The sequence below is a fragment of the Phenylobacterium composti DSM 19425 genome (assembly GCF_059568645.1).
The window spans coordinates 221,997-333,835 of sequence record NZ_JCANTT010000014.1 but is presented as its reverse complement, the minus strand read 5'-3'; the positions used below and the strand labels follow the sequence as shown (position 1 = coordinate 333,835).

Sequence of the window (111,839 nt, the reverse complement as noted above, 5' to 3'; positions counted from 1 at the left end):
ATCAGCGTCCATGCCTTCGGCGACGCCGACGAGCGTGCGGTTGGGAAGTCGCGCTTCGCAGCGCTCGCCGAGGCCGATGGCGCGGGCGGTCCAGGCTTCGGCGATGGGGGGGAAGCCCTGGGTGGTCCAGGTGCGTCGCCAGTGGTCGAAGGTGCTGCGGAGCACATCCAGAGCGGCCAGGGGCGCCGGCGGGGGGGCCTGCATGTAGTCGGCGAAGGCGGCGGCGGGGCGTTCCGCGTCCTGGGGGGCGTGGGCCAGGTTGACGCCGACGCCGACGGCCAGCCAGAGGCGCCCGTCCGGCCGGGCGCCGGACTCCACGAGGACACCCACGGCCTTGCGGCCATGGATCAGCACGTCATTGGGCCACTTCAGCCGGGCGAGGCCGGGGCCGAGGCAGGCGTCGGCGAGGTCGCAGGCGGCGAGCGCGGCCACGAAGGAGATCTGGGCCGCCTCGGCGGCAGGGGCGTCGGAGACCGTCAGCAGGGTGGCGGCGAGGTTGCCGGCCCGGGAGGACCAGGGCCGGCCGCGGCGCCCGCGGCCGGCGGTCTGCACCGCGGCGGTGATCCAGACCGGACCCGCCTCGCCCGCCTCGGCGCGCCGCCGCGCCTCGGCGTTGGTGGAGTCGAGGCTCTCGTAGGCCTCGATCGGCGGAAGCTCAGCCAAGCCCGAAGGCCCGCGCCGCCTGGCCAGCGGCCGGATAGATCCAGACCAGCCCGGCGAGGACCAGCGGGAACGAGAACAGGCCGAGGGCGATGGCCGTGCCGCGGGCCTCGACCGGCGGCTTGTCGGTGGCGCCCGGGCTGGCGTCGAACCACACGGCCTTCAGCAGGCGGAGGTAGTAGAACGCGGCCACGACCGAGCCCACCAGGCCCAGCACCGCCGGAACCCAGAGGCCGGCGTCGATGGCGGCCTTGAACACGAACACCTTGGCCCAGAAGCCCGAGAACGGCGGCAGGCCGAGGGCCGACAGGGCGAAGGCCGTCATGGCCAGGGCGATGCCCGGCTGTTCCTTGATGAGGCCGGCCATGTCGTCGACCGTCTCCAGGGCCCGGCCCTGACGCGACAGGGCCGTGAGGCAGGCGAAGAAGCCCGTCACGTCGATCATGTAGAGCACCATGAAGACGAGCATGGACTGCACGCCTTCCTGGGTGCCGGCGGCGAGGCCGAGGATCGCGTAGCCGACGTTGGCGATGGAGGAATAGGCCCACAGGCGCTTGAGGTTCTTCTGCACCAGGCCCGCGAAGGCGCCCACGGCCACCGACATCAGGGCGATGACCACCAGCACCTGCTGCCACTGGGGCGCAGCGCCGGCGAAGCCGTCGGCCAGGGCGCGGGCGAACAGCACCATGGCGGCCAGCTTGGGCGCGGCGGCGAAGAAGGCCACGACCGGCGTCGGCGCGCCCTCATAGACGTCCGGCGTCCACATGTGGAACGGCGCCGCCGAGACCTTGAACGCCAGGCCGCAGATCAGGAACACGAGGCCGAACAGGGCGCCCACATTGGCGCCGCCCTTCACCGTCTCGGCGATCTCGCTGAACACGGTGGAGCCGGCGAAGCCGTAGATCAGGCTGGCGCCATAGAGCAGCAAGCCCGACGAGAGCGCGCCCAGGACGAAATACTTCAGACCCGCTTCCGAAGCCTTGGCGTCGTCGCGGTGCATGGCCGCCAGGACGTAGAGCGCCAGCGAGTGCAGCTCGACGCCCACGTAGAGGGAGATCAGGTCCCCGGACGAGGCCATCATGCCCATGCCGAGGGCGGCCAGCAGGATCAGCACCGGGAATTCGAAGTTGCGAACGCCCCGGCGCTCGAACCACGGCTGGGCGATCGGAATGGCCACGGCCGAAGCCAGGTAGATGGCCACCTTGGAGAAGGCCGAGGCGGCGTCCGCAATCAGCGCGCCCCCGAAGGCCACGCCCGACGGCTGGGTGGCCGCGGCCACGGCCGCGCCCAGCAGGGCGACGACGGCGGCGCCGGCGACGGCGGCCGTGGCGCGCGGGGCGAAGGCCCCCACCACCAGCAGCGCCAGGGCGCCGCCGGCGAGGATCAGCTCCGGAAACGCAAGCGAGAGGTCAGCAGCGAAGTTCATCTAAAGGCCCCTCACCCGCCGATGGCCGCCTGGTAGGCAGCGACGAGCTGCTCCACCGAAGCCGCGGTCAGGTTGAAGACGGAGTTGGGCTGGATGCCCAGATACAGGGTGGAAACGATCAGCGGCGCAAAGATCGCCACTTCCCGCCAGTCGAGGTCGGTGATGGCGGCCAGCTTCGGATTGGTCAGCTCGCCGAAGATCACGCGCCGGTACAGCGTCAGGGCATAGACCGCCGACAGGATGATGCCGGTGGCGGCCAGGACCGCCGTCCAGGTGGAGGCCTGATAGGTCCCGGTCATGGTGAGGATTTCACCGATGAAGCCCGAGGTGCCCGGCAGGCCCACATTGCCCATGGTGAACAGCATGAACACCGCGGCGTACCAGGGCATGCGGTTCACCAGGCCGCCGTAGAAGGCGATCTCGCGGGTGTGCATGCGGTCGTAGACGACGCCGACGCAGAGGAAGAGCGCGCCCGAGATGACCCCGTGGGAGATCATCTGGAACAGGGCCCCCTGCTCGCCCGCGGTGTTGCCCGAGAAGATGCCCATGGTCACGAAGCCCATGTGGGCAACCGACGAATAGGCGATCAGCTTCTTGATGTCCGTCTGCCGGAAGGCGACCAGCGAGGTGTAGATCACCGCGATCACCGACAGGGCGAACACCAGCGGGGCGAACATCTCCGAGGCGTTCGGGAACATGGGCAGGCTGAAGCGCATGAAGCCGTAGCCGCCCATCTTCAGCAGGATGCCCGCCAGGATCACCGAGCCGGCCGTCGGCGCCTCCACGTGGGCGTCGGGCAGCCAGGTGTGCACCGGCCACATGGGCATCTTCACCGCGAACGAGGCGAAGAATGCCAGCCAGAGCCAGGTCTGGACGCCGCCCGGGAAGTCGTGGGCCATCAGCTCGGGGATCGAGGCCGTGCCGGTCGTGCCGATCATGTAGAGGATCGCCGCCAGCATGAGCACCGAGCCCAGCAGGGTGTAGAGGAAGAACTTGTAGGCCGCGTACACGCGCCGGGCGCCGCCCCAGATGCCGATGATCAGGAACATCGGCACCAGGCTGAACTCGAAGAAGATGTAGAACAGCACCAGGTCCAGGGCGCAGAACACCCCGACCACCAGGGCCTCGAGGATCAGGAAGGCGATCAGGTATTCCTGAACGCGCTTCTCGATGGAGGTCCAGGACGCCGCGATGCAGAGCGGCATCAGGAAGGCCGTCAGGACGACCAGCAGGACCGAGATCCCGTCCACGCCCATGCGGTAGCTGAGGCCCGCGAACCAGGCGGTCTCCTCCAGGAACTGGAAGCCCGGGTTGGACGGGTCGTACTGGACCAGCAGCAGCACCGAGAGCGCGAAGGTCGCCAGGGTGGTGACCAGCGCGATCCACTTGGACGTGCTGACGCTCTTGGCGTCATCGCCGTTGCCGAACAGGCGCAGCGCCAGGATGCCGGCGACGCCGATCAGCGGGGTGAAGGTGATGAGGGAGAGAAGCGGCATTGATTGTTATCCCCCTCAGGCGTTCCAGGCCCACAGGGCGAAGGTCAGCAGGCCCGCGACGCCGAGCAGCATCACGAAGGCGTAGTGGTACACGTAGCCGGATTGCAGGCGGCCGGCGCCCTTCCCCAGCTTGACCGACAGCGCCGAGACGCCGTCCGGCCCGAAGCGGTCGATGATCTTCTGGTCCCCGCCCTTCCAGAACAGGTCGCCCAGGAACTTGGCCGCCCGGACGAAGGTCGCCTGGTACAGCTCGTCGAAGAACCACTTGTTGTAGAAGAACGTGTAGAGCGGACCGCCACGGGCGGCGAGGCGCGCGCCCAGGCCTTCCTTCAGGATGTAGACGTAGGCGGCGACCAGCAGGCCGAGGATCGAGGCCACGAGCGGGGCCAGGATCACCCAGGCCGGCGCGTGGTGGCCTTCGGCGGCGGCCTCGGCCGGCGCCGGGCCCTCGGCGTGCGCAGCCGCTTCGGCCGGCGCGTGGTCGGCGGCCGCCTCGGCATGGGTCGCCGGAGACGCGGCGTGGTGCTCGACGGGCGCATTGTAGATGGCGCCGCGCCAGAACTCGGCCTTCTCCTCGCCGATGAACTGGTGATGGAAGGCGAAGCCCGCCGCGATCGCGCCGATCGACAGGACGATCAGCGGGATGCGCATGCTCCACGGGCTTTCGTGCGGCAGGTGCTCGCCGTGGCCGTGGCCGGCGTGGCCATGGGCATGATCGTCGGCCAGCGGCTCGTCATGGGTCTCGGCCTGGGCGTCGGTGGCGTGGTCGCCGTGCGCGCCGTGGGCTTCGTCATGATGGTCGCGGTTGTGCCAGTGGTGCTCAAGGTCCTCGGGCGTCCAGCGGGCATGGCCGTTGAAGGTGAAGAACGCCAGGCGCCAGGAGTAGAAGGCCGTCAGACCCGCCACCAGCACGCCGATGACGAAGGCGAACCAGCCGATGGCGTGGCCGGCCTGCGCCGCCTCATAGGCCGCGTGGATGATCGCGTCCTTCGAGTAGAAGCCGGCGAAGCCCCAGTCGACGAACGGAATGCCCAGGCCGGTGATGGCGATGGTGCCGATGGTCATCACCGCGAAGGTGATCGGCAGGAACTTGGCCAGGGCGCCATAGCGCCGCATGTCCTGCTCGTGCGCCATGCCATGGATCACCGAGCCGGCGCCCAGGAACAGCAGCGCCTTGAAGAAGGCGTGGGTGAACAGGTGGAACATGGCCGCCTGATAGGCGCCCACGCCCGCGGCGAAGAACATGTAGCCGAGCTGCGAGCAGGTCGAATAGGCGATGACCCGCTTGATGTCGTTCTGGGTCAGGCCGACCGTGGCGGCGAACAGCGCGGTGACGGCGCCGATCACGGTGACGATGTTCTTGGCCACCGGGGCGTATTCGAACATCGGCGAGAGCAGGCAGACCATGTAGACGCCGGCCGTCACCATGGTGGCGGCGTGGATCAGGGCCGACACCGGGGTCGGGCCTTCCATGGCGTCGGGCAGCCAGGTGTGCAGGAAGAACTGCGCGGACTTGCCCATGGCGCCGATGAACAGCAGGCCGCAGGCGAGATCCATCAGTCGCCAGTCACGGCCGATGAACGACCAAGTGCGGTCGGCGCCGTCGGCGATCTGCGGGAAGATCTCGGCGAACTGGATGGTCCCGAAGGCCCAGAACACGGTCATGATGCCGAGGGCGAAACCAAAGTCGCCCACCCGGTTGACCACGAAGGCCTTGATCGAGGCGGCGTTGGCCGTGGGCTTCTGGAACCAGAAGCCGATCAGCAGGTAGCTCGCCAGGCCCACGCCTTCCCAGCCGAAGAACAGCTGCATCAGGTCGGCGGCGCTGATCAGCGACAGCATGGCGAAGGTGAAGAGCGACAGGTAGGCGAAGAACCGCGGCTTGTGCGGATCCTCGGCCATGTAGCCCCACGAATAGAGGTGCACGAGCGAGGAGACGGTGGTCACCACCACCAGCATCACCGCCGACAGGCCGTCCAGGCGGAACGACCAGTTGGAGACGAAGTCGCCCACGTGGATGAACGGGGCGTAGGTGACGGTGAAGGGCTCCAGCCCGCCCCAGGTCCAGCGGCTGAACACCACCCACGACAGGGCGGCCGACAGGAACAGCAGGCCCGTGGTGACGGCCTGCGAAACCTTGGTTGGGATCACCCGGCCGAACAGGCCAGCCGTGATCGCGCCCAGCAGCGGGCCAAACAGAATGACGGTGACGAGGACTTTCGGATCCATAGCGCTCGCGCTCAGCCCTTCATCATCGAGGCGTCGTCGACGGAGATGTCGCCGCGGTTACGGAAGAAGGTGACCAGGATGGCCAGGCCCACGGCGGCTTCGGCGGCCGCGACGGTGAGCACGAACATGGCGAAGATCTGCCCCACCACGTCCCCCAGATAGACCGAGAACGCCACCAGATTGATGTTCACCGCGAGCAGGATGAGCTCGATCGACATCAGGATGACGATGATGTTCTTGCGGTTCACGAAGATGCCGAAGACGCCGATCGTGAAGAGGATGGCGGCGACGGCCAGATAGTGCGCGAGGCCGATGGTCATTCCCCGATCCCTTCGCCCGGCTTGATGTCGACGATACGCATGCCGGTCTTCGGCGAGCGCAGAACTTGGTCGGCGACGACCTGACGCTTGACGCCCGGCTTATGGCGCAGGGTGAGCACGATCGCCCCGATCATGGCCACCAGCAGCACAAGGCCCGCCGCCTGGAAGAAATAGACGTAATCCGTGTAGAGCACCCGGCCGATGGCCTCGGCGTTCGTCACGTTGGCCCCGGCGCCGCCCGACGCCATGGGGCCGGCGCTCTCGGCGGCGGCTCCGCGGCTGGCGACCGTCGAGGAGACGACGATCATCTCCACGGCCAGCACGCCCGCGATCAGCAGCCCCAGGGGCATGTACCGGGCGAAGCCCTGCCGCAAGGCGGCGAAGTCGACGTCCAGCATCATCACCACGAACAGGAACAGCACCGCGACCGCGCCCACGTAGACGACGACCAGCAGCATGGCGAGGAACTCCGCGCCCATCAGGACGAAGAGCCCAGCGGCCGAGAAAAAGGCCAGGATCAGCCACAGCACCGAGTGCACCGGGTTGCGCGCGGAAACCACGCAGAAACCGGCTCCGACGGTGACTGCCGCCATCAGGTAAAATGCGATCGCCTGCAGGGCCATTCGGCTCTCTTTTCGTCCCTCGGATTTGCCCGCCAAGGCGGGCGGCGGAATCGCGCCGCGGGTTTAGCGGTACGGCGCGTCCAGTTCCAGATTCTTCGCGATCTCCCGCTCCCAGCGGTCGCCGTTATCCAGCAGGCGCTCCTTGTCGTAGTAGAGCTCCTCGCGGGTCTCGACGGCGAACTCCAGGTTCGGGCCCTCGACGATGGCGTCCACCGGGCAGGCCTCCTGGCACAGGCCGCAGTAGATGCACTTGACCATGTCGATGTCGTAGCGGGTCGTACGGCGGCTGCCATCGGCGCGCGGCTCGGCCTCGATGGTGATGGCCTGGGCCGGGCAGATGGCCTCGCAGAGCTTGCAGGCGATGCAGCGCTCTTCCCCGTTGGGATAGCGGCGCAGGGCGTGCTCGCCGCGGAAACGCGGGCTCTGCGGGTTGCGCTCGTGCGGGTACTGCACGGTCTTCTTGGGCCGCACCATGTGCTTCATGGCGAGGCCGAAGGCGCCGGCGAAATCCAGCAGCGCCGCCCCCTTCACCGCCTGACCGATCCGGTTCAGCATCGTCAGTCTCAGTCCTTCTGACAGGACCAGTGGTCCAGACGCCTGGCGTCCCCCTGGTCCCGAAGCTTCAAGGTCAGCCCCTTCGCCGCGCAAGCCTGCTGCGCGTCGCGAAGAGCGTCATAGGTGGCCAGGCCCTCGTCCCGGAACGCAGGCGCGCTCGCGCAGGCGCCGAGCGCCAGGAGGCCGATCATGGCGGCCACGGTCCTCACGCGCCCGCCGCCGGCCGGAGCACGAACAGCGCCCAGCCCGAGATGAAGAAGATCGCCACCAGCGAGAACGGCAGGAACACCTTCCACCCCAGCCGCATCAGCTGGTCGTACCGGTAGCGCGGCACGATCGCCTTCGCCATGGCGACGAGGAAGAAGAAGAAGATGACCTTCAGGAAGAACCACATGAAGTAGAAGAAGCTCGCCGCCGTGGCCGGCCACGCATCGGTGAACGGCGTCGGGAACGGCGCATTCCACCCGCCGAAGAACAGGATCGTGGTCATCGCGCAGATGAGCACGATGTTCGCGTACTCGCCGATCATGAACAGCAGGTACGGGGTCGACGAGTATTCCACCTGATAGCCGGCCACGAGTTCGGACTCGGCTTCCGGCAGGTCGAAGGGCGGACGGTTGGTCTCGGCCAGGCCCGAGATGAAGAAGATCACCGCCAGCGGGATCATGGCGAGCAGCAGCGGCAGCTTCTCGACGCCGCCCGGACCGCCGAAGACGTACCAGTTCCAGAAGCCGCCGGCCTGGCTGGTGACGATGCCCTGCAGGTTCATGGTGCCGGCCAGCACGATCACGGCCACGATGATGAAGCCGAGGGAGACCTCGTACGACACCATCTGGGCGGCGCTGCGCAGCGACCCCAGGAACGGGTACTTCGAGTTGGACGCCCAGCCACCCATGATGATGCCGTAGACGCCGAGCGAGCTGATGGCGAACAGGTAGAGGATGCCGACGTTGATGTCGGACACCACCCAGCCCGGCGCCAGGGGCATCACCGCCCAGGCCGCGAAGGCCAGGGTGAAGCTGATCAGCGGCGCCAGGAGGAAGACCACCTTGTCGGCGCCCGAGGGGATCACGATCTCCTTCAGCACGAACTTGAAGAAGTCGGCGAAGGACTGCAGCAGGCCGAAGGGGCCCACCACATTGGGGCCTTTGCGCATCTGCACGCCGGCCCAGATCTTGCGGTCGGCCAGCAGCAGGAAGGCCAGCGACAGCAGAATCCAGATCATCACGGCCAGGATCTGGCCGATGGTGAGCAGGGTCCAGCCGCCGGGAGTTTCCCAGAAGGAAGTCTGCATCGCCTACTCCGCCGCGATCTTCGTGGCGCCGGCCGCGAGCGCGGCGCATTCGGCCATCGTCACGCTGGCGCGGGCGATGGGGTTGGTGAGGTAGAAGTTCTTCACGCCGCTCCAGAACGGCTCGTCCGATAGCTCGCCCTTGGCGCCCAGGACGCTGAAGTCCAGGGCCGCGGGGGTCTCGGGCACATAGTCGATGCGGCCGAAGGTGGGATGGTCGGCGAACAGCCTGGCGCGCAGTTCGTCCAGGCTGTCGTAGGGCAGCTTGGCGCCCACGCGCTCGGACAGCGCCCGCAGGATCGCCCAGTCCTCCTTGGCCTCGCCCTTCGGGAAGACGGCGCGGAAGCCGAGCTGCACGCGGCCCTCGGTGTTCACATAGATGCCGTTCTTCTCGGTGTAGGCCGCCGCCGGCAGGATGACGTCGGCGCGGTGCGCGCCGGCGTCGCCGTGGGTGCCCATGTAGACGACGAAGGCGTCGGACTGGCCAAGGTCGATCTCGTCGGCGCCCATCAGGAACAGGACGTCGGCGCCGCCCTTCCGGACCAGCTCGCCGGCGGTCTTGCCGCCCTCGGCGGGGACGAAGCCCAGGTCGAGGCCGCCCACCCGGCTGGCCGCCGTGTGCAGCACGTTCCAGGCCATGCCGAAGCTCTTGGCCACGGCGGCGGCCGCCTGCAGCACCGCGGCGCTGTCGGGCCGGGTCAGGGCGCCGGCGCCGAGGATGATGGCCGGGGCCTTGGCCTCCTTGAGCGCCTTCACGAAGTCGCTCTTGGAGCGGGACAGGCCGGCCAGGGCGGCCGGACCCGCGCCGAGGTGGTCGTAGCTGTAAGTCAGGTCGGCGGCCTCGCCGATGACGCCCACGCGCAGGGCGCCCGCCAGCCAGCGCTTGCGCAGGCGGGCGTTGAGCACCGGGGCCTCGATCCGCGGGTTGGAGCCGACGATCAGCACCACGTCGGCGTCCTCGATGCCCATCAGGCTCGAGTTGAACAGCCAGCTCTCCCGGGGCCCCTGCCCCAGCACCATGCCGTCCTGGCGGCAGTCCAGGCTGGCGACGCCGAGGGCGCCGAACAGGTCCTTGGCCGCCTTCATGGACTCGGCGTCCTGCAGGTCGCCGGCGATGACGCCGATGCGGTCGGCGGGCGCGGCCTTCAGCTTGGCGGCCACCAGGTCCAGGGCCTCGCCCCAGGCCGCCGGCCGCAGCTTGCCGTTCTCACGCACATAGGGACGGTCGAGGCGCTGACGCGACAGGCCGTCGATGGCGTAGCGGGTCTTGTCGGAGATCCACTCCTCGTTCACCGCGTCGTTGACGCGCGGCAGGACGCGCAGGACCGCCGGGCCGCGGCTGTCGACGCGGATGGCCGAGCCGAGGGCGTCCATGACGTCGACGCTCTCGGTCTTCTTCAGCTCCCAGGGGCGGTAGTTGAAGGCCCAAGGCTTGTGGGTCAGGGCGCCGACCGGGCACAGGTCGATGACGTTGGCGCTCAGTTCCGAGCTCACCGCCTTGTCGAGATAGGTCGTGATTTCAACGTCTTCGCCGCGGGAGATGAGACCGATGTCAGGAACCCCGGCCACCTCGGTGATGAAGCGGACGCAGCGGGTGCACTGGATGCACCGGGTCATGACCGTCTTGATCAGCGGACCCATGTACTTTTCTTCGACGGCCCGCTTGTTCTCCTGGTAGCGGGAATCGTCGCGGCCATAGCCCATGGCCTGGTCCTGCAGGTCGCACTCGCCGCCCTGGTCGCAGATCGGGCAGTCCAGGGGGTGGTTGATGAGCAGGAACTCCATCACCCCGTGACGGGCCTTCTTCACCATCGGCGTGTCGGTGAAGATCTCCTGGCCCTCGGCGGCCGGCAGGGCGCACGAGGCCTGCGGCTTCGGCGGGCCCGGACGCACCTCGACGAGGCACATGCGGCAGTTGCCGGCGATCGACAGCCGCTCGTGATAGCAGAAGCGCGGGATCTCCTTGCCGGCCAGTTCGCAGACCTGCAGGACGTTCATCCCCGGCTCGAACTCGACCTCGACCCCGTCGACCTTGGCGATAGGCATACCCGACTACTCCGCCGCGATGGACGCGCCGGCGTAGGAGCCCTTGCGCGCGCGGTAGTTGTTGATCCGCTCCTCCACCTCGTGGCGGAAGTGCCGGAAAAGGCCCTGGATCGGCCAGGCGGCGGCGTCGCCGAGGCCGCAGATGGTGTGGCCCTCGACCTGGCTAGCCACGTCCAGCAGCAGGTCGATCTCGGACATCTCGGCTTCGCCGGTGACCATCCGCTCCATGACCCGCCACATCCAGCCGGTGCCCTCGCGGCACGGGGTGCACTGGCCGCAGCTCTCGTGCTTGTAGAAGTAGCTGGCCCGGGCGATGGCCTTCACCAGGTCCGCATCCTTGTCGAACACGATCATGGTGCCGGTGCCCAGACCCGAGCCCCGGGCCTGCAGGTCCTCGTAGGTCATCACGGCTTCCTCGGCCTCGTGAGCCGGGATCATGCGCACCGAGATGCCGCCCGGGATCACGGCCTTGAGGTTGCCCCAGCCGCCGCGGACGCCGCCGAAGTGCTCCTCGATGAGCTGCCGCATGGGGATGCCCACCACGTCCTCGACGACGCAGGGCGTGTTCACATGGCCCGAGGCCGCGAACAGCTTGGTGCCGGTGGACTTCTCGGTGCCGAAGCCGGCGAACCAGTCGGCGCCGCGGCGCAGGATGGAGCCGACGACCGAGATGGACTCGACGTTGTTAATGGTGGTCGGGCAGCCCCAGATCCCCGCCCCCGCCGGGAACGGCGGCTTCAGGCGCGGCTGGCCCTTCTTGCCCTCGAGGCTCTCCATCAGGGCGGTCTCGTCGCCGCAGATGTAGGCCCCGCCCCCGTGCTGGATACGGATGTCGCAGTCCCAGCCGTGGATGTTGCCCGGCCCGATCAGCTTGGCCTCGTAGGCCTGCTTGATGGCCGCCGTCAGGCGCTCGCGCTCATGCACGTACTCGCCGCGGATGTAGATGTAGGCCGTGTGCGCCCGGATCGCCCGGCAGGCGATCAGGCAGCCCTCGATCAGCAGGTGCGGATCGTTGCGCAGGATGTCGCGGTCCTTGCACGCGCCCGGTTCGGACTCGTCGGCGTTGACCACGAGGTAGTGCGGCCGCTCGCTCTCCTGCTTGGGCATGAAGGTCCACTTCAGCCCGGTGGGGAAGCCCGCCCCGCCCCGGCCGCGCAGGCCCGACGCCTTGATCTGGTCGCAGATCCACTCGGGCGTCTGGGCGATGATGTCCTTCGTCCCGTTCCAGCAGCCGCGCTTCTTCGCCCCCTCCAGGCCCCAGTCATGCAGGCCGTAGAGGTTGGTGAAGATGCGGTCCTTGTCGGCAAGGATGCCCGCCATCACGCCTTCTCCTTCGCCGGCAGGTTCGGGATCTTGATCTTCTTGGCCCGCGAGCCGTCGTAGAGGCTCGGGTCGAGCAGCGTCTTCGGGCCGCCCTCGGGCGCGGAGCCCTGGCGGCCGATGGCCGAGCCCGGCGGCGGCGTGTTGCCGGCGGCGAACTCGTCCAGGAGCTTCTCGAAGCTCTCGGGCGTCAGATCCTCGTAGTAGTAGTCGTTGATGGCGGCCATCGGCGCATTGGCGCAGGCCCCCATGCACTCGACTTCCTGCCAATAGAACTTGCCGTCGGCCGAGCGATGGTTCTGCTCGCCGATGCGCCGCTTGCAGACGGCCATCAGGCCCTCGGCGCCACGGCTCTGGCACGGGGTCGTGCCGCAGACCTGCACCAGCGCATGGGTGCCCACCGGCTCCAGCATGAACATGGTGTAGAAGGTCGCGACCTCCAGCACGCGGATCACCGGCATGCCGAGCAGCTCGGCCACGGCGCGGATCGCCGGCTCGGAAACCCAGCCTTCCTGCTTCTGGACCAGCCACAGCACCGGCACCACGGCCGACTGCTGCTTGCCCGGCGGGAAGTTGGCCATCCAGGCCTTGGCCTTCTCCAGCGTCTCGGGGCTGAAGGCGAAGCTCTCAGGCTGGACTGGCGAAAGACGACGGACGCTCAACGGTCGATCTCCCCGAACACGATGTCGAGCGAACCCAGGATGGCGGAGACGTCGGCCAGCATGTGGCCGCGGTTCATCCAGTCCATCGCCTGCAGGTGCGCATAGCCCGGCGCGCGGATCTTGGCGCGGTACGGCTTGTTGGCGCCGTTGCTCACCAGATAGATCCCGAACTCGCCCTTGGGCGCTTCGACGGCGGCGTACGCGTCGCCGGGCGGCGTGCGATAGCCTTCGGTGAAGAGCTTGAAGTGGTGGATGAGCGCCTCCATCGAGCGCTTCATCTCGCCCCGCCGCGGCGGCGACACCTTGTGGTCGTCCACCAGCACCGGGCCCGGCGTCTTCAGCAGGCGATCACAGCACTGCTTCATGATCTTCGTGGACTCCCGCATCTCCTGCATGCGGCAGAGGTAGCGGTCGTAGCAGTCGCCGTTGACGCCCAGCGGGATGTCGAACTCCATCTCGGAGTACATGGCGTAGGGCTGGCTGCGGCGCAGGTCCCACGGGATGCCCGAGCCGCGGACCATGACGCCCGAGAAGCCCCAGGCCATGGCCTCTTCCTTGGTCACCACGCCGATGTCGACGTTGCGCTGCTTGAAGATGCGGTTGTCGGTGATCAGCCCCTCGATGTCGTCGAGGATCTTCGGGAAGGCGTCGCACCAGTCCGAGATGTCGCGGATCAGCTCTTCGGGCAGGTCCTGACGGACGCCGCCGACGCGGTAGTAGTTGGCGTGCAGACGGGCGCCCGAGGCGCGCTCGTAGAACACCATCAGCTTCTCGCGCTCTTCGAAGCCCCACAGCGGGGGCGTGAGCGCGCCGACGTCCATGGCCTGGGTCGTGACGTTCAGCAGGTGGTTCTTGATCCGGCCGATCTCGTCATAGAGCGTGCGGATCAGCAGCGCCCGGACCGGCGGCGTCACGCCGAGCAGCTTCTCGATGGCCAGGCAGTAGGCATGCTCCTGGTTCATCGGGGCCACGTAGTCCAGGCGATCCATGTAGGGGATCGTCTGCTGGTAGGGCCGCGCCTCCATCAGCTTCTCGGTGCCGCGGTGCAGCAGGCCGATGTGCGGGTCGACCCGCTCCACCACCTCGCCGTCCAGCTCCAGCACCAGGCGCAGCACGCCGTGCGCCGCCGGGTGCTGCGGGCCGAAGTTGATGTTGAACTTGCGGACCTTGGTCTCGGGCAGGCCCTGGACGTTGGCGTCGTTCGGCGCCGCCTGGATGTTCTGGCCGGTCATGACTTGGTCGCCTCGTCGGACTTCTCGTCGCCAGGCAGCATGGTCGCGAAGCCGCGCTCCGCGCCCTCCCAGGGCGAAAGGAAATCCCAGTTGCGCCACTCGACCGACTTCACGGGCTCGTAGACCACCCGCTTCAGCTCGTCGTCGTAGCGGACCTCGACGTAGCCGGTCATCGGGAAGTCCTTCCGCAGCGGATGGCCGTGGAAGCCGTAGTCGGTGAGAATCCGGCGCAGGTCGGGGTGGTTATCGAAGAACACGCCGTACATGTCGAACGCCTCGCGCTCGTACCAGTCGGCGTTCGGATAGACCGAGGTCACCGACGGGACGGCGGTGTCCTCGTCAGTCTGCACCCGCACGCGGATGCGGCGGTTCTTGGTGAAGGACAGCAGGTGATAGACGACGTCGAAGCGACGCTCGCGCTCCGGATAGTCGACGCCGCACAGGTCCACCAGCTGCTGGAAGCCGTAGGAATCGCGCAGCAGGGTCAGGGCCTCGACCACGCGCTCGGCCGCCGCGTTCAGCGACAGCTCGCCATAGGCCACCTCATAGCCGCCGAAGACGCCGGCGCCCTTCGCCACCAGCTCCTGGCCGAGCTGCTCCAGCTCGGAGTTCGTCGCAGGCCAGCTCATCGCACGATCGTCCCGGTGCGGCGGATCTTCTTCTGAAGCTGCAGCACGCCATAGACCAGCGCCTCGGCGGTGGGCGGGCAGCCGGGCACATAGACGTCCACCGGCACCACGCGGTCGCAGCCGCGCACGGTCGAATAGCTGAAGTAGTAGTAGCCGCCGCCGTTGGCGCACGAGCCCATGGAGATGACGTACCGGGGCTCAGGCATCTGGTCGTAGACCTTCCGCAGGGCCGGAGCCATCTTGTTCACCAGGGTGCCGGCGACGATCATCACGTCGGACTGGCGCGGGCTGGCGCGGGGGGCGAAGCCGTAGCGCTCCAGGTCGTAGCGCGGCATCGACGCCTGCATCATCTCGACCGCGCAGCAGGCCAGGCCGAACGTCATCCACATCAACGAGCCCGTGCGGGCCCAGGTGATGAGGTCGTCGGCGGCCGCGGTGACGAAGCCCTTGTCGGCCAGGCGCTGCGACACTCCGTCGAAGAACGGGTCGTGCAGCTTGGGATCATAGCCTTCGACGGTCGTGCGACCGGCGGAGCCCGCAGGAACGATCACTCCCATTCCAGGGCGCCTTTCTTCCATTCGTAGATGAAGCCCACCGTGAGGACGCCCAGGAAGGTCATCATCGACCAGAAGGCGAACTGCGCCACGTCGGCCGGAAGCTTCATGAGCGAGATGGCCCACGGGAACAGGAAGGCCACTTCCAGGTCGAAGATGATGAAGAGGATCGACACCAGATAGAACCGGATGTCGAACTTCATCCGCGCGTCGTCGAACGCGTTGAAGCCGCACTCATACGACGAGAGCTTTTCAGGGTCCGGGGCCTTGGGAGCGAGAATCGCCGCGGCCAGGATGAAGGCGATACCCAGCGCCGCCGCGATCCCAAGGAAGATCACGATGGGCAGGTACTCGAGAAGGAACGCGTTCATGGAGTCCTCGGGAGGAGTCGGGCGCCCTTCTAGACCAGCCGTCCCGGCGTTTCAAACAGCCGCTCGCAGTTGCGAAACGCTCGCAATCAGACGGCCTCAAACCAATCAAAATCACGTCGGAGGCAAACAGCCGTTGACACGATTCCGACGCGCCAATATGAGAGCCGCCTCGCCGGCCCCCCGGGGGCCACAAGCGGGTGTAGCTCAGTTGGTTAGAGCGCCGGCCTGTCACGCCGGAGGTCGCGGGTTCGAGCCCCGTCACTCGCGCCACTTCCCTCGGGAAGTAGCGTAGAATTCCCAAAAATCAGGACGTCAGGTCGATCCGCTCGATGCGCCAGGCGCGCTGGTCGGGCGTCGCCCCCGGCACGTCGTTCGTGCGGCGCAGAACGACCTTCCCCGACTCGTGCACCTCCTGCCCGGTCTTGAGTCGCCCGTAGATCACCACCGGCACCTCGACGAACAGCGAACCGGCCGCCCCTTCGATGCGGCCCGGCGCGCCGACCTGGGCGTTGTAGCTGCTGTAGCGGGCCAGATCGGGGGGCGCGCCATTGCGCATGAGCCGGGCCGCCTCGGCCGCCTTCCCGGCCGCAAGGTGCGCATAGAAGGTCTGGACCACATCGGCCGCGCCCTGGGCGCTCTCCGGCGTGAAGGGCGCCTCGGAGACGGGCGTGCGGTCGTCGGGCAGGCCGCCGGGCTGGCCGGGCGCCGGCGGTTCGACAGGCGGCGCATCGCCCGACCAGCAGCGGAGGGGTTCGGCGCTGGCCACATCCTCGCCGGGCTTCAGCTCGGCCAGGGTGGCCTCGGAGCCCTTGGTCCACCACTGGATGCCGTAGCCCACGTAACGGGCGCCGCTCGCCGAGATGGCCTGCTTCAGGGGATAGGGCCGGCCCTTCACCGTGACCATGGCGGCGCCGGCGTTCGGATAGCCCGCCTCCACCTGCTGGCCGTCCTCGCAGGTGTAGAGCGTCACCTGCGAGTCGGGATTCACCGTTCCCGACGCCGCGGCCGAGTCGGCCGGCGCGCCCGCGCCGCCGCCCGGCTGGCAAGCGCCGAGCGCCAGGGCGACGGCGGGATTCAGAATCGCGCGCATGGCCGGGTAACGCCTGGGCTCAGGCGGTCGTTGCCGGCGCCCGCTCCAGCACGAAGTCGTCCGGATTCGGCGCCAGGGTCGCGCGCCAGTAGTCGATGAGGCCGAAGGGCCAGTTCTGGCTGACCCGCCCAAAGGCGTTCTTGTACCAGCTGGACACCTGCGGCGCGCCCCAGGCCCAGCCCTTGTTGGCCTCGTCCACCCTGGCGTTGAAGGCGTCGTGGACTTCCCGCTTGGGCTCCATCGCCGCCGCCCCCGTCTCGGCCAGCAGCCGCAGGCAGCCGACGATGTAGCGGACGGCGCACTCCGAGAAGAAGATGATCGAACCGTTGACCACGATGTTGGTGTTGGGCCCGTAGGTCAGGAACAGGTTGGGGAAGCCCGGAACGGTGATCCCCAGATAGGCCCGGGCGTCGCCGCCCCAGGTCTCGTGCAGGTCGCGCCCGCCCCTGCCCTTCACCTTCAGGAACGACAGGAAGTTCGAGGCCTGGAAGCCGGTGCCGTAGATCAGCACGTCCACCTCGTGGAGCACGCCGTCGGCGGTGACCACGCCCTTGGGCTCGATCCGGACGATGCGGTCGGTGATCAGCTCGACATTCGGCCGCTTGAGGGCCGCCAGCCAGACGCCGTTGTCCAGCACCGCCCGCTTGCCGCCGATGGGATAGTTGGGGACCACCTTCTGCAGCAGGTCGGGCCGGTCGGCGACCTGGGCGGCGATGGACTGGGCGCAGAGCTCGCGCAGCATGGCGTTCTCGGGCCCCACGGCGTCGGGCCCGCCGTTCCAGGAGGGATCGGCCTTCACCATGGGCAGGAAGCCGTCGGTGGCCATCCAGAACAGCCAGAAGCGGTACCACTTGTCGTAATACGGCAGGTGCTCGAGCAGCCACTTCACGCCCTCGGGCACGTCGTCGTGATAGTGCGGCGCCGGCAGGCCCCAGGGCGCCGAGCGCTGGAAGACCTTCAGCTGAGCCACGTCCGGGGCGATCTCGGGCACGAACTGATAGGCCGAGGCGCCGGTGCCGATCACCGCCACCCGCTTGCCCTTCAGCTCCACGTCATGCCGCCACTCCGCCGAGTGGAAGGCCGGCCCCTCGAAGCTGCCGAGGCCCTCGATGTCGGGATACTTGGGACGGTTGAGCTGGCCCACCGCGCTGATGACGGCGTTGGCCTCCACGCGCTCGATCCGGCCGTCCTTGCCCTTGAGGCGGGCGCGCCAGACGCTCCGGGCCTCGTCCCAGGCGATCTCCTCGACGAAGGTCTCGAACCGGATGCGCCGGCGCAGATCGTACTTGTCGGCGATGCCCCGGAAGTAGCTGAGCAGCACGGGCTGCGGCGAGAAGTGCTGCGGCCAGTGATGGCTGGGCTCGAACGAGTAGCTGTACATGTGGTTCGCATTGTCCACCCGGCAGCCGGGATAGGTGTTCTCGAACCACGTGCCGCCCACGTCGGCGTTCTTGTCGACGATCTCGAAGGGGATGCCGGCCTGGCTGAGGCGGATGCCCGCCAGGAGCCCCGACATGCCGGCGCCGATCACCAGGACGTTCAGGCGCCGGGCGGCGTCCTTGAGCCGCGGCTGATCGAACTGCGGGTCCTTGGAGGACTTGCCGTTCAGGGCCAGTTCGTCGGTGAGGAAGTCGGCATAGCCCTCGGGGATGGGCGCGCCGGCCACGAAGTCGATCATCCGCCGGAGGGTGGCCTGGTCGGGCTCCCATAACTGGCCGGGCCTGCCCTCCACGATCCGCTCCTGGAGCACCGCCTTGGCCAGATCCCGGATCCTGGCCTGCTCCTCGGGGGGAATGCCGATGTCCTCGCGTTCGAGGGGGTTGTAGGTGGGGGCCCATTCGGGCCTGACCCAACCGGGATCGCCGGTCAGATGCACCAGCGCCGCCATCAGCGCCGGAAGGTGCGCCTCCTTGAGGACCTGATCGAGGTCCACGCCCGCGTCGGCCATGATTTCCTACCCAGCATTATCGTTGTTCTTCTATCGCCGAGCATGACTCCCGTGGGCGGGCGGTGGAAGCCCTCACGTCGCGTCAGCCCCGCGGCTGGGCCGGGTGAACCTGGGCGGCGCGGATCTGCGCCATCAGGCCATCGGGCAGGGCGAGGCCCGACGCCTGGGCGTTCTCCATGAGATGGGCCAGGCGCGTGGCGCCGAACACGGCGCAGCTCACCTGCGGATTGGCGAGCACATAGGCCAGGGCCGCCTGGGAGCCGGTGATCCCGGCCTGGCGGTGCAGGAAGCGGAAGCGCGCCCCGCGGGCCAGTTCGTCCCGGTGCCGGGCGAAGGCCCGGGCGGCGTACCAGAGGTCCTGCGGGCCCCGCAGCCGGGCCAGGAGCGGCCGGGTATGGCCCATGGCCAGGGCCATGCCGGCCAGGACGCCCTTGCCGGCGCCCGCCGCCCTGGCGATCAGCGGCTCCCGCTCCGGCCGCAGGACGTTGTAGTCGATCATCACCACGTCGAAGGCCGGCAGCTCGATCACATGCTCGATCACCGCCGGATCGAAGCTGTTCACCCCCAGGGCGGCGACCAGCCCCCTCGCCTTCAGCCCCTCCAGCGCCGCCAGGAGTTCGTCGGTGAGCTCGGCCACGGCGGGACCGTGGAGCTGCAGCAGGCCGAGGCGCTCCACCCCGAGGTTGGCGAGGCTGCGCTCGGCGCTGGCGACGATGGCGGCCGGCGAGAAGTCGCGGCCGATGCGCCCTGCCCCCGCATGGAAGGTGCCGGCCTTGGTGGCGATGACCAGCTTCGAGGCGTCGCGGCCTCGGAGGGCCCGGCCCAGGCGCGGCTCGGCCTCCCCGGCCGAATAGCTGGCGCCGGTGTCGAAGAGGGTGAAGCCGAGGTCGAGGGCCGCATGGACGAGGCCCAGGGCCTGGCGCTCAGGAAACCTCGGCTTGCCCCACCAGCTGGCGCAGCCGAAGCCCAGCTCCGAGACCGAGAGGCCCGTGCGGCCCAGCGGGCGATACTGCATGCGGCGGCCCCTCCTCGCCCGCGGCCCTGCCAGACGGCCTGCGGGGGATGGTGGGCGGCGAGGGATTCGAACCCCCGACCCTCTCGGTGTAAACGAGATGCTCTGACCAGCTGAGCTAGCCGCCCATTCGATTCCGCGCTTCTAGGGCGCCGGCCGCGCCGCTCCAATGGCCTCGTGGCTCAGGAGCCGGGCGAAGATGCGTCCGACGATCAGGAAGATCACCACGGCCCCGGCGGCGATGGCCGCATGCATGAGCCAGAAGTTGGTGGCCGGCATCTCCTCCAGGAGCGTCCCCAGCTTGCCCACCGTGGCGTTCCCGATGACGAGGTGCAGGTAGTAGACGCCGATCATCGTCCCCATCACCGCCGGCGGCGAGGCCCGGGCGTAGAGGGCCAGGGACACCGGCAGCATGTTGGCGAAGGCGGCGCTGTTGAAGATCTCGAAGGCGATCAGCCACCAGAGGCTGACCTTGGCGCCGGTGGCGGCGGCCACGGCGGCCCCGGCCGCCAGGCTGAGGGCGCCCAGCACCGAGATGGCGGCGCCGATGGTGAGCTTGCCCATCTCGTCCGGCTCGCGGAAGCGGGTGGCCCAGGCGCGCCAGAACACCACCATCAGGGCCAGGAACGAGACCGAGACGATGCTGTCGAGGGTGATCAGCCAGGTGGTGGGCAGGCGCCGGCCGAAGAGCGTCATGTCCACGCTGGCGTCGGCCCAGACGAGATAGGCGTTGAAGATCTGCTGGTTCACCAGCACCGACGAGGCCAGCACCGGGATCAGGAGCACCAGCACGGCCACGGTGCGCCAGTCGCGGGCCGAAAGCTTCGGGCGCTCGGCCCCGGGGACGGCGCGGCGCAGCGGCGGGTCGGGCGGCAGGTGCTTGCGGCCGGCCAGGTAGATGCAAAGCGCGATCAGCATGCCGACCCCGGCCGCGCCGAAGCCGTAGTGCCAGCCCACGCCCTCGCCCAGGGTGCCGGCGATCAGCGGCGCGGCGATGACCCCGGCGTTGATGCCCAGGTAGAAGATCTGGAAGGCGTCGGCCCGGCGCAGGTCGCCCTCGGCGTAGAGGCCGCCCACCTGGCCGGCGATGTTGCCCTTGAAGCAGCCGGTGCCGAGCACCAGGCACAGGAGCGCCAGCAGGAACGAGGCGTCGAAGGCCATCAGGAAGTGGCCCGCCGACATCAGGAGGGCGCCGAGGATCACCGTCCGCGTACGCCCCAGCAGCCGGTCGGCGACCAGGCCGCCGAGGATGGGCGTCAGGTACACCAGGCTGGTGTAGAGGCCGAAGATGGTCGAGGCGACCTCCTGCTGGGAGGCGTCGCGGCCCAGGCCGTAGAGGGCGCCGAGGAAGGCCCGGAAGCCCTCGAACCCGACGATGGCCTCCACATGGGGCGCCAGCAGCAGCTGCTTGACCATGTAAAGGACCAGCAGCGACTGCATGCCGTAGTAGGAGAAGCGCTCCCAGGCCTCGGCGAAGGCCAGGTAGCCCAGCGCCTTGGGATGGCCCAGGAAGGCCTTGTCGCCGTCACGGGCGATGGTGTTCGCGGTCATGCCGTCTCCCCTTGCGGCGCAAAGCCCTAGCGCGGGCCGGCGCCGCTGGCGAGGCCGGAGTGGGCCTCAGCGGAGGGCGGCGATCAGCACCCAGGCGCCGATGATCCCGAACAGCACCGCCGCGCCGAGGCGCACATACTTGAGGGGCACGACCCGGGTGGCCGCCTCGCCCAGCAGCACGGCGGGGACATTGGCCAGCATCATGCCGAGGGTGGTGCCGGCGGTGACCAGGGCCACGTCCTGGAACCGCGCGCCCAGGAGGGTGGTGGCGATCTGGGTCTTGTCGCCGATCTCCACCAGGAAGAAGGCCACCAGGGTGGTCAGGAAGACCCCGCCGTGGGTCTTGGCCCCGGCCTCCTCGTCCTCCTTGTCGGGGATCAGGGCCCAGAGGGCCATGGCGATGAAGCCCACGCCGACCAGGATCTGGAACAGGGGACCGGAGAGGAACCTGGCCACCACCACGCCCAGGGCCGCCGCCGCCGCATGGTTCAGCAGGGTCGCGGCCAGGATGCCGAGGATGATCGGGAGCGGCTTGCGGAACTTGGCGGCCAGGACGATGGCCAGGAGCTGGGTCTTGTCGCCGATCTCGGCGATCGCCACGACGCCCGTGGAGATGAGCAGGGGTTCCAAGCGAAGAGGTCTCCGGGGCGCGGGGCACACACGACGACGCCTGCTCCGCCGCGCCCACGCCGAAGCCGCATCGCCGGTCTCGCCAATCCGGGCCCCAAGGCCCGCCGCCTGCGCCATGCCGCCCGTCGGGCCGCAAGTCTGTTGACGCAAGGCTCCGCTGCGCTGCGGACGGCTACTCCCCGTAGATGACGGCGCTCCTAGCGTGATTGCGCCGCCGGCCGCAACGCAAAAGGGCGACCGCGACGAGCGGCCGCCCCCTTCCCTCGCCGTCTCTCCGGCGCGGGCCTAGCTGTTCAGCACGCTCTTCAGGCCTTCGCCGACCCGGAAGCGGCAGGTGGCGGTGGCCGGGCGGCGGACCTTCTCACCGGTGCGCGGGTTGCGCGCCACGCCGGCCGCCCGCTTGACCGGCACGAAGCTGCCGAAGCCCACGAGGCGGACCTCACGCCCGGCCTTCAGGGAGGTGGAGACCGAGGCGATGAAGGCGTCCAGCGCCTCCTTGGCCTGCGCCTTGTTCAAGCCCGTCCTGTCGGCGATCGCCGAGACGAGTTCGGCCTTCGTCATGTGCAGTCTCCCACCCTCTCATCGCCTTTTTCGTTATTGCCGGCCCGGGGGCGTCCCAACTCCGCCGCGCCGGTCCGAGGTCATTTAAGGCCCCCATGAGCTGAGCCGTCAAACGAAGCGGCGCGGGATCTCTCCCGCGCCGCACGCCTGTCTCGGATTGTGATCGCCCGGCAGGCGACGGGATCAATGGGTGATCATCGCCTCCACATCGGCGTCCGGCTCCTCGGCGGCGACCTCCGCGGGCGCGGTGTCGTCCCACTCGATCGGCGTCGGCTGCCGCACGAGCGCCCTGGCCAGCACCTCGTCCATGGTCGAGACCGGGATGATCTCCAGGCCCGACTTCACATTGTCCGGGATGTCGGCCAGGTCCTTCTCGTTCTCTTCCGGGATCAGCACCGTCTTCACCCCTGAGCGGAGCGCCGACAGCAGCTTCTCCTTGAGGCCGCCGATGGCCGTCACCCGGCCCCGCAGGGTGACTTCGCCGGTCATGGCGAGGTCGGCCCGGATCGGGATGCCCGTGAGCACCGAGACGATGGCGGTGGCCATGGCCGCGCCGGCGGACGGACCGTCCTTGGGCGTGGCGCCGTCCGGCACGTGGATGTGGACGTCGGTCCGCTCGAAGACCGGGGGTTCGATCCCGAACTTCGTGGCCCGGCTGCGGACATAGCTGTTCGCCGCCGAGATCGACTCCTTCATCACGTCCTTCAGGTTGCCGGTGACCGTCATCCGGCCCTTGCCCGGCATCTTGACGGCCTCAATGGTGAGGATGTCGCCGCCGAACTCGGTGTAGGCCAGGCCGGTGATGATCCCCACCTGGTCTTCCTTGTCCGTCTCGCCGTAGCGGTACTTCTTGACGCCGGCGTACTTCTCGAGCCGCTCCGCATCGACGGTGATCGAGGCCACCTTCTCGCGCAGCAGGTCACGGACCGTCTTGCGGGCCAGGTTGCCCAGCTCGCGCTCCAGGCTCCGGACCCCGGCCTCCCGCGTGTAGTAGCGGATCAGGTCGCGGATGGTCTCTTCCGGCACCACGAACTCCTCGGGCTTCAGCCCGTGGTCCTTGGTGAGCTTCGGCAGGATGTGGCGCTTGGCGATCTCGACCTTCTCATCCTCGGTGTAGCCGGGGATGCGGATGATCTCCATGCGGTCCAGCAGGGGCTGGGGCATGTTGAGCGAGTTCGCCGTGGTGACGAACATCACCGGGGAGAGGTCGTAGTCCACCTCCAGATAGTGGTCGGCGAAGGTGGAGTTCTGCGCCGGGTCCAGCACCTCGAGCAGGGCCGACGACGGGTCGCCCCGCCAATCCGCGCCCATCTTGTCGATCTCGTCCAGCAGGAAGAAGGCGTTGGTGGTCTTGGCCTTCTTCATCGACTGGATGATCTTGCCGGGCATGGAGCCGATGTAGGTCCGCCGGTGACCGCGGATCTCGGCCTCGTCGCGCACGCCGCCCAGGGCCACGCGCACGAACTCGCGGCCCGTGGCCTTGGCGATCGACTTGCCCAGCGAGGTCTTGCCGACCCCGGGCGGGCCCACCAGGCACAGGATCGGCCCCTTCAGCGAGCCCACGCGGCTCTGCACGGCCAGGTACTCGAGAATCCGTTCCTTGACCTTCTCCAGGCCGTAGTGGTCCTCGTTGAGGATGTCCTCGGCCTTCTGCAGGTCGATGGGCTTGGGCTTGGTTTTGCCCCACGGGATCGACAGCAGCCAGTCCAGATAGTTACGGACGACCGTGCTCTCGGCCGACATCGGGCTCATGTTGCGAAGCTTCTTCAGCTCGCTCTCGGCCTTCTGGCGGGCTTCCTTTGAAAGCTTGGTCTTCTTGATCCGCTTTTCCAGCTCGAGCAGCTCGTCCCGATGGTCGTCCTGCTCGCCCAGCTCGCGCTGGATCGCCTTCATCTGCTCGTTCAGATAGTACTCGCGCTGCGTCTTCTCCATCTGACGCTTCACGCGATTGCGGATCTTCTTCTCGGTCTGCATGACCGAGATCTCGCCCTCCATCAGGGCGTAGACCTTCTCCAGCCGCTTCACGACGTTGAAGATCTCCAGAAGCTGCTGCTTCTCGGCGATCTTCACCGACAGGTGGCCAGCGATCCGGTCCGCCAGCTCGGACGGGTTTTCGATCTGCGGGATGGCCGCCAGGGCTTCCGGCGGGACCTTCTTGTTGAGTTTGACGTAGTTTTCGAACTGCTCGATGACCGCGCGGCTCAGCGCCTCGGCCTCGGGCGAGTTGGCCCCGTCTTCCTGCACATAGGCGATCTCGGCCTCGTAGAACTCGGCCTGATCCGTGAACCGGGAGATACCGGCCCGGGCGCGCCCTTCCACCAGCACCTTCACGGTGCCGTCCGGCAGCTTCAGCAGCTGCAGGATCGTGGCGACCACGCCCACGTCATAGATGGCGTCGGCCGACGGATCGTCGTCGTCCTTGTCCTTCTGGGTGGCGAGCAGGATCTCCTTGGCCTCGCTCCGCATCGCCTCCTCAAGCGCGCGCACGGACTTCTCGCGGCCGACGAAGAGCGGCACCGGCTGGTGCGGAAAGACCACGATGTCCCGCAGCGGCAGGATCGGGAGGATCTTAATCTCGGACATGATGCTTCAACTCCTGGCCGGCCCGCTTGGGTTCGGGGCCTGGCCGCCCGGATCGTCGTAACCCAGACGATGCGCCTGAGTCGTTCGACCCGTCCGCCGGGCTGCGGCGGCTGTTCAGTGATTTATGTGGACGGTTTCGCGGAGGGTTCAAGCGCCGCAACAACCGTGCGCGACACTCGGCCTCATCGATACACGCCAGGTGGCTTTTCCGGCGGCGAACGGTCGAGCTGCGCAAGGATATGCCTTGTTCACGGCTCCTAGATGGCCCCTGCGCCCGGCTTGCGCAATGGCTGCCCCACCGTCAGCCGCCCCGAAATGAAAGGCCCCGCAGTCGCCTGCGGGGCCTGGCAATTCGGAGTCCGAAGCCCTAGGCCGCGCCGCCCTTGTCGCGGCGTTCGGCGTAGATGATCAGCGGCTGCGCCCGGCCCTCAATGACCTCGGCGTTGACCACCACCTCCTCGACGCCGTCGTAGGTGGGCAGTTCGTACATGGTGTCGAGCAGCACGCCCTCGAGGATCGAGCGCAGGCCCCGGGCGCCGGTCTTGCGCTGGATGGCCTTGCGGGCCACCGCCAGCAGGGCGTCCTCGGTGAAGGTCAGGCCCACGTTCTCCATCTCGAAGAGGCGGACGTACTGCTTCACGAAGGCGTTCTTCGGCTCGGTGAGGATCTTCACCAGGGCCTTTTCGTCCAGGTCGTCCAGGGTGGCGATCACCGGCAGACGGCCGATGAATTCCGGGATCAGGCCGAAGCGCAGCAGGTCGTCCGGCTCCACCTGACGGAAGATTTCACCCGTGCGGCGCTCGTCTGGGTCGGCCACCTTGGCGCCGAAGCCGACGCTGGTCCCCTGCCCGCGGGCCGAGATGATCTTCTCCAGGCCGGCGAAGGCGCCGCCGCAGATGAAGAGGATGTTGGTGGTGTCGACCTGCAGGAACTCCTGCTGCGGGTGCTTGCGGCCGCCCTGCGGGGGCACCGAGGCGACGGTGCCTTCCATGATCTTCAGCAGCGCCTGCTGGACGCCCTCGCCCGACACGTCGCGGGTGATCGAGGGGTTGTCCGACTTGCGGCTGATCTTGTCGACCTCGTCGATGTAGACGATGCCGCGCTGAGCCCGCTCGACGTTGTAGTCAGCCGCCTGCAGCAGCTTGAGGATGATGTTCTCGACGTCCTCACCCACATAGCCGGCCTCGGTGAGGGTCGTGGCGTCGGCCACGGTGAACGGCACGTCGATGATTCGAGCCAGGGTCTGGGCCAGCAGCGTCTTGCCGGTGCCGGTAGGCCCGATCAGCAGGATGTTGGCCTTGCCCAGCTCGACGTCGTTGTTCTTCGTCGCGTGGTTGAGGCGCTTGTAGTGGTTGTGGACCGCGACCGAGAGGACCTTCTTGGCGTGATCCTGGCCGATGACGTAATCGTCGAGGACCTCACGGATTTCCTTCGGGGTCGGCACTCCGTCCTTCGACTTCACGAAGGAGATCTTGTGTTCTTCCCGGATGATATCCATGCACAGCTCGACGCATTCATCGCAGATGAACACCGTCGGGCCCGCGATCAACTTGCGGACTTCATGCTGGCTCTTGCCGCAGAAAGAGCAGTAAAGCGTGCTCTTCGAATCTCCGCTCGCGGCCTTGGTCATGGTCTGGTCTCACTCTCTCGACGATGCCGGCCGATAGTCTGGCCTGCCTCGCACCCCTGGGCGCTGGCGGGGGGCACGTCCGCCCTACTAATGCAGAATAGGCGCCGCGGGTTGTCCAAGTCTTGACATTCCCCGATCCGGCCTCGGATCACAAGCCTTCGCTCGCTTGGGCGACAAAACGCTGTGCGACGCCCTGTGGACAGGCGCCGCGCCCTTCATAGATGGGATCCGGCCCGAAATGGCACAAGAGCACGCCCGTGCGGCCGAAGCGCAGACCTCGGCGAAGCCCCGCGCGCCCATCGTCGCCTTCGACTTCGACGGCACCATCACCACCAAGGACAGCTTCACCGCCTTCCTGAAATGGCGGGCCGGGCCGGCGCGCTGGTGGCTGGGCCTGCTGCGCCTCGTCCCCGCCGCCCTCGCCTATCTGGTCCACCGGGATCGGGGCCGGATCAAGGCCGCCGCCGTGAAGGTGTTCCTCAAGGGCGCGCCGCACGACCGGCTGGAGGCGGACGCCCGCCGTTTCGCCGAGACCCATGCCCGCCGCCTGTTCCGCCCGGACGCCGTGGCCACCTGGAAGCGGTGGCAGGGACGCGGGGCGAAGATGGTGATCGTCACCGCCTCGCCGGACATCGTCGTGGCCCCCTTCGGGCGCGGCCTGGGCGCGGACCTGGTGCTGGGCACGCAACTGGCCTTCGATCCGGACAACCGCGTCCTGGGCGCCTTCTCCGGCCCCAACTGCCGCGGCCCGGAGAAGGTGGTGCGCCTGCACGAGGTGTTCGGCCCCGACCTGCGGCTGGCGGCGGCCTATGGCGACACCTCGGGCGACACCGAAATGCTGGCCATCGCCGACGAGCCGGGCTTCCGGGTGTTCACCGCAAAGCCGTGACCGGCGCGGGCTAGGCGCCGGGCGCGGCGGTCCTGAGCGCGTCCAGGAAGGCGTCGCGCCAGGCGTCCACGTCCTGGGTGGTGACCTCGTGCATCAGAGCCTCCCAGCGCCGCACCCGCTCGGGCAAGGGCATGGCCAAGCCGGTGCGGATGGCGTCGGACATCTCCTCGCGGCTGAAGGGATTGACGATCAGCGCCTCGGTCATGCGCTCGGCCGCCCCGGCGAAGCGAGACAGGATCAGCACGCCGGGATCGGCCGGGTCCTGGGCCGCCACATACTCCTTGGCCACCAGGTTCATGCCGTCCCGCAGCGGCGTGACAAGGCCGATGTGCGCCGCGCCATAGATGCCCGCGAGCTCGTCGCGCCGATAGCTGCGGTTCACATAGCGCACCGGCACCCAGTCGGGCGTGGCGAAGGCGCCGTTGATCCGGCCGGTCACCGCATCCAGACGGCTGCGGATTTCCTGATAGGCCTCCACCTCGTCCCGGCTCGGGGTGGCGATCTGGAGCAGAAAGACCTGCTCGAGCGCCTCCGGCGTGGCCTGCAGATAGTCCTCGTAGGCGAGAAACCGTTCTTCCAGGCCCTTGGAATAGTCGAGGCGGTCGACGCCGATGATCATCCGCCGGCCGATGAGGCTCTCGCGCATGCGCTCGCGCCAGGCCCGGGCCGCCTCGCCCTTCACCGCCTCGGCGAAGGCGGAAGCGTCCAGGCCGATGGGAAATACGCCCAGGCGCAGCCGGCGGCCGAAAGCCGTGGCCTCCACGCCGTCCTGCACCACGCCGCCGACCTCCTGGACCACATAGTCCTCGAAGGCGCTGCGGGAATCCTCGGTCTGAAAGCCCACGAGGTCGTAGGCGAACATCGCCTCCACCAGGCTCTGGTGCTGCGGGAGGGTGGTGAACAGCCGCCGCGCCGGCCAGGGGATGTGCAGGAAGAAGCCGATCCGGTTCTTCACCCCGCGCCGCCGAAGCGCCTCGCCCAGGGGGATCAGGTGGTAGTCGTGCACCCAGATGAAGTCGTCGGGCTGGAGCAGCGGCAGCAGCGTCTGGGCGAAACGCTCATTGACCCGCGCATAGCCCTCGCCGAACGCCCGCTCGTTCGACGACAGGTCGATCCGGTAGTGGAACAGGGGCCAGAGGGTGCGGTTGGCGTAGCCGTTGTAATAGGTCTGCCGGTCGTCCTCATCGAGGTCGATGGTGGCCACCGTGGCCCCCTGCCCCCGCTGGACGGCCAGCTGGCCGGTGAACTGCTCGACGGTGCGGCCGCTCCAGCCGAACCACACGCCCCTGTGCGCCCGGAGCGCCGCCCCCAGGGCCATGGACAGGCCGCCTACGCTGGCGCCCTGGCCGTCGGCGAGATTGCCGACCCGGTTCGATACGACGATCAGCCGTCCCACCGGCCCTAGGCCTGCGGCAGGACGTAGGACGGCACCCCCCAGGTCTCCTCAAGCGCCTGGGCCAGCTCCCGGCCGCTCTGCGGCCCGGCCAGCTCCGGGGTCAAGATGGCGAAATCGACCGACGACTGAGCGGTCAGGGCCAGAGCGTGCTCAGCTCTGTCGACCGGACCGAGAACATTCACCCCGGCGCCGACCAGTATTTCTACCAGATCAGGCGAATCGTCAGGGGATTTGCGGGCGACCAGCACCGTGGAGAATCGACGGCACTGCTCAAGGATTTCATTCAGGTCCCTCATCGGTTCCGGTGATAGACCACAGGGTCCGCAGGGCAAACCGGACGGGCCTAAACTTTATGTGAGGACGCCGGGGGTTGCGCGCACGAAAAAGCCCGGGCGACGGGGAGTCGCCCGGGCGTTTCGGTCGGCCGGAAGCCTGGGGATCAGGCCTCGTTGTCGCGCTTCTCCCAGACGTGGTCCACGAGGCCCCACTCCTTCGCCTCCTGGGCGGTCATGAAGTAGTCGCGGTCGAGGGTCTCCTCGACCACCTCGATGGGCTGGCCGGTGTGCTTGGCGTAGATCTCGTTCAGCCGGCGCTTGGTCTTGATGATGTCCTCGGCGTGGCGCTGGATGTCCGTGGCCTTGCCCGAGTAGCCGCCGGAGGGCTGGTGGACCATGATCCGCGAGTTCGGCAGGGCGATGCGGCTGCCCTTCTCGCCGGCCATCAGCAGGAACGAGCCCATGGAAGCCGCCATGCCGAGGCACAGGGTGATCACCGGGCTCTTGATGTACTGCATGGTGTCGTAGATCGCGAGGCCCGACGTCACCACCCCGCCCGGCGAGTTGATGTACATCTGGATCTCCTTCTTGGGGTTCTCGGCCTCAAGATGGAGAAGCTGGGCGCAGATCAGGCTGGCCATGCCGTCCTCGACCGGCCCCGCCAGGAACACGATGCGGTCCTTCAGCAGGCGGGAGAAGATGTCGTAGGCGCGCTCGCCCCGGCTCGTCTGCTCGACGACCATCGGCACGAGGCCCAGGGCGGTGGTGACGGGATCACGCATGGAGAGGAAGCTTCCTTCAAAGTCATGTGGCGCGGCGCACCGCACCGTCTTCACCGATATCGCCCGCCCCCCGGTCGGGTGCAAGGCCTGCGCATAGCGCCGGTCAGGCGCCGATACTGGAAATCCACGCCCGGAGCGCGCCCACCACCGGTTCGGACGGCGCATAGCCGCGGGTGACAACGCCGTAGGCGCCCTGTGCGTTCGGCCCCGCCACCAGGGTCGGGAACCCCGTCACCCCGGCCCGCTGGGAGACGGCGTAGTCGCCCCAGGTCTCGTGCTTGGCCTCCTCCGACGCCCACTGGGCCAGGAAGTCGTCGCGGCCCAAGCCGAACTCGGCGGCCAAGTCGGCCAGCACCTCGCCGGAGGTGATGTCCCGGGCCTCGGCGTAGAAGGCCCGCTGCAGGCGGCCGAGATAGGCCACGGCGGTTTCCTGGCCGCCGCGGCGGACGACCACCACCGCCCGGGCGGCCGGATCGGTGTCATAAAGGAACCCCTCGCCCTCAAGCGCCGCCGGATCGAACGGCAGGCCGGTGGCCTCGGTGACGTGGCGCCAGTGGCCGACGAGCTCGGCCCGGGCCTCGGGGGTCATGGGCGTCTCCGTGCCGGGCCGAAGGCCGCCCATGATCACCCGGATCGGCAGGGCCCGGCCGAAGGCGCGGCGGATGTCCTCCACCACCGGCGAGAAGCCGTAGCACCATGAGCACATGGGATCGGCGAAATAGATGAGGTGCGGCGTGTCCATAACGGCCTCCGCCGGCCAGTGTCGCAGCGAACTGGCGGAAGGTCATCAGGTTCAGTGCGGCCCGGCGGCGAAACGAGGGCCGCCCGAGGACTTCAGACCAAGCCGCCGCTGTCCGCGTGCGGCGTACACGCCAAGGTCCGGGGGGATTTCGGAACCTTAACCGCGTCCCGAACGCTGAAATGGCGCAGAGGGACCAAAGTAATGGTGCAATTCGCTGTAACGCTGAAAGACGGCGACTGGACGGTTTTCTGTGACGGCGCGCCCGTCACGACCGGCCTGTCTCGCTCCGCCGCCATACAGCTCGCGAATGATTTGGCCTTCGAGGCCGAGGAGCGCGGCGAAGCCGTCGAACTCCTCGTCCAGGGGTGCTATGGCGAAATGTCCCGCAAGGTGACGGGCGTCGCCGACGACTGATCAGCGACGCATCTGCGCCTTGAGTTCGCGCTTGGCGCGGGCTTCGGCCTTGGCGGCCGCCTTGCGGGCCTTGCGCTCCTCGCGCTTCAGCTGGAGCTGCAGCTCCTCGTCGTTCTCACGGGCCAGACGGGCTTCTTCTTCCGCCTTCAGCTTGGCGAGACGGGCCGCTTCCTTCTCGGCCGCGCGCCGGGCGCGGACCTCGGCCAGCTCACGGGCCTTGCGCTGCTCGCGGGTCTCGAACTCACCGCCCTCGGCCCGGACCATGGGCTTCGGCTTGAACTTTTCCAGAAGGGCTTTCCGAGCTTCCGCCTGGGCGGAAAGGCGCTCGGAGAAGCCAGGCATAACCTTGGATTCTCTCATGCTCACTTTGAACTGATGTCAGGAAAAAGGGCTCGGCGGGGTAATGCCGCCGAGCCCCACTTCGTTGCGTCGGATCAGCCGACGATTTCGTCTTCGGTGAAGAACTGGGCGATCTCGATCTTGGCGTTCTCGAGGCTGTCCGAGCCGTGGACCGAGTTCTCGCCGACGCTTTCGGCGTAGAGCTTGCGGATGGTGCCTTCCGCGGCCTGGGCCGGGTTGGTGGCGCCCATCACTTCGCGGTAGCGGGCCACGGCGTTCTCGCCTTCCAGGACCTGCACCACCACCGGGGCCGAGGTCATGAATTCCACCAGCTCGCCGAAGAACGGACGCTCCTTGTGGACTTCGTAGAACTTTTCCGCCTGGGCGCGGGTCATCTTGATGCGCTTCTGCGCGACGATGCGCAGGCCGGCGTCCTCGATCACCGCGTTGACCTTGCCGGTGAGGTTCCGGCGGGTCGCGTCCGGCTTGATGATCGAGAAGGTGCGTTCGGTCATGGGTCTCTTGTTCTTGACGATTGGGGGAAATTTTTTGCGGGCGGCCCCGCAAAGGTGGCGCGTCTATAGACCCAAGGTCTCGGCTCGCCAAGGCGCGGGCGCAACAATCGCTGACGAAGCGCCCCAGGTCTGCTATGGCCGGCGCCGGTCAGGCGGCGGCGCGGCGACACATCCATCCTGACCCTCCTCGAACATCGCGAGACCGGCGAGCGCGGGTCCGCGCCCGTACACCTGCATCCGTTTCGTCATGCTTCAGATCAACGACCTCGTCTTCGACGCGTGGGGCCGCCGCTTCTTCGACCACGCCAGCGTCACCCTGCCCAAGGACGCCAAGGTCGGCCTCGTGGGCCGCAACGGCGTCGGCAAGTCCACCCTCTTCAAGCTGATCGTCGGGGAACTGACCCTGGGCTCGGGCGAGATCAGCCTGCCCAAGGCCGCCCGCATCGGCTCGGTGGACCAGGAGCACCCGGCGACGCCCGTGTCCCTGCTGGACACGGTGCTCGCCGCCGATGTCGAGCGCGCAGACCTGCTGGCGCGCCTGGAGACCGCCGCGCCCGAGGAGATGGGCGAGATCTACAACCGGCTGATCGCCATCGACGCCGACCGGGCGCCGGCCCGGGCGGCGGAGATCCTGTCGGGCCTGGGCTTCTCCAACGCCGACCTGGAGCGGCCCATGGCCGAGTTCTCCGGCGGCTGGCGCATGCGCGTGGCCCTGGCGGCGGCGCTCTTCGCCGAGCCCGACCTGCTGCTGCTGGACGAGCCGACCAACTACCTCGACCTGGAAGGCGCGCTCTGGCTGGAGGCGCGGCTGCGCAGGTACCCGCACACGGCCGTCATCATCAGCCACGACCGCGAGCTGCTGAACAATTCGGTCGACCACATCCTGCATCTGAAGGATGGCAAGCTCGACCTCTACGCCGGCGGCTATGACAGCTTCGAGCGGCAGCTGGCCGAGAAGCTGCGCCTGCAGGAAGCGGCCCGGGCGAAGATCGAGGCCAAGCGCGCCCACATGCAGTCGTTCGTCGACCGCTTCCGGGCCAAGGCCACCAAGGCCCGGCAGGCGCAGTCGCGCCTCAAGGCCATCGCCAAGCTGCCGCCCATCCCGGCGGTGATCGAGGAGCATGTGCAGCCGTTCCTGCTCCCCTCGCCCGAACGGCCGCTGGCGCCGCCGCTGCTGCGGCTCGAGGACGTGGCGGTGGGCTATGGCGGGCCGCCCATCCTGAAGAAGCTGAACCTGCGCCTCGATATCGACGACCGCATCGGCCTTCTGGGCGTCAACGGCGCGGGCAAGTCCACCTTCGCCAAGCTGGTGGCCGGGGCCCTGGCGGCCGAGGCCGGACAGCTGCATCGCTCGGCGCGGATGAAGGTCGGCTGGTTCCATCAACACCAGATCGAGGCGATGGACCCGAACGACACGCCGCTGGAGATTATCCGCCGGGCCATGCCCGACGCCACCGAGGCCAAGCGCCGGGCGGTGATCGCCCAGTTCGGCTTCAATCACGAGAAGGTCGAAACCAAGGTCTCCAGCCTGTCGGGGGGCGAGCGGGCGCGCCTGCTGCTCAACCTGGTGGCCATGGAGGCCCCGCACCTGCTGATCCTCGACGAGCCCACCAACCACCTGGACATCGACAGCCGGCGGGCGCTGCTGGAGGGGCTCAACGACTACGAGGGAGCGGTGATCCTCATCACCCACGACCGCTCGCTCATGGAGCTGGTGGCCGATCGTCTGTGGCTGGCCGCCGACGGCACGATCCAGCCGTTCGATGGGGACATGGAGGAATACGCCCAATTCGTCCTGGACCGCGCCCGGGTCGCCGCCCGCGCCCCGACCCAGGTGAAGGCCGAGCCCCGCCCGGCCCCTGCGCCGGCGCAACCAGCAAGGCCCCGGGCCCCGACCGGCACGGCGCGCCGGCGCGCGGAAGCCGCCGAGGCGGCCCTGGCGCGGGCCGCCCAACGGCTGGCCGACATCGACAAGGCCCTCACCGACCCGGCGATCTTCGCCAAGGATCCGGCCAAGGCCGCCGAGCTCGGCCGCCAGCGGGAGGCCGCCGAGGAAGCCCTCGCTGCGGCCGAGATGGAATGGCTGGAGGCCCAGGAGGCCTATGAGGCGCTGAAGGGCTGACGGCCCTTCACAGCCTCAGGTGATGTGCTTGGGGCTGATCGGGTCCGAGCCCGGGAAGGTCTCCTCGATGGCCTCGTCCAGCAGGGCCTCCTGACGGTCCTCGGTCTCGGCCTCGCGCTGGGCCATGTGGTCGGGCTTTTCGCCGTCGCGCAGCCGTTCGGCCTGGCGACTGGCCGGCGCGTCGATCTCGCGGTGTTCCCGGATCGCTCCGCCCTTGTCGCTGGCGAGATCGGCCGTGGCGCCGCTCGACCCGTGACTGAAGGCGCGTTGGGCTTCGTCTTCGCTCTGCCTGTTGGGCATGTCCGGCTCCTTATGGTTCAGGTGTTAAACCCCTGACGGGGCGGAGGGTTTCGGGCCTCAGCGCTTCGACCTGTCTTCGAGGAGCACCTGCCCCTCCTTCTGGATGCGGCCGCGCACCTTGTCGGCGATCATGGCCAGCAGCCCGGGCAGGACCACCTCAAGGATCACCTCGTGGTCGCGCACCTGGACCGCCCCGGTCACGGCCTGTCCCACCGCCGCCACGGAGAAGCGCAGCATGTCGCCCTCCCAGGCGTGGGACATCTGGCCCATGGCCGCGAACTGGTGGACCAGGCGGCCGATGCCCTCGTCGATGCGGCGGCGCGCCTCGGCCCTGCCAAGCTGGTGGGGAATGGTGACGACGACAGGCTTGCTCATGTGGTCATCAACGGCCGAGCCTGCGGCCGAGGTTCCACCGCCACGACCACATGGCCCGTGGGCGAGACCTAGAGGAAGGTCCAGCCGCGGTCCCGTTCCCGCAGGCGCAGGTTGTTCTGCACGTTCCGGACGCCATCGATGTCGGCGATGTCCTCGATGCGCCGCTTGTCGTCCTTGCGCCGAACCGTACCGTTCAGGATCACCTCGGCGTCCTCGACGATCACATCGACGTCGCGCAGGTCGAGGCCGCGCTGGTCCTCGAGGCGCTCCATGATCACCGCCCAGAGTACCCGGTCAGACGGCCCGCGCCGCCGGCGCTCTCGGCGGTCGGCCTCGTCGCGCCGGTGATCCTCGTCGCGCCGCCCGACGAAGAAGTCCGCCGTGCGATCCATCCAGGAGCGGGACTCCCGAGGCTCGCCGTAACGGTCGTCGTAGTCGCGCTCGTCCCGGCGATAGGGCCGCCGTCGCTCCGGATCATAGGCCCAGTCGGCGGTGTAGTCCGCCCGGCCGTAGCCCTCGTCCCGCGCCTGCAGATCCTCGTCCGCGCGATAGCCGGAGCGCGACCGGGCGTCATAGGCGTAGTCCGTGGAGTAGTCCGCCTGGCCGAAATCGTCGCGGTCGCGGGGATCGGTTCGCCAGCGGCGGTCCCGCGCGTAATGTTCGCCCCGCCAGTCTTCCCGGGCCATGGTCGCCTCCGTTGTCTTTGTGGCCGAAGTCGACGGGAGAACCTGCGCCGTGGTCATCGGTTCCGACTCAAGGGAGACCTCTCCCGTGCAGATGCTGGACCCCACCGAGCGCCACGACCGCGGGCTGGAGGACCTGGAAGAGGACCTGGCCGCCGCCCTGCCGGCGACGCAGGGCTCCCGCTTCTACCCCCTGATCCGGCGCTGGGCCCTGCACGCGGCCCCGTTCCTGCTGCTGGCCGCCGCGGCCTTCGTGCTGTGGCGGGAGTTCCGGGACGTTAGCCTCGGGGAGATCGGCGCGGCCATGCGCGCCTGGGGCTACGGCTCCGTCGCCATCGCCCTCCTCCTGTCCGCCGCCAGCTTCACGCTCATGGGGGTGGTGGAATGGTTCGGCCTGCGCTGGGCCGGGGCGCGACTGCCGCTCGGCCCCGCCCTCTGGGGCTCGTTCCTGGCCAACGCCATCGGCCACACCCTGGGCGCCAACCTGCTGGTGTCGGGCGCGGTGCGGGCGCGAGTCTACAACCGCTTCGGCGTCTCCCTGAAACAGGTGGCGGCCACCACCGTCTTTCACGGGGTCTCCTTCGCCGTGGGCCTCTCCACCCTCGCCGGTGCGAGCCTGCTAGCGGCCGAGGGCCATGACGGCGACATCACCCGCATCGCCGGGCCGGTGGCCGACGGGCTCGGCGCCGCCCTCGTGGCCGGGGTCATCGCCTATGTCGTCCTTTGCGGCACGCTGAAGCGGCCCCTGCGAGGCTTCGGCCACAGCCTCAAGCTGCCCTCCTGGCGAGTGGCGCTGGCGCAGATCGGCCTCGGCTGCGTGGACAATGCGGTGGCCGCGGGCATCATCTGGAGCCTGCTGCCCGAAGGCGCGATCGGCTACTTCAGCTTCGTCGGCGCCTATGCGCCCTCGGTGGTGATCGGCCTGATCTCCCACGTGCCGGGCGGAGTGGGCGTGTTCGAGGGCTCGATGTCCGCCCTGCTGGCCGGGGTCCCGTCCGCCCCGCTGGCGGCCGCCTTCCTGGGCTATCGCCTGGCCTTCTTCCTGCTGCCGCTGCTGATCGCGGGCCTCGCGCTCATGGGCGACGCCATGCACCGCCGAGGACGAGCCTGACGGGCCAGGCCGCCCGGCGCGTCGGCCTCAGCGTTCGTCGTAGAGCCGTCGCAGCACCGCCGGCGCGAGGCCCGGCAGGTCCTCGGAGATCAGGCCCGGCCCGTGCAGCTCCGCCGCCTCGGCGTGGATCCAGGCGCCGGCGCAGGCGGCCTCGAAGCTGTCCATCCCCTGGGCGATCAGCCCGCCGATGAAGCCGGCCAGGACGTCGCCGGAGCCGGCCGTGGCCAGCCAGGGGGAGCCGTTGACGTTCACCGCGGCCCGGCCGTCGGGCGCGGCGATCACCGTGTCGGCGCCCTTCAGCAGGACCACCGCCCCGGCCCGGCGCGCCGCCTCCCGCGCCGCCGTGATCCGCTCGGGCGAACCGGTCAGAAGGCCGGGGAACAGCCGCTCGAATTCCCCCGGATGCGGGGTCAGCACATCGTCCCGGTCCAGAACCGAGAACAGCTCCTCGGGGTCGGTCCGGAAGACGGTGATGGCGTCGGCGTCCAGCACCAGGGCCGCGCCGGTGCGGGCCAGGGCCAGGACGTTGAGCAGGGTGCCCTCGTCCACACCGGCCGCCGGACCGATGACCGCCACGTCCACGTCGGCCGCCGCCTGCTCCAGCTCCACGTCGGTCTCGAAGGGGCGCAGCATCACCGCCTCCAGATGGGCGGCGTTGGAGCGGAGGGCGTCCGGCGGCGAGAGCACGGTGACCACGCCGGCGCCGATCCGGAGGCCGGCCCGGGCCGACAGCCGCGCCGCGCCGGTGCTCCAGGCGTCGCCGCTGACCACGATCAGCCGGCCCCGGTCGTGCTTGTGCGAACTGGCGGCGGGCCAGGGAAACCGCGGCAGCCAGAGGTCGGGGCCGTTCTCCACCAGCCGCGACGGCGTCTCGCCAAGGCCGATGTCGGCCACCACCACCTCGCCGCACAGCCCCTTGCCGGGCTCGAGCACATGGGCGGGCTTGCGGGCATGGAAGGTGACAGTCAGGCAGGACTGGATGGCGGGGCCGACGGGCCGGCCGGTATCCCCCGGCAGGCCGCTGGGCGTATCCACGGCCACCACCTTCTCCGGCCGGGTCGCCAGCCGCTGGGCCACCGAGGCCGCGACGCCGTCCAGGGGCCGCGCCAGGCCTGCGCCGAACAGGGCGTCGATGACGAGCCCCTGCGGCGGGTCGGCGTCCAGCGGCCGGACCGGGCCGTCCCACCGGCGGGCGGCGGCCCTGGCGTCGTCCGTCGCGGGCTCGCCAAGCGCCCTCACCTCCACCGGCCAGCCGCGGCTCTTCAGGACCCGGGCGACCACATAGCCATCGCCGCCATTGTTGCCCGGCCCGCAGAGCACGGCGGCGGGCTGCGGCCGAAAGCGCGCGCAGACGGCGTCGGCCACCGCGGTCCCGGCCCGTTCCATCAGCACCTCGCCGGGCGTTCCGGCCGCGATGGCGGCCTGGTCGGCGGCGCCCATCTCGGCGACGGTGAGGATGGGCCGCATGGTCAGAGGACGCCCGTCGTCGCCTCGGCGCCGCGCGCCACGAGGGTCAGCCGCTCGCCGTCAGTCTCGAGCACGGTGATCGAAGCGTGGTCGGGCCGGAACACCAGCACCCGCTCATCGCCCAGCAGGCGCGAGACCACCGCATTGATCGCCACATAGTGGGAGAAGACCGCCGTATCACCGTAGGCCACCAGCCGGCTGACGATGCTCTCGCGCCAGGCCCGATAGTCGAGGTCGCCCTCGATCTCGCCCCAGGCGCCGCCGAAGGCGCGGCGCAGCCACTCGGGCCGCTGTTCGGGGGCCAGCCCCTTGGGCGTGGGGATCTCGCCCACCACCGGATCGACGATGATCTCCACCCCCAGGGCGTCCGCCGTGGGCGCGGCGGTCTCCCGGCATCGGCGCAGGGGCGAACTGGCCACCCGCGACGGCCGCTCGCCCCGAGGCAGGGCCAGAAGCCAGTCGCGGGCCTTCTCAGCCTGGGCGATCCCCTGCGCGTCCAGCCCCGGATCATCATCATGGCCGCCCCAGGTGGAGGCCGGCCGGCCGTGACGGATCAGGTAGAGGCGCGCCATGCGGGACTAGTCCGGTGTGAAGATGTTGATCCCATCCGGGCCGGGCCGCACCGTCCCCGGGCGTCCGACCTGTTCGCTGGTCTCCATAGCCGACAGCAGCGCCTCATCCGAGGGCGTATTGGCGGCGAAGCGCCGCCCGGCCTCATCGCGGCCGACGATCACGCCGAGGAACGGTCCCTCGCGCTTGTGGACCACCGTATAGGTCTCGATCACCGCCCGCCCCTCGGGCCGCTCGATGATCTCGGGATGCGGCAGGGAATCGATCTCGCGCTGGAGAATCGCCGGGTCCTCCCGCTCGAAGGGCCTGTCCGGCCGCCGCGTGGAATAGACCCCGGTCGACTGCTTGGTGAGGTACCAGCCGTTGCCGGTGATCAGGCCGTAGGCGCCGGGCCGCTCGCGCAGCCTGGCCGCCATCGCGGCCACGGAATGCATGACGTAGTTGTTTCCCGGCCCGCCGGCGTAGGGCAGCCCGCCGGTGACCGTGAGCCCGCGGGGATCGTCCAGGGCCAGGCCCAGTTCCTCGGCCCCGATCTCCACAGCCACCGGGAAGCAGGAATAGAGGTCGATCAGGTCGATGCGGTCGAGGCCGATCCCGGCCATCTCCAGGGCCTTCTGGCCGGTGCGGCGCATGGCCGGGCTGGAATGGAAGTCCTGGCGGTCCAGGGGATGCCAGAGGTCGGCCGCGTCGGCGCAGCCGTGGAGATAGACCCAGCGGTCCTCGGGCACGCCCAGCTCCCGGGCCTTGGCCTCGCTGGCGATCAGCACCGCCGCCGACTGATCCACGTCCATGATGGCGTTCATCAGCTTCGGATAGGGGAAGCCGATCATGCGGTTCTTCTCGGAGACCGTGGCGATCTCCTCGGCCGTGCGGGCGACGGGGAACCAGGCCTCGGGATTGGTCGCCGCCACCTGGCTGAAGCGCGAGAACAGCTCGGCCATCCGCCGCTGGTGATCGGGGATCGACCGCTTGTCCCGGGCCCTCAGGGCGTTCTCGAACAGGGGATAGATGTTGATCGGCCGGTCGAGGCCGTGCCGGGCCTCATAGGGCGTCACGCCGGGACGCGGATCGCCGATCCGCTGCGGCTCGGGCAAGTCCTCGGGCTCGTCCGCCTTCCAGTCGTCGAAGGAGAGGCCCCGGGTCGCCCGCTTCATGGCCGAGCCGAGGAATTCGCAGCCCACCGCCAGGGCCAGGTCGGTCTCGCCCTTGGCGATCCGCTCGGCCAGGGTGTTGATCAGGTACTGGGGCGTGTTGCCGCCCATCTCGGAATAGACGCTCCACCGGGGCGAGGCGCCCAGCCGCCGGGCGAGGTTCAGCGGCGGGTTGTTGGCGTGGGGGATCATGCCCCGGCGCGAGCCCGGCGCGTCGATGGTGAAACCCACCACCGCCAGGGCGTCCATGGCGGCCAGGCCGGCCGCGCCGATTCCGGCGTCCGCCGCCGCCCGTTCCGCCGCAATCTTCAGCAATGCGGTGGGCGACGGCGATGTGGCCGGTTCGCCCCGATACGTGAATTGACCCGCTCCGATGAGAACCGGGGTGCGATCACCCATGGTTGAGCCGCCTCCGACGCGCTTGAGTTGTCGATCCTGGGCCCAGAAATCGGCTCAGGCGGCCCATTTCCGGACTGTTCGTTTTCTGACCTGTCGGCGCCCGTTTTTTAGGCGCAAGGCTATTTTCCCAGGCGGCCGCCACGGCAAGCAACCGACTCTCCTTGTGGCCGGGGCGCGGCGCGTGCTCCGTCCCGATCAACCGCGGGGGCGGCGTACATCGCCCCGCCATGAGCCGAGGCCATGAAAAAGATCGAAGCCATCATCAAGCCGTTCAAGCTCGACGAGGTGAAGGAAGCCCTGCAGGAGCTGGGCGTCCAGGGCATGACGGTGATCGAAGCGAAGGGGTACGGGCGCCAGAAGGGGCAGACCGAACTCTATCGCGGCGCCGAGTACGTCGTGGACTTCCTGCCGAAGATCAAGGTCGAGGTCGTCGTGGCTGACGACCAGCTGCCGCGCGCCCTGGAGGCGATCTCGGCGGCCGCCCGCACGGGCCGCATCGGCGACGGCAAGATCTTCGTCTCCGAAGTGCTCGACGTGATGCGCATCCGCACCGGCGAGACCGGCCCTGTGGCCATCTGACCGACACCAACAATCCGCCCGATCGAGACCAAGCAAGGGGATAAAAATGGCTTCCGCGAAGGAAATCCTGGACCTGATCAAGGAGAAGGACGTCAAGTACGTGGACGTCCGCTTCACCGACGTGCGGGGGAAGATGCAGCACGTCACCTTCGACGTCGACCTCGTCGATGAGGACTTCCTGACCGACGGCACGATGTTCGACGGCTCGTCGATCGCCGGCTGGAAGGCCATCAACGAGTCCGACATGAAGCTGCGCCCCGACCTGAGCACGGCGATCATCGACCCGTTCTACCAGCAGACCACGCTCGCCCTGTTCTGCGACGTGCTGAACCCCGACACCAACACGCCCTACAACCGCGACCCGCGCTCGATCGCCAAGGCGGCCCTGGCCTATGTGAAGTCGGCCGGCGTGGGCGACACGGTGTTCTTCGGCCCCGAGGCCGAGTTCTTCGTGTTCGACGACGTGCAGTGGAACACCGCGGCGCACGACACCCGCTATTCGTTCGACTCCACCGAACTGCCGGTGTCGTCGGGCAAGTCCTATCCGGAAGGCAACATGGGCCACCGGCCGGGCGCGAAGGGCGGCTACTTCCCGGTGAACCCGGTGGACAGCGGCCAGGACCTGCGCGGCGAGATGCTGGCGGTCATGGGCGAACTCGGCATGCAGCCCGAAAAGCACCACCACGAGGTGGCGCCGGCCCAGCACGAACTCGGCCTGAAGTTCGCCGAGCTGATCACCATGGCCGACCGGATGCAGCTCTATAAGTACGTGATCCACAACGTGGCTCACGCCTACGGCAAGACCGCGACCTTCATGGCCAAGCCGATGTTCGGCGACAACGGCTCGGGCATGCACGTCCACCAGTCGATCTGGAAGGACGGCAAGCCGCTGTTCGCCGGCGACAAGTACGCGGGCCTGTCCGACATGTGCCTGTGGTACATCGGCGGCATCATCAAGCACGCCAAGGCGATCAACGCGTTCTCGAACTCCACGACGAACTCGTACAAGCGCCTGGTGCCCGGCTACGAAGCCCCGGTGAAGCTGGCCTATTCGTCGCGCAACCGCTCGGCTTCGATCCGCATCCCGCACGTGGACAGCCCGAAGGCCAAGCGCATCGAGGCCCGCTTCCCCGACCCGATGGGCAACCCGTACCTCACCTTCGTGGCGCTGCTGATGGCCGGCCTCGACGGCATCGAGAACAAGATCGATCCGGGCCCGGCCATGGACAAGAACCTCTACGACCTGCCGCCGCGCGAGCAGAAGAAGGTTCCGGAAGTCTGCGGCAGCCTGCGTGAAGCGCTCGAAAGCCTGGATAAGGACCGCGCGTTCCTGAAGAAGGGCGGCGTCATGGACGACGACTTCATCGACGCCTACATCGAGCTGAAGATGGAAGAGGTCATGCGCCTCCAGCTCCATCCGCACCCGGTGGAATTCGACATGTATTACAAGTGCTAATCGGCGCTTGTTGAGCTGAACAGCGAAGGGCCGCGGAGCGATCCGCGGCCCTTTTTGCGTGCGGGCGCCGCCCATCGCCTGGGCGCCGCGGCCGGATGATCGCGCATTCGAAAACCAGGGATACCCGACACCGTTGACGACCCGCGGGCGCGGCCATAGTAGCGCTTGCTATCCATAACGAGCGAATCTGAAATGACCGGCGCCGACAGCGTTTCGCCTCCCCGCGGCCATTTCGTGGTGGCCACCTTCGGGACGCTCGGCAACTTCCTGCCGGCTTTCGGCATCGCCCGGGAGCTGGCCGCCGCCGGCCACCGGGTGGACATGGTCGCCCCCCGTTATTTCGCCCCCCACGCCCACGCCCCGGGCGTCCGCTTCGTGGGGCACGGCGACCCGCAGGCCTACGCCCGCGACCTGGCCGACCCCCCGCGCCATCAATCCCGAGCTGGACTGGGCGGCCGAGTTCTGCAGCGCGGGATCCCTGATGCATCACATCCGGGCCGTGGAGGCCGCCGTCGCGGAGAGCGGACGGGGCGGCCGTGTCGGTCCTCGCCCCGCTGCACGCCTTCGGCGCCCTGTTCGCCGCCCAGCGCCATGGCCTGAAGTCGTTCGGGCTGCTGACCGCGCCGAACCTGATGCCCATCTACCGCACGCCCACGGCGATCCGGGAGACCGCCCACCGGGCCGCCTTCCGGGGCGCGGCCCTGGACGATCCGCCGGCGCCGATGACCGATCCCGCCCGCACCTTCCTCGGGGACTACATCTTCGAGTGGGACCATGTGCTGGAGCTGTTCCCGCCCTGGTTCGACGCCTTTCCGTTCGAGCGGCTGCCGCACAGCCTGCAGGGCACCTTCCCGAACGAGACCTCGGCCCGGGCGATCCCCGAGGTGGAGGCGTTCGCGGTCGCGGGCGAGCGTCCCTGGGTGTTCTTCTCGGGCTCGGGCGGCGGCATCCTCAAGGTGCAGCCCCGGCTCTTCGAGATGGCGGCCGAGGTCTGCCAGCGGACCGGGCGGCGGGGGATCATGCTCGATCCCCTGGCCGGCGGCGCCGTGGAGCCGATGGGCGATGGCGTGATCCGCTCGGGCCTGACCAACCTCAACGCGCTACTGCCGATGGCCCGGGGCTTCTTCCACCACGGCGGCATCGGCAGCACATCCCAGGCCCTGGCGGCGGCCGTCCCGCACGTGATCGCCCCGGTCGGCTTCGACCAGCCGGGCAACGCCGCCTGGATCGCCCGCAAGGGCCTGGGCGTGCAGCTGGACTCCCGCGCGCTCACCCTGGACGCCATGGAAGCGGCCCTGGCGGCGGCCGAGCAGCTTCCGACCGCGCCGCGGCGCGAGCTGGCCGAGCGCCTTCGTCGCGAGGACGGGGCCCGGGGCCTGGCCGCCCTGATCGCCGGGCGCGTGGCCGCCCCGGTCCGGCAGGAGGCCGAGCCGGCGTGACCGACCAACCTGCCGCGCTCAGCCTTCGGGAACAGCTGGCCCTGCCCTTTTTCTACATGCGGTTCGGCCCCACCGGATCGTCGGGCAGCCACACCAACCTCGTCTATTCGGCCCGGCTCTCCGGCCCCCTGGACGTCGACCGGCTGAGGGCGGCCTTCGAGACGCTGACCCGGGAGACGCCGGAACTGCGCGGCTATTTCAGCGGCCCCGACGCGCCCCCCGCGCGCTGGACCAGCGATCAGCTGCCGCCGTTCGAGTTCATCGACGCCTCAGGCCGGCCGGCCGACTTCAAGGCCGCGGGCCAGGTGGGCGGCATCGGGCTGGAGACCGCCCGCAAGCGCGTGCGCGCCATGGTCGAACGGCTGGCCGCCGATCCGGCTGTTCCGGTGGGCGAGGTCACGGGCCGCGCCCTGGCCTAGGGCCGCCGGCTCAGCGGGCCGGGCACTCGCCTTCGGACGCGAGGCTGACCCCGGCGGCGTTCGCCTCGCAGGCGTTGCCGTAGGTCTTGCCGTCGCAGCCGCAGACCGGCCGGTACTCCCGGGTGCACATGGGACGCCGGGCGGTGCAGGTCCCCATGTTGTCGGCCACCTGGCAGGTCCCCGTGGGCATCTTGCAGAAGTCGCCCTCCACGCGGCAGGCGATGCCGGCGAAGCCGCCGCAGGCCTCGCCCGTGGCCGCTGTCCGGGCCGGCCCGGAGGGCGGCGGGTTCGACGCGGTGGACGGCTGGCAGGCGGCCAGGAACGCCCCGAGGGCGGCGACGGCGGCGAGCCGCCCGATGGCTGAGCGCATGAAGACCTCCCTTTGATCCCGGGCAGTCTAACGCCTTTTGGCGCAGGCGGCGCCAATTGCGAGCCACGCCTGGGCTGCTAGAAGACGTGGATGCGCACCTCCGTCTTCGTGCTCGCCGCCGTCCTCGCGGCCGCTCCCGCCCTCGCCCAGCCGTCCCAAGGTCCGCAGCCGACGCCGCTTCCGCCGACGGTCCCGGCGCCGCAGGACGTGGCCTATCCGGGCGTGATCACCGTCGACGTGGACGCCACCGACATCGAGCGGCGCATCTTCCGGGTGCGTCAGACCATGCCGGTGACGGCGCCCGGGCCGATGACCATCCACTTCCCCAAGTGGGTGCCGGGCGGCCACTCGCCGCGCAACCCGATCTACAGCATCGCCGGCCTGACCTTCCGCGCCGACGGCAAGCCCCTGACCTGGAAGCGGGACCCGATCGAGGTCTTCTCGTTCCACATCGAGCCGCCCGCGGGCGCCAAGACCATCGAGATCGAGTTCCAGCATGTGACGCCCACGGCCCCCGACCAGGGCCGGGTGCTGATCACCCCCGAGATGCTGAACGCCCAGTGGATCTCGCTCGCCATGTACCCGGCCGGCTACTACATGCGCCGCATCCCGGTCGACGCGAGCATCCGCCTGCCCGCCGGCTGGGGCTATGGCACGGCCCTGGACACCGCCTCGCAGGAGGGCGACGTGGTCCGCTTCAAGCGGACCGACTTCGACACCCTGACGGACTCGCCCCTGTTCGCTGGCAAGTACTTCCGGCGCTTCGACCTCGACACGAGCGGCAAGTCGCCTGTGCGCCTGAACGTGGTCGCCGACCGGCCCGAACTGCTGGAGGCCACGCCCGAGCAGATCGAGAAGCACCGGGAGCTGATCCGCCAGGCCGACCGCCTGTTCGGCGCCCGCCATTTCGACCACTACGACTTCCTGCTGGCCCTGACCGAGCGCATGGGCGGCATCGGCCTGGAGCACCAGCGCTCGTCCGAGAACGGCACCGTCCCGGCCTATTTCACCGAATGGGCCAAGCACGCCCCGGCGCGCAATCTGCTGCCGCACGAGTACACCCATTCCTGGGACGGCAAGTACCGCCGGGGCGCCGACCTGTGGCGCCCGACCCTGAACGAGCCCATGCGGGACAGCCTGCTCTGGGTCTATGAGGGCCAGGATCAGTACTGGGGCTATGTGCTGGGCGCCCGGGCCGGGCTGGTCACCAAGGAACAGACCCTCGACGCCCTGGCCATGACCGCCGCGACCTATTCCGAGGGCCGCCCGGGCCGCCAGTGGCGCTCCGTCGAGGACACCACCAACGATCCGATCCTCGCCGGCCGCCGGCCTATCCCCTGGATGAGCTGGCAGCGGAGCGAGGACTATTATTCGGAAGGCCAGCTGGTCTGGCTCGACGTCGATACGCTGATCCGCGAGAAGTCCGGCGGCAAGCGCAGCCTGGACGACTTCGCCCGCGCCTTCTTCGGCGTGAACGACGGCGAGTGGCTCCAGCCCCTCACCTACACCTTCGAGGACATCGTCGAGACGCTCAACAAGGTGCAGCCCCATGACTGGGCGACGTTCCTGGATTCCAAGCTGCGGCAGGTCTCGCCCGAGTACCCGCTGGCCGGCCTGGAGCGCGGCGGCTACCGCCTCGTCTACACCGAACAGCCCACCAGCTACTGGAAGGACAACGAGGCCGCCCGGCGGATGGTCGACCTCACCTATTCGGGCGGCCTGACCCTGAACCGCGAGGGCAAGATCACCAGCGTCCTGTGGGACGGCGCCGCCTACAAGGCCGGCCTGACCGTGGGCGACCAGATCCTGGCGGTGAACGGCATCGCCTATGACGCCGAACGCCTGAAGGAGGCGATCACCGCGGCCAAGGACGGCAAGGCGCAGATCAACCTCATCGTCCGAGACGGCGACCACTTCCGCACGGTCGCCCTCGAATGGACGGGGGGCCTGCGCTATCCGCGGCTGGAGCGGATTCCAGGCGTTCCTGACCGGCTGAGCGCCATCTACGCGCCCCGCAAGTAGCCAAGCCGGCGCAGCAGGCCGCATTGCCGCGGCCTGCGCGCCGGGCCATATCCCGGCCGAGAATCGCGCCAAATTCCGAGACGATGTCCCCGAAAACCGCTCAAGCCTCGCTCTTCGACGACGCCCTCAACCCGACGCCGGCCGCGCCGCTGGCGGAGACCCATGAGCCGCGTCCCGAGCCGGCGGCCGCCACGGCCAAGCCGAGCAGCGGCTATTCGGCCAAGGACATCGAGGTCCTCGAAGGGCTGGAGCCGGTCCGCAAGCGTCCGGGCATGTACATCGGCGGCACCGACGAGCGGGCCCTGCACCACCTGTTCGCCGAAGTGCTGGACAACGCCATGGACGAGGCGGTGGCCGGCCATGCCAAGGTCATCGAGGTGACCCTGGACGCCGAAGGCGCCCTCACCGTCCGCGACGACGGCCGCGGCATTCCCGTGGACCCTCACCCGAAGCATCCGGGCAAGTCGGCCCTGGAAGTGATCATGACCGTCCTGCACTCGGGCGGGAAGTTCTCGGGCAAGGCCTATGAGACCTCGGGTGGCCTGCACGGCGTGGGCGTGTCGGTGGTCAACGCCCTGTCCGAACGCGTCGAGGTGACGGTCTACAAGGACGGCTTCGAGTGGCGGCAGGCCTTCACCCGGGGCAAGCCCCTGGGCGCCATCGAGCGTATCGGCCCGACCCGCAAGAAGGGCACCTCGATCACCTTCCTGCCCGACCCGATCATCTTCGGCGAGGGCTGCGCCTTCAAGCCGGCGCGCCTCTACCGCATGGCGCGCTCCAAGGCCTACCTCTTCGGGGGCGTCGAAATCCGCTGGAAGTGCGATCCCGCGCGCATCCACGACCAGACCCCGCCCGAGGCCATCTTCCGGTTCCCCAACGGTCTGGCGGACTTCCTGGCCGAGCGGATCAAGGGGCTCGAGACGGTGACCCCCGAACCCTTCACCGGCCGCTATGAGCGCCCGGGCGAGGCGGGCAAGGTGGAATGGGCCGTCGCCTGGACGCCGGCCGGCTTCGGCGAGGCCGACAGCTTCATCCAGTCCTACTGCAACACCGTGCCGACCCCCGAGGGCGGCACCCACGAGAGCGGCTTCCGCGCCGCGCTCACCCGCGGCCTGAAGCAGTATGCCGAGCTGGTCGGCGAGAAGCGCGGCGGCATCATCACCGCCGACGACGTGGTGGCCCAGGCCGGCAGCCTGGTCAGCGTGTTCATCCGCGACCCCGAATTCCAGGGCCAGACCAAGGAGAAGCTCTCGTCCACCGAGGCCCAGCGGCTGGTGGAAAAGGCGATCGCCGACCCCTTCGACCACTGGCTCACCGCCCAGCCCAAGGCCGCCAACGCGCTCCTCCAGTTCGTCGTGGAGCGCGCCGAGGAGCGCCTGAAGCGGCGCAAGGACAAGGAGGTCGCCCGGGCCTCGGCCACCCGCAAGCTGCGCCTCCCGGGCAAGCTGGCGGACTGCGCCGGCAACGCCATCGACGGCGCCGAGCTGTTCCTGGTGGAGGGCGACAGCGCCGGCGGTTCGGCCAAGCAGGCCCGCGACCGGCGCAACCAGGCCATCCTGCCCCTGCGCGGCAAGATCCTGAACGTGGCCTCGGCGTCCACCGACAAGTTCGGCGGCAACAAGGAGCTGTCCGACCTGCTTCTGGCCCTGGGCGTCCAGCCCGGCTCGAAGTTCAAGGAAGAGGATCTGCGCTACGAGCGCATCATCATCATGACGGACGCCGACGTGGACGGCGCCCACATCGCCAGCCTGCTGATCACCTTCTTCTTCCGGACCATGCCCGACCTGATCCGCTCGGGCCGTCTGTACCTGGCGCTGCCGCCGCTCTACCGGATCAGCCACGGCGGCAAGGCGGTTTATGCCAAGGACGACGCCCACCGGGACGAGCTGCTGGCCACCGAGTTCAAGGGCAAGAAGCCCGAGATCAGTCGGTTCAAGGGTCTGGGCGAGATGATGCCCAGCCAGCTCAAGGAAACCACCATGGACCCGAAGACGCGGACCCTCGCCCGCGTGGTCCTGCCCCGGGCCGAGGAGACGGTGGAGGACCTGGTGGAGGCGCTGATGGGCCGCAAGCCCGAGCTGCGCTTCCGGTTCATCCAGGAAAACGCCGAATTCGCCGCCGCGGACCTCGACATCTGAGGGCGGCGCACGGTGCTCCACGGAGCGGCAATTGCGCCCGATGGAGCCCGAATAACCGTGAGTGCGTTGACTTAGGCGGACCTCTCCGTATGTTCCGCGCGCGCGGCGATGTCCGCCCGCGCCGTCGCGCGCCCCTGCCTGTCATGTCAGGCGAGCGCCGCCCTACCGGTAGCTAATGACCGAATTCTCTGATCTAGGCCTGTCGCCTGCGACCCTAAAGGCCGTCGCCGAAACCGGCTACACCACCGCCACGCCCATCCAGGCCCAGGCCATTCCCGTCGCCCTCGTGGGCAAGGACGTGCTCGGCATCGCGCAGACGGGCACCGGCAAGACCGCCGCCTTCACCCTGCCGATGATCGACCGGCTGGCGGCCGGCCGCGCCAAGGCGCGGATGCCGCGAGCGCTGGTCATCGCCCCCACCCGCGAACTGGCCGACCAGGTCGCCGCCTCGTTCGAGAAGTACGCCGCCGGACAGAAGCTGTCCTGGGCGCTGCTGATCGGCGGCGTGTCCTTCAAGGACCAGGAGCAGAAGCTCGACCGGGGCGTGGACGTCCTGATCGCCACGCCCGGCCGCCTCCTCGACCACTTCGAGCGCGGCAAGCTGCTGATGACCGGCGTGCAGATCATGGTGGTCGACGAGGCCGACCGCATGCTGGACATGGGCTTCATCCCGGACCTCGAGCGCATCTTCAAGCTGACGCCGGCGGCCAAGCAGACCCTGTTCTTCTCGGCGACCATGCCGCCCGAGATCACCCGGCTGACCAAGCAGTTCCTGAAGGATCCGGTGCGCATCGAGGTGGCCCGCCCGGCCACCACCGCCGAGACCATCACCCAGTACCTGGCGCCGATCCCGACGACCGATCCCAAGGCCAAGCGCACGGCGCTGCGCGAGCTGATCAACCGCTCGGACATCAACAACGGCATCGTCTTCTGCAACCGCAAGACCGAAGTCGACATCGTCGCCAAGTCTCTGAAAAAGCACGGCTTCGACGCCGCCGCGATCCACGGGGACCTCGACCAGGCGACGCGGATGCGGACGCTGGAGAACTTCCGCAACGGCGGCCTGAAGCTGCTGGTGGCCTCGGACGTGGCCGCCCGCGGCCTGGACATCCCGGCGGTGAGCCACGTCTTCAACTTCGACGTGCCGCACCATGCGGACGACTACGTCCACCGCATCGGCCGGACCGGACGGGCCGGGCGGACGGGCGAGGCGTTCATGATCACCACGCCGGCCGACGCCAAGAACCTGGACAAGGTCCTGAAGCTGATCGGCAAAACGCCCGAGACGGTCACCCTCGACCTCGACTGGGAGAACATCAAGGACGAGCCCCGCGCCGGTCGCGGCCGCAGCAAGGACGGCGGCCGCAGCAGCCGCGAACGCACCCGCGATCGCAAGCCCCGCGCCGAGCGCCCGGTCCGTGAGGAAGCCGTCGTGGAGGCTGCCGCCCCCCAGGCCGCCCCCCAGGCCGCCCCCGAGGCGGCCGCCGAGGAGGCTCCGGCCCCGCGGCCCCGCCGGGAGCGGCCGGAACGCGCCGAGCGCGCCGAGCGTCCGGCCCGGGCCGAACGGGCGGAACGGAGCGACCGCAGCGAGCGTCCCCGCCGCGCCGAGCGCGACGAGGGCGGCCAGGTGGTGGGCTTCGGCGCCGACATCCCCGCCTTCCTCCTGCGTCCCCCGCCCCGCGCCAAGGACGACTGACCTCCGTTCGCCGCCTTAACCGGGCGTTTGCCCGTCTGCCCTAGCCTCCGCGTCGGCCGTGACGCCAACGCGGCCGGGGGGTTGTGAGGCGCGGCGTATGTCGACCGATGTAGAAGCATCACTGCGGGGCCCGAAGGCCTACGAACTGGCGCGCAAGGCCATTCAGGCCATGGAGGCCAACCACGTCTGGCCGACGACGCTCAATTTCGAGCTCTGGGTGCACTATGTGGCGGCGCGGGACTCCGCCCTGGCCTCGGAGATCGACAGCCTGATCGGCTCGGGCGAGCCCTTCACCGACGCCGTGGGCGAGCAGCTGGCCGCCCAGTACCTGCCCAAGGTCAAGCTGAACGGCGAGATCCTAGAAGCCGGCCAGACCCTGTCCAAGGAACTGGACAGCGTCTCCCGGGCCATCGAGTCCGCCCGCGAGAGTTCCGAGGCCTATGGCCAGCAGCTAGCCGACGCCAGCGAGTCCCTCGACGGCGAGGACGCCCAGGCGATCAAGGCCATGGTGGAGAGCCTGACCGTCGCCACCCGCAAGGTGCGGGAGGAGAACCATGCCCTCGAACTGCAGTTGCACGACACCACGGCCGAACTGACCCGCCTGCGGGAGCATCTGGAACAGGTGCGCCGGGACGCCATGACCGACGCCCTCTCGGGCCTGGCCAACCGCAAGGCCTTCGACGAGGCGCTGGCGCGGGCCTGCGCCGAGCCGGACGCCGCCGTCACCCTGGCGGTGGTCGACATCGACCACTTCAAGAGCTTCAACGACACCTGGGGCCACCAGACCGGCGACCAGGTGATCCGCTATGTGGCGGGGGTGATCGGGCGCTCCAGCCCGGCCCCGCGGCTTTCGGCGCGCTACGGCGGCGAGGAGTTCGCCATCATCTTCCCCGGCGAGACGGCGCGCACCGCCCTCGCCGTGCTGGAGGCCGTGCGCGAGGAGGTCTCCTCCCGGATCCTCAAGCGGCGCTCGACCAACGAGGACCTGGGGGCAATCACCATCTCGGCCGGGATCGCCGAACGGAAAGCCGGCGAGGCCCCGGCCAGCCTGATCGAGCGGGCGGACGGCGCCCTCTACGCCTCCAAGCGCGGCGGCCGCAACCGCACCTCCTGCGCCGACCCCATCGCCGCGGCCGCTTAAAAGGCCCTGACGTTTCCCCTTGGCTGACGCCGGGGTATCTTCCCTTCAATCCAGCCAAACTGGAGCCGAAGGGAGGACGTGATGGACGGCGCTCAAGCCGCGAACAAGGTGCGCACGCAGGTCGAGGGCGGCATCGGCGTCATCACGCTGTCCGATCCCAACACCCTCAACGCCGCGGGCATGGAGCTGATGGAGCAGCTCGCGGCCGCCTTCACGGGCCTCGTAGACGACGATGCGGTGCGCGCCATCGTCATCACCGGCGAAGGCCGGGGCTTCTGCTCCGGGGCCAATCTGTCGGGCGGGCGCGTGTCCGATTCCGGCAAGGGCCCGAACCAGGCGCTGCTCAAGGTCTACAACCCGTTCGTGACCATGATGCGCCGCTCGCCCAAGCCGGTGGTGGCCGGGGTCAATGGCGTGGCGGCGGGCGTGGGCGTGTCCCTGGCGCTGGCCTGCGACCTCACGGTGGCGGCCGAAAGCGCCTATTTCCTGCTCGCCTTCCGGCGGATCGGCCTGGTGCCGGACGGCGGCGCCACCTGGCTGTTGCCGCGCCTGGTGGGCAAGGCCCGGGCCATGGAGCTGATGCTGCTGGGCGAGAAGCTTGCCGCCAAGACGGCGGCCGAATGGGGGCTCATCAACAAGTGCGTCCCCGACGGCGACTTGATGGAGGCCACCCTCGCCTACGCCCGCGCCCTGGCCGAGGGGCCGGCCTCCCTGGGCATGACCCGCAACCTCGTCTGGGACGCCCTTGACGCCCCCTGGCATCTGCAGCTCGAGGCCGAGGCCTACGCCCAGGGCGATGCGGGCCGCACCGCGGACGCCCGGGAAGGCGTCCTGGCCTTCCTCGAAAAGCGACCGGCGCAGTTTAAAGGCCGCTAGGGCCGGCCGCCCGGGCGTCGCCGTCGACCGGACGGTGACGCCGGCGCCTGCCGCCCGGCGGGGCTAGTCCAGCTTGGCCGGCTGGATGGTGACGCTCTCGCCGCAGCCGCAGGCGTCGGTCTCGTTCGGATTGTGGAACACGAACTTGGCCGAGAGCTTGCTGACCTCGTAATCGATCTCGGAACCGATCAGGAACAGCACCGCCTTGGGCTCCACCAGGATGGTGACGCCCTTGTCCTCGACCACCTCGTCCAGGGGATCGATGCGGTCGGCGTATTCCAGGACATATTCCTGGCCGGCGCAGCCGCCGTTCTTCACCCCGACGCGCAGCCCCACATAGGGCTTGTCGGCCTTGGCCATGATCTCGCGCACGCGCTCGGCCGCCCGCTCGGTGAGCGTGACCACCTTGGGGCGCGGGCGCCGCCGGTGCGGCTGAGGGGTGACTTCCAGGTTCGCCATCAGAACATATTGAGCTGGAGCTTGGCCTCGTCGCTCATGCGCGAGGGGTCCCACGGCGGGTCGAAGACCAGTTCGACGCGGCACGAGCGGACCTCGGGGATCTCCTTCACCGCCTCCTCGACCCAGCCGGGCATGTCGCCGGCCACCGGGCAGCCCGGCGCGGTCAGGGTCATGTCGATGGCCACGTCCTTCTCGTCCGAGACGTCCACCCGATAGATCAGGCCCAGCTCGTAGATGTCGACCGGGATCTCAGGGTCGTACACGGTCTTCAGCTTCTCGATGAGCTGATCCGTCAGCCGGTCCAGCTCCGCCTGCGACAGCGGGGTGGAGGGCTGGGTTTCGATCGAGGCGCCGTCGTCCATTCCGTCCATCTTACGCAAAGAATGCCTGCGTCTTGAGAAGCGCGTCCACGAAGGCGTCCGCCTCTTCCTCGGTGTTATATAGGGCGAAGGAGGCTCGGGCGCTCGACGTGACGCCGAAACGCCGCATCAGCGGCTCGGCGCAGTGGGTCCCCGCCCGTACGGCGACGCCATAGCGGTCGAGGATCTGGGCCACGTCATGGGCGTGAGCGCCGTCCACAGTGAAGGACAGGATGGCCCCCTTCCCGGCCGCCGTCCCGATCACCTTCAGCCAGTTGGCGCCCGCGAGCCGCTCCTCCACCCGGCGGTAGAGGCGATGTTCGTGCTCGGCGATGGCGGCCCGGTCCTGCCCGGCCAGCCAGTCGATGGCGGCGCCCAGGCCGATGGCCTCAAGGATCGGCGGCGTCCCCGCCTCGAACCGATGCGGCGGGTCGGCATAGGTGATCGCCTCCTGCGCGACCGTGCCGATCATCTCGCCCCCGCCCTGATACGGCGGCAGGGCCTTCAGGAGCTCGGCCTTGCCGTAGAGGATGCCGATGCCGGTAGGGCCGTACAGCTTGTGCCCCGAGAAGACGTAGAAATCGGCGTCGAGGTCCTTCACATCCACGGGCTTGTGGACGATGGCCTGGCAGCCGTCGAACAGCACCAGGGCCCCGGCCTCGTGCGCCATGCGCGCCAGGGCCTTGGCGTCGTTGATCGTGCCCAGGACATTGGACATGTGGGTCAGCGCCACGACCCTGGTCTTCGGACCCAGCAGGCTCTGGAAGTGATCGAGGTCCAGGGTCCCGTCGTCGGTCACCCGCGCCCACTTCAGCACCACGCCCTGCCGCTCGCGCAGGAAATGCCAGGGGACGATGTTGGCGTGGTGCTCCATCTCGGAGATGACGATCTCGTCGCCCGCCTGCAGCCGCGCGCCGAGGCCCGCAGCCACCAGATTCACCGCCTCGGTGGCGCCCTTGGTGAAGACGATCTCGTGCTCGGCCGCATTGAGGAAGCCGGCCACCTTCCGGCGTGCCGCCTCGTAGGCGTCGGTGGTCTCGTTGGCGAGGGTGTGCAGGCCGCGATGGACGTTGGCGTAAGAGTGCTCCATGGCCCGCACCATGGCCTCAATCACCACCCTCGGCTTCTGGGCCGAGGCCGCAGAGTCCAGGTAGATCAACGGCTTGCCGTGAACTTCTCGCGCCAGGATCGGGAACTCCGCGCGCACCTGTGAAACGTCGAAGGCCATCAGCGCAGCGTCTCCGACAGCCAGTCGGCGGCAAGGTCGCGGGCGGCCTCGTGGCCGATGCGGTCGACCACCTCCCCGAGGAACGCGGCGGTCAGCAGCACCCGGGCCTCGGCCTCGGGGATGCCCCGCTGGCGGGCGTAGAACAGGGCGTCCTCGTCCAGGGCGCCCACCGTATTGCCGTGGGCGCAGGCCACGTCGTCCGCATAGATTTCCAGCTCGGGCTTGGCGTCGATCTCGGCCCGATCGGACAGGATGAGCGCATGGTGGCCCATGCGGGCGTCGGTGCGGTCGGCGCCCTCGGCGACGATGATCCGGCCCTGGAACACGCCCCGGGCCTGGTCGCGGACCACGCCCTTGGTGAGCTGCTCGGTGGTCCCGTCGACGGCGCGATGCTCCACCACCGTCGTCAGGTCGCCGTGACGCCTGTCGGCCAGGACATAGACCCCGTCCAGACGCAGGCGGGCGTGGCCGCCGGGGTGGCGCACCCGCGTCTCCAGCCGCTGGCGGCGGGCGCCGGTGGTGAGGATCGTCTGGGCGAAGCCCGCGCCGGGCTCCAGCTCAACCTCGGCCTGGCTGACCGAGACCGCCTCGCCATCGTCGGCGGCGAGGACGATGCGTTCCACCGCGGCCTCCCCGCAGATCGCGAGGCTGAGTTGCGCGTGGGCCAGATAGGCGCCCTCGCCTTCGTAGCTCTCCAGCAGGGTAAGCCGCCCGCCCCGGGCCACATGCACCGAAACCTGGGCGGCGTGGGCGCCGTCGCCGCGGGAGACGAGGCGCAGGGCCACGGTGTGATCGGCGCCGGGGGCGACCTCGATGCGGACGGGCTCGCCGCCGTTGGCGACGATCTGCACCTCGTCGGCCAGGCCGTCGAACGGCCCGGCGCCCAGGCTCCCCGGATCGAGAGGCGTCGAGGGCGCCGGCACCTCGCGGATCAGGCCGCGCAGGTCGGTCCAGCGCCAGTCCTCGTCACGCTTTCCGGGCAGCTCCGCAGGGTCGCGGGCGCGGATGGCGGCGGCGACGCTCACGCGGCCCTCGCGTACTTGTCATAGCCCTCGCGCTCCAGTTCGAGCGCCAGTTCCGGACCGCCCGAGGCGACGATGCGGCCGCCCGCCAGGACGTGGACCCGGTCGGGTTTGATGTAGTCGAGCAGCCGCTGATAGTGGGTGATCACCAGCATGGCGCGGTCGGGCGAGCGCAGGGCGTTCACCCCGTCAGCGACAATCCGCAGAGCGTCGATGTCGAGGCCGGAGTCAGTCTCGTCGAGGATCAGCAGACGCGGCGAAAGCATCGCTATTTGAAGGATTTCCATCCGCTTCTTCTCACCGCCGGAGAAGCCGACGTTGAGCGCCCGCTTGAGCATCTCGAAGTCGATCTTCAGCTCGGCGGCCTTGGCCTTGGCGAGCTTCAGGAACTCAGGCGCGCTGATCTCCGCCTCGCCGCGCGCCTTGCGCTGGGCGTTCAGGGCCGTGCGGATGAAGGTCAGGGCCGGCACGCCGGGGATCTCCAGCGGATACTGGAACGAGAGGAACACGCCCCGGGCCGCCCGCTCGTTGGGCTCCAGCGCCAGCAAATCCTCGCCGTCGAGGGTCGCCGCGCCCTCGGTCACCTCATAGCCGTCACGGCCGGTGAGGACATACGACAGCGTCGACTTGCCCGCCCCGTTCGGCCCCATGATGGCGTGCACCTCGCCGGCGGGCACGTCGAGGGACAGTCCCTTGAGGATCTCCTTGCCTTCGACGGCGGCGTGCAGGTTGGAAACGGACAGCATTCTAGCGGGCCTCGCGGGCGACGAACTCGGGATGGGTGACGAAGGGCGCGGTCATCAGCCGACGCTTCCTTCGAGGCTGATGGCCACCAGCTTCTGGGCCTCGACGGCGAACTCCATGGGAAGTTCCTGCAGCACGTCCTTGACGAAGCCGTTCACCAGCAGCTGGACCGCCTCCTCCTGGGAGAGGCCGCGCTGCATGGCGTAGAACAGCTGGTCCTCGGAGAGCCGGGTCGTGGTGGCCTCGTGCTCGAACACCGCCTGGCCGTTGCGGGCCTCGATGTAGGGCACGGTGTGGGCGGCGCACGACTTGCCGATCAGCAGGCTGTCGCACTGGGTGAAGTTCCGCGCGCCCTTGGCCTTGGGGTGGGCCGAGACCAGGCCGCGGTAGGTGTTGGAGCTCTTCCCGGCGCTGATGCCCTTGGAGATGATCCGCGAGCGGGTGTTGGCCCCGAGATGGATCATCTTGGTGCCGGTGTCGGCCTGCTGGCGGCCGTTGGTGATGGCGATGGAGTAGAACTCGCCGACGCTCTCGTTCCCGCGCAGGACGCAGGAGGGATACTTCCAGGTGATGGACGAGCCCGTCTCCACCTGGGTCCAGGAGACCTTGGAGCGGTCGCCGCGGCAGTCGGCGCGCTTGGTGACGAAGTTGTAGATGCCGCCCTTCCCGGTCTCCGGGTCGCCCGGGTACCAGTTCTGGACCGTGGAATATTTGATCTCGGCATCGTCCAGGGCCACCAGCTCCACCACCGCGGCGTGCAGCTGGTTCTCGTCACGCATCGGGGCGGTGCAGCCCTCCAGATACGACACGTAGGCTCCCTTGTCGGCGATGATCAGGGTGCGCTCGAACTGGCCTGAATTCTCGGCGTTGATCCGGAAATAGGTGGACAGTTCCATGGGGCAGCGCACGCCCGGCGGGACGTAGACGAAACTGCCGTCCGAGAAGACCGCGCTGTTCAGGCAGGCGAAATAGTTGTCGCTCACCGGCACCACCGAGCCGAGGTACTGGCGCACCAGCTCCGGGTGCTCGCGGATCGCCTCGCTCATGGAGCAGAAGATGACCCCGGCCTGGGCCAGCTCCTTCTTGAAGGTGGTGACCACGGACACGCTGTCGAACACCGCATCGACCGCATAGCGGGGCGCGCCCTGCACGCCGGCCAGGACCTCCTGCTCCTTCAGCGGGATGCCCAGCTTCTTGTAGGTCTCCAGCAGTTCGGGATCGACCTCGTCCAGGCTCTTGGGGCCGGTCCTGGCCTTGGGCGCGGCGTAGTAGTGCAGGTCCTGGTAGTCGATGCGCGGGAAGCTGACCTTGGCCCAGGCCGGCTCCTCCAGGGCCAGCCAGCGGCGGAAAGCCTCAAGGCGCCATTCCAGCATCCACTCCGGCTCGTCCTTCTTGGCCGAGATGAAGCGGACGATGTCCTCGTTCAGGCCCTTGGGCGCGAACTCCTGGTCGATCTCGGTGACAAAGCCGTGCTTGTACTTTTCAAGGCTCTGGACGTGTTCGACGGTCTGTTTGACGGCGGCCATCAGGCGATTTCCTTTCGTGGCGCGCCGTGCCGGGCGACGTGGCGGGCATGGGCCTCAAGCCACACGTCCACGAACCGGCTCCAGTCCGCCTCGGTTGTATTCCAGCCGCCGCTGACCCGGATGGCGCAGCCGGCGAGATCGCCCTGCCCCATGGCCAGGAGGACGTGGCTCGCCTTGACCTTGCCCGAGGAGCAGGCCGAGCCGGCGCTGACCATGATCCCGGCCAGGTCCAGGGCCATGACCTGCAGGTCCGAGGACCAGCCGGGGGCGGCGACGTTGAGGGTGGTGGGCAGCCGCGGCGCAGCCTCGCCCATGACGATGGCGCCGACGGCCTTCAGGCGTTCGGCGGCGGCGTCCCGCCAGGCTTGCTGGCGGGTATTGTCGGACAGCGAGGCGCGCAGGACCTTGGCGGCCGCGCCCAGGCCGGCGATGCCTGGGATGTTCTCGGTGCCGGCGCGGCGTCCGCGCTCATGCCCCCCCCCGTGCTGACGGCGGGTCAGGACGGCGCGGGGCCCGAAGGCCAGGGCGCCCACGCCCTGGGGCGCGCCGATCTTGTGGCCGGACAGGGTCAGGGTGTCGGCGCCCAGGGCGGCCATGTCGACCGGCAGCTTTCCCACGGCCTGGATGGCGTCCACATGCAGCCAGCCGTCGGCCGCGCGCACAAGTTCGGCGGCCTGGGCCACCGGCTGGATCACGCCGGTCTCGTTGTTGGCGAGCATCAGGGCCACGAACGGCCGCCCGTCGGCGGGGTCCCAGCGGGACAGGCGCTCGGCCAGCCAGGCCAGATCGGCCGCCCCGTCGGGAGTCACGGGCAGCAACTCCAACTCCGCCGCCGCAGCCTTGGCGGCCTCGAGCACGGTGGCGTGCTCGATGGCGGAGACAATCAGTCGCCGGGCGCCTGCCGCCACGGCGCTGTCGATGACGAGGTTGTTGGCCTCGGCGCCACCGCTGGTGAAGACGATATTGGCCGGCGCGGCGCCCACGAGACCGGCCACCTCCTCCCGCGCCTGCTCCATGATGGCGCGGGCGGCGCGGCCACAGGCATGGATCGAAGAGGCGTTGCCGGTCACGCCCAGGGCCCGGACGACCGCGTCGACCGCCTCCGGTCGCACCGGGGCGGTGGCGTTGTTGTCGAGATAGACGGGACCGCTCACGCCGCCACCCGGCCGTTCCGCAGACGGCCCCCGATGACGTCGGCGAGGCTCACAGAGGAAAGGTAGTCCTCGATCTGGCGGCCGAGGTCGGCCCACAGGTCATGGGTCAGGCAGCGCTCGCCGCGGATCATGCAGCCCTGGCCGGCCTTCTCGCAGCGGGTGGCGCGCAGGGGCTCGTCCACGGCGTGGACGATCTCGGCGATGGTGGTGGCGTCGGCCGGCCGCGCCAGGCGATAGCCGCCGCCCGGCCCCCGGGCCGACTTCACGAGGCCCTTGCGGCGCAGGCGGGCGAACAACTGCTCCAGGTAGGACAGCGAAATCTCCTGCCGGGCGGCGATGTCGGCTAGCGCCACCGCCCGGGCGGCCTCGCCTTCCCGGCGGGCGAGGTCGGCCATCGCCATGACGGCGTAGCGGCCTTTCGTGGAGAGACGCATGAGTCTGAACCCGATGCAGTTTTCGCGCGCATCCGGAGCGGCCTGTGCTACAAGCCGCGCCTCGCGCGGAGCTTTGGAACCCGTCGCTTCCGGATGGTCGCGACTTAGGAAGACCAAGCGCCGTAGTCAAGTATTCGGGGCCGACTAAGAGGGGTCTAGATGCCAGAGGTTGTTCTGACCGGCGCCGCCGGGCGGATCGAAGGCCGTTATTCGCAGGGCAAGAGCGAGACCGCACCGGTCGCCCTCATCCTGCACCCGCACCCCAAGGCCGGCGGCCAGATGAACAACCCCGTGGCCGTCCAGCTCTTCCACATCTTCATGAAGCGCGGCTTCTCCGTCCTGCGCTTCAACTTCCGGGGCGTGGGGCGCAGCCAGGGCGAGTTCGACGGCGGCATCGGCGAGCTGGCGGACGCGGCCACCGCCCTCGACTGGCTGCAGGCGACCAATCCCGCCGCTTCCCAGTGCTGGGTGGCCGGCTATTCGTTCGGCGCCTGGATCGGCATGCAGCTGCTGATGCGTCGCCCCGAGACGGACGGCTTCATCTCGGTGTCGCCGCCGACCAACGCCTACGACTTCTCGTTCCTGGCCCCCTGCCCGGCCTCGGGCCTGATCCTGCACGGCGGAGCCGACACGGTGGTGCCGCCGGTGGAGGTGGAGCGCGTGGTCTCGAAGCTGCGCACCCAGAAGGGCATCGTCATCGACTATGACGTGGTGGACGGAGCCAGCCACTTCTGGACCGAGAACCTGCCCGACGTGGAAAGCCGGGTCGGCGCCTATCTCGACAAGCGCCTCGAGGCGACCCCGGCCTGATGGCCACGTCCCCCGAGGACGCCATCCGCGCGCGTCGACGGCTGACCAACAAGCTGATCGCCGCCCATGAGGCGGCGCGGCTGCGGCCGTTCTTCGCGCCGGACGTGAAGCTGGTGGTCGGCGACGGCGCCCTGATCCTGGGCGCGGACCAGGTGATGGAGGCATTCGCCGGCCAGTTCGCCGATCCCGACTTCGTCACCTATGTCCGACAGACCGAGACGGTGGAGCCGGACGCCGCCGGCCTGCGCGCCGCCGAAGCCGGGCGCTGGACCGCCGACTGGAAGGGCCATCCGCCCATGGGCGGGCGCTATCTGGCCGTCTGGCGCAAAATCACGGGCCAGTGGGTGATCGAGAGCGAGCTATACGTCACCCTCACCTGACTTGAGCCTAGCGCCTCACGGCTAGAAGCGGGTCTCGATCCGCTTCTCGGCCCACACCTTCCCGTCCCGCAGAATCCGCAGCTCGGCCCGATAGACGCCCGGGGGCCAGCCGCCCGGCGGACGGCGCTTGCCGATGAACTGCAGCTGGTGGGCGCGGGTCTGGGCCATGGGCTCGGTCGTCGTCTCGGCCAGCACCTCGCCGCCCGGACCAGTGAGCGACAGCTGCAGGGAATCTCCCGCCAGCAGCGAGATCGCCCGCATGTAGGCCACCAGGGCCGGCGCATCGGGACCGGCGGGGGTGAACTGGCCGGATTCGACGCGATCCATGTTCATCGGCTCGCCCGCGAACCCGGCGTTGAGGATCGCGCCCGGGCGATAGGCCAGAGCCCGCGCCGCCTCGGCGCTCCACAGCGAGGCCTGGGCCGGACAGGCGCCAGGCGCCACGGGGCCGGGCGCAAAGGGATCGGTGAGCACTCCGCCCCGCAGCACGCTGAAATGCAGGTGCGGATATTCCGTCAGGCCAGAGAGGCCGATGCGACCGAGGGGCTGGCCTGCGGCGACCTCGTCCCCCGGCTTCACCTGCACGCTGCCCTGGGCCATGTGGCAATAGGAGCTGGTCCAGCCGTTCCCGTGGTCGATCACCACCGCATTGCCGCAACCGATGTTGGTGACGGCCTCAGCCCCCACGACCCGCGCCGAAACGTCCGCCACGCCGTCGCGGACCCGCAGGACCTTGCCAGGCGCGGCCGCCAGCACGGCGACGCCCCGGGCCTGGGCGGTCATGTCGGGCAGGCGGATGTCCAGCCCCTCGTGGCCGTCGTTGGTGGCTGCGCCGCAGCGATAGTCCAGAACACCCGGGCCGGGATCGCGGTCCATGTAACGCTGGATTCTGCAGTCCTGACCCAGGCGGCAGGCGACGGGGAAGACGAACCTGGGCGCGGCGGGATCGGTGGCCGGCAGCGGCGTCGGGTCGGGCGCCCGGGCCGCCGGCTGGGCCTGGGCAGGCGCCGAAGCCCCGGCCTCCTCTCCCCGGCCGCCACAGGCGGCGAAGGTCAGAACCGGGACGAGCAGCAGGGCGAGCGACGCAGGACGCATGGGCGGAACCTCCGGAACGAAGCCGCCAGCTTGGCGCGCAAGGCCGCGCCCGCAAAGGGGCGCCGCCCGGCGCGGAACCTGGGGCGCAGGCTCCGCGCGCGGTGGAGCAGCCTAGACGCCCGCCGCGGCGAGCGCCTGCTCCAGGTCGGCCAGGATGTCGTCGATGTGCTCGATGCCGATCGACAGCCGCACATAGCCCGGGGAGACGCCGGTGGCGGCCTGCTCCTCGGGGCTGAGCTGCGAATGGGTGGTCGAGGCCGGATGGATGGCGAGGCTCCGGGCGTCGCCGATGTTGGCCACGTGGTAGAAAAGCTTCAGGGCGTCGATGAACTTGCGCCCGGCCTCCACGCCGCCTTCCAGTTCGAAGCCCAGCAGGCCGCCGTAGCCGCCCTTCAGGTAGCGGTCGGCCCGGGCGCGGGCCTCGCCCGACTGCTGCGAGGGGTGGATCACCCGGGTCACGCCCTTCCGGCGCGCCAGGTGCTCGGCCACGCGCCGGCTGTTGTCGCAGTGGCGCTCCATGCGCAGGGCCAGGGTTTCGATCCCCTGGAGAATTTGGAAGGCGTTGAACGGCGACAGGGCCGCGCCGAGGTCACGCAGCAGGATCACCCGCGCGCGCAGGATGTAGGCGATGGGCCCCAGCGGCTTCACGGCCTGGGTCCAGACCGCGCCATGGTAGGACGGGTCAGGCGTGTTCAGCAGCGGCTGGCGCTCGGGCCGGGCCTCCCAGTCGAAGGTCCCGCCGTCCACGATCAGGCCGCCGATGGAGGTGCCGTGGCCGCCCAGGTACTTGGTGGCCGAATAGACCACCACCGCCGCGCCGTGCTCCAGCGGCCGGCACAGGAACGGCGCGGCCGTGTTGTCCATGATCAGCGGGATGCCGAGCTCCCGACCGATGGCGGCCACCTCGGCGATCGGGAAGACCTCAAGCTTCGGGTTCGGCAGGGTCTCGCCGTAGTAGGCCCGGGTGCGCTCGTCGGTGGCGCGGCGGAAGTTCTCCGGATCGGACGGATCGACGAAGCGGACCTCGATGCCCTGATCCTTCAGGGTGTTGGCGAACAGGTTCCAGGTGCCGCCGTAAAGCGCCGTGGAGCTGACGACATTGTCCCCGGCCCGCGCCAGGTTCTGGATCGCGAAGGCCGAGGCCGCCTGGCCCGAAGCCACCGCCAGGGCCCCCACGCCGCCCTCCAGCGCCGCGATGCGCTTTTCCAGCACGTCGGTCGTGGGGTTCATGATCCGCGTGTAGATGTTCCCCAGCTCCTGCAGGGCGAACAGCGAGGCGGCGTGGTCGGCGTCGCGGAACTGGTAGGACGTGGTCTGATGAATCGGCACGGCGACGGAGCCGGTGGTCGGGTCCGCCCGCCAGCCGGCATGCACCACCAGGGTTTCGGGCCGCAGATTCTGTTCAGACATGGTCACTCCTACACTTGCCGCCCGCGCCGGACGGTGCGGCGTCAACTCCTAGAGCAGAAGGGTCAGGCGGTCAGCTCCAGCCCGTTCAGATCGCCCGCGGCCCGCCATTCCTCCAGCACCCTGGTGAAGGCCACGGGCCCGGCGCCGTAGGAGCTGTTCTTCTTGTTCATCAGCTCCACCTTGCCCTCGTTGTTGTAGTAGCCGGGCGTGCACTCCTTCAGGAACTGCTCGCGCATCACCGACAGCTTCACGATGGTGTCGACCCAGGCGTCCTGGGCCTCCTGGGTGGGCTCGACAGTGCGGGCCTGCCGCTCGGCGGCGTTACGGACGATGTAGGCGATGTGCTTCACCTGCTCGTTGATCATGTGCGGGAAGTTGGCCGAGAAGCCGGACTGCACCTTCGAGACGATGAAGCAGTTGGGGAAGCCCCGGCTGAGCAGCCCGTGCAGGGTCTCGGCGCCGTTCTTCCACGCCTCGGTCAGGGTGCGGCCGCCGCGGCCGTGGACCTCGTAGCCCGCCCGCCGGGTGTAGTCGGTGCCGACCTCGAAGCCCGTGGCGTAGATCAGGCAGTCCACCTCGTACTCGCGCCCGGCCGCGATCACCGAATGCTCGGTGATCCGCTCGACGCCCCGCCCCTTGGTGTCCACCAGATGGACGTTGGGGCGGTTGAAGGTGGCCAGATATTCGTCGTGGAAGCAGGGCCGCTTGCAGAACTGGTTGTACCAGGGTTTCAGGGCCTCGGCCGTGGCCTTGTCCTTGACGATGGCGTCCACCCGGGCGCGGACCTGCTCCATCTTCTTGAAGTCGGCCAGCTGCATCAGCGCGGCGGGGTCCTGCACCGGCTCGCCCGCCTCCGCCTTGCGCCGGGCCAGGAGCAGGATGTTGCCGATGATGTCGGTCCAGCCGTCGTTGACGAGATCCTCCTCGGCGAAGCCGCCCGAGACGAGGATGTTGAAGTTGTCCATCCGCTGCTGCTGCCAGCCGGGCCTCAGGTTCCTCACCCACTCCGGATCGGTCGGCCGGTTGTTGCGCACATCAATGGACGAAGGCGTGCGCTGGAAGACGTAGAGCTCCTTGGCCCATTCGCCGAGGTGCGGGATGCACTGCACCGCCGTGGCGCCGGTGCCGATGATGCCGACCCGCTTGTCCTTCAGCCCCGTGAGGCCGCCGTTGGAGTCGCCGCCCGTGTAGTCGTAGTCCCAGCGGCTGGTGTGGAAGGAATGGCCCTTGAAGCTCTCCACGCCCGGGATGCCGGGCAGTTTGGGCCGGTGGAGCGGACCCGCGGCCATGATCACGAAGCGCGCCTTCATGGCGTCGTCGCGGTTGGTTCGGATGATCCAGCGCGCGGAGTCCTCGTCCCAGGACAGGTCCGTGACCTCGGTCTGGAAGCAGGCGTTGCGGTAGAGGTCGAACTTCTCGCCGATCGCCCGGCTGTGGCGCAGAATCTCGGGCGCCCGGGAGTACTTCTCCACGGGGACGTAGCCAACCTCCTCGAGGAGCGGCAGGTAGATGTAGCTCTCGATGTCGCAGGCCGCGCCGGGGTAGCGGTTCCAGTACCAGGTGCCGCCGAAGTCGCCGCCCTTCTCGATGATGCGGATGTCGTTGATCCCCTGCTCGCGCAGGCGCGCCCCCGCCAGCAGGCCGCCGAACCCGCCGCCGATCACCACCACCTCGACCTCGTCGGTCAGGGGCGGACGGCTAAAGCCCGGCTCCACATAGGGGTCCTCAAGGTAGTGGGCGAAGCGCCCCGCCATCTCGACGTACTGCTCGTTGGCGTCCTGGCGCAGGCGCCGGTCGCGTTCTTCCCGGTACTTCCGCGCCAGGGCGTCGGGATCGAACCCCAGGTCGTCGATCTTGAGGGCGTCATCGGCCATGGGCGTTCCTCCCGCCTTGTTTGTTATCGACGTTCAGCGTGCCGAACGTTTGTTTGAACGGCAAGGGCGAAGTTCGGCGCTCGCAGGCCATGAAAAAGGGCGGCCGGGTCTCCCCCGCGCCGCCCTGATCCGTGGTTCGCCGGCGTGAGGCCGGAGGGCTACTTCCCGCCCGACGCCAGGAAATCCAGCGCCGTCAGGACCTGGGCACGCACGCCCACTTCCATGGCGCTCTCGTCCACCACGTCGAAGAACGGCGAGTGGTTCACCCCCGGCGGATTGCCGATGGTCAGGTCATAGAACAGGCCGGGGACCTGCTGCTGGTAGTAGGAGAAATCCTCGGCGCCGGTGATGTAGTCGATGTCGTCCCGGATCCGGCCGCGGGCCGCGCGGGCCAGGCTCGGCTTCATCTTGGCGGTGAGCGCCGGATCGTTGGTGGTCACCGGATTGGGCGTGCCCCACTCGATCTTGCCTTCTCCCCCGTAGCGCGCGGCGATGCTCTCCACCGCCTTCTCCGCCCGCGCCATGACGTCCTTGCGCAGCTCGGGATCGAAGGTCCGCAGCGTGCCGGCCAGGGTGAAATCGTCCGGGATGATGTTGTAGCGCACGCCGCCGTGCACCGTGGCCACCGTCAGGATGGTGGGGGTGCGGGTGACGTTGATCTGACGGGCGGCGATCTGATTGAAGGCGAGGATGATCTCGGCCTGCATCGAGGCGATATCGACCCCGTTCCAAGGGTTGGCCCCGTGGGTCTGCTTGCCCTTCAGCTTGATCTCGTAGCGATCCGAGGCCGCCATCATCGGGCCCGGCCGCCACAGGAGCTGGCCGGCGTCGCCCGGCACCACATGCAGGCCGAACACCGCGTCCACCTTGGGGTTCTCGAGCACGCCCTGCTTCACCATCAGGGGCGCGCCGCCCTCCTCGCCCACCGGCGGACCTTCCTCGGCCGGCTGGAACAGGAACACCACCGTGCCGGGAATCTGGTCGCGCATGCCGGCCAGGACCTCAGCGGCGCCCATCAGGATGGCCACGTGGGCGTCATGGCCGCAGGCGTGCATGACGCCCGTCTCCTGGCCATTGAAGGTGGCGCGCACCTTGGAGGCGAACGGCAGGCCCGTCTGTTCGGTCACCGGCAGGGCGTCCATGTCGGCCCGGAGGGCGACTACGGGGCCCGGCTTGCCGCCCTTCAGCACCCCGACGACGCCGGTCTTGGCGACGCCGGTGCGGACCTCGATGCCCAGCTTCTTGAGGTGGTCCGCCACCAGCTTGGCGGTGCGAACCTCGTTGTTGCCCAGTTCAGGATGCTGGTGGATGTCGCGCCGCCATGCGACGACCTTGGGCTGCACCTTCTCGGCGGCGGCGAAAACCGCCGCGTCGAACGGTCCGGCGGCCTCCTGCGCCATGGCCGGCGCGCCGGCGGTCAGGACGAGCGCGAGCGCCGCGCCGGCGATCCAATGAGCCTTCATGAGTTCATTCCCCCACTCTCAAGGTTCGATAATGCGCCCGCCGGTCATGGGCTGGGCCACGCCGGTGGTCCTTGGAAACGAGATCGGCAGGCCCCGGGCCGTCCGGGCGGCCAGGTAGGCGAAGGCCTCGGCCTCGATGGCGTCGCCGCGCCAGCCATGATCCTCGGCCCCCGAGACCGGAGCCGGCAGGCGCTCGGCCAGGGCCTTCATGATCTCGGGATTGCGGCGCCCCCCGCCGGTGACGATCACCCCGGTGGGGGTGGCTCCCATCAGTTCGAAGCCCCGCTTCACCGCCTCGGCCGTAAAGGCCACCAGCGTCGCCGCCGCATCCTCCAACTGCAGGCCGTCCAGCGGCTCCAGGGAGAAGTCGTAGCGGTCGAGGGACTTGGGCGGCGGGACCTCGAAGTACGGATGGGCCAGCAGCGCCCGGACCACCGCCTCGTCGGCCCGCCCCACGCTCGCATAGCGCCCGTCGGCGTCATAGCGGCCGGCCCCGCGCGCCTGCACCAGCAGGTCGATCATCCCGTTGCCGGGTCCGGTGTCGAAGGCGGCGATGTCATCTCCGCCGTTCCAGAAGGTGACATTGGCCACTCCGCCTACGTTCAGCACCGCCAGCGGCGCCTCCAGGCCCGAGGCCCGCGCCCGGGCGAGGTGATAGATCGGCGCGAGCGGCGCCCCCTCCCCGCCCGCGGCCACGTCGGCCGTGCGGAAATCGTGGGCGACCGGCCGGCCCGTGAGCTTCGCCAGCAGGGCCGCGTCGCCCAGCTGCACCGTGCGGCCCAGGGTTCCGCCCTTGGGCCGTTCATGCAGGACCGTCTGGCCGTGCATCCCCAGAAGGTCGAGGTCGCGCCAGGACAGGCCGTGTTCGGCGATGAAGGACTCGGCGGCCGCGAAGTGCTCCCGGGCCACCGCCGCCCGCGCCTCGGCGAAGATCGCCGGTTCGGGGGTCCCCCGCGCCCACTTCAGCGCCTGCGCCGTGGCTTCCAGGAGAATGTCGCGGGTGGGCTCGGTCAGTTTGCGCTCGCCGGCCGGCCCGAACGCCAGGATCGCCTCGCCGTCGGTCTCAAGAACCGCCATGTCGACGGCGTCCAGAGAGGTTCCGGTCATGAATCCCAGCACGCGCATGTCAGCTTGACTGCCATGTCCGGAGATCGCTAGCTAGCCGCGATGATCGGACGCCGCCATCTTACCGGCCGCTATTACCGCCTGCCCTGACGCAGGCGCCCGATCACTTTGCGCCTGCGGCACCATCGGCCGGCGCACTCCCCCAAAAGCCAACAGGACGCCGGCCCCTTCCCCCCAAGGAGCCTGTCATGTCCCTCGAAATTTCCGACGCGCCCGTGCTAGAGGCGGCCGGTCCAAGTCCTGCGAGTCCCCAGATGTCCGAGCCCGCCTTCAAGTCCGAGTTCCTGACGACGCTGCAGGCGCGCGGCTACATTCACCAGATCAGCCATCCGGAGGAGCTGGATCAGGCCGCCGCCAATGGCGTGATCGCCGCCTACATCGGCTTTGACGCCACGGCCACGTCCCTCCACGTGGGCAGCCTGATCCAGATCATGATGCTGCGACGGCTGCAGCAGGCGGGCCACAAGCCCGTGGTCCTGATGGGCGGCGGCACGACCAAGGTGGGCGACCCCAGCTTCAAGGACACCCAGCGCCCCCTCCTCACCGACGAGCAGATCGCCCGGAACATGGCGGGCATCCGCACCGTCTTCGAGAAGTTCCTGACCTTCGGCGACGGCCCCAGCGACGCGGTGATGGTCAACAACGACGACTGGCTGTCGAAGCTCGGCTACCTCGAATTCCTCCGCGAGTTCGGGCCGCACTTTACGGTCAACCGGATGCTGACCTTCGACTCCGTCCGGCTGCGGCTGGAGCGCGAACAGCCGCTGACCTTCCTTGAGTTCAACTACATGCTGATGCAGGCCGTGGATTTCCGGCACCTGAACCGGACCATGGGCGTGCAGCTGCAGATGGGCGGCTCGGACCAGTGGGGCAACATCATCAACGGCGTGGAGCTGGTCCGGCGGATGGACCAGAAGGCCGCCTTCGGCCTGACGACGCCGCTGCTGACCACCGCCTCGGGCGCCAAGATGGGCAAGACCGCCCAGGGGGCGGTGTGGCTCAACGCCGATCTGCTCAGCCCGTACGACTACTGGCAGTTCTGGCGGAACACCGAGGACGCGGACGTGGGCCGCTTCCTGCGCTTGTTCACCGACCTGCCGCTGGACGAGATCGCCCGGCTCGAAGCCCTGCAGGCCGCCGAGATCAACGAGGCGAAGAAGGTGTTGGCGAACGAGACCACCCGGATGCTGCACGGCGCCGAGGCCGCCCAGGCGGCGGAAGCGGCGGCCCGGGCGGCCTTCGAGGAAGGCCGGCTCTCCGGCGACCTGCCCACCCATGAGGTTCCGCGCGCCGACCTCGAGGCCGGGATCGTGCTCGCGGCGCTGGCTGCGGACGCGGGCCTCGCCGGCTCTCGCGGCGAGGCGCGGCGTCTGGCCCAGGGCGGCGGCCTGCGGGTGAACGACCAGCAGGTGACCGATGGCAACCGTACGGTCAGCGCCGCCGATCTCGTGGACGGAGTGGTCAAGCTCGCCGCGGGCAAGAAGAAGATCGTCCTGGTGAAGCCGGTCTGAGGAGCATGACGATGGCGGACGTGACCGAAGGCGCTGCGGCGCCCGACTTCGAGCTGGAGACGGCCGACGGTCCCGTCCACCTCTCCGACTTCGCCGGCAAGACGCTGGTGCTCTACTTCTACCCCAAGGACGACACGAGCGGCTGCACCCGCGAGGCCCTGGACTTCACCGCCCTCGCCTCCGAGTTCGCCAAGGCCGGCGCGACGGTGGTCGGCGTGTCCAAGGACAGCGTGAAGTCGCACGAAAAGTTCGCCGCCAAGCACGGGCTGGGCATCGTCCTCGGCTCGGATCCGGAGGGCGGCGTGATCGCGCGCTACGGCTCGTGGGTGGAGAAGAGCCTCTACGGCCGCACCTACATGGGCATCGACCGCTCGACCTTCCTGATCCGGGACGGGAAAATCGTGCGCATCTGGCGCAAGGTGCGAGTGCCGAACCACGCCCAGCAGGTGCTGGAAGCCGTCCAGGCGCTCTGACGCCCTGTTGCGGATTTGCCGCGGTCGCCGACATCCGTTCGCGACCGGCTGGACGAAACGGAATCGGCGCCTCAGCCTGCGGCAGCGCGACGCTATCTTAAAATTGCGTCAACACGGCTTGCCTCGCCCCGGATTTTATCCGTAGATCGCCGACGTCTCTTGGGGGCGGGGGCTTCAGCGAAACGCATGACACGCTTGGCGCGACTTCGTCGTTCGCTTGAGGAGCTGTTTCCGGAGCGGCACCTGTACGTCCGTTCCGGCGGGGCCATGAAGGCCTTCACCCTGTCCACCTCGAAACAGATGGCCATCGCCGGCGTCGTCGCCGGGGCGGCGCTGTGGATGGGCGTCTGCACGGCGGCCATGCTGGTGAACCTGCTGTCGGCCTCGGCGACCGACCGGGAGATCGCCCAGCTCAAGGCCCAGTCCGAGCGCTATGTGGCGGATCGCCAGGCGCGGCTGGACAGCGCCCTCGCCCGCCTCGACGCCGCCTCGGGCTCCAACGCCGACGTCGCCGCGGCCATGGAGAAGCGCCACGCCGCCCTCGCCCTGCTGCTCACCGACCTGAAGTCGGCGCCGGGCGCGGCCGAGGCCCTGACCCCGGCCATCAACCGGGCCCTGGCCAACGACGCCGCAAGCCCCGCCCGCCGCATCGAGATGGTGCGCATGGGCCAGGAGCAGTTGCTGGAGGCGGCCGACAGCTTCGCCAAGAGCCGGGCCGACCGCCTGCGGCTGGCCTTCCGCATGGCCGGCCTGACGCCGTCCAGCTTCGTGCCGAAGAGCGGCGCGCTGGGCGGGCCGCTGATCGAGTCCAAGGACCCCCGCGCCCTGGCCGCAGTGCTGGACGTGGACGAAGACTTCGCCGTGCGCATCCAGCGCGCCGCCCGCGACCTGTCGGAGGCCCGCGCCCTGAGCGAGGCCGCCCAGGACCTGCCCTTCGCCCGCCCGGTCTCGGGCGCCAGCCAGAGCAGCGGCTTCGGCGTGCGCTTCGACCCCTTCACCCGCCGCCCGGCCTATCACTCCGGCCTCGACTTCGCCGGCGGCCACGCCACGCCGATCCAGGCCGCCGGCCCCGGGGTGGTCTCGTTCACCGGCCAGCGCCCCGGCTACGGCAAGACCATCGAGATCGACCACGGCCGCGGCCTGAAGACCCGCTACGCCCACCTCTCGGGGATCGCCGTGCGGCCCGGACAGCGCGTGGCCCTCGGCCAGCGGATCGGCGCCATGGGCTCCACGGGCCGGTCGACTGGGACCCACCTGCACTATGAGGTATGGGTGAACGGTCGGGCCCAGAATCCGGGCCGCTTCCTCAAGGCCGGACAGTATGTTCAGCAAGGCGACTAAGGCGTCCGAACCCGCCGCCGCCCCGCCCCGCAAGAGCAGCGTCGCGTCGCTGATCGCGGCCGGCGTCACCGTGCGCGGCGACATCGTCACCGAAGACGACGTCCACCTCGACGGGGCCGTCGAGGGCGACATCACCGCCGGGCGGCTGACCCTGGGCGAGACCAGCGCCGTCCAGGGGTCGGTCAACGCCGAGGCGGTGGAGGTCCGCGGCCGGGTGACCGGCACGATCACCGCCCGTCAGGTGAAGCTCTGCGCCTCGGCCCATGTGGACGGCGACATCCGCCACGGGGAACTGGCCATAGAGGCCGGCGCCCATTTCGAGGGCCGCAGCCTGGTGCTGGCCTCCGCGGCCCCCGGCGAGCCCCTGCTGGTCGCAGAGGCCGCCGAGTAGGCGGTCGCCCTAGGCGGTGGCGTCCCGGGTCGCCCCGACCCGCTGGGCCAGGGCCGCGCCCATGAACTGATCGAGGTCGCCGTCGAGCACGCCGGCGGTGTCGGAGGTCTCCACCTCGGTCCGCAGGTCCTTCACCATCTGGTACGGCTGCAGGACGTAGCTGCGGATCTGGTGGCCCCAGCCGATGTCGGTCTTCTGGTCCTCGATGGCCGCCTGGGCCGCCTCGCGCTTTTCCAGCTCCAGCTCGTAGAGCCGGGCGCGCAGCATCTTCCACGCCTGCTCGCGGTTCTGGTGCTGCGAGCGCTGGGTCTGGCAGGCCACGGCGATGCCGGTGGGAATGTGCGTCAGGCGCACGGCGCTGTCGGTCTTGTTGACGTGCTGACCACCCGCCCCCGAGGCCCGGTAGGTGTCGGTGCGCACATCGGCCGGGTTGATCTCGATCTCGATGTTGTCGTCGATGACCGGATAGACCCACACCGAGGCGAAGGAGGTGTGCCGGCGGGCGCTGGAGTCGTACGGGCTGATGCGCACCAGGCGGTGCACGCCGGCCTCGGTCTTCAGCCAGCCGTAGGCGTTGGTCCCCTTCACCAGCAGGGTCGCCGACTTGATGCCGGCCTGTTCGCCGGCGGTCTCTTCGATCACCTCGACGCTCATGCCGTGGGCGGTGGCCCAGCGGGTGTACATGCGCAGCAGCATTCCGGCCCAGTCGTTGGACTCGGTGCCGCCGGCGCCGGAGTTGATTTCGAGATAGGCGTCGTTGCCGTCGGCCTCGCCGGAGAGCAGGGCCTCGAGTTCGGCGCGGACGGCCCGCTCCTTGATCTCGCGCAGCTGGGCGCGGGCCTCGTCGAGGGAGGCCTCGTCGCCCTCCTCGTCGGCCAGCTCGGCATAGCCCAGGGCGTCGGCCAGGTCGCGCTCGAGTGCGCGCACGGCGTCCACCTGCGCCGCCAGCCGCGAACGCTCGCGGGAGACGGCCTGGGCCTCGTCAGGATTGTTCCAGAGGGTCGGATCCTCGACCCGGGCGTTCAGCTCATCGAGCTTTCGGAGCGCAGGCTCCCAGTCAAAGACGCCTCCTGAGCAGTTCGATCGACTGCTCGATGTCGGCCTTGGCGGCCTCGACATCCACTCTCATGGGAAACTCCAATTCTCAGGCCGGCGGAGATAGTCCGCGCCGGGCGGCAGGACAAGGTCGGGCGTTCAGAAGAGGTCGAACAGGTCGTCCTGCTTCTTGGGCGGCGGCGGGGCGACGGCGGCCCCGGCGCTGGGCGCGCCCGTGAGGCCGTCCTGCCAGACCTTGTTGTAAGGCTGCGGCCCCTGGGTGGAGCCGGCCGCGCCGATGGCGGGATCGATGGCCCGGGGCTCGGTGCCCGGGCGGAAGGCCTCGCGGATGCCGCGCACCAGGGCGAAGCGGGCGTTGCTAGGGGCCTTGAAGGGAACCGGCGGCTGGTCCTTCAGCGCCTCCTCCATGAACTCGGTGAAGATCGGTACGGCCGCGCGGCTGCCGGTCTCGCCCTCGCCCAGGCTCCGGTTGTCGTCGAAACCGATGAACACGCCCACGACGAGGTTCGGCGAGAAGCCCATGAACCAGGCCGAGCGGTAGTCGTTGGTGGTGCCGGTCTTGCCGCCCAGGGGCTTGCCCACACGCGAGGCGTAGGTGGCGGTGCCCCGCTGGACCACGCCTTCCAGCATGGAGGTGATCTGATAGGCGGTGATGGGGTCCATCACCTGGGCCCCGGCCCGGGGGATGCGCGGGCTCTCGGCCCCGGAGAAGCCGGCGTCGCAGCGGGGGCATTCGCGCTTGTCGGCCCGGTAGATGACCTTGCCGTTGCGGTCCTCCACCAGCTCGATCAGGTGCGGCTCGACCTTGCGGCCGCCGTTCAGGAACGAGGAATAGGCGCCGGCCATGCGGAAGACGGTGGTCTCGCCCGAGCCCAGGGCCATGGCGAGGACCTTGTCCATCTTGTTGGTGACGCCAAGGCGGACGGCCAGATCGCTGATCTTGGTCATGCCGACGCCCTGGGCCAGGCGCACGGTCATGGTGTTGCGCGACAGCTCAAGGCCCCGGCGCAGGGTGAGCGCGCCGTAGTAGTCGCGGCTGTAGTTCTCGGGGCTCCAGGCCCGGCCGTTGGCGCCGCGCAGGGTGATGGGCGCATCGAGCACGGTGCTGGCGGGGGTGTAGCCGCTCTCCAGGGCCGCGGCATAGACGATCGGCTTGAAGGCCGAGCCGGGCTGGCGATAGGCCTGGGTGGCGCGATTGAAGCTGGACAGCGAGAACGAATAGCCGCCGACCATGGCCAGCACCCGGCCCGAGTTGGGCTCCATGGCCACCAGGGCGCCGTTCACCGCCGGGACCTGCTTCAGCCGGAAGCCCGCCCCATTCTCATTGGGGGCCACGAAAACCAGGTCGCCCGTGCCGATGCCCTTGCCGCGGCGGGCCCAGGCGACGTCCTCGGACGCCAGCGGCCCCTCGTCGCCGTCGATGGTGCGGACCCGGACCGAGCCGCCGGAGACGCTGACCACCACGGCCTGGCGCCAGGAGCGGCGCTCCGCCGGGCGGGCCTGCTTCTTGGCCTCGGCCTCCCAGCCGACCAGGGTGGAGACCTTGCCCCAGGCGCCCCGCCAGCCGTGGCGGCGGTCGTAGGCCTCAAGGCCGTTCATCAGCGCCAGGCGCGCGGCGCTCTGCAGGCGCGGATCAAGGGTGGTGCGGACATAGTAGCCGCCGGCGTTCAGGCGCTCGTCGCCCAGCTCCTCCATGTTGAGGGCGATGCGGCGCACCTCCTCCACGAAGTAGTCGGCGTCGCGGTACTGGGCCCGGGTGGGCGCCGGTTGCACCTTGAGGTCCTCGGCCTGGGCCGCGCGGGCCTCGGCCCGGGACACCATGCCAAGCTCGGCCATCTGTTCGAGCACCCAGTTGCGGCGGGCGATGGCCTGCCGCTTGCGGCGCATGGGGTGGTAGTTGTCCGGCCCCTTGGGCAGGGCCGCCAGATAGGCGCTCTCGGCCAGGGTCAGTTCGCTGACCGGCTTGCCGAAGTAGTTGTAAGCCGCAGCGCCCACCCCGTAGGAGCGGTAGCCCAGCCAGATCTCGTTCAGATAGAGTTCGAGGATCCGCTCCTTGGTGAGGGTGTTCTCGAGCTGGGAGGCGAGGATCGCCTCCTTCAGCTTGCGCCCGATGGTGGCGTCGCTGGTGAGCAGGATGTTCTTGGCCACCTGCTGGGTGATGGTGGAGCCGCCCTCCAGGCGCCGCCCCTGGGCCAGGTTGATGACGTTCTTGATCATCGCCCGGCTGAGGCCGCCGAAGTCGACGCCGCGGTGGCGGAAGAAGCTGTGGTCCTCGGCGGCGAGGAAGGCCTGGGCGGTCTGCTTGGGGATCGCCTCGTAGGGCACGAAGATCCGCCGCTCCCGGGAGAACTCGCCGATCAGGGTGCCGTCCCAGGCGTAGGCCCGGGTGGCGGTGGGCGGGTGATAGTCCACGAGGTCGCCCGCGTCGGGCATGTCGTGGAACAGCCAGGCGGCGTAGATAGCCGCCGAGAAGGCCGCCACGGCGACGAGGCCGAGGACGACGACGCCCGCCAGGACCAGCCCCCGTCGGGGGGCGGCCTTTTTCGGGGCTGTCCGTTCGGGTCCTTCGGGGGGGCTCAAGTCTGACTCGCTCCGTGGCGCGGGGCGCCGCCAAGTGGTTCCGGGTCTACCCTGTGTCGGGCCGGGCGCCAACGGAATCGGGCCCTGCCCGCGTCAGCGCGACGCGGGCGCTTGTGCAAGGAACCACGAGAGACGCGGACGGCGTGGAAGGGCGCCGGCGAGCAGACATGGCTCCACGCTTTCCCGCGCGGGCGGGAATTCTTCGGATGGCGGGATGGACGGCGACGCAGCCTGGCCCCGCATTCGCGGGGATGATGAGGAGTGGATGACAGGGCGTGGTCAGCCGGAGGCGCGCCAGGCGGGTTCGGGGGGCGGCGCGGATGCGGGGGCGAGGCGCCGGAGGGCGCCCTCGGGGGTGATCTCGTAGCCGAGGCGGGCCACGCAGCGGGCCACCTGATCGGCGAGCGGGTCGGTGAAGAAGCCCTCGGCGACCACCTCCTCATGGACGGCGTCGTCGATGCGGTCCTCGAAGGCCTCGGCCTCGTCCTCGTCCAGTTCCTCCATCTCGCGCCAGACCAGCGCCTCGACGCCCTCGCGGATGTCCCGGCGGCGGGCGTTCACGCGCTCCCGCCGGGCCTCGGCCCGGCGGGCCTCCTCCTCGCGGGCGTCGCGGGCAAGGTCGCGGGCCAGCCTGGCCTCCAGGGCGAGGCTTTGGCGGATGGAGCGGGACATGCGCTGGAACACCAGGGCCGCCCTCGCCCGCTCTTCGGGGCTCTCGGCCGCCTCGGCGTCCTGGGCGGCCTGGCGGGCGAGGCCCATGCCGAGCTCGGCGAGCTCGGCCAGGATGCGCGCGTGGCGCTCGGCCATGTCCGCAGGATCGAACATGAACAAAACGAGAACATGGAAACGGCGGGAAGGCAAATGATTTCCGCTTCGCGGCGGGGCCCGGAAGCGGGAGCGCGGACACGGACGGCACGGAACGGCGCCGGCCGGTCTGTATTTTTCCGGGTGGCCTGCGGCTTGGCGCCCTACGGCGGGTCAGTCGCCGACCAGGACCTCGGCGCGGCGGGCGATCAGCGGGCGGCGACCTTGAGGTTGTGGCCGAAGTGGGTGTCGATGGCCTCGGCGACGGCGGCCATCAGGCGGCCGCGGCTGGCGGGGTCGCGCAGGCGGGCCTCGTCCTCGGGATTGTTCACGAAGCCCATCTCCAGCAGCACCGCCGGCACGTCCGGCGCCAGGAGGACCACGAGGCCGGCGTCGCGGTGGCTGCGGCGCAGCAGCGGCGCCTCGCCCTCGATGCTCGACAGCAGGGTCTGGGCGAAGATCGCCGAGCGGTTGCGGGTGGCCCGCTGGGTCAGGTCGAAGAGGATGTCGCGCACCCCCTGGTCGCCGGCGAGGCTGGCCTTCATGAACCAGTCGTCCTTGCTGACGAACTGGGCCGAGCGGCGGGAGGCCTGGTCGGACAGGGTGTAGACGCTGGCGCCCTTGAGGTTGGAGTTCGGGCCGGAGTCCGAGTGCAGCGAGATGAACAGGTCGGCGCTGGCCCGCTGGGCGATCCGCACCCGCGTCTCCAGCGGGATATAGACGTCCGAGTTGCGGGTCATGACGACCTTGTAGCGGCCGGTCTTCTCCAGGCGCTCCTTGAGGGCCTGGGCGGCGGCGAGGTTGATGTCCTTCTCGTAGCCCTTGGAGCCGGTGGCGCCCACATCCTTGCCGCCGTGGCCGGCGTCGATGACCACCACCTTCTTGAGCGGCAACGGCGGCTTCTTGGCCTGGGCGAAGTCGGCGCGCACGGCGGGCGCCGGCGAGGATACGGCGGCCTTGGTCAGGGTCGCGCCCGCGGGCGTCCCGGCGGGGGCGGCCACGTCGATGACATAACGATAGTGCTCGACGCCGTCGGCGGGCGGCAGCAGGAAGCGGCGCTTGACCTTGGCGTCGGCGGCCAGGTCCATCTGCAGGCGGGCCTGGCCCTGGACCTCGTCCACCACCCAGGCCTTCACGAGGCCGCGACCGGCGCCCTGCAGCCCCTCGGCCGCCTTGACCCCCGGCATCATGACCACGAGGCGGCGGTCGGCCGAGCCGTCGGAAACCACCTTCACGCTGGCGGACTTGTCGAGGTCGAGGACCACGCGGGTCTCGGCGCTGTCGCCGCCCAGGCGGACCTTCAGCAGGGAGACCGGATCAGGCGCAGCGTGGGAGACGGCCACGACGGCGAGGCCCAGGCCGGCCACCAGGGCGGCGAGCAGCGCCCGCCCCCGGCCCACGGCCATCGCCTGTCCCACTCGCCCGAGCATCCAGCCACCCGATCCGCTGCGCGGCGCCGCAAAACGCGACATGATCAGCCATATACCCACGGCGGGCGTAGACAATCGGTTAACAAGGCCTTTCCTGCCGCACGATGACGCGGGCGGCGCTTTCCTTTTCGGGCGCCGTGTTGCAAAGTCCGCGCCGCGCGACGACGGCGCGCCCGTTCCGGGCCCGTCGGCCGCGCGTCACGCAAACCGGCGTCGGCCTCGCACGAGACCTTCGGCGACCACGCATTCTCCGATCCGCGCCTTCCGTGGCGCGCCTAGGAACACACCTGATGGGCTGCGCAGCTCAAGCCATTCCTGGTCCTGCCCCCCGAGAGGCCGCTTTCGGCGCTCTCCGGGTCGGCGCGCGCGTCCATCCCCATCACCGGCAGCGCCAGGGCGAACCCCATGCCGCGCGCCGCGGAGACTTTCTGAATGTCCAAGACCATGTTGATCGACGCAGCCCACGCGGAAGAGACGCGTGTGGTGGTCGTCGACGGGAACCGCGTTGAAGAGTTCGATTTCGAGAGCCAGAACCGAAAGCAGCTTCGAGGCAATATCTATCTCGCCAAGGTGACGCGCGTTGAGCCGTCGCTGCAGGCGGCCTTCGTGGAGTACGGCGGCAACCGCCACGGCTTCCTGGCCTTCAACGAAATCCACCCCGACTACTACCAGATCCCCGTCGCCGACCGCGAAGCCCTGCTGCGCGAGGAGGCCGAGGAAGAGGACGACGACCGTCACGAACCCCGGGCGCGCAATCCCGAGGACGAGGACGAGGTCGACCTGGGCGGCTCGGACGACGAGGACGACGTCGTCGAGGAAGAGCTGGCGCGCCGCCGGCGGCGGCTGATGCGCCGCTACAAGATCCAGGAAGTGATCCGCCGCCGGCAGATCATGCTGGTGCAGGTCGTCAAGGAAGAGCGCGGCAACAAGGGCGCGGCCCTGACCACCTACCTCTCGCTCGCCGGCCGCTACGGCGTGCTGATGCCGAACACGGCCCGGGGCGGCGGCATCAGCCGCAAGATCACCACGGCCACCGACCGCAAGCGCCTGAAGAGCATCGTCCAGAGCCTGGACGTGCCCGCCGGCATGGGCCTGATCGTGCGCACGGCCGGCGCCAAGCGCACCAAGGCCGAGATCAAGCGCGACTACGACTATCTGCTGCGCCTGTGGGAGAACATCCGCGAGCGCACCCTGCACTCCATCGCCCCGGCGCTGATCTACGAGGAAGAAGACCTCGTGAAGCGCACCATCCGCGACCTCTACGACAAGGACATCGAGAACGTCTTCGTGGAGGGCGAGGCCGGCTTCAAGGAAGCCCGCGACTTCATGCGGATGCTGATGCCGTCGCAGGCCAAGAAGGTGCAGCTCTACCGCGAGCCGACGCCGCTGTTCGTGAAGCACAAGGTGGAAGACCACCTGGCGCAAATCTATTCGCCGGTCGTGCCGCTGAAGTCCGGCGGCTACCTGGTGATCAACCAGACCGAGGCCCTGGTCGCCATCGACGTGAACTCGGGCCGCGCCACCCGCGAGCGGAACATCGAGGCCACGGCGCTGAAGACCAACCTGGAGGCGGCGGAGGAAGCCGCCCGCCAGCTGCGCCTGCGCGACCTCGCCGGCCTGATCGTCATCGACTTCATCGACATGGATGAGCCGAAGAACAATCGGGCCGTGGAGAAGAAGCTGAAGGACTGCCTGAAGGACGACCGCGCGCGGGTCCAGATGGGCAAGATCAGCCCCTTCGGCCTGATGGAGATCAGCCGCCAGCGCCGCCGCACCGGCGTGCTGGAAGGCACCACCCACGTCTGCGAACACTGCGGCGGCACCGGCCGGGTGCGCTCGGTGGAGTCCAGCGCCCTGGCGGCCCTGCGCGCCCTGGAGATCGAGGCGCTGAAGGGCGGCGGCGAGGCCACCCTCACCGTGCCGCGGGCCGTGGGCCTCTACATCCTCAACGAGAAGCGGGCGCATCTGGCCCGCCTGCACCAGGCGTTCGGCCTGTTCGTGACGGTGGTCATCGACGACGCCATGGCGCACGCCGACCACAATATCGAGCGCACGGCCAGCGAGACCCGGGCCGAGCACGCCGCCGTGCTGGCCCCCGCGGCCACCGCCGCCCCGACCCCGGCCGAGGCCGCCGACCTCGAGGACGCCTTCGAGGACGAGGACCTGGAGGACGACGAGGAGGCCTATGCCGAGGGCGAGGAGGACGAAGAGCCCCGCGCCCGCGAGGACCGCGAAGCCCGTGGCGAGCGGGACGAGGAAGGCCGCCGGGGCCGCCGCCGCCGCCGCCGCGGCCGGCGGGGCGACGAGCCCCGCGGCGAGGGCCGCGGCGACGGGCGTCCGCGGGAGGCCTCGGGCGAGGACGAAGACGGCCGCGAGGGCCGGCGCCGTCGCCGGGGCCGCCGCGGCGGCCGGCGGATGCGCGACGACTTCCGCCCGCACGATCCCTTCACCTGGGTGCGCCCGTGGGTGCCCTACGGCGATGACCCGTTCGTCTGGTACGACCCGGCGGAAGACCTGAAGCCCGTGGCCCCGGCCCCGGCTGCGGCGCCCGCCCCTGCGGCCGAGGCGCCGGCGGAGGCTCCCGTGGACGCCGCGTCCGAGGCGACGCCCGCCCCTGCCCCTGCCCCCGCCGCGTCCACGGCGGCCGAGGAGGAGATCTGGGTCGAGCTGCCGGCCGAGGAGGAGAAGCCCAAGCGCGCCCGCCGTCCGCGCACGCGCGGCCACAAGGCCGAGGCGGACGCTGCGGCGGCCGAGGCCGTCGCCGAGACGCCCGCCGCCGAGGCCGCCCCGGAACCGGCCCCCGAGCCGGCGGCGGAAGCCGTGACCGAGGCGCCCGCCGAGGCTCCGGCGGAAGCCGAGGCCCCGGCGCCGAAGAAGCGCACCCGCAGCCGCAAGAAGGCCGCCGAACCGGCCGCCGCCGAGGCTCCGGCCCCCGCCCCCGAGGCGGTCGCCGAGCCCGTGGCCGAGCCTGTGGCTGAACCGGCTCCGGAACCCGTGGCGGAAGCCGCCGCGGCCGTGGCGGCGCCTGCGCCGGAACCGGCGCCGGCGCCCCGCGCGACCGATCCGGCCGAGATCACCGGTCCGCCGCCAGCGCCCCGCAGAGGCTGGTGGCGGCGCGTCTGACCGACTACATTTCAGGACGGGAGCAAACGAGGGGCGGTCTGGAGAAGCACAAGAGAATGACCTCCCCTCGCCCGTCGGTCTGGTCCCGTTCGATGATCCTGGCCCGTTCCCTCCCGCGCGCGGCCCTCAGCCTCGCGCTGGCGGGGGCGGTGGCCACGAGCCCGGCCCCGGCGGCGGCCCAGGAGAGCATCTCGCTGATCCGGGACACCGAGATCGAGGAGATCCTGCTCAAGGACGCCCAGCCGATCCTGCAGGCCGCTGGCATCGATCCCAAGAACGTCGAGATCCTGCTGGTGGGCAGCAAGGAGCTGAACGCCTTCGCCGCCCCGCGGGTGATGGGCTTCAACACCGGCCTGATCCTGGAATCGGACACCCCCAACGAGCTGCAGGGCGTCATCGCCCACGAAGTGGGCCACCTCACCGGCGGCCACAGCGCCCGGCGCGACGAGATGAACCGGGCGGGCATGCGGCCCTTCCTGCTGACCATGGGCCTGGGGGTGCTGGCGGCCCTGGCGGGCGCGCCCCAGGCCGCCGCCGGCCTGGCGGGCAGCGCCAGCTATTTCGGCACCCTCGGGGCCATGGGCTTCAGCCGCGAGCAGGAGGCCCGGGCCGACCAGGCGGGCGCCACCCTGCTCGACAAGGCCGGCCTGTCGGGCAAGGGCCTAGCCGAGTTCTTCGACAACTTCCGCTACCAGGAGGTGTTCGACGAGGCGCGGCGGTACGCCTATTTCCGCAGCCACCCGATCTCGTCCGACCGGATCGAGGCCCTGCGCCGCCGGGTGGAGACCCAGCCCAACTACCACAAGGAAGACAGTCCCGAGGCCCTGGCCGAGCACGCCATCATGAAGGCCAAGCTGGACGGCTTCATCAATCCGCAGCTGGCGATCACCAAGTACAGCGAGACCGACACCAGCTATCCGGCCCGCTACGCCCGGGCCATCGCCTACTACCAGCTCAAGGAGCCCGACCGGGCGCTGAAGCTGATCGACGCCCTGCTCGAGGAGCAGCCGGAGAACCCGTACCTCTGGGAGCTGAAGGGGCAGATCCTCTTCGAATACGCCCGCACCAAGGAAGCCGAGGCGCCGCAGCGGCGCTCGGTGGAGCTGAAGCCGGACGCCCCGCTGCTGCGGGTGAACCTCGCCCAGACGCTGATCGCCCTGGACGACAAGGCCAAGGTCGAGGAAGGCGTGGCCGAGCTGCGCAAGGCGCTCACCCAGGAAGAGGACAACGCCGTCGCCTGGAGGCTGCTGGCGGAGGCCTATGACAAGCTGGGCCAGGACGGCATGGCCCGCCTGGCCACCGCCGAATACAACTTCTGGATCGGCGACCGCCGCCAGGCCCGGGTGTTCGCCATGCGGGCCCGGGAGATGCTGGACCGCGGCGCGCCGGAATGGCGGCGGGCCACCGACATCGTCCTGGCCTCCGAGCCCACCCGCGAGGAGATGCGCGAGCTGGCCCGGGAAGGCTCCACCACCCGGCGAGCCAATTGAGCGGTCCGCGGAAGCCGACTATCAGCCTATGATGACCCTGACCCTGAAGACCGGGGCGGCGATCGCCGCCGTGCTCGCCCTCGCCGGCTGCGAGCAGAACGACGAGGCCTTCGGCGCCCGCGTGCGCGCCTACCTGCTGGAACACCCCGAGGTGCTGCAGGAGATGTCGACGGCCCTGCAGCAGAAGCAGCTCGCGGAACTGGCCAAGAGCTCGTCCGAGGCCATCGCCAAGCACCGGGCCCAGCTGGAGCGCGACCCGCGCGACTTCGTGGCCAATCCCGGGGGCTCGGTCACGGTGGTCGAGTTCTTCGACTACAACTGCGCCTACTGCAAGCTGGCCGCCCCCGAGGTGGTGAAGCTGATCCGCGAGAACCCGGACGTCCGCTTCGTCTTCAAAGAGTTCGCCTTCCAGACCGAGGAATCGGTGCTGGCGGCCCACATCGCCCTCACGCCCGTCGCCAAGCCCAAGAGCCTGGAGATCTATGCCGGACTGATGGCCCAGAAGCCCCTGGACCAGGCGGCCATCGACCGGGTGCTGCGCGAGAACGGCGTCGACCCGAAGGTGGCGCGGGAACAGGCCAAGGACCCGGCCATCCAGCGGCAGATGCTGGACATCCGCGCCCTCGCCCAGGCCCTGAACATCGACGGCACGCCCGCCTTCGTGGTCGGCGACAAGATCATCCCGGGGGCGGACATGGACGCCCTCAAGGCCGCCATCGCCCAGGCCAAGGCGGTGGACCTCAAGACGCCCTCCGGCAAGCCGAGCTGATTGTCCTTCCGCCGCGGCATCCGGCTAGCCTTCCCGCCAAGGAGGCGCGGATGAGCGGACGGGTCGTGGTGATCGGCGCCGGCATGGCCGGGCTGTGGACCGCCCTGGAACTGGCCCCCGCCGGCTGGGAGGTGGTCCTGCTGGAAAAGGACCCGCCCCCGCCCGAGGGCGATCCCGATGCGGCGTTCGAGGGCTGGCGGCGGCGCGGCGTGGGCCAGCTACGGCACAGCCACGCCTTCCTCTCGCGGCTGCGGATCATGATCCGCGACCGGCATCCCGCGCTGCTGGCGGCGTTGAAGGCGGCGGGCTGCCGGGACCTCGACCTGGAAGGCGCCCTCACCGCCCAGCACCGGGCCCGCTACCGCCCGAGCCCGCTGGACGAAGACCTGATCACCCTGACCAGCCGGCGGACCACCCTGGAGCTGGTGATGCGCCGGTACGTGGCGCAGCTGCCAGGGGTGAGCCTCCGCTCCGAGACTTTCGTGCGCGAACTGGCGGTGGAGCCCGGCGCGCCGCCGCGGGTGACGGGCGTGCGGCTAAAGGACGGCGAGCTGCTAGCGGCGGACGTGGTGGTGGATGCGGCCGGGCGCACGTCCCAGGCCCTGGAGCAGCTGACCGCCGCGGGGGCGCAGGTTCCCGAGGAGGCCGAGAGCGCCCAGGTCATCTATTTCACCCGCCACTACCGCCTGCGCCCGGGCGCCACGGAGCCGCCCCGGGGCCAGGCGCCCACCACCGGAGACCTCGGCTACCTGAAGTACGGCGTGTTCCCGGGGGACAACGGCTGGTTCTCCATCACCCTCTGCCTGCCCGAGGTGGAGGAGGCCCTGCGCCAGGCGGTGATGGACCCGGCGGTGTTCGACGCGGTCTGCCGCCAGTTTCCGGGGCCGGCGGTCTGGATCGACCCCGCCCGGGCCGAGGGCGCCTCGAAGGTGTTCGGCATGGGCCAGCTGGAGAGCCGCTGGCGCGAGTTCGCCCCCGGCGGCCGGCCGGCGGTGCTGGGCTATTTCGCCGTGGGCGACAGCCTGGTGCGGAGCAATCCCCTGTACGGCCGCGGCTGTTCGTTCGCGGCGGTGGCGGCCGAGGCCCTGGCCGAGGCCCTGGCGGCCAGCGACGACCCGGCGGTGCGGGCGGCGCGCTACGCCCAGGCCATACGCCGGGAGCTGCGGCCCTATTTCGAGGTGATGCGCGGGGCCGACCGGCAAGCCGCGGCGCGGGCCCGGCGGCTGTTGCGCCCGCAGGGGCGGACCACCCTGAAGCGGCGCATCCTGAAGAGCTTTCAGGAGGACGCCGTTGGCCTGGCCATCCGCGAGGACGTGGACATGCTGCGCGACTTCCTGAAGGGCTTCCACATGCTGGAGGACCCGCGCGCCTGGCTGCGGCGGCCGAGGAACCTCGTGAAGATCCTGCGGATGTGGGCGCGGCCGCGGCGCGCCAAGGCGGCCCTCTATCCCCCGAAACCCGGCCCCGACCGGGCGGGCCTGTTCGCCGCGGTGGGCGTGCCGGCGAAGGCCTGACGCGCGCGGGCGACGCGCGCGCGAGCGGCAGGGCGTTGGAGGCGCCCGCCGCCCGCGTGGTCCGCCCTTGCCTGGGGGCTTCGGCGAACCGCCAGATGCTGACCGCAGGCCGGCGCTTCACGGGAGTACGGAACGGTTCGAGCCGCGTTACAGGGCCCTGCGCCCTCGCCTCAGGGCGTGCGCTCGGTGGGGCCGGTGAAGAAGGCGCCCGCGGCCATCTGCTCGCGCACCGCCTCGGGATCAAGGGCCGAGGCCTTGTCGAGCTCGGCGATCTCCTCGGGCACGTACCAGTGCAGCCGGTCGGAGTGGTAGGCCTCCCAGACGACCTTGGCGACCTCGACGGGCGGGACGGCGCGGAACATGCCCTCCTTCGGCGCGGCCTCCACCGCCCCGGGCGGCAGGATGGGCGTGTCGATGAGCCCAGGCAGGACGTCGGCGACACGCACGCCGAGGGCCCGGAACTCCACGGACAGGGCCTCGGTGAGCCCCTTCACCGCATGTTTGGTGGCCGAATAGACGGCGATGCCGGGCATGCCGAAGGTGGCCGAGGACGAAGATGTGGTGAAGCAGAGCGAGCCGGGCGTGGCCTTGAGCAGCGGCGCGGCCTCGTAGATGCCGTTGAGGACGCCGATCAGGTTCACCTGGACCACGGCCAGGATGTCCTCGAAGGGCTGCTGGTCGAAGGGTCCGCCCCGGCCAATCCCGGCGTTGTTGAAGAGGATGTCGAGCCGCCCGCCCGCCGCCGGGCCGAAATCGTCGAGGGCGGCGCGGAAATCGGCCCGGTCGGTGACGTCCAGCCGACGGACCCGGCAGTTGTCGGCCCCCAGCTCGGCCTGCAGGTCGGCGAGGCCCGTCTCGTTGACGTCATAGGCGCCGACGAACCAGCCCTTGCCGGCGAACAGCCGCGCCGTCTCGCGCCCCATCCCCGACGCCGCGCCCGTGATGAAGATCGACTTGCGCGGCTCGGAGACGGAAGCGGACATCAGATCAGACCCGACATTGGCGACGACGGGTCAGCGTAACTGCGTTTGGCCATCCGTCCAGCCAGCCAAGCTTCGCGACCGGCGATGACCGCGTGCTTCATGGCCCGCGCCATGCGGATCGGGTCCTTGGCCTCGGCGATGGCGGTGTTCATCAGCACCGCGTCGCAGCCCATCTCCATGGCCAGCACGGCGTCCGAGGCGGTGCCGACGCCGGCGTCCACCAGCACCGGCACGGTGGACTGCTCGATGATCAGGCCGAGGTTGAGGAAATTCTGGATGCCCCGCCCCGAGCCGATGGGCGCGGCGGCCGGCATGATGGCGGCGGCGCCCGCGTCCTCCAGCTTCTTGGCGTACACGGGATCGTCCGAGCAGTAGACCATCACCTGGAAGCCGTCGGCCACCAGCAGCTTCAGCGCCCGCAGGGTCTCTTCCATGTCGGGCAGCAGGTGCTTGGTCTGGGACAGCACCTCGAGCTTCACCAGGTCCCAGCCGCCGGCCTCACGGGCCAGGCGCAGGGTGCGGATGGCGTCCTCGCCCGTGAAGCAGCCGGCGGTGTTGGGCAGGAAGGTGAAGCGGTCGGGCTTCACATAGTCCACCAGCATCGGCTGGTTCGGATCGGTGAGGTTCACCCGGCGGACGGCCACGGTGACGATCTCCGCCCCCGCCGCCTCGGCGGCGGCGGCGTTCTGGGCGTAGTCCTTGTACTTGCCGGTGCCGACGATGAGGCGCGAGCGGAAGGTGCGCCCCGCAACGGTCCAGGTGTCTTCCGAATGGGTCGAGCCGTCCACGTCAGCCGCCTCCGATAAAATGCACGATCTCGATCCGGTCGCCGTCGGCGAGGGCCGTCTCGGCGTAGGCCGACCGGGGCACGATCTCCAGGTTGCGCTCCACGGCGACCTTTCGGGGGTCGAGCCCCAGGTTCGCCACCAGCGCCGCGACGTCGGTCACGCCCTGGAAGGTTCGTATCTCTCCGTTGACGGTCAGTCGCATGAATTCGGCAGCTCCGGTCGGCGTGCTTGTGACGTGCAGCCCCGCCCGTTACAAGACGCCGGAATCGACGGCGGAGCCGAATGTCGAAACCGATCTATGTGCTGAACGGCCCCAATCTCAACCTGCTGGGGACCCGCGAGCCGGAGATTTACGGACACCACACCCTGGAAGACGTCCGCCGCCTCTGCGAGGCCCGGGCGAAGTCCCTGGGGCGTGAAGTCGTGTTCCGCCAATCCAACCACGAGGGCCAGCTGGTGGAGTGGATCCAGGAGGCGCGGGAATCCGCGTGCGCCCTGGTGCTCAATCCTGCGGCTTACGGCCACACCTCGATCGCGATCCTGGATGCGCTGAAGATGCTCAGCATCCCCGTGGTTGAATGTCACCTGTCGAACCCGGCCGCCCGCGAGGCGTTCCGGCGGGAGACCTATGTTTCCCTCGCCGCCACCGGCGTCGTCTCCGGCTTCGGGGCGGCGAGTTACGAGTTGGCCATCGAGGCCGCCGCGGGCCTGGCCCGCTGATTCCCGACAAGTTGCAGAAGAAAAAGGTCGTTCTCATGGCTAGCAGTCCGAAGGCGCCCGCCGATCCGTTCGACGCGCGCCTGGTGCGCAAACTGGCCGACATCCTCACCGAGACGGGCCTCTCGGAGATCGAGGTCGAGCACGGCGAGCTGAAGATCCGCGTGGCCAAGACGCTGACCGCCGCACCCGTGCAGGCGGTCGCCGCCGCGCCGGTCGCTCCGGCCGCCCCCGCCGCGCCGGCTCCGGCCGCCGCCCCCGCCGAACCGGCGGCCCCCGCCCGCGCCAAGGGCGACGAGGTGAAGTCGCCGATGGTGGGCACGGTCTATCTGCAGCCGAGCCCCGGCGCGGACCCGTTCGTGAAGGTGGGCGACACCGTCCAGGCCGGCCAGACGCTGTTCATCGTGGAAGCGATGAAGACCATGAACCCGATCCCGGCCCCCAAGGGCGGCAAGATCGTGCAGATCCTGGTCGACGACGCCCAGCCGGTGGAGTTCGGCGAGCCGCTCGCGATCATCGAGTAGGCCGATGTTCGACAAGATCCTGATCGCCAACCGCGGCGAGATCGCCCTTCGCGTCCACCGGGCGTGCAAGGAGATGGGCATCTCCACGGTCGCGGTGCATTCCGAGGCCGACGCCGGCGCCATGTGGGTGCGGCTGGCCGACGAGAGCGTGTGCATCGGCCCGCCGCCGGCCGCCAAGAGCTACCTCAACATCCCGGCGATCATCGCCGCGGCCGAGATCACGGGCGCCCAGGCGATCCACCCCGGCTACGGCTTCCTCTCGGAGAACGCCCGCTTCGCCGAGATCGTCGAGGCCCACGGCTTCACCTTCATCGGTCCCAAGTCCGAGCACATCAAGCTGATGGGCGACAAGATCACCGCCAAGCAGGCGGTGAAGGAGGCCGGCATCCCGGTGGTGCCCGGCTCCGACGGGGCGGTGGCGACCGAGGAAGAGGCCATCGCCGCGGCCAAGCAGATCGGCTTCCCGGTCCTGATCAAGGCCGCCGCCGGCGGCGGCGGACGGGGCATGAAGGTGGCCCGCACCGAAGAGGACCTGGTGGAGGCCGTGCAGACCGCCCGGGCCGAGGCCAAGGCCGCCTTCGGGGACGACGCGGTCTATATGGAGCGCTACCTCCAGACCCCGCGGCACATCGAACTGCAGGTGGTGGCCGACAGCCACGGCAACGTCGTCCATCTGGGCGAGCGCGACTGCTCGCTGCAGCGGCGGCACCAGAAGGTGCTCGAGGAAGCCCCCTCGCCCGTCATCGACAGCGCCGCCCGTGAGAAGATCGGCAAGATCGTCGTCGATGCGGTGCGCGCCATCGGCTACCTGGGCGTCGGCACCATCGAGTTCCTGTACGAGAACGGCGAGTTCTTCTTCATCGAGATGAACACCCGCCTGCAGGTGGAGCACCCGGTCACCGAGGCCATCACCGGCATCGACCTGGTGCGCGAACAGATCCGCATCGCCGCGGGCCTGCCCCTGTCGTTCCGCCAGGAAGACGTGGTCTTCGAGGGCCACGCCATCGAGTGCCGGATCAACGCCGAGAACCCGAAGACCTTCACCCCCTCGCCGGGGCTGGTGACCGACTACCACGCCCCGGGCGGCCTGGGGGTGCGGATGGATAGCGCCCTCTACGCCGGCTATTCGATCCCGCCCTACTACGACAGCCTGGTGGGCAAGCTGATCGTCCACGGCCGCGACCGTGAGGAGTGCATCGCGCGCCTCTGCCGCTGCCTCGGGGAGATCGTGGTCGGCGGCATCGACACCAATATCCCGCTCTTCCAGGAACTGCTGGTCCAGCCGGACATCGTCCGGGGCGACTACAACATCCATTGGCTGGAGCGCTGGATGAAGGCCCAGGCGGAGGCCCAAGGAGGGCCGCAGGCCTAAGCGCGGGCGATGGCGGAGTTCGACGCCACCGACCTCCTGGACTGCTACGCCCGCGGCGTCTTCCCCATGGCGGACGCCCGGGAGGACAACCGCGTCTTCCTGATCGACCCCGAGCGGCGGGGCGTGATCCCGCTCGACCGCTTCCACGTGCCGCGCCGGCTGGCGCGGACCGTGCGGGGCGACCCGTTCGAGGTGCGGATCGACACCGCTTTCCACGAGGTGGTGCTGGCCTGCGCCGCCGCCGGGCCGGGCCGCACCGAGACCTGGATCAACCGGCCCATCGAGCAGCTCTATGTGGAGCTGCACGCCCACGGCTTCGCCCACAGCGTCGAGTGCTGGTCGGAGGGGCGGCTGGTGGGCGGCCTCTACGGCGTTGCGCTGAAGGGCGCGTTCTTCGGCGAGAGCATGTTCTCCAGGGCCCGGGACGCCTCGAAGGTGGCCCTGGTCCACCTGGTCGCCCGGCTGATCGCTGGGGGCTACGTCCTGCTCGACACCCAGTTCATGACCGAGCACCTGGCCCAGTTCGGGACCGAGGAGATTTCACGGCAGGCGTATCATCGCCGCCTCGCCCGCGCCCTGACGGTCGAGGGGGACTTCTACGCCCTGGGCGCGGGGGCCGCAGCGGGGGCGGCGTCGCCCTTGGGCGCCGGAGCCGGCGGCGGCACGGAGATGACCGGCGGCGTCTCGGCCTTGGGCGCGGGCGCCGCGTCCGCGGCCGGCGCGGATGCGGCCTTGGGGGCCGCCTTCGGCGAGGGGCGCGCAGGCGCCGCGGCCGCGGCCGTGACCGGGCGGCTGGCCCTGCAGGTGATCACCCAGGCGTCGTAGGTGGCGTGCTCCAGCGGGTTCAGGCCCGGCGAAGACGCGTACATCCAGCCCCGGAAGGCCTGGCGCGGCGCCGGCGTCGGGCGGCCCGGCTGCGGGCGCGGCTGGGAGTCGATGGTGAGGTAGGCGATGGCGTCGTCCACCGGCTCGTCCGGCGCCGAGCGCTCGCAGGCCCGGACGGTGAAGATCAGCCCCTTCCAGCGGACCGGACGGCCCACGGGAGCCTCGAACTTGAAGGTCTCGGCCGTCACCTTGTCGAGGGCCTGGAGCACCGCCACGTCGTAGCGGGCGCGGCGGATCGGCGCCTCCACCGGCTTTTCGGTCACCTGGGCCTTGGGCGGCGGCGCGGGCTCGACCTCCTCGGCCTCCACCGGTGGGGCGACCAGGGGCGCGGGCGTGGGAATGGCGAGCGGCGGCGCCTGCTCGCGGCCGGCGGGCGCGGCCTCTTCCTGCGGCGGGATTCCCGACGGCGCCGGCTGGGCCGAGACGACGGTGGCCAGGAGCCCGGCCCCCGCGAGCGCCAGGAGCCCGCCGCCCAGAACCAGGCCCACAGACGCCCGTCCGGACGCCTTGGCGGTCACGCGCTCTTGGAGGTCGGACGCGGCGGGGCGGCGGTCCACGGCTATTCGGGCTTCCAGGCCTCGTAGTCGCCGGCCGCCCGCTGACGCTCGCCGCCCCGGGCCAGCGAGCCCTTGGGACGGTAGGCGTGGATGGTGCCGGTGAGGTTCGGCCGGTACTCCTTTTCCCAGGCCTTGCGCGGCAGCGGCGCGGTGGTCGGCGGTTCTTCGAAGGTGTGATGCAGCCAGCCGTGCCAGTCCGGCGGGACCTTGGAGGCCTCGGCGTAGCCGTTGAAGATCACCCAGCGGCGCTTGCGCTTGGGGTCGTAGCTGTCGCTGGCGTCACGCGCCTCGTAGTACTTGTTGCCGTACTCGTCCTGGCCGACGAACACGCCGCGGCGGGCCACGGTGAAGCGGATGCCGGCGGTGGCGCCGTTCCACCAGGTGAAGATGGTCTTCAGGACAGACACTTAAGCTAGCTCGCAAGGCTCGAAACGCGGGCGGACTATAGGCGGGCGCCCCCGGAGCGTCCAGCGCCCGCGCGGGGCGGCGTTCACAGCAATATGTTGGGGATGAACGCCCCTCCAGACGCAACATCTATTGTCCAGGCCCGGTCCGGCGGCCTAGGCTTTCCCTACAGGGGAGTCTCCGATGGGCAGTGACGCGTCGCGCGTGGGAATCGAGGGCCGCATCCTGGAGCGGCCCGACGGTCTGGTGGAGGTGGTCGCCCCGGCGCACTGGACGGCCGCGCGGGCCGAGGCCTGGCTGGACTGGGCGGGCGGCCGCACCGACCTGGCCGACGCCCTCATCGAACACGCCGAGCAGATCACCGCCCGAGCCCAGGCCAAGGGGCTGCTGAAGGACCTGCGGGCCCGCCGCCGCTTCCGCGAGGGGCTGACCGAAGCCCTCCTGATGGGGGCCGTGGCCTTCTCGGCCCCCGCCGGCCGGCGGCTGAAGGTGGCCGACGCCGCCGCCCCCGATTTCGTTTCGACGCTGCAGGCCCTGGAAGCGGCCCGCCGCGGACGCGAAGCCGCCCGGGCGGCGTCCGAGCGGATCGCCGCGCGCCTGCAGGGGGTGATGGACGCCATCCTGCGCTGCGAGGGCGACGCCGAGGCCTGCGCCGACCCCGGCCGCAACAGCAGCCTCGCCCGCGCCGCCGAGGCCGCCCGGGCCGCGGGGGCGGCGGACGCCACCATCCTGGAAGCCATCGCCCTGGCCCGGGCCGGCGAGAGCGACTGGCCAGCCCCGCCCGCCCCGGCCGAGCCTGCGGGGGTGGAGCTGATCGCCCGCCTGGACCGCCCGGACGGCGCCGCGGCCCGCGCCCTCGCCCGGGCCGCCTGGACCACGGGGGCGGTGATCTGCGCCTGGGAACTGGCCGAGGCCGAGCTGCTGGCGGGCGTCGCCGCCTGGCCGCGGGGCGGCGTCGACCTGATGGCCTTCTTCGGCGAGGGCGGCTTCGACTGGGACGCCTTCGAGGGGGCCGTGCACCTGGCCGCGGTGGCCCTGGCGGCCGCCGAGGAGCCGGCGCAGCTCGGCCTGGCGGGCCTGGGCGACTGGCTGGCGGCCCACGGCCACGACTATGACAGCGAGACGGGCCGCAAGGCCGCCCGCGACCTCTACGCCACCGCCCGGCGGGTGATCGGCGAGGCCGGGGTGGAATGCCGGCTGGGGGCCTTCCACGATCCCGAACTGACCCTGCGGCTGGGCGGGCGGCTGGACGCCGCGCCCTGGGCCGGGCCGCTGGCCGTGGCGGAGACCGCCGACGGCGAGCCCCTGCGGGTGCTGAGCGAGGCGGCCATCCGGGGCCTGGCCGTCCTCGGCCTCGACCGGGCCGCCGCCGAGGCGGTGCTGCTGGGCCGTCGCAGCCTGGACGAGGCGCCGGGGCTGGGCGTCGCGGCCCTGGCCGCCCGGGGCTTCTCCGAGCACGAGATCGCCGCCGTGGAGGCCGAGCTGCCGTTCGTGCAGCGGCTCGCCCAGGCGTTCACCCCCGAGGTGCTGGGCGAAGGCTTCCTGCGGGACGTGCTGGGGGCCACGCCCGAGCAGCTGGACGATCCGGCCCTGGACGTCCTGGCCCTGGCTGGCTTCACCGCCGAGGACGTGGCCCTGGCCGAGCGCCACGTGCTGGGCGCCGACAGCCTGACCGGCAGCGAGGTGGGCGACGAGGCCGGCCAGCGCGTGCTGCGTCCGGCCGCCGAGGTGGACGCCGAGGCCGTGGAGGCCATGCTGACGGCCCTGCGCCAGGCCCTGGACCTGCCGCCGGTGCTGGAGACGGCCCTGCCCTGGCGCGCCACGCCCGCCGAGGTGCAGGGGGCCCTGGCCGGGGCGGAGCTGCCGATCCGGGTGCGGCGCGAGGCCGCGCCCGCCGAGGCGGTGCTGGACCTGCCCGCCGTGGCCGACCTGCCCGAGAAGCGCGAGGCGCCTCAGGCCTCCGCCCAGGCCGAGGCCGAGCCGCAGCAGGAGCGGATCGTCGAGCGGATCATCGAGCGCGAGCGCACCCGGCGGAAACTGCCCGACCGCCGCAAGGGCTACATCCAGAAGGCCTCGGTGGGGGGCCACAAGGTCTATATCCACACCGGCGAGTACGACGACGGCGAGCTCGGCGAGATCTTCATCGACATGCACAAGGAAGGCGCCGCCTTCCGCAGCCTGATGAACAACTTCGCCATCGCGATCTCCATCGGCCTGCAGTACGGCGTGCCCCTGGAGGAGTTCGTGGACGCCTTCGTCTTCACCCGCTTCGAGCCGGCCGGGCCGGTGACGGGCAACGACCAGGTGAAGTCGGCGACCTCGATCCTGGACTACATCTTCCGCGAGCTGGGGATCAGCTATCTGGGCCGCTCGGACCTCGCCAGCGAGGACCCCGACGCCCTGAACGCCGACGGCCTGGGCAAGGGCAAGGCCGACGATGCGGCCGACGGCGCGGCCGCCGCCAACGCCCCGCAGCCGGCGTCGCGCTTCATCTCCCGCGGCTTCTCGCGGGGATCGACCCCGGACAATCTCGTCTTCCTGCCCACCGCCAACCGCAATCCCGGCCCGGCGGTGCTGGACGCGGCCGAGGTGTGCGCCGCCTGCGGCGACATCGCCGTGGTGCGCAAGGGCCAGGCCATGATCTGCGAGAGCTGCGGGGCGCGGGCCGGCCGGTTCGGCGAGGACCAGACCGGCTAAGTCCTCAAAGTTACGGCGATTTAAGTGGTGTCAGGGGTGCGCCCGGCGCACAGGTTGGCTGCAACCTTCGAGGATTACTCCGCAGTGACCCAGCGTTCAGCCCGCCTCGCCCTCGCCCTCGGCGCGTTTCTCGCCGGCGCGGCTCTGGCGGGAGAGGCTTCGGCCTTCTTCCTCGGCGACAAGGAGGTGGCCCGCCGCACCTCGTTCGGCGGCTCGTGCGTGAAGTGCGAGCTGTCGGGCCGCAACCTGGCCGGGGCGCACATCATCGGGGCCAACTTCTCCGGCGCCGCCCTCGTGGGGGCGAACCTGCGCGAGGCGCGGTTCCAGGCCTCGAGCTTCGCCGGGGCGGACCTCTCCCGGGCCGACCTGTCGGACACCGGCATGAACGGCGCCGACTTCTCGGGCGCCAACCTCTCCAGCGCCCGCCTGCGGTCCGCCGAGGCCCACGGGGTGCGGTTCGGCTCGGCCAACCTCTCCCGGGCGGACCTGTCGGACGCCAACGCCACCGGAGCCAATTTCCGGCAGGCGGTGCTGACGGGCGCGGTGCTGCGCTCGGCGGAAATCCGCGGCGGCCAGTTCGACTCCGCCGACCTGACCAAGGCGATCCTCAACGACGTCGACGCGGCGGGCGCCAACTTCGGCCGCGCCACCCTGCGCGGCGCCAGCTTCCGCTCGGCCAATCTGAAGGGCGCCAACCTGCAGCGGGCCGACGCCAGCGGCGCCAGTTTCCAGGACGCCGACCTGAAGGGCGCGGTCCTGTCGCACGGCCGCTTCGAGCGGGCTGTCTTCCGGGCCGCCGACCTGCACGGGGCGACGATGTCGGGGGGCAATTTCGAAGGCGCCGACTTCCGCGACGCGGACCTGCGCCGGGCGATGATCGCCGGGGCCGACTTTTCGGGCGCCAAGGGCCTCACCCAGGACCAGCTGGACAGCGCCTGCGGCGATGCCCGGACCAAGGTTCCGGCCGGGCTCCTCGCCAGGACCTGCAGCGGCGTGCGGGTGATCGTACGCGGCGGATCGGCTGCGCCCGCCCCTCCGGCTCCGCCGGCGCCGCCTGCGCCCCCTGCCCCGGCTCCGCCGAGCCCGCGCTTCCTGATCGCGCAAGGTCCCGCCGACTGAGCCGGCGGGACTCTTCCGGCCCCGCCTAGGACTTGATGGGCGGGGCGAGGCGGATGTGCAGCTCCTTGAGCTGCTTTTCGGTCACTTCGGACGGCGCCCGCATCAGCAGATCTTCGCCCTGCTGGTTCAGCGGGAAGGCGATGACCTCGCGGATGGCGGTCTGGCCGGCCAGCAGCATGACGATACGGTCGATGCCGGGCGCCAGGCCCCCGTGCGGCGGCGCGCCGTGACGGAAGGCGTTCAGCATGCCGCCGAACTGCTCCTCGACCACCTCGGGGCCGTAGCCCGCGATCTCGAAGGCCCGGATCATGATCTCGGGCAGATGGTTCCGGATCGCCCCCGAGCACAGCTCATAGCCGTTGCAGACGATGTCGTACTGGTAGGCGAGGATGTCCAAGGGATCCTTGGTGTTCAGCGCTTCCAGCTCGCCCTGGGGCATGGAGAACGGGTTGTGCGAGAAGTCGACGCGCTTCTCGTCCTCGTTCCACTCGAACATCGGGAAGTCGACGATCCAGACGAACTCGAACCGGTTCTCGTCGATCAGATTCAGGTCCGTGCCAACCTTGGTCCGGGCCGCGCCGGCGAACTTGTAGAAGACCTTGGGATCGCCGGCGACGAAGAAGGCCGCGTCGCCCTGGCCGAGGCCCAGGGCGCCCATGAGGCCGGCGGTCTTCTCGGCGCCGAGGTTCTTGGCGATCGGGCCGCCCCAGCCGCCCTGATCCTCGGACCAGAAGATGTAGCCCAGGCCCGGCTGGCCTTCGCCCTGCGCCCAGGAGTTCATGCGGTCGCAGAAGGCGCGGCTGCCGCCCTTCGGGGCCGGGATCGCCCAGACGGCGTTCTTGGCGTCCTCGAGGATGCGCGCGAACAGGCCGAAGCCGCCGCCGCGGAAGTGCTCGGACACGTCCTGCATGACCAGCGGGTTGCGCAGGTCGGGCTTGTCGGTGCCGTACTTGGCGATGGCTTCCCGATACGGGATGCGCGGGAACGGATAGGGCGTGACGGGCTTGCCCTCGCCGAACTCGGTAAAGACGCCGTGCATCACCGGCTCGATGGCCGCGAACACGTCCTCCTGCGTCACGAAGCTCATCTCGACGTCGAGCTGGTAGAACTCGAGCGAGCGGTCGGCGCGCAGGTCCTCGTCCCGGAAGCAGGGGGCGATCTGGAAGTAGCGGTCGAAGCCGGCGACCATCAGCAGCTGCTTGAACTGCTGGGGCGCCTGCGGAAGGGCGTAGAACTTGGTCGGGTGCAGGCGCGAGGGCACCAGGAAGTCGCGCGCGCCCTCAGGCGACGAGGCCGTCAGGATCGGCGTCTGGTACTCCAGGAAGCCCTGCTCGATCATCCGGTTGCGGATCGACTGGATGACCTTCGAGCGCAGGACAATGTTCTTGTGCAGGGTCTCGCGGCGCAGATCCAGGAAGCGGTTCTTCAGCCGGATCTCCTCGGGGTATTCGGGCTCGCCGAACACCGGCAGCGGCAGCTCGGCCGCTTCGGAGAGGATGTCGACCTTGCGCACCACCACCTCGACCTCGCCGGTCGGCAGGTTGGGGTTCACGGTCTCGGGCGAGCGGGCCACCACCTCGCCGTCCACGCGGATCACGCTCTCGGCGCGGACGTGTTCGACCAAGTTGAAGCCGGGCGTCGAGGGGCTCACCACGAGCTGCGTCAGGCCGTAGTGGTCGCGCAGGTCGATGAAGATCAGGCCGCCGTGGTCACGCTTGCGGTGAACCCAGCCGGACAGGCGCACCTGAGAGCCGGTGTCGGAAGCGCGGAGCTGGCCGCAGGTGTGGGTGCGGTAGGGATGCATGAAAAAAGGCGGAAATCGCTGCTTTAGGAGGCGCGGAAGGGCGCATGGGCGGTTGCGCTTGTCAAGCACAGGGGACAGGCCCTGCGCGCTTGACGATCCCTCCAGCCCCCTTTCAATTCCTGAGCGAAAGTTTGGGGGTTCCCGAGTGCCACAGATCCTGAGGGCCGCCATAGCGGCCAGCCTTGCGGCGGGCCTCGCCGCCTGCGCCGCCACAGCCGAGGGGCCGCCCAAGGCCACGGCGTCCGCCAAGCCGCTGCCCAAGGGGCTAGAGGCCTCGGGCGAAGCCTTCGCCAGCACCTACCGTCCCCTGCCCGGCCGGCCGACGGCCATCGTCGGGGCCACGGTGCTCACGGGCACGGGGGCGCAGATCGAGAACGGGATGGTGCTGGTCCGCGACGGCCGCATCGAATCCGTAGGCCCGGCCGGCGCCCCGCCCGCCGGCTACGAGGTGGTGGACGCCCAGGGCCGCTGGGTGACGCCCGGCGTGATCGACGCCCACTCGCACCTGGGGGTCTATCCCTCGCCGGCGGTGGGCGCCCACTCGGACGGCAACGAGATGAGCGACCCGAACACCGCCCAGGTGTGGGCCGAGCATTCGGTGTGGCCGCAGGACCCCGGCTTCAACCTGGCTCGGGCCGGCGGGGTGACCACCGTCCATGTCCTGCCCGGTTCGGCGAACCTGTTCGGCGGACGGGGCGTGACCCTGCGCAACGTGCCCGCCCGCACGACCCAGGGGATGAAGTTCCCCGGCGCGCCGCACAGCCTGAAGATGGCCTGCGGCGAGAACCCCAAGCGGGTCTATGGCGGCCGCAACCGCTCGCCCACCACCCGCATGGGCAATGTGGCGGGCTACCGCGCCGCCTGGATCAACGCCGCCGAGTACGGCCGCAAGTGGGACGCCTACCGCGCCAAGGTCAGCAACGGCGAGAAGGCCGACCCGCCCAAGCGCGACCTGCAACTCGACACCCTGCTCGGGGTGCTGAAGGGCGAGATCCTGGTGCAGAACCACTGCTACCGGGCCGACGAGATGGCCCAGATGATCGATGTGGCCCAGGAGTTCGGCTACCGGATCACCTCGTTCCACCACACCATTGAGGGCTACAAGATCGCCGACCTGCTGGCGCAGAAGGACATCTGCGCCGCCACCTGGACCAACTGGTGGGGCGGCAAGCTCGAGCAGTTCGACGCCATCGAGGCCAACGCCGCCCTGATGCACGCCGCCGGCGCCTGCGCGATCATCCACTCGGACGACCCGGACCTGATCCAGCGCCTGAACCAGGAAGCCGCCGAGGCCCTGGCGGCGGGCCGCGAGGCGGGCCTGCAGATCAGCGAGGCCGAGGCCATCAAGTGGATCACCGCCAATCCGGCCAAGGCCATCGGCATCCTGCACGAGACCGGCACCCTGGAGCCCGGCAAGCGGGCCGACGTGGTGCTGTGGGACCGCAATCCCTTCTCGATCTACGCCCGCGCCGAGCGGGTCTGGATCGACGGCGGCGTGGCCTACGACCGGCATGACCCGGCCTATCAGGCCAAGTCGGACTTCGAACTCGGCCTGGGAGGCCTGCGATGAAACGGACCCTGACCGCGGTCGCGGCGCTTTCCATCGCCCTCGCCGCCCCCTTCAGCGCCCTGGCGGCCACCCTCGCCGTCACCAACGCGCGGGTGCTCACCGCCGGGCCGTCCGGCGAGATCGCCCAGGGCACGGTGCTGGTGCGCGACGGCAAGGTCGTCGCCGTGGGACCGAATGTGGCCGTGCCCGCCGGGGCCGAGGTGGTGGACGCCAAGGGCGGGGTCGTCACCCCCGGCTTCGTGGCCGCCAACAGCCTGCTGGGCGCAGTGGAGATCAGCATGCTGGGCAATGAGGCCAGCGTGAACAATCCCGGCCTCAGCGCGGCCTTCGACATCCAGTACGCCCTGAACCCGGACAGCTTCGTCATCCCGGTGGCGCGGCTGGGCGGCATCACCAGCGCCATCGTCACCCCGCGCACCGGCGGCGGCGGGGCCTCGGACGACGGCCACAGCCACGACGGGGGCGAGGACCTCACCGCCGGCGGGGGGATGGTCCCGAACCGCGGCAGCGGCCTGTTCTCCGGCCAGGCGGCGGTGATCCAGCTCGCCGAGGGCCAGGACCCGCTGGTCCGGGCCAAGGTGGCCATGGTCGCCCCCTTCGGCCGCCGGGGCGCGGCCCTCAGCGGCGGCGCCCGAGGGGCCCAGATCGTGCTGCTGAAGACGGTGCTGGACGACGTGCGCGCCTATGCCCGCAACCGCGCCGCCTATGAGCGCGCCGGCTATCGGGACCTGTCGCTGTCCCGGGCCGACCTGGAGGCGCTGATCCCGGTGGTCGAGGGCAGGATGCCGCTGATCGCCGTGGCCGACCGCGCCTCGGACATCCGCGCCATCCTCAAGCTGGCGAAGGAAGAAAAGCTCAAGGTCATCCTCTCGGGGGCGGCCGAGGGCTGGCGGGTGGCGAACGAGATCGCCGCCGCAGGCGTGCCGGTGATCATCAATCCGGTGGAGGACCGGCCGGACGGCTTCGAGAGCCTGGGGGCGACGCTGGAGAACGCCGCCCGCCTGCACGCCGCCGGGGTGACCGTCATCATCGAAGGCCAGGGCGGCGCCCACCGGGCGCACGAGACCCGATACAACGCCGGCAACGCCGTGGCCTACGGCATGCCGTACGAGGCGGCCCTGAAAGCGGTGACGATCAATCCGGCCAAGGCGTTCGGGGTGGCCGAGCGCGTCGGCTCGCTGGAGCCCGGCAAGGACGCCGACCTGGTGGTCTGGTCGGGCGATCCCTTCGAGCCGCTGTCGCGGCCGCGGCTGATCCTGGTGCGCGGCAAGGCCCAGCCCCTGACCTCGCGCCAGATCGAGCTGCGCGAGCGTTACAAGGACCTGAACCGGCCCTATCCGCCAGCCTATGCGAAGTAGCCGAACCGGTCCCTCCCCGGCCCGGGGAGGGACGATGCGCCGCCGGCGCGTCGGGGCGGGGAATGGAGCCGCCCCACGTCCCCACCCGTCTCGGGCGCTCGCCGCCCTCCCCATGACGGGGCGGGAAAAACGAGCTTACTTCTCGGGGTTCACGAGGGCCTGGTAGGTCAGGGTCCGGGCCATGGCGCCGAGGTCGTCGCCGCCCGAACCGCCGAAGCGCTGGATCATGCCGACGAAGACGAGGTCGTTGGTCGGGTCCACCCAGAACCAGGTGCCGGCGGCCCCGCCCCAGCTCATGCTGCCCTTGCCTTCCAGCGTTCCGGCCGCACGGGGATCGTTCACCACCATGAAGTCGAGGCCGAAGCCCACGGCCTCGTTGAAGCGCGAGCCCACCGTGCCGTTGGACGAGACCAGCACGTCCTTGGCGATCATGTTGGCGCCCATCAGCTCCACCGAGGCGGGCGAGAGGATGCGCACGCCGTCCAGCTCGCCCTTGTTGGCGATCATCTGGGCGAAGCGGGCGTAGTCGAGGGTGGTGGAAACGAGGCCGCCGCCGCCGCTCTCCCAGGCCGGCGGCTCGAGGTAGGTGGGCAGGTCGCCGCCGAACAGGCTCTTGGCCTCCTCCACCTTCCGGGTCTGGGGGTTGAAGTAATAGACGGGCGCCAGGCGATGGGCCTTGTCGGCCGGCACATAGAAGGCCGTGTCGTTCATCTTCAGCGGCTTGAAGATGCGCTGCTCCATGAACTGGCCCAGCGTCATGCCGGTGAGCTTCTCGACGATGTAGCCCTGGATGTCGACGGCGCTGGAGTAGCGCCAGTCGGTCCCCGGCTGAAAGATCAGCGGGATCTCGGCGGTGCGCTTGATCATCGCCTGGGTGCTGGGTGCGGAGAGCACCTGCTTCTCGCGGAAGAGCCGGTCCACCGGATGCTCGTCCTGCAGGCCGTAGCCGAAGCCGGCGGTGTGGCTCATGAGCTCACGCATGGTGGGCGGGCGCTTCATGTCCTCGAGGATCGGCTGGCCGTTGCCGTCCACGCCCTTCATCACCTTGAGGTTCTTGAATTCGGGGATGAAGCGGGTGACCGGGTCGTCCAGGCGCCAGCGGCCCTCCTCGAAGAGGATCATCATCGCCACACCCGTGACCGGCTTGGTCATGGAGTAGATGCGGAAGATGGCGTCCTTCTCCAGCGGCGGGCCGCCGAAGCGGGCCGAGCCGTAGGTCTTGAACGAGACCACCTTGCCGTGGCGGGCGAGGAAGATGGACATGCCCGGCACCCGGCCGTCGGAAACCACCTTGGCCATGTAGGCGTCGAGGCGCGCCAGGCGCTCGGAATCGAAGCCCACCGCCTCGGGGGCCACCGTCTGGGTGAGCTCCGCGACGGGCGTCTTGCGGGCGGCCTGGGCGAAGCCCGAGGCCGGCGTCAGCGCCAGGGCGATGGCGGTCAGGGCCGCGGCGTGGCGGCGGGTGATGAACATGGAAGCCTCCCCTCGAATATTCGGTTTGTTGCCGGCGAGCTTAGGGGAGCGGTTCCGGCTGGCAAGCGCGACGGCTAGGCTTGGGCCATGAAGCGGCTTCTCATCGTCTGGCATTCCCGAACCGGCGCCTCCCGGGCCCTGGCCGACGCGGCGGCGGCGGGGGCGGCCGAGGGCGCCCCCGGCGAGGTGGAGGTGGTGGTCCGGCGGGCGGCCGAGACCGAGGCCGAGGACCTGCTGGCCGCCGACGGCTACCTGTTCGCCTGCCCCGAGAACCTGGCGGCCCTGTCGGGGGAGATGAAGGAGTTCTTCGACCGCACCTACTACGGGGCCCTGGAGCGGCTGAACGGGCGGCCCTATGCGGCCCTGATCGCCGCCGGGTCGGACGGGGAGAACGCCGCCCGCCAGCTCGCCCGGATCGCCACCGGCTGGCGGCTGAAGTCGGTGGCCGAGCCGCTGATCGTCTGCACCCGCGCCCAGACGCCCCAGGCCATCGCCGCCCCCAAGACGCTGGACGCCGCCGCCCTCGCCGCCGCCCGGGATCGCGGCGCCACCCTGGCCGCGGGCCTTTCCATGGGGATGTTCTAGCCGCCCTCCCCTGCGGCCGCGGCCGCACTAGCACCTAAGTATGGTCGCATAACCGCGTTCGGGCGGGGATGGTTGTGGGGCAGGACGCGAAGGTCCTGCACACCCCCACAACGGAGCCTCGCCATGCCCTATGTGACCGCCAAGGACGGCGCTCAGATCTTCTACAAGGACTGGGGTTCGGGCCAGCCCATCGTCTTCAGCCACGGCTGGCCGCTGACCGCGGACGACTGGGACGCCCAGATGATCTTCTTCGCCGACCACGGCTACCGGGCGATCGCCCACGACCGCCGGGGTCACGGCCGCTCGACCCAGACCTGGGACGGCAATGAGATGGACACCTACGCCGACGACCTGCGGGCGCTGGTGGAAGCCCTGGACCTGAAGGACGTGATCCATGTGGGCCACTCCACCGGCGGGGGCGAGGTGGCCCGCTACCTTGGCCGGCACGGGACCGACCGGGCCAGCCGCGCGGTGCTGATCGGCGCCGTGCCGCCGGTGATGGTGAAGAAGGACAGCAACCCCGAAGGCACGCCCATCGACGTGTTCGACGGCTATCGCGCCGCCCTCCTCGCCGACCGGGCGCAGCTGTTCCTGGACGTGCCCAGCGGGCCGTTCTTCGGCTTCAATCGGCCGGGCGCCAAGGTCAGCCAGGGGCTGATTCAGAAGTGGTGGCTGCAGGGAATGATGGGCGGGGTGAAGGCCCACTACGACTGCATCAAGGCCTTCTCCGAGACCGACTTCACCGAGGACCTGAAGAAGATCGACATCCCCGTGCTGCTGATGCACGGCGACGATGACCAGATCGTGCCGATCCACGATGCGGCCCTGAAGGGCATCCGTCTGCTGCAGAAGGGCACGCTCAAGGTCTATCCCGGCCTGCCCCACGGCATGGCCTCGACCCACGCCGAGACCATCAACAACGACCTGCTGGCCTGGCTGGACGGCGCCCTGGTGGGCGATCCGGTCCCGGAAGGGGCGCTGGAGCCGGCGGAATAGCCGACCTGCGCCAAGGATCGGGGCGGCGCCGGCTGCGGGCCGGGCCGCCCCTCTGTCGTTCAGCTACCAGCGACGGCCGTATGGGCCGCGGTCATAGCGGTCCACATGGCGGCGGTGATGCTGGCCGTAGCGATGGCCGCGGCGGTTGTCGTAGCGGTCCCACTGGTCCGGGACGCCGTCACGGTCGCGGTCGCGGTTCCACTCCAGCCGGTCGGGGATGCCGTCGCGGTCGGAGTCCCGCCCGCGGGCGTAGCGGTAGTCGCGGTCGTAGCCGCCGTAGCGCGGGCCGTCGTGGCGATAGCCGTAGGGCTGGGCCATGGCCGCGCCGGCGGTGAGCGTGGCGACGGCCACGGCGGCGGCCAGGATGAAGGTCTTCCTCATAGCGGATCTCCTCGGGTGGGCTTTCGACCCTTGAGCCCGAGGCTAGACCCGCCCGCCTGAACGTCGCCGACGGGGCGTATTCAGGCGGGGTTTAGGGAGATGAATGAGTCAGACGCCTCGCCGTCAGCGAATCTGGCGGTTGAGGGTGTCCAGACGGCGCATGAGGGCGTCGGCCTCGGTGCGGCTCAGGCGGCCGTCGCGAAGGTAGGAGCTCTCGAGACGGCGGATCTCGCGGAGTTCGCGTTCGGCGCGCTCGGCCTCGCGGCGCGACAGCGAGCCGTTGGCCCGGCTGCGGGCGATGCGGCGTTCCAGCCAGTCGATCCGGGCCGAGACGTCGTGCGGGGCGTCACGCCAGTTGGAGGTGGGGCGATAGCCGCCCTGGGCGTAGCGGTCGTCCGAGACGTTCCAGCGGCCGTTGCGGTCCCAGCCGCCCTGCGGCGGGCTGCCTTCGATCCAGTTGCCGCGGCGATCATAGTAGCCCTGGGCGTAGCTGCGGTCGACGGCGTTGGCGTGCCAGATCCCGTCGTTGTCGTACCAGCCGTAGGCCCGGCGGCAGTCGCCGTCGCCCTTGGACACCTGGTTGCCGATGACCGCCCCGGCGATGCCGCCGATGACGGCGCCCTCGCTGCGGTCGCCGCGGCCGGCGACGGCGCTGCCGGCCAGGGCGCCGAGGGCGCCGCCGACCACCGTGCCCGCGATGCGGTTGGCGCGCCGCTCCTCGCAGGTCTGCTGAGCCTGGGCGAGGCTCGGGATGAGGGCGAGGGCCGCGACGCCGGCGGCGATGATGCGTGTACGCATGGGGGTTCCCCTTTCTGCTTTCGGCCTAACTCCGGCTTACGGCGAAGGTTCCACCCTCCGCCCGCTCAGGCGAAGGGGATGGCTCCGGCGACGACGGCCCGGTAGGCGGCCGCCACGGGGACCACGAGTTCGCCCGAGACGCAACGCATGTCGTCGCCTGGGGTGTGGAAGAATCGGTGGCCGCCGTAGTGGCCCATCACCGAGGCGTAGCCCGCGGCGATGACGTTCTCGGTCTCGCCCGCCGTATGCGCCTTGTCGGCCGGATAGACCGCTTCCAGGCCCGTGACGCCCTTGAAGCTGTGGCGGGCGAGGTCGATGAGGTCGGGCGAGGCCACGAACACCCGCTGGGAATCGGCGCTGGGCAGGGGCAGCAGCCGCGGGCCGATCTCGTGCCAGTCGCGGGCGGCGGCGCTGGCGCCGATATGGACCCACAGATGGGTGTCGGCGGGCTTGGGCGCCTTGTGGTGCAGGTACTCCTCCCCCCCGAGATAGACGTACTCGTGGCCGCTGGTGGCGACGAACTCCAGGTTCACGCCCGGGCGGGCCTTGGCGAGCCAGCCGGCCAGGGCGAGCCAGATGGCCAGGCCCGATCCCCGCTCGGCGGCGCAGGTGAACCAGCCGGACCTGGGCGTGGTGACGATCAGGGTCTTGGCCGCGCCACGGTCGAGCCGGGCGATGAGGTTGTCGGCCGGGCGCTGGCCGGTCTCGGCGTCGACGATCAGGGTCGCCGGGGCCCCTTGCGCCGCGGCGGCCACGAACGGCTGGGCGTCGGTGGGAGCGAGGATGGCCACGGGCTTGGGGAAGCCCGGGCGGCCCGGATGGACGTTCAGGCCGCAGATCTCGCCCGTGGGGCCGTTGGTGACCAGGACCGCGCCCGCCGCGCCGCGCTGGAAGACGTCGGCGAGCCCGCGGGCGATGGCCGGCTCGGCCAGGCTGACCCAGCGCCGGGACGGCAGGTCGATGAGCGCGATGGCGCCAGCGAGGTCGCCCGGGGCGCTGGAGAGCCGCAAGGGGCCGGAGAGGCCCCCGGCGCCCGTGGTGCGCACGATGGCCTGGGGGAAGACCGGCGCCGTGCGCCCGCCCGTGGAGAGGGTCGCCGTGCGGACCTCGGCGTAGGGCGTCTGGAACACCTGCCGCTCGCAGCGGTAACCGAGGGCGGACAGTTCGCCCTCCAGCCACTGGCCGACGCCCAGGTCGCCCTTGCCGCCCGAGGCCTTCACCCCGAAGCCGGCGTAGCGCTCCAGCACCGCCTGGAACCAGGCGGCGTCGGGCGTCGCGCCCGCCGGCCCCGCGGCCTGCGCCCCAGCGGCGAGGCCGGCCGCCGCCAGACCGGTTCCCAGCAGAACCCCACGACGCGATGCCTGCATGGCGACGCCTCCCCTCTCCTCTCGGCCTACCAGCGGTAGGTCACATTGACGCCGAACGTGCGCGGCTGGTTGTAACGGTTGGCCAGCGGCTCGCCGTTGGACTGGAACTGCAGCAGCGCCACTTCCTCGTCGGTGAGGTTGGTGACGAAGCCGGCCAGTTCCACCCGGGCGAAGCTGACGCCGACGCGGGCGCTGAGGGTGTCCAGGTCGTTGAGGTAGATCGCCGGCGTCGCCGCCGTGACCGTGTCCTGCACCCCGCCGCGCTGACCCGAGTAGGTCAGGTTGGCGAACCCGTCGAGCCCCGCGACGATCTCGCGACGGTAGGAGACCTGCGCCGACATGGTCCACTTGGGGATCTGGGCCACGGAGGAGTCCACCAGCGGCAGGCCCGAATAGTCGTTGGGCGTCGAGACGTAGCGGGCCCGCTGGCGGGCGGCGTTCAGGCTGACGTTGAGCAGGCCGTCGGCCACCCGGAAGCGACCGTCGACGGCGCCCTCGACGCCCCGGGCGTGAACCGTGCCGCCGTTGATGTTGAAGACGGTGCCGGCCTTGCCGCAGGCGTTGAGCACCGTGCAGCCGTCGTTGATCGAGGTGATGGCGTCCTCGGTGCGCGAGGCGTAGGCGGCCAGGCGCACGAAGATGTTGGGGGCGAGGTTGCCCTTGTAGCCCACCTCGTAGCTGGTGGTGTCCTCGTTGCCGTAGGTCGGCCGGAACGGGTTCGGGGCGAAGGGCGACGAGACCCGGGCGTTGACGCCGCCGGCGCGGTAGCCGGTGCCGACCTTGGCGTAGATCATGGACGGCAGGCGGGTCGGCAGGTTGTAGCTGCCGGTGACGGTGTAATTCACCCGGTTGGCCGAGAAGTCATAGGCCGCCGGCGGCGCAGCGGGCGTCGTGGTGTAGAGCAGGACCGAGGCCTGCTGGGCCTTCTTGTCGTCTTCCGAGTAGCGCAGCTCGCCGGCCAGGGCGAAGGCGCCGACCGTGTACTTCAGCGACCCATAGACCGAGAACGACTCGTTGCGCAGGGTCGCGCGGCTGGACGTGCCGAAGCTGTTGGGGAACGGCGTCGGGCACAGGGTCTGGGTCGGCAGCAGCTGGTAGCAGACCGGCGCGGTCGGCGTGCCGCCGCAGACGGCGGCGGTGGGCCGCAGCGGGCACGGGGTGGTGGCCGAGTCCGTGCCGTTGAGGTCGTGCTGGATCAGGTAGTCGGCGCCGGCCAGCCACTGGAGCTGCCCTTCCAGGGCCGTCCCGGCCAGGTGCAGGTCCTGGTAGAAGGTTCGATCCTTGGCCACGGTCGAGGTCTGACCGAAGGGATAGAGGCCGGTCTGGCCCAGGCGGTTCAGCTCGGCCTGGGTGGCGAGGTCGATGGCCGCGGCATAGTGCTGGCGCGAGATCCAGTGGGTGGCCATGCTCGTGGAGGTGAGCGTGGCGAAGCCCAGGTCGTAGTCGGCGAGGATCATCGCCCGCTGGACCTTCTGATGGACTCCGTCCTTGCCCTCGTGGGGCACCACGAAGCGGTCCTGGGTGAAGCCCAGCGGCACCGCCGCATTCACCCCCGGCGCCACGTCATAGACGTTGAGGAAGGTCGGCAGGTTGAGGTCCTGGGCGTCCACCAGGAAGGTGACGTCCAGCGGTCCCTTGCGGACGCGCACCTGGCCGCGGCCGATCCAGCCGTCGGTGTGGTCGTAGTACCGGTCGTTGTTGGGGTCGTAGTAGTAGCCCTTCGTCTGGCCTACCGACTGGGCGCCGATGCGGATGGCCACGTCGTCGCTGATCTGCTGGTTGACCACCCCGATCAGCTTGGTCTGCGAGAGATTGTCCGTGTAGGTCCCGCTGACGTAGCCGGAGTTTTCGAACTTCGGCTTGGCGAGGACGATATTGACCACGCCATATTCGGAGTTGCGGCCGTAGAGCGCCCCTTGCGGCCCCTGCAGCACCTCGACGCGCTCAAGGTCGAAGTGGTCCACGTGGCGGAAGTTGCGGCCGCCGAGGGTGCTGGAGCCCACATAGGCGCCGTTCACGAACAGGCCGACGCCGGAGTCCGCGCCCGTGGCCCGCTGGGTGCCCGAGCCGCGGATCGAGACCTCGCTGAGGTTGTTGCTCTGCAGGTCGTTGAAGCGCACGCCCGGAACGGTGCGCAGCAGGTCGCCGGAGCCGTTGATCGGGCCCGTGGCCTCAAGCTGGCCGGCGGTGACGGCGGTGATGGTGGCCGGAATGTCCCGCACGCTCTCCTCGCGACGCGTGGCGGTGACCAGAACCTCGTCCACGGCCGTGGTTTCGCCGGCGGATGGGGCGTCGATTTCCTCGGCGAAGGCCGGCGCGGCGAGAACCAGCGCCAGGGCGGCGCCGGAGAACAGATTACGCATGCGATCAAGAACCCCCTTGGCGGGGCCACCTGCCCCGCTTCGTGGCGCGGAAAAGGCGTCAGCCGCCCCCGACCGTCAATGCAGCAATCCTATAATCCCTATAAGATTAGTGTAGTTTAGTAACAGCGTAATGCGAATAGAGCCGCGCTCGGGTCAGGTCCTCAGGGATGAACGGCGACGATCTCCACCTCGGCGCCATTGACGACGACGACGTCGCCCACCGTGCGGCCCATGAGCGCCTTGGCCAGGGGCGAGACGTAGGAGACGCTGCCCTGGGCGGGATCGGCCTCGTCCTCGCCGACGATGCGGAAGCTCTGGCGGCGGCCGTCCTCGCGCTCGATCTCGACGGTACGGCCAAACAGGACCTTATCGGGATCGCCCTTCGGCTCGGTGAGCTGGGCGTTGGCCCGGCGGGCGGACCAGTAGCGCAGGTCGCGGGTGGCCCGGGCCATGGCCGTGCGGTCGGCGGCCACGCCGGGACCGTCCTTGGCGGCGGCCTGGGCCTCCACATAGGCGGCGCGGGCGGCGGCCAGCTCGCGCTCGATGGCCGCAAGCCCGCTGGCCGTCACCAGATTGGGGTGCGGTGAAATCGGGCGGTCAGGCAGGTCTGCAGCCTGCGCCTCGTAGTCTTCCTCGCGGGTGAATGCGACAGCCATGCCCGGAAGTTAGGGGCTGGCGCGCCTAGTGGGAAGGCGCGCTCAGCCGGTGGCGGCTTCGTCCCGGCGGATCTCGGCCAGCTGGCGCTCGTCCTGCCAGACCTCGATCGCGTGGCAGTTGCGGTGCCTGGCCAGCAGGTCGACGGCGACGGCGGGCACGTCGCGATCGCCCCGCAGCTCGACGGTGACGAAGGTGTCGGACGTGCCGTCCGGGCGACAGGGATGGAAAGTGTAGAGGGGCATTGGGTTTGCTCCGACGCTGCAGGCGGGAGCATGGGGTTCGTAGCCAGGCCCGAAGGCCGGAAACCGTCTCTCAGCCGCCGACGCCCGAAATACCAGTCGGCGATGACGGCATCATGACACGTCCGGACGCCCGGGTCTGTCAGAAAGCAGACTTAGGGAACGGCCGGCGCCCGGCCGGGACAGCCGGACGCCGCCGAGTTCGCCGGGATCAGGGGACCGCGCGGCGGTAGAGATGCCAGGTGGCATGGCCGATGATCGGCACCACCACGATCAGGCCGAGCAGAGCCGGGATCGCGCCGAGCGCCAGGCTGGCGGCCACGATGAGGCCCCACAGAGCCATGGTCCCGGGATTGCGCCGGACGACCTTGAGCGAGGTGCGGATGGCCACGTCCACGTCGATCCGGCGGTCCAGCAGCATGGGGAACGAGACGACGCTGATCGCCAGGGCTACGGCGGCGAAGACGAAGCCCACGGCGATGCCGATCAGGGCCATGGCCCAGCCGGCCCCGGTGGCGAAGGTCTGTTCCAGGAAGCTGCGGAAGGTGACCGGCGGCCCCTCGGCGAAGGCCAGCAGGCTGATCTCATAGGCGACGCCCAGCCAAGCCAGGAACAGGCCGATGAGCACCAGGCCCATGACGAAGATGCCGCCGATGGCCGGGGAGCCGAACACCGAGGCGGCGTGCCACCAGCTCACCTCCTCTCCCGCCTCACGGCGGCGGCTGACCTCATAGAGGCCGACCGCGGCGAGCGGCCCCAGGAGGGCGAAGCCCGACACCAGGGGGAAGATCATCGGCAAGAGGTCATAGCGGAGGAAGGCGGCGGCCAGGATCAGGCCCGCCAGGGGATAGAAGACGGCGATGAAGACGACGTCGTCCCGGGCGGCGGCGAAGTCGGAGACGCCGCGCCTGAGGGACTCCTTCAGGTCGGCGGACGTGAGGCGGCGCACCTCGGGGACCACCCTGGAGCGGGGAAGCGCATGGCGCTCGCCCGCGCCCTCGAACGCCCAGGCCACGCGCTTGAGCACATATTCGAACGGATTGCCGACGGTATTGGCCATCGCAGCACCTCCCGGACCTTGTTCGTCCAAGGCCACGGCGCGGCGCCAGGCTCGTCGTCCAAAGGGGGTCTGGCGCAGGCCGCCGCCCTGGTTTGACGGGCCATCCTAACACGGTTCTGCGGAAAGACCTTCCCCCGATGGACGCCCGCGGCGGACGCCCCCGGCGGCGGATCGTCGCCGCGGGCCGGAGTTTTTCTGGCGGCGCCCATGGTTTTTGCCGCCTTGAGCCAGGCGCGGCCGTGGGGCACGAGGCCCGACCCATGACCGCCCTTGCGCCCCTGCTGCGCGGACCCGCGCCGATCCGCCCCCGCGAAGCCCTGCGTGCGGGGCTCGGCGCCCTGGTGGGCGTCGGCCTGTGCGGCCTGATGGCGCGGCTGCTGAGCGAGGGTGAGCTTTCGGCGGCGCCGCTGCTGGTGGCGCCCATTGGCGCCTCGGCTGTGCTGGCCTTCGCGGTCCCGGCGAGCCCCCTCGCCCAGCCCCGGGCGGTGATCGGCGGCAATGTGATGGCGGCCCTGGTCGGGGTGACCTGCGCCCTGCTGATCCCCAACCCCGCCCTGGCCGCGGCCGCGGCGGTGGGCTGCGCCATCCTGGCCATGGCCCTGACCGGCTGCCTGCATCCGCCCGGCGGGGCGGTGGCGCTGGGGGCGGCCCTGGCCGCCGAGCCCCTGGGCTATGACTACGCTCTCGCGCCTGTGGGCCTGTGCTCGGTGCTGCTGGTGCTGCTGGCGAGCGCCTATGGCCGCCTGACCGGCCGCAGCTATCCCCACCGGACGGCGCCGGCGGCCAGCGTCCACAACACCCGGGACCCGCCGGCCGACCAGCGGGTCGGCTACACCCCCGCCGACCTGGACGCGGCCCTGGCGCGGTACGGCGAACTGCTGGACGTGGGCCGCGACGACCTGGACGCCCTGTTCCGCGAGGTGGAGCGCCAGGCGCACGGGCGGCTGCACGCGCAGATCCTCTGCCGGGACATCATGAGCCGCGACATCATCTTCCTGCGCGCGGACGAGGACGCCGGAAGCGCCCTGTCGCGCCTGCAGGCGCACGAGCTGCGGACGGCTCCGGTGCTTGACGCCTCGGGCCGGCTGGTGGGCATGGCCCGGAGGGCCGAGCTGCTGGCGGCGGGGGACGGCCCGGTGACGGCGGCTCTCGATCCCGCGGCCCAGACGGTGGGGCCGCAGACGCCGATTCACGCCCTGCTGCCGGTGCTGTCGCGCGGGGCGATCCACGAGGCCATGGTGGTGGACGAGGACCGGCGGCTGCTGGGCGTCATCACCCAGACCGACCTCCTGGCGGTGCTGTACCGCGCCCATGTGGTCGAGACCGCGATCTCGGCCCGGGCCGCCTGAGCGTCAGCCCCTGGCCCGCCCCGGCCACTCCTCGGGATAGGGCATCACCAGCCGTCCGTCGGGGGCGGCGGTGAAGGTGGTCTGGGTCGGATAGGCGAACTCCACGCCTTCCCTGGCGAACCGGCGCAGGATGCCCAGGCCGACGCGGTGACGGATGGCGAAGATCTCGTCCCAGCTCTCGCGGAAGACGTCGAACTCCAGCTCGAAGTCCAGGGAGCTGGCGGCGAAGTTGACGAAGCCGGCCCGCAGGAAGGTCCCGCCCTCGGCCTCGACGATCTCGCGCAGCATGTCGGGGATGCGGGCGCAGACTTCGGGGTCGGTCTGGTAGATCACGCTGAGCACGAACTTCAGGCGCCGGCGGTCCAGCGTCTGGTAGCTGGTGATCTCCTTCTGGAGCAGGTTGGCGTTGGAGACGATCTTGCGCTCGCCGGTGGTGGCGCGCAGGCGCGTGCTCTTCAGGCCGATCCGCTCCACCGTCGCGGTGGAGGCGTCGTAGGTGATGGTCTCGCCCACCCGGAACGGCTTGTCGAAGATGATCGTCAGGGCCGCGAACAGGTCGGAGAAGATGCCCTGGGCGGCCAGGCCGATGGCGATGCCGCCGATGCCGAGACCGGCCACCAGGGCGGTGACGTTCACCCCGAGGTTGTCCAGCACCACGATGATGGCGATGGCGAAGATCACCACCGTCACCAGCAGCCGGATGACGCCGGTGGCGTTGGCCAGGGTCTCGCTGTGGCCCTCCACCGCCGTGCGGCGCTCGATGAGGCCGAGGACGATCTCCCGGAGCCAGATGGCGGCCTGGAAGGCGGCGGCGACCGTGAACAGGAAGCCCACGGTGCTGGCCAGGGCGGCGGGCGGGCTGGCGTAGCCCACCACCAACCGGGCCGCGGCCAGGACCATGAAGAGGTGGGTGGTCTTGCTGGCGGCGCGGCCGATCAGGGCCCTAAAGCCCAGGGGCTCGCCCGGCCGATCCTTGAGCCGGGAGATCAGGCTGCGCGCCACGCCCAGGCCCAGGTAGATGACGAGGCCGGCCGCCAGGGCGACGATGATCTGCAGGCCGTGGGCCTGGACCCAGCCGAGAACGTCGGTCCAGAGCTGTTCGGGCGAGACGTCCGGCTTGCGGATCTCGATGGCCGGGGCGGCGGGCTCGGCGGCGGCCATCAGCGGGGCCGGAAGCGCTTGGTGGTCGGGAAGCCGCGCGGGGCGAGCTTGCCGGCGCCGGCGCGGCGGCCGGCCCAGTCACGCCACTCCTCCCAGGTGCGGGTGCGGCCGGCGGAGTCGATCCAGTTAGCCCCCTCGTCGGCCTTGAACACCATGGCGTCGCGCAGGCCGCCCTCGCGGTAGGACTGCAGCTTCACGCCCTTGCCGCGGGGCATCTCGGGCAGTTCGGAGACGGGGAAGATCAGGATCTTGCCGTTGTCGCCGATGACCGCCACCTGGTCGCCGGTGACGGGCAGGCAGACGGCCGCGCCCTCGCCCTTCCTGGCCGGATCGCCGGCGTTCAGCACCTGCTTGCCGGCGCGGCGGAAGGCGATGGCCTCCTCCTCCGGCAGGATGAAGCCGTAGCCCTGCTTCGAGGCCAGGAGCCGTTTCGTGCCCGGGCGATGCGGGAAGACGTCGACGATGCCGACCTTGTCGTCGAGGTCGATCATCAGCCGCAGCGGCTCGCCATGGCCCCGGGCGCCGGGGAGCTTGTCGCAGCCCAGGGTGAAGAAGCGGCCGTCCGAGGCGAAGATCAGCAGCTTGTCCGTAGTCTCGGCCGGGACCAGGAACTGCAGCTTGTCGCCTTCCTTGAACTTCAGCTCGGAGGGGTCCTCCACCCGGCCCTTGGCGGCGCGGATCCAGCCGCGCTCGGACAGGATGATGGTGATCGGCTCGCGGACGATCATGGCCTCGAGGGCCGCCTCGGTGTCGATCTGCGGGGCCTCGGCGAAGGTGGAGCGGCGCCCGTTGAGGTCGCCGAGTTCGGCCTTCACGTGCCGCAGCCCCTCGCCCACCAGCTTCCACTGGGCCTTCTCGGACTCCAGCATCCTGATGATGCCGTCGCGCTCCTCCGACAGCTCGGCGTGCTCGCGACGGATTTCCATCTCCTCCAGCCGGGCCAGCTGGCGCAGGCGGGTGTTGAGGATGGCGTCGGCCTGG

General features: G+C 70.0%; 104 protein-coding genes, 2 tRNA genes and 1 pseudogene (2 of these 107 cut by a window edge). 36 read left to right on the top strand and 71 right to left on the bottom strand.

Annotated elements, in window-relative coordinates:
* From BO64_RS10330 to BO64_RS10255, 16 genes are all read right to left on the bottom strand, one after another.
* Window positions 1-663 carry the 5' portion of a biotin--[acetyl-CoA-carboxylase] ligase gene (locus tag BO64_RS10330; RefSeq protein ID WP_496403206.1) on the bottom strand. 81 nt of this gene lie to the left of the window's left edge, so only the first 663 of its 744 coding nucleotides appear in the window; the start codon lies at window positions 661-663; its stop codon lies off the left edge, out of view.
* The gene (gene nuoN / locus BO64_RS10325) at window positions 656-2,086 is read right to left on the bottom strand and encodes an NADH-quinone oxidoreductase subunit NuoN (protein ID WP_496403205.1); all 1,431 of its coding nucleotides are present in this window, start codon (window positions 2,084-2,086) and stop codon (window positions 656-658) included. Before nuoN ends, BO64_RS10330 begins: the two co-directional genes overlap by 8 nt.
* An 11-nt stretch (window positions 2,087-2,097) precedes the next feature.
* Window positions 2,098-3,582, bottom strand: coding sequence for an NADH-quinone oxidoreductase subunit M (locus BO64_RS10320; protein ID WP_496403204.1), 1,485 nt, complete (start codon window positions 3,580-3,582; stop codon window positions 2,098-2,100).
* A 15-nt stretch (window positions 3,583-3,597) separates the two neighbouring features.
* The gene (nuoL, locus tag BO64_RS10315; protein WP_496403203.1) at window positions 3,598-5,811 is read right to left on the bottom strand and encodes an NADH-quinone oxidoreductase subunit L; all 2,214 of its coding nucleotides are present in this window, start codon (window positions 5,809-5,811) and stop codon (window positions 3,598-3,600) included.
* 11 nt (window positions 5,812-5,822) lie between these two features.
* A complete protein-coding gene (gene nuoK / locus BO64_RS10310) occupies window positions 5,823-6,131 on the bottom strand; it encodes an NADH-quinone oxidoreductase subunit NuoK (RefSeq protein ID WP_012522347.1) in 309 nt (102 codons plus the stop codon).
* Window positions 6,128-6,754, bottom strand: coding sequence for an NADH-quinone oxidoreductase subunit J (locus tag BO64_RS10305; protein ID WP_496403202.1), 627 nt, complete (start codon window positions 6,752-6,754; stop codon window positions 6,128-6,130). The genes nuoK and BO64_RS10305 overlap by 4 nt, the downstream gene beginning before the upstream one ends.
* A 63-nt stretch (window positions 6,755-6,817) precedes the next feature.
* Window positions 6,818-7,309 (bottom strand): NADH-quinone oxidoreductase subunit NuoI, encoded by a 492-nt coding sequence (gene nuoI, locus BO64_RS10300; protein WP_496403201.1) that lies wholly within the window; start codon window positions 7,307-7,309, stop codon window positions 6,818-6,820.
* An 8-nt stretch (window positions 7,310-7,317) separates the two neighbouring features.
* Window positions 7,318-7,509, bottom strand: coding sequence for a hypothetical protein (locus tag BO64_RS10295; RefSeq protein WP_496403200.1), 192 nt, complete (start codon window positions 7,507-7,509; stop codon window positions 7,318-7,320).
* Window positions 7,510-7,514: 5 nt separating this feature from the next.
* Window positions 7,515-8,603, bottom strand: a complete 1,089-nt coding sequence (gene nuoH, locus BO64_RS10290; protein WP_496403199.1) for an NADH-quinone oxidoreductase subunit NuoH — start codon at window positions 8,601-8,603, stop codon at window positions 7,515-7,517.
* A 3-nt stretch (window positions 8,604-8,606) separates the two neighbouring features.
* Complete coding sequence (nuoG, locus tag BO64_RS10285) at window positions 8,607-10,646, bottom strand: NADH-quinone oxidoreductase subunit NuoG (RefSeq protein ID WP_496403198.1); 2,040 nt, start codon at window positions 10,644-10,646, stop codon at window positions 8,607-8,609.
* Between the two features lie 6 nt (window positions 10,647-10,652).
* Window positions 10,653-11,966 carry an NADH-quinone oxidoreductase subunit NuoF gene (nuoF, locus tag BO64_RS10280; protein ID WP_496403197.1) on the bottom strand — a complete coding sequence of 438 codons (1,314 nt, stop codon included), beginning with the start codon at window positions 11,964-11,966 and terminating at the stop codon, window positions 10,653-10,655.
* Entirely contained in the window at window positions 11,966-12,628 is a 663-nt protein-coding gene (nuoE, locus tag BO64_RS10275; RefSeq protein WP_496403196.1) for an NADH-quinone oxidoreductase subunit NuoE, read from the bottom strand. The genes nuoF and nuoE overlap by 1 nt, the downstream gene beginning before the upstream one ends.
* Window positions 12,625-13,860, bottom strand: a complete 1,236-nt coding sequence (locus BO64_RS10270; protein WP_496403195.1) for an NADH-quinone oxidoreductase subunit D — start codon at window positions 13,858-13,860, stop codon at window positions 12,625-12,627. The genes nuoE and BO64_RS10270 overlap by 4 nt, the downstream gene beginning before the upstream one ends.
* Window positions 13,857-14,489, bottom strand: coding sequence for an NADH-quinone oxidoreductase subunit C (locus BO64_RS10265; protein WP_496403194.1), 633 nt, complete (start codon window positions 14,487-14,489; stop codon window positions 13,857-13,859). The genes BO64_RS10270 and BO64_RS10265 overlap by 4 nt, the downstream gene beginning before the upstream one ends.
* Window positions 14,486-15,067, bottom strand: a complete 582-nt coding sequence (locus BO64_RS10260; protein WP_496403193.1) for a NuoB/complex I 20 kDa subunit family protein — start codon at window positions 15,065-15,067, stop codon at window positions 14,486-14,488. Before BO64_RS10260 ends, BO64_RS10265 begins: the two co-directional genes overlap by 4 nt.
* Window positions 15,037-15,414 (bottom strand): NADH-quinone oxidoreductase subunit A, encoded by a 378-nt coding sequence (locus tag BO64_RS10255; RefSeq protein ID WP_496403192.1) that lies wholly within the window; start codon window positions 15,412-15,414, stop codon window positions 15,037-15,039. Before BO64_RS10255 ends, BO64_RS10260 begins: the two co-directional genes overlap by 31 nt.
* 193 nt (window positions 15,415-15,607) lie before the next feature.
* Between BO64_RS10255 and BO64_RS10250 the strand changes: the two genes are divergently transcribed.
* A tRNA-Asp gene (locus BO64_RS10250) sits at window positions 15,608-15,684 on the top strand.
* A gap of 34 nt (window positions 15,685-15,718) precedes the next feature.
* On the opposite strand, the gene BO64_RS10245 is transcribed toward BO64_RS10250, so the two are convergent.
* The 9 genes from BO64_RS10245 to clpX all read right to left on the bottom strand — a co-directional run bounded on the left by BO64_RS10245 (window position 15,719) and on the right by clpX (window position 26,419).
* Complete coding sequence (locus BO64_RS10245) at window positions 15,719-16,504, bottom strand: MliC family protein (RefSeq protein ID WP_496403191.1); 786 nt, start codon at window positions 16,502-16,504, stop codon at window positions 15,719-15,721.
* Between the two features lie 19 nt (window positions 16,505-16,523).
* Window positions 16,524-18,452, bottom strand: a complete 1,929-nt coding sequence (locus BO64_RS10240; RefSeq protein WP_496403190.1) for a flavin-containing monooxygenase — start codon at window positions 18,450-18,452, stop codon at window positions 16,524-16,526.
* 82 nt (window positions 18,453-18,534) lie between these two features.
* Window positions 18,535-19,467, bottom strand: coding sequence for an aldo/keto reductase (locus tag BO64_RS10235; RefSeq protein WP_496403189.1), 933 nt, complete (start codon window positions 19,465-19,467; stop codon window positions 18,535-18,537).
* 48 nt (window positions 19,468-19,515) lie between these two features.
* Window positions 19,516-19,592, bottom strand: a tRNA-Val gene (locus BO64_RS10230).
* Between the two features lie 16 nt (window positions 19,593-19,608).
* On the bottom strand, window positions 19,609-21,015 hold the full coding sequence (locus BO64_RS10225) for a peptide MFS transporter (protein WP_496403188.1): 1,407 nt from the start codon (window positions 21,013-21,015) through the stop codon (window positions 19,609-19,611).
* Window positions 21,016-21,081: 66 nt separating this feature from the next.
* Window positions 21,082-21,645, bottom strand: a complete 564-nt coding sequence (locus BO64_RS10220) for a TMEM165/GDT1 family protein (protein ID WP_496403187.1) — start codon at window positions 21,643-21,645, stop codon at window positions 21,082-21,084.
* Window positions 21,646-21,930: 285 nt separating this feature from the next.
* A complete protein-coding gene (locus tag BO64_RS10215) occupies window positions 21,931-22,206 on the bottom strand; it encodes an HU family DNA-binding protein (protein WP_496403186.1) in 276 nt (91 codons plus the stop codon).
* A gap of 183 nt (window positions 22,207-22,389) precedes the next feature.
* Window positions 22,390-24,789 carry an endopeptidase La gene (gene lon / locus BO64_RS10210; RefSeq protein ID WP_496403185.1) on the bottom strand — a complete coding sequence of 800 codons (2,400 nt, stop codon included), beginning with the start codon at window positions 24,787-24,789 and terminating at the stop codon, window positions 22,390-22,392.
* A 367-nt stretch (window positions 24,790-25,156) separates the two neighbouring features.
* Window positions 25,157-26,419, bottom strand: a complete 1,263-nt coding sequence (gene clpX / locus BO64_RS10205) for an ATP-dependent Clp protease ATP-binding subunit ClpX (RefSeq protein WP_496403184.1) — start codon at window positions 26,417-26,419, stop codon at window positions 25,157-25,159.
* 238 nt (window positions 26,420-26,657) lie between these two features.
* Here clpX and BO64_RS10200 point away from each other — a divergent pair, with 238 nt between their 5' ends.
* Complete coding sequence (locus tag BO64_RS10200; protein ID WP_496403183.1) at window positions 26,658-27,308, top strand: HAD-IB family hydrolase; 651 nt, start codon at window positions 26,658-26,660, stop codon at window positions 27,306-27,308.
* 10 nt (window positions 27,309-27,318) lie between these two features.
* Here the strand turns inward: BO64_RS10200 and BO64_RS10195 are convergent, their stop codons facing one another.
* The 4 genes from BO64_RS10195 to BO64_RS10180 all read right to left on the bottom strand — a co-directional run bounded on the left by BO64_RS10195 (window position 27,319) and on the right by BO64_RS10180 (window position 30,503).
* Window positions 27,319-28,704, bottom strand: a complete 1,386-nt coding sequence (locus BO64_RS10195) for an alpha,alpha-trehalose-phosphate synthase (UDP-forming) (protein WP_496403182.1) — start codon at window positions 28,702-28,704, stop codon at window positions 27,319-27,321.
* A 5-nt stretch (window positions 28,705-28,709) separates the two neighbouring features.
* On the bottom strand, window positions 28,710-29,000 hold the full coding sequence (locus BO64_RS10190) for a response regulator (RefSeq protein ID WP_496403181.1): 291 nt from the start codon (window positions 28,998-29,000) through the stop codon (window positions 28,710-28,712).
* 143 nt (window positions 29,001-29,143) lie between these two features.
* The gene (locus tag BO64_RS10185) at window positions 29,144-29,761 is read right to left on the bottom strand and encodes an ATP-dependent Clp protease proteolytic subunit (RefSeq protein ID WP_496403180.1); all 618 of its coding nucleotides are present in this window, start codon (window positions 29,759-29,761) and stop codon (window positions 29,144-29,146) included.
* A 103-nt stretch (window positions 29,762-29,864) separates the two neighbouring features.
* Window positions 29,865-30,503 (bottom strand): DsbA family protein, encoded by a 639-nt coding sequence (locus BO64_RS10180; protein ID WP_496403179.1) that lies wholly within the window; start codon window positions 30,501-30,503, stop codon window positions 29,865-29,867.
* A gap of 201 nt (window positions 30,504-30,704) precedes the next feature.
* Here BO64_RS10180 and BO64_RS10175 point away from each other — a divergent pair, with 201 nt between their 5' ends.
* Entirely contained in the window at window positions 30,705-30,917 is a 213-nt protein-coding gene (locus BO64_RS10175; RefSeq protein ID WP_496403178.1) for a hypothetical protein, read from the top strand.
* Here BO64_RS10175 and BO64_RS10170 read toward each other — a convergent pair whose 3' ends face one another.
* Both BO64_RS10170 and ndk read right to left on the bottom strand, forming a co-directional pair.
* The gene (locus BO64_RS10170; RefSeq protein WP_496403177.1) at window positions 30,918-31,277 is read right to left on the bottom strand and encodes a DUF6481 family protein; all 360 of its coding nucleotides are present in this window, start codon (window positions 31,275-31,277) and stop codon (window positions 30,918-30,920) included.
* A gap of 74 nt (window positions 31,278-31,351) precedes the next feature.
* Window positions 31,352-31,771, bottom strand: coding sequence for a nucleoside-diphosphate kinase (gene ndk / locus BO64_RS10165; RefSeq protein ID WP_496403176.1), 420 nt, complete (start codon window positions 31,769-31,771; stop codon window positions 31,352-31,354).
* A gap of 247 nt (window positions 31,772-32,018) precedes the next feature.
* Between ndk and BO64_RS10160 the strand changes: the two genes are divergently transcribed.
* The gene (locus BO64_RS10160) at window positions 32,019-33,893 is read left to right on the top strand and encodes an ABC-F family ATP-binding cassette domain-containing protein (protein WP_496403175.1); all 1,875 of its coding nucleotides are present in this window, start codon (window positions 32,019-32,021) and stop codon (window positions 33,891-33,893) included.
* Window positions 33,894-33,908: 15 nt separating this feature from the next.
* Here BO64_RS10160 and BO64_RS10155 read toward each other — a convergent pair whose 3' ends face one another.
* The 3 genes from BO64_RS10155 to BO64_RS10145 form a co-directional block, all read right to left on the bottom strand.
* A complete protein-coding gene (locus BO64_RS10155; RefSeq protein WP_496403174.1) occupies window positions 33,909-34,193 on the bottom strand; it encodes a hypothetical protein in 285 nt (94 codons plus the stop codon).
* 57 nt (window positions 34,194-34,250) lie between these two features.
* The gene (locus BO64_RS10150; RefSeq protein ID WP_496403173.1) at window positions 34,251-34,568 is read right to left on the bottom strand and encodes a polyhydroxyalkanoic acid system family protein; all 318 of its coding nucleotides are present in this window, start codon (window positions 34,566-34,568) and stop codon (window positions 34,251-34,253) included.
* Between the two features lie 68 nt (window positions 34,569-34,636).
* Window positions 34,637-35,254, bottom strand: a complete 618-nt coding sequence (locus tag BO64_RS10145) for a BON domain-containing protein (protein ID WP_496403172.1) — start codon at window positions 35,252-35,254, stop codon at window positions 34,637-34,639.
* A 91-nt stretch (window positions 35,255-35,345) separates the two neighbouring features.
* Here BO64_RS10145 and BO64_RS10140 point away from each other — a divergent pair, with 91 nt between their 5' ends.
* On the top strand, window positions 35,346-36,362 hold the full coding sequence (locus tag BO64_RS10140) for a lysylphosphatidylglycerol synthase domain-containing protein (RefSeq protein ID WP_496403222.1): 1,017 nt from the start codon (window positions 35,346-35,348) through the stop codon (window positions 36,360-36,362).
* Between the two features lie 27 nt (window positions 36,363-36,389).
* Here BO64_RS10140 and BO64_RS10135 read toward each other — a convergent pair whose 3' ends face one another.
* The 3 genes from BO64_RS10135 to BO64_RS10125 are packed head-to-tail and all read right to left on the bottom strand — an operon-like array spanning window position 36,390 to window position 39,949.
* Window positions 36,390-37,829 carry an NAD(P)H-hydrate dehydratase gene (locus BO64_RS10135; RefSeq protein WP_496403171.1) on the bottom strand — a complete coding sequence of 480 codons (1,440 nt, stop codon included), beginning with the start codon at window positions 37,827-37,829 and terminating at the stop codon, window positions 36,390-36,392.
* A gap of 2 nt (window positions 37,830-37,831) precedes the next feature.
* Window positions 37,832-38,401, bottom strand: a complete 570-nt coding sequence (locus BO64_RS10130; protein WP_496403170.1) for a histidine phosphatase family protein — start codon at window positions 38,399-38,401, stop codon at window positions 37,832-37,834.
* Window positions 38,402-38,407: 6 nt separating this feature from the next.
* Entirely contained in the window at window positions 38,408-39,949 is a 1,542-nt protein-coding gene (locus BO64_RS10125; RefSeq protein WP_496403169.1) for an acetyl-CoA acetyltransferase, read from the bottom strand.
* Window positions 39,950-40,189: 240 nt separating this feature from the next.
* Here BO64_RS10125 and BO64_RS10120 point away from each other — a divergent pair, with 240 nt between their 5' ends.
* From BO64_RS10120 to BO64_RS10100, 5 genes are all read left to right on the top strand, one after another.
* Window positions 40,190-40,528, top strand: coding sequence for a P-II family nitrogen regulator (locus tag BO64_RS10120; RefSeq protein WP_496403168.1), 339 nt, complete (start codon window positions 40,190-40,192; stop codon window positions 40,526-40,528).
* A 46-nt stretch (window positions 40,529-40,574) separates the two neighbouring features.
* Window positions 40,575-41,984, top strand: a complete 1,410-nt coding sequence (gene glnA / locus BO64_RS10115; RefSeq protein WP_496403167.1) for a type I glutamate--ammonia ligase — start codon at window positions 40,575-40,577, stop codon at window positions 41,982-41,984.
* A gap of 192 nt (window positions 41,985-42,176) precedes the next feature.
* Complete coding sequence (locus tag BO64_RS10110; protein WP_496403166.1) at window positions 42,177-42,584, top strand: hypothetical protein; 408 nt, start codon at window positions 42,177-42,179, stop codon at window positions 42,582-42,584.
* Window positions 42,521-43,423 carry a glycosyltransferase gene (locus tag BO64_RS10105; protein WP_496403165.1) on the top strand — a complete coding sequence of 301 codons (903 nt, stop codon included), beginning with the start codon at window positions 42,521-42,523 and terminating at the stop codon, window positions 43,421-43,423. The genes BO64_RS10110 and BO64_RS10105 overlap by 64 nt, the downstream gene beginning before the upstream one ends.
* A complete protein-coding gene (locus BO64_RS10100; protein ID WP_496403164.1) occupies window positions 43,420-43,842 on the top strand; it encodes a hypothetical protein in 423 nt (140 codons plus the stop codon). Before BO64_RS10105 ends, BO64_RS10100 begins: the two co-directional genes overlap by 4 nt.
* A gap of 10 nt (window positions 43,843-43,852) precedes the next feature.
* Here the strand turns inward: BO64_RS10100 and BO64_RS10095 are convergent, their stop codons facing one another.
* On the bottom strand, window positions 43,853-44,212 hold the full coding sequence (locus BO64_RS10095; RefSeq protein ID WP_496403163.1) for a Kazal-type serine protease inhibitor family protein: 360 nt from the start codon (window positions 44,210-44,212) through the stop codon (window positions 43,853-43,855).
* Window positions 44,213-44,302: 90 nt separating this feature from the next.
* On the opposite strand from BO64_RS10095, the gene BO64_RS10090 reads away from it, so the two are divergent.
* From BO64_RS10090 to BO64_RS10070, 5 genes are all read left to right on the top strand, one after another.
* Entirely contained in the window at window positions 44,303-46,234 is a 1,932-nt protein-coding gene (locus BO64_RS10090; protein ID WP_496403162.1) for a M61 family metallopeptidase, read from the top strand.
* An 83-nt stretch (window positions 46,235-46,317) separates the two neighbouring features.
* Entirely contained in the window at window positions 46,318-48,372 is a 2,055-nt protein-coding gene (gene parE, locus BO64_RS10085) for a DNA topoisomerase IV subunit B (RefSeq protein WP_496403161.1), read from the top strand.
* Between the two features lie 175 nt (window positions 48,373-48,547).
* The gene (locus BO64_RS10080; RefSeq protein WP_496403160.1) at window positions 48,548-50,068 is read left to right on the top strand and encodes a DEAD/DEAH box helicase; all 1,521 of its coding nucleotides are present in this window, start codon (window positions 48,548-48,550) and stop codon (window positions 50,066-50,068) included.
* 97 nt (window positions 50,069-50,165) lie between these two features.
* Complete coding sequence (locus BO64_RS10075; protein ID WP_496403159.1) at window positions 50,166-51,209, top strand: GGDEF domain-containing protein; 1,044 nt, start codon at window positions 50,166-50,168, stop codon at window positions 51,207-51,209.
* A gap of 81 nt (window positions 51,210-51,290) precedes the next feature.
* Entirely contained in the window at window positions 51,291-52,085 is a 795-nt protein-coding gene (locus tag BO64_RS10070) for an enoyl-CoA hydratase/isomerase (RefSeq protein ID WP_496403158.1), read from the top strand.
* Window positions 52,086-52,148: 63 nt separating this feature from the next.
* Here the strand turns inward: BO64_RS10070 and BO64_RS10065 are convergent, their stop codons facing one another.
* The 8 genes from BO64_RS10065 to BO64_RS10030 are packed head-to-tail and all read right to left on the bottom strand — an operon-like array spanning window position 52,149 to window position 59,011.
* Window positions 52,149-52,544, bottom strand: coding sequence for a HesB/IscA family protein (locus BO64_RS10065; RefSeq protein WP_496403157.1), 396 nt, complete (start codon window positions 52,542-52,544; stop codon window positions 52,149-52,151).
* The gene (locus tag BO64_RS10060; protein ID WP_496403156.1) at window positions 52,544-52,906 is read right to left on the bottom strand and encodes an SUF system Fe-S cluster assembly protein; all 363 of its coding nucleotides are present in this window, start codon (window positions 52,904-52,906) and stop codon (window positions 52,544-52,546) included. The genes BO64_RS10065 and BO64_RS10060 overlap by 1 nt, the downstream gene beginning before the upstream one ends.
* A 10-nt stretch (window positions 52,907-52,916) precedes the next feature.
* The gene (locus BO64_RS10055; RefSeq protein WP_496403155.1) at window positions 52,917-54,131 is read right to left on the bottom strand and encodes a cysteine desulfurase; all 1,215 of its coding nucleotides are present in this window, start codon (window positions 54,129-54,131) and stop codon (window positions 52,917-52,919) included.
* Window positions 54,131-55,156: a Fe-S cluster assembly protein SufD gene (sufD, locus tag BO64_RS10050; protein ID WP_496403154.1), complete on the bottom strand. Its 1,026-nt coding sequence runs from the start codon at window positions 55,154-55,156 to the stop codon at window positions 54,131-54,133. The genes BO64_RS10055 and sufD overlap by 1 nt, the downstream gene beginning before the upstream one ends.
* Window positions 55,153-55,899, bottom strand: coding sequence for a Fe-S cluster assembly ATPase SufC (sufC, locus tag BO64_RS10045; RefSeq protein WP_496403153.1), 747 nt, complete (start codon window positions 55,897-55,899; stop codon window positions 55,153-55,155). The genes sufD and sufC overlap by 4 nt, the downstream gene beginning before the upstream one ends.
* Window positions 55,900-55,953: 54 nt before the next feature.
* A complete protein-coding gene (gene sufB, locus BO64_RS10040) occupies window positions 55,954-57,423 on the bottom strand; it encodes a Fe-S cluster assembly protein SufB (protein ID WP_496403152.1) in 1,470 nt (489 codons plus the stop codon).
* On the bottom strand, window positions 57,423-58,577 hold the full coding sequence (locus tag BO64_RS10035; protein ID WP_496403151.1) for a cysteine desulfurase family protein: 1,155 nt from the start codon (window positions 58,575-58,577) through the stop codon (window positions 57,423-57,425). Before BO64_RS10035 ends, sufB begins: the two co-directional genes overlap by 1 nt.
* Complete coding sequence (locus BO64_RS10030) at window positions 58,574-59,011, bottom strand: Rrf2 family transcriptional regulator (protein ID WP_496403150.1); 438 nt, start codon at window positions 59,009-59,011, stop codon at window positions 58,574-58,576. Before BO64_RS10030 ends, BO64_RS10035 begins: the two co-directional genes overlap by 4 nt.
* Before the next feature lie 159 nt (window positions 59,012-59,170).
* Between BO64_RS10030 and BO64_RS10025 the strand changes: the two genes are divergently transcribed.
* Together BO64_RS10025 and BO64_RS10020 are read left to right on the top strand one after the other, a co-directional pair.
* Complete coding sequence (locus tag BO64_RS10025) at window positions 59,171-59,821, top strand: alpha/beta hydrolase (protein ID WP_496403149.1); 651 nt, start codon at window positions 59,171-59,173, stop codon at window positions 59,819-59,821.
* Window positions 59,821-60,201 (top strand): YybH family protein, encoded by a 381-nt coding sequence (locus BO64_RS10020; RefSeq protein ID WP_496403148.1) that lies wholly within the window; start codon window positions 59,821-59,823, stop codon window positions 60,199-60,201. The genes BO64_RS10025 and BO64_RS10020 overlap by 1 nt, the downstream gene beginning before the upstream one ends.
* A gap of 21 nt (window positions 60,202-60,222) precedes the next feature.
* Here BO64_RS10020 and BO64_RS10015 read toward each other — a convergent pair whose 3' ends face one another.
* The 5 genes from BO64_RS10015 to BO64_RS09995 form a co-directional block, all read right to left on the bottom strand.
* On the bottom strand, window positions 60,223-61,296 hold the full coding sequence (locus BO64_RS10015; protein ID WP_496403147.1) for a M23 family metallopeptidase: 1,074 nt from the start codon (window positions 61,294-61,296) through the stop codon (window positions 60,223-60,225).
* Between the two features lie 111 nt (window positions 61,297-61,407).
* Window positions 61,408-62,706: an O-acetylhomoserine aminocarboxypropyltransferase/cysteine synthase family protein gene (locus BO64_RS10010; RefSeq protein WP_496403146.1), complete on the bottom strand. Its 1,299-nt coding sequence runs from the start codon at window positions 62,704-62,706 to the stop codon at window positions 61,408-61,410.
* 62 nt (window positions 62,707-62,768) lie between these two features.
* A complete protein-coding gene (locus BO64_RS10005) occupies window positions 62,769-64,580 on the bottom strand; it encodes a flavin-containing monooxygenase (protein ID WP_496403145.1) in 1,812 nt (603 codons plus the stop codon).
* A gap of 158 nt (window positions 64,581-64,738) precedes the next feature.
* A complete protein-coding gene (locus BO64_RS10000) occupies window positions 64,739-66,043 on the bottom strand; it encodes an amidohydrolase (RefSeq protein ID WP_496403144.1) in 1,305 nt (434 codons plus the stop codon).
* An 18-nt stretch (window positions 66,044-66,061) separates the two neighbouring features.
* On the bottom strand, window positions 66,062-67,168 hold the full coding sequence (locus BO64_RS09995) for an anhydro-N-acetylmuramic acid kinase (RefSeq protein WP_496403143.1): 1,107 nt from the start codon (window positions 67,166-67,168) through the stop codon (window positions 66,062-66,064).
* Window positions 67,169-67,422: 254 nt separating this feature from the next.
* On the opposite strand from BO64_RS09995, the gene tyrS reads away from it, so the two are divergent.
* From tyrS to BO64_RS09975, 4 genes are all read left to right on the top strand, one after another.
* Entirely contained in the window at window positions 67,423-68,679 is a 1,257-nt protein-coding gene (tyrS, locus tag BO64_RS09990; RefSeq protein ID WP_496403142.1) for a tyrosine--tRNA ligase, read from the top strand.
* An 11-nt stretch (window positions 68,680-68,690) separates the two neighbouring features.
* Window positions 68,691-69,152, top strand: coding sequence for a peroxiredoxin (locus BO64_RS09985; protein ID WP_496403141.1), 462 nt, complete (start codon window positions 68,691-68,693; stop codon window positions 69,150-69,152).
* Window positions 69,153-69,338: 186 nt separating this feature from the next.
* Window positions 69,339-70,493, top strand: a complete 1,155-nt coding sequence (locus BO64_RS09980) for a M23 family metallopeptidase (protein ID WP_496403140.1) — start codon at window positions 69,339-69,341, stop codon at window positions 70,491-70,493.
* A complete protein-coding gene (locus BO64_RS09975) occupies window positions 70,474-70,884 on the top strand; it encodes a bactofilin family protein (RefSeq protein WP_496403139.1) in 411 nt (136 codons plus the stop codon). The genes BO64_RS09980 and BO64_RS09975 overlap by 20 nt, the downstream gene beginning before the upstream one ends.
* 9 nt (window positions 70,885-70,893) lie before the next feature.
* On the opposite strand, the gene prfB is transcribed toward BO64_RS09975, so the two are convergent.
* From prfB to BO64_RS09955, 4 genes are all read right to left on the bottom strand, one after another.
* Window positions 70,894-72,013, bottom strand: a protein-coding gene (prfB, locus tag BO64_RS09970; RefSeq protein ID WP_496403138.1) for a peptide chain release factor 2 whose coding sequence is annotated in 2 segments (ribosomal slippage) — window positions 70,894-71,943 and window positions 71,945-72,013 — 1,119 coding nt in all. Because the reading frame shifts where the segments join, the coding sequence is not laid out codon by codon here.
* Window positions 72,014-72,078: 65 nt separating this feature from the next.
* Window positions 72,079-74,520: a penicillin-binding protein 1A gene (locus tag BO64_RS09965; RefSeq protein WP_496403137.1), complete on the bottom strand. Its 2,442-nt coding sequence runs from the start codon at window positions 74,518-74,520 to the stop codon at window positions 72,079-72,081.
* 279 nt (window positions 74,521-74,799) lie between these two features.
* Window positions 74,800-75,327, bottom strand: a complete 528-nt coding sequence (locus BO64_RS09960; RefSeq protein ID WP_496403136.1) for a hypothetical protein — start codon at window positions 75,325-75,327, stop codon at window positions 74,800-74,802.
* Window positions 75,328-75,533: 206 nt separating this feature from the next.
* Window positions 75,534-76,730 carry an N-acetylmuramoyl-L-alanine amidase family protein gene (locus tag BO64_RS09955; protein ID WP_496403221.1) on the bottom strand — a complete coding sequence of 399 codons (1,197 nt, stop codon included), beginning with the start codon at window positions 76,728-76,730 and terminating at the stop codon, window positions 75,534-75,536.
* Window positions 76,731-77,186: 456 nt separating this feature from the next.
* On the opposite strand from BO64_RS09955, the gene BO64_RS09950 reads away from it, so the two are divergent.
* The 4 genes from BO64_RS09950 to BO64_RS09935 are packed head-to-tail and all read left to right on the top strand — an operon-like array spanning window position 77,187 to window position 83,650.
* Complete coding sequence (locus BO64_RS09950; RefSeq protein ID WP_496403135.1) at window positions 77,187-79,877, top strand: Rne/Rng family ribonuclease; 2,691 nt, start codon at window positions 77,187-77,189, stop codon at window positions 79,875-79,877.
* Window positions 79,878-79,933: 56 nt separating this feature from the next.
* Window positions 79,934-81,367, top strand: coding sequence for a M48 family metalloprotease (locus tag BO64_RS09945; protein ID WP_496403134.1), 1,434 nt, complete (start codon window positions 79,934-79,936; stop codon window positions 81,365-81,367).
* Window positions 81,368-81,395: 28 nt separating this feature from the next.
* Window positions 81,396-82,136, top strand: a complete 741-nt coding sequence (locus tag BO64_RS09940; protein ID WP_496403133.1) for a DsbA family protein — start codon at window positions 81,396-81,398, stop codon at window positions 82,134-82,136.
* 50 nt (window positions 82,137-82,186) lie between these two features.
* Window positions 82,187-83,650, top strand: coding sequence for an NAD(P)/FAD-dependent oxidoreductase (locus BO64_RS09935; protein ID WP_496403132.1), 1,464 nt, complete (start codon window positions 82,187-82,189; stop codon window positions 83,648-83,650).
* Between the two features lie 170 nt (window positions 83,651-83,820).
* Here BO64_RS09935 and BO64_RS09930 read toward each other — a convergent pair whose 3' ends face one another.
* The 3 genes from BO64_RS09930 to thiS are packed head-to-tail and all read right to left on the bottom strand — an operon-like array spanning window position 83,821 to window position 85,623.
* Window positions 83,821-84,633, bottom strand: coding sequence for an SDR family oxidoreductase (locus tag BO64_RS09930; protein ID WP_496403131.1), 813 nt, complete (start codon window positions 84,631-84,633; stop codon window positions 83,821-83,823).
* Window positions 84,633-85,442, bottom strand: coding sequence for a thiazole synthase (locus BO64_RS09925; RefSeq protein WP_496403220.1), 810 nt, complete (start codon window positions 85,440-85,442; stop codon window positions 84,633-84,635). The genes BO64_RS09930 and BO64_RS09925 overlap by 1 nt, the downstream gene beginning before the upstream one ends.
* Window positions 85,423-85,623: a sulfur carrier protein ThiS gene (gene thiS, locus BO64_RS09920; RefSeq protein ID WP_496403130.1), complete on the bottom strand. Its 201-nt coding sequence runs from the start codon at window positions 85,621-85,623 to the stop codon at window positions 85,423-85,425. The genes BO64_RS09925 and thiS overlap by 20 nt, the downstream gene beginning before the upstream one ends.
* Before the next feature lie 80 nt (window positions 85,624-85,703).
* On the opposite strand from thiS, the gene aroQ reads away from it, so the two are divergent.
* The 4 genes and pseudogenes from aroQ to aat all read left to right on the top strand — a co-directional run.
* The gene (aroQ, locus tag BO64_RS09915; protein WP_496403129.1) at window positions 85,704-86,141 is read left to right on the top strand and encodes a type II 3-dehydroquinate dehydratase; all 438 of its coding nucleotides are present in this window, start codon (window positions 85,704-85,706) and stop codon (window positions 86,139-86,141) included.
* A 35-nt stretch (window positions 86,142-86,176) separates the two neighbouring features.
* Window positions 86,177-86,662 (top strand): acetyl-CoA carboxylase biotin carboxyl carrier protein, encoded by a 486-nt coding sequence (accB, locus tag BO64_RS09910; RefSeq protein ID WP_496403128.1) that lies wholly within the window; start codon window positions 86,177-86,179, stop codon window positions 86,660-86,662.
* A gap of 4 nt (window positions 86,663-86,666) precedes the next feature.
* Window positions 86,667-88,034: an acetyl-CoA carboxylase biotin carboxylase subunit gene (gene accC / locus BO64_RS09905; protein WP_496403127.1), complete on the top strand. Its 1,368-nt coding sequence runs from the start codon at window positions 86,667-86,669 to the stop codon at window positions 88,032-88,034.
* Window positions 88,035-88,043: 9 nt separating this feature from the next.
* Window positions 88,044-88,652, top strand: a pseudogene (gene aat, locus BO64_RS09900) (leucyl/phenylalanyl-tRNA--protein transferase); the annotation flags it as partial.
* Here the strand turns inward: aat and BO64_RS09895 are convergent.
* Both BO64_RS09895 and BO64_RS09890 read right to left on the bottom strand, forming a co-directional pair.
* Window positions 88,631-89,074, bottom strand: a complete 444-nt coding sequence (locus tag BO64_RS09895) for a DUF2155 domain-containing protein (protein WP_496403219.1) — start codon at window positions 89,072-89,074, stop codon at window positions 88,631-88,633. The pseudogene aat and the gene BO64_RS09895 overlap by 22 nt on opposite strands.
* Window positions 89,075-89,478: 404 nt before the next feature.
* Window positions 89,479-89,883: an NADH:ubiquinone oxidoreductase subunit NDUFA12 gene (locus BO64_RS09890; protein ID WP_496403126.1), complete on the bottom strand. Its 405-nt coding sequence runs from the start codon at window positions 89,881-89,883 to the stop codon at window positions 89,479-89,481.
* A 181-nt stretch (window positions 89,884-90,064) separates the two neighbouring features.
* On the opposite strand from BO64_RS09890, the gene BO64_RS09885 reads away from it, so the two are divergent.
* Both BO64_RS09885 and BO64_RS09880 read left to right on the top strand, forming a co-directional pair.
* The gene (locus tag BO64_RS09885) at window positions 90,065-92,578 is read left to right on the top strand and encodes a TSCPD domain-containing protein (RefSeq protein ID WP_496403125.1); all 2,514 of its coding nucleotides are present in this window, start codon (window positions 90,065-90,067) and stop codon (window positions 92,576-92,578) included.
* 84 nt (window positions 92,579-92,662) lie between these two features.
* Window positions 92,663-93,697 carry a pentapeptide repeat-containing protein gene (locus BO64_RS09880; RefSeq protein ID WP_496403124.1) on the top strand — a complete coding sequence of 345 codons (1,035 nt, stop codon included), beginning with the start codon at window positions 92,663-92,665 and terminating at the stop codon, window positions 93,695-93,697.
* Between the two features lie 25 nt (window positions 93,698-93,722).
* On the opposite strand, the gene aspS is transcribed toward BO64_RS09880, so the two are convergent.
* The gene (aspS, locus tag BO64_RS09875) at window positions 93,723-95,501 is read right to left on the bottom strand and encodes an aspartate--tRNA ligase (protein WP_496403123.1); all 1,779 of its coding nucleotides are present in this window, start codon (window positions 95,499-95,501) and stop codon (window positions 93,723-93,725) included.
* Window positions 95,502-95,646: 145 nt separating this feature from the next.
* Between aspS and BO64_RS09870 the strand changes: the two genes are divergently transcribed.
* Complete coding sequence (locus BO64_RS09870) at window positions 95,647-97,071, top strand: amidohydrolase (RefSeq protein WP_496403122.1); 1,425 nt, start codon at window positions 95,647-95,649, stop codon at window positions 97,069-97,071.
* Entirely contained in the window at window positions 97,068-98,429 is a 1,362-nt protein-coding gene (locus BO64_RS09865; RefSeq protein ID WP_496403121.1) for an amidohydrolase family protein, read from the top strand. Before BO64_RS09870 ends, BO64_RS09865 begins: the two co-directional genes overlap by 4 nt.
* Window positions 98,430-98,564: 135 nt before the next feature.
* Here the strand turns inward: BO64_RS09865 and BO64_RS09860 are convergent, their stop codons facing one another.
* Window positions 98,565-99,902: a serine hydrolase domain-containing protein gene (locus tag BO64_RS09860; RefSeq protein WP_496403120.1), complete on the bottom strand. Its 1,338-nt coding sequence runs from the start codon at window positions 99,900-99,902 to the stop codon at window positions 98,565-98,567.
* A gap of 87 nt (window positions 99,903-99,989) precedes the next feature.
* Between BO64_RS09860 and BO64_RS09855 the strand changes: the two genes are divergently transcribed.
* Both BO64_RS09855 and BO64_RS09850 read left to right on the top strand, forming a co-directional pair.
* On the top strand, window positions 99,990-100,487 hold the full coding sequence (locus tag BO64_RS09855; RefSeq protein WP_496403119.1) for a flavodoxin family protein: 498 nt from the start codon (window positions 99,990-99,992) through the stop codon (window positions 100,485-100,487).
* A gap of 123 nt (window positions 100,488-100,610) precedes the next feature.
* On the top strand, window positions 100,611-101,483 hold the full coding sequence (locus BO64_RS09850) for an alpha/beta fold hydrolase (RefSeq protein ID WP_496403118.1): 873 nt from the start codon (window positions 100,611-100,613) through the stop codon (window positions 101,481-101,483).
* A gap of 63 nt (window positions 101,484-101,546) precedes the next feature.
* On the opposite strand, the gene BO64_RS09845 is transcribed toward BO64_RS09850, so the two are convergent.
* The 7 genes from BO64_RS09845 to BO64_RS09815 form a co-directional block, all read right to left on the bottom strand.
* A complete protein-coding gene (locus tag BO64_RS09845) occupies window positions 101,547-101,864 on the bottom strand; it encodes a hypothetical protein (RefSeq protein ID WP_496403117.1) in 318 nt (105 codons plus the stop codon).
* A 123-nt stretch (window positions 101,865-101,987) separates the two neighbouring features.
* Window positions 101,988-102,662 carry a glycine zipper 2TM domain-containing protein gene (locus BO64_RS09840; RefSeq protein WP_496403116.1) on the bottom strand — a complete coding sequence of 225 codons (675 nt, stop codon included), beginning with the start codon at window positions 102,660-102,662 and terminating at the stop codon, window positions 101,988-101,990.
* A 65-nt stretch (window positions 102,663-102,727) separates the two neighbouring features.
* Window positions 102,728-104,029, bottom strand: a complete 1,302-nt coding sequence (locus BO64_RS09835) for a hypothetical protein (RefSeq protein ID WP_496403115.1) — start codon at window positions 104,027-104,029, stop codon at window positions 102,728-102,730.
* A 26-nt stretch (window positions 104,030-104,055) separates the two neighbouring features.
* Window positions 104,056-106,392 carry a TonB-dependent receptor gene (locus tag BO64_RS09830; protein ID WP_496403114.1) on the bottom strand — a complete coding sequence of 779 codons (2,337 nt, stop codon included), beginning with the start codon at window positions 106,390-106,392 and terminating at the stop codon, window positions 104,056-104,058.
* A gap of 161 nt (window positions 106,393-106,553) precedes the next feature.
* The gene (greA, locus tag BO64_RS09825) at window positions 106,554-107,048 is read right to left on the bottom strand and encodes a transcription elongation factor GreA (protein WP_496403113.1); all 495 of its coding nucleotides are present in this window, start codon (window positions 107,046-107,048) and stop codon (window positions 106,554-106,556) included.
* A 42-nt stretch (window positions 107,049-107,090) separates the two neighbouring features.
* The gene (locus tag BO64_RS09820) at window positions 107,091-107,291 is read right to left on the bottom strand and encodes a hypothetical protein (RefSeq protein ID WP_496403112.1); all 201 of its coding nucleotides are present in this window, start codon (window positions 107,289-107,291) and stop codon (window positions 107,091-107,093) included.
* A 208-nt stretch (window positions 107,292-107,499) separates the two neighbouring features.
* The gene (locus BO64_RS09815; RefSeq protein WP_496403111.1) at window positions 107,500-108,348 is read right to left on the bottom strand and encodes a DUF2189 domain-containing protein; all 849 of its coding nucleotides are present in this window, start codon (window positions 108,346-108,348) and stop codon (window positions 107,500-107,502) included.
* A 260-nt stretch (window positions 108,349-108,608) separates the two neighbouring features.
* Between BO64_RS09815 and BO64_RS09810 the strand changes: the two genes are divergently transcribed.
* Entirely contained in the window at window positions 108,609-109,697 is a 1,089-nt protein-coding gene (locus tag BO64_RS09810) for an HPP family protein (protein ID WP_496403110.1), read from the top strand.
* 3 nt (window positions 109,698-109,700) lie between these two features.
* Here BO64_RS09810 and BO64_RS09805 read toward each other — a convergent pair whose 3' ends face one another.
* Window positions 109,701-110,858 (bottom strand): mechanosensitive ion channel family protein, encoded by a 1,158-nt coding sequence (locus tag BO64_RS09805; RefSeq protein WP_496403109.1) that lies wholly within the window; start codon window positions 110,856-110,858, stop codon window positions 109,701-109,703.
* A protein-coding gene (parC, locus tag BO64_RS09800) for a DNA topoisomerase IV subunit A (protein ID WP_496403108.1) crosses the window boundary here: on the bottom strand, window positions 110,858-111,839 show its end. 1,274 nt of this gene lie beyond the right edge of the window; the window shows 982 of its 2,256 coding nt (coding positions 1,275-2,256); the start codon falls outside the window, past its right edge; its stop codon occupies window positions 110,858-110,860. The genes BO64_RS09805 and parC overlap by 1 nt, the downstream gene beginning before the upstream one ends.

Coding starts and splice junctions, on each gene's coding strand:
- BO64_RS10110 (WP_496403166.1), top strand. CDS start 42,177: ATGACCGGCGCCGACAGCGTTTCGCCTCCCCGCGGCCATTTCGTGGTG.
- sufB (WP_496403152.1), bottom strand. CDS start 57,423: ATGGCCGCCGTCAAACAGACCGTCGAACACGTCCAGAGCCTTGAAAAG.
- BO64_RS10025 (WP_496403149.1), top strand. CDS start 59,171: ATGCCAGAGGTTGTTCTGACCGGCGCCGCCGGGCGGATCGAAGGCCGT.
- BO64_RS10020 (WP_496403148.1), top strand. CDS start 59,821: ATGGCCACGTCCCCCGAGGACGCCATCCGCGCGCGTCGACGGCTGACC.
- BO64_RS10135 (WP_496403171.1), bottom strand. CDS start 37,829: ATGCGGCCCATCCTCACCGTCGCCGAGATGGGCGCCGCCGACCAGGCC.
- BO64_RS09835 (WP_496403115.1), bottom strand. CDS start 104,029: ATGCAGGCATCGCGTCGTGGGGTTCTGCTGGGAACCGGTCTGGCGGCG.
- BO64_RS09860 (WP_496403120.1), bottom strand. CDS start 99,902: ATGTTCATCACCCGCCGCCACGCCGCGGCCCTGACCGCCATCGCCCTG.
- BO64_RS10145 (WP_496403172.1), bottom strand. CDS start 35,254: ATGGCCCGGGAAGACTGGCGGGGCGAACATTACGCGCGGGACCGCCGC.
- BO64_RS10190 (WP_496403181.1), bottom strand. CDS start 29,000: ATGAGGGACCTGAATGAAATCCTTGAGCAGTGCCGTCGATTCTCCACG.
- BO64_RS10270 (WP_496403195.1), bottom strand. CDS start 13,860: ATGACCGGCCAGAACATCCAGGCGGCGCCGAACGACGCCAACGTCCAG.
- BO64_RS10075 (WP_496403159.1), top strand. CDS start 50,166: ATGTCGACCGATGTAGAAGCATCACTGCGGGGCCCGAAGGCCTACGAA.
- BO64_RS10015 (WP_496403147.1), bottom strand. CDS start 61,296: ATGCGTCCTGCGTCGCTCGCCCTGCTGCTCGTCCCGGTTCTGACCTTC.
- BO64_RS09985 (WP_496403141.1), top strand. CDS start 68,691: ATGGCGGACGTGACCGAAGGCGCTGCGGCGCCCGACTTCGAGCTGGAG.
- BO64_RS09980 (WP_496403140.1), top strand. CDS start 69,339: ATGACACGCTTGGCGCGACTTCGTCGTTCGCTTGAGGAGCTGTTTCCG.
- BO64_RS10225 (WP_496403188.1), bottom strand. CDS start 21,015: ATGACCGCGAACACCATCGCCCGTGACGGCGACAAGGCCTTCCTGGGC.
- BO64_RS09815 (WP_496403111.1), bottom strand. CDS start 108,348: ATGGCCAATACCGTCGGCAATCCGTTCGAATATGTGCTCAAGCGCGTG.
- lon (WP_496403185.1), bottom strand. CDS start 24,789: ATGTCCGAGATTAAGATCCTCCCGATCCTGCCGCTGCGGGACATCGTG.
- BO64_RS09840 (WP_496403116.1), bottom strand. CDS start 102,662: ATGCGTACACGCATCATCGCCGCCGGCGTCGCGGCCCTCGCCCTCATC.
- BO64_RS09850 (WP_496403118.1), top strand. CDS start 100,611: ATGCCCTATGTGACCGCCAAGGACGGCGCTCAGATCTTCTACAAGGAC.
- nuoK (WP_012522347.1), bottom strand. CDS start 6,131: ATGACCATCGGCCTCGCGCACTATCTGGCCGTCGCCGCCATCCTCTTC.
- BO64_RS10060 (WP_496403156.1), bottom strand. CDS start 52,906: ATGGACGACGGCGCCTCGATCGAAACCCAGCCCTCCACCCCGCTGTCG.
- BO64_RS10265 (WP_496403194.1), bottom strand. CDS start 14,489: ATGAGCTGGCCTGCGACGAACTCCGAGCTGGAGCAGCTCGGCCAGGAG.
- accC (WP_496403127.1), top strand. CDS start 86,667: ATGTTCGACAAGATCCTGATCGCCAACCGCGGCGAGATCGCCCTTCGC.
- glnA (WP_496403167.1), top strand. CDS start 40,575: ATGGCTTCCGCGAAGGAAATCCTGGACCTGATCAAGGAGAAGGACGTC.
- thiS (WP_496403130.1), bottom strand. CDS start 85,623: ATGCGACTGACCGTCAACGGAGAGATACGAACCTTCCAGGGCGTGACC.
- BO64_RS09955 (WP_496403221.1), bottom strand. CDS start 76,730: ATGGCCGTGGGCCGGGGGCGGGCGCTGCTCGCCGCCCTGGTGGCCGGC.
- BO64_RS10240 (WP_496403190.1), bottom strand. CDS start 18,452: ATGGCCGACGCGGGCGTGGACCTCGATCAGGTCCTCAAGGAGGCGCAC.
- BO64_RS10065 (WP_496403157.1), bottom strand. CDS start 52,544: ATGGCGAACCTGGAAGTCACCCCTCAGCCGCACCGGCGGCGCCCGCGC.
- BO64_RS10320 (WP_496403204.1), bottom strand. CDS start 3,582: ATGCCGCTTCTCTCCCTCATCACCTTCACCCCGCTGATCGGCGTCGCC.
- BO64_RS10125 (WP_496403169.1), bottom strand. CDS start 39,949: ATGGGTGATCGCACCCCGGTTCTCATCGGAGCGGGTCAATTCACGTAT.
- BO64_RS10155 (WP_496403174.1), bottom strand. CDS start 34,193: ATGCCCAACAGGCAGAGCGAAGACGAAGCCCAACGCGCCTTCAGTCAC.
- BO64_RS10305 (WP_496403202.1), bottom strand. CDS start 6,754: ATGGCCCTGCAGGCGATCGCATTTTACCTGATGGCGGCAGTCACCGTC.
- nuoL (WP_496403203.1), bottom strand. CDS start 5,811: ATGGATCCGAAAGTCCTCGTCACCGTCATTCTGTTTGGCCCGCTGCTG.
- BO64_RS09805 (WP_496403109.1), bottom strand. CDS start 110,858: ATGGCCGCCGCCGAGCCCGCCGCCCCGGCCATCGAGATCCGCAAGCCG.
- BO64_RS10200 (WP_496403183.1), top strand. CDS start 26,658: ATGGCACAAGAGCACGCCCGTGCGGCCGAAGCGCAGACCTCGGCGAAG.
- BO64_RS10140 (WP_496403222.1), top strand. CDS start 35,346: ATGCTGGACCCCACCGAGCGCCACGACCGCGGGCTGGAGGACCTGGAA.
- tyrS (WP_496403142.1), top strand. CDS start 67,423: ATGTCCGAGCCCGCCTTCAAGTCCGAGTTCCTGACGACGCTGCAGGCG.
- nuoN (WP_496403205.1), bottom strand. CDS start 2,086: ATGAACTTCGCTGCTGACCTCTCGCTTGCGTTTCCGGAGCTGATCCTC.
- BO64_RS10120 (WP_496403168.1), top strand. CDS start 40,190: ATGAAAAAGATCGAAGCCATCATCAAGCCGTTCAAGCTCGACGAGGTG.
- BO64_RS10030 (WP_496403150.1), bottom strand. CDS start 59,011: ATGCGTCTCTCCACGAAAGGCCGCTACGCCGTCATGGCGATGGCCGAC.
- BO64_RS09810 (WP_496403110.1), top strand. CDS start 108,609: ATGACCGCCCTTGCGCCCCTGCTGCGCGGACCCGCGCCGATCCGCCCC.
- BO64_RS10095 (WP_496403163.1), bottom strand. CDS start 44,212: ATGCGCTCAGCCATCGGGCGGCTCGCCGCCGTCGCCGCCCTCGGGGCG.
- BO64_RS10245 (WP_496403191.1), bottom strand. CDS start 16,504: ATGCGCGCGATTCTGAATCCCGCCGTCGCCCTGGCGCTCGGCGCTTGC.
- aspS (WP_496403123.1), bottom strand. CDS start 95,501: ATGCATCCCTACCGCACCCACACCTGCGGCCAGCTCCGCGCTTCCGAC.
- BO64_RS10160 (WP_496403175.1), top strand. CDS start 32,019: ATGCTTCAGATCAACGACCTCGTCTTCGACGCGTGGGGCCGCCGCTTC.
- accB (WP_496403128.1), top strand. CDS start 86,177: ATGGCTAGCAGTCCGAAGGCGCCCGCCGATCCGTTCGACGCGCGCCTG.
- aroQ (WP_496403129.1), top strand. CDS start 85,704: ATGTCGAAACCGATCTATGTGCTGAACGGCCCCAATCTCAACCTGCTG.
- BO64_RS10010 (WP_496403146.1), bottom strand. CDS start 62,706: ATGTCTGAACAGAATCTGCGGCCCGAAACCCTGGTGGTGCATGCCGGC.
- BO64_RS09960 (WP_496403136.1), bottom strand. CDS start 75,327: ATGGCCGAGCGCCACGCGCGCATCCTGGCCGAGCTCGCCGAGCTCGGC.
- BO64_RS10175 (WP_496403178.1), top strand. CDS start 30,705: ATGGTGCAATTCGCTGTAACGCTGAAAGACGGCGACTGGACGGTTTTC.
- BO64_RS10235 (WP_496403189.1), bottom strand. CDS start 19,467: ATGCAGTATCGCCCGCTGGGCCGCACGGGCCTCTCGGTCTCGGAGCTG.
- BO64_RS10080 (WP_496403160.1), top strand. CDS start 48,548: ATGACCGAATTCTCTGATCTAGGCCTGTCGCCTGCGACCCTAAAGGCC.
- ndk (WP_496403176.1), bottom strand. CDS start 31,771: ATGACCGAACGCACCTTCTCGATCATCAAGCCGGACGCGACCCGCCGG.
- BO64_RS09855 (WP_496403119.1), top strand. CDS start 99,990: ATGAAGCGGCTTCTCATCGTCTGGCATTCCCGAACCGGCGCCTCCCGG.
- BO64_RS09995 (WP_496403143.1), bottom strand. CDS start 67,168: ATGCGCGTGCTGGGATTCATGACCGGAACCTCTCTGGACGCCGTCGAC.
- BO64_RS10260 (WP_496403193.1), bottom strand. CDS start 15,067: ATGGAAGAAAGGCGCCCTGGAATGGGAGTGATCGTTCCTGCGGGCTCC.
- BO64_RS10150 (WP_496403173.1), bottom strand. CDS start 34,568: ATGAGCAAGCCTGTCGTCGTCACCATTCCCCACCAGCTTGGCAGGGCC.
- nuoH (WP_496403199.1), bottom strand. CDS start 8,603: ATGCAGACTTCCTTCTGGGAAACTCCCGGCGGCTGGACCCTGCTCACC.
- BO64_RS09845 (WP_496403117.1), bottom strand. CDS start 101,864: ATGAGGAAGACCTTCATCCTGGCCGCCGCCGTGGCCGTCGCCACGCTC.
- BO64_RS10005 (WP_496403145.1), bottom strand. CDS start 64,580: ATGGCCGATGACGCCCTCAAGATCGACGACCTGGGGTTCGATCCCGAC.
- BO64_RS10255 (WP_496403192.1), bottom strand. CDS start 15,414: ATGAACGCGTTCCTTCTCGAGTACCTGCCCATCGTGATCTTCCTTGGG.
- BO64_RS10000 (WP_496403144.1), bottom strand. CDS start 66,043: ATGAAGGCTCATTGGATCGCCGGCGCGGCGCTCGCGCTCGTCCTGACC.
- nuoF (WP_496403197.1), bottom strand. CDS start 11,966: ATGGCGGGCATCCTTGCCGACAAGGACCGCATCTTCACCAACCTCTAC.
- nuoI (WP_496403201.1), bottom strand. CDS start 7,309: ATGCTGAACCGGATCGGTCAGGCGGTGAAGGGGGCGGCGCTGCTGGAT.
- BO64_RS10180 (WP_496403179.1), bottom strand. CDS start 30,503: ATGGACACGCCGCACCTCATCTATTTCGCCGATCCCATGTGCTCATGG.
- BO64_RS10090 (WP_496403162.1), top strand. CDS start 44,303: ATGCGCACCTCCGTCTTCGTGCTCGCCGCCGTCCTCGCGGCCGCTCCC.
- BO64_RS10070 (WP_496403158.1), top strand. CDS start 51,291: ATGGACGGCGCTCAAGCCGCGAACAAGGTGCGCACGCAGGTCGAGGGC.
- BO64_RS09885 (WP_496403125.1), top strand. CDS start 90,065: ATGGGCAGTGACGCGTCGCGCGTGGGAATCGAGGGCCGCATCCTGGAG.
- BO64_RS10215 (WP_496403186.1), bottom strand. CDS start 22,206: ATGACGAAGGCCGAACTCGTCTCGGCGATCGCCGACAGGACGGGCTTG.
- BO64_RS09820 (WP_496403112.1), bottom strand. CDS start 107,291: ATGCCCCTCTACACTTTCCATCCCTGTCGCCCGGACGGCACGTCCGAC.
- BO64_RS09865 (WP_496403121.1), top strand. CDS start 97,068: ATGAAACGGACCCTGACCGCGGTCGCGGCGCTTTCCATCGCCCTCGCC.
- parE (WP_496403161.1), top strand. CDS start 46,318: ATGTCCCCGAAAACCGCTCAAGCCTCGCTCTTCGACGACGCCCTCAAC.
- BO64_RS10185 (WP_496403180.1), bottom strand. CDS start 29,761: ATGCGTGATCCCGTCACCACCGCCCTGGGCCTCGTGCCGATGGTCGTC.
- BO64_RS09945 (WP_496403134.1), top strand. CDS start 79,934: ATGACCTCCCCTCGCCCGTCGGTCTGGTCCCGTTCGATGATCCTGGCC.
- BO64_RS09935 (WP_496403132.1), top strand. CDS start 82,187: ATGAGCGGACGGGTCGTGGTGATCGGCGCCGGCATGGCCGGGCTGTGG.
- sufC (WP_496403153.1), bottom strand. CDS start 55,899: ATGCTGTCCGTTTCCAACCTGCACGCCGCCGTCGAAGGCAAGGAGATC.
- BO64_RS09930 (WP_496403131.1), bottom strand. CDS start 84,633: ATGTCCGCTTCCGTCTCCGAGCCGCGCAAGTCGATCTTCATCACGGGC.
- nuoG (WP_496403198.1), bottom strand. CDS start 10,646: ATGCCTATCGCCAAGGTCGACGGGGTCGAGGTCGAGTTCGAGCCGGGG.
- clpX (WP_496403184.1), bottom strand. CDS start 26,419: ATGACCAAGGCCGCGAGCGGAGATTCGAAGAGCACGCTTTACTGCTCT.
- BO64_RS10130 (WP_496403170.1), bottom strand. CDS start 38,401: ATGGCGCGCCTCTACCTGATCCGTCACGGCCGGCCGGCCTCCACCTGG.
- BO64_RS10055 (WP_496403155.1), bottom strand. CDS start 54,131: ATGGCCTTCGACGTTTCACAGGTGCGCGCGGAGTTCCCGATCCTGGCG.
- BO64_RS09940 (WP_496403133.1), top strand. CDS start 81,396: ATGATGACCCTGACCCTGAAGACCGGGGCGGCGATCGCCGCCGTGCTC.
- greA (WP_496403113.1), bottom strand. CDS start 107,048: ATGGCTGTCGCATTCACCCGCGAGGAAGACTACGAGGCGCAGGCTGCA.
- BO64_RS09950 (WP_496403135.1), top strand. CDS start 77,187: ATGTCCAAGACCATGTTGATCGACGCAGCCCACGCGGAAGAGACGCGT.
- BO64_RS09830 (WP_496403114.1), bottom strand. CDS start 106,392: ATGCGTAATCTGTTCTCCGGCGCCGCCCTGGCGCTGGTTCTCGCCGCG.
- BO64_RS09975 (WP_496403139.1), top strand. CDS start 70,474: ATGTTCAGCAAGGCGACTAAGGCGTCCGAACCCGCCGCCGCCCCGCCC.
- BO64_RS10170 (WP_496403177.1), bottom strand. CDS start 31,277: ATGAGAGAATCCAAGGTTATGCCTGGCTTCTCCGAGCGCCTTTCCGCC.